94 protein-coding genes, 1 tRNA gene, 1 other RNA gene, 2 pseudogenes and 2 riboswitches (2 of these 100 only partly in view) are annotated in these 115343 nt (G+C 61.0%); of the genes and pseudogenes, 42 read left to right on the top strand and 56 right to left on the bottom strand.

Translation table 11 applies throughout. The features are described from left to right. Together HDE78_RS07375 and trmB are read right to left on the bottom strand one after the other, a co-directional pair. On the bottom strand, positions 1-557 hold the start of the coding sequence (locus HDE78_RS07375) for an SLC13 family permease (protein ID WP_179477929.1). The gene continues 1261 nt to the left of window position 1, outside the view; the window shows 557 of its 1818 coding nt (coding positions 1-557); the start codon lies at positions 555-557; its stop codon lies off the left edge, out of view. A 194-nt stretch (positions 558-751) separates the two neighbouring features. Next, the gene (gene trmB, locus HDE78_RS07370; RefSeq protein ID WP_179477877.1) at positions 752-1465 is read right to left on the bottom strand and encodes a tRNA (guanosine(46)-N7)-methyltransferase TrmB; all 714 of its coding nucleotides are present in this window, start codon (positions 1463-1465) and stop codon (positions 752-754) included. A 230-nt stretch (positions 1466-1695) separates the two neighbouring features. On the opposite strand from trmB, the gene HDE78_RS07365 reads away from it, so the two are divergent. The 4 genes from HDE78_RS07365 to HDE78_RS07350 all read left to right on the top strand — a co-directional run bounded on the left by HDE78_RS07365 (position 1696) and on the right by HDE78_RS07350 (position 7261). Next, a tRNA-Gly gene (locus tag HDE78_RS07365) sits at positions 1696-1769 on the top strand. Positions 1770-1873: 104 nt separating this feature from the next. Further along, the gene (locus HDE78_RS07360) at positions 1874-3808 is read left to right on the top strand and encodes a site-specific integrase (RefSeq protein ID WP_179477876.1); all 1935 of its coding nucleotides are present in this window, start codon (positions 1874-1876) and stop codon (positions 3806-3808) included. 552 nt (positions 3809-4360) lie between these two features. Next, positions 4361-4681 carry a hypothetical protein gene (locus tag HDE78_RS20825; protein WP_218862111.1) on the top strand — a complete coding sequence of 107 codons (321 nt, stop codon included), beginning with the start codon at positions 4361-4363 and terminating at the stop codon, positions 4679-4681. A gap of 894 nt (positions 4682-5575) precedes the next feature. Next, the gene (locus HDE78_RS07350; protein ID WP_179477874.1) at positions 5576-7261 is read left to right on the top strand and encodes a MobA/MobL family protein; all 1686 of its coding nucleotides are present in this window, start codon (positions 5576-5578) and stop codon (positions 7259-7261) included. Between the two features lie 16 nt (positions 7262-7277). On the opposite strand, the gene HDE78_RS07345 is transcribed toward HDE78_RS07350, so the two are convergent. The 3 genes from HDE78_RS07345 to HDE78_RS07335 all read right to left on the bottom strand — a co-directional run bounded on the left by HDE78_RS07345 (position 7278) and on the right by HDE78_RS07335 (position 11033). Further along, on the bottom strand, positions 7278-8099 hold the full coding sequence (locus HDE78_RS07345) for a hypothetical protein (protein WP_179477873.1): 822 nt from the start codon (positions 8097-8099) through the stop codon (positions 7278-7280). Positions 8100-8344: 245 nt separating this feature from the next. Beyond that, a complete protein-coding gene (locus tag HDE78_RS07340; protein WP_179477872.1) occupies positions 8345-9040 on the bottom strand; it encodes a hypothetical protein in 696 nt (231 codons plus the stop codon). Between the two features lie 112 nt (positions 9041-9152). After that, a complete protein-coding gene (locus HDE78_RS07335) occupies positions 9153-11033 on the bottom strand; it encodes a DUF262 domain-containing protein (protein ID WP_179477871.1) in 1881 nt (626 codons plus the stop codon). A gap of 232 nt (positions 11034-11265) precedes the next feature. Here HDE78_RS07335 and HDE78_RS07330 point away from each other — a divergent pair, with 232 nt between their 5' ends. From HDE78_RS07330 to HDE78_RS07320, 3 genes are all read left to right on the top strand, one after another. Beyond that, positions 11266-13197, top strand: a complete 1932-nt coding sequence (locus tag HDE78_RS07330) for a site-specific DNA-methyltransferase (RefSeq protein ID WP_179477870.1) — start codon at positions 11266-11268, stop codon at positions 13195-13197. Continuing rightward, positions 13187-15571: a DEAD/DEAH box helicase family protein gene (locus HDE78_RS07325; protein ID WP_179477869.1), complete on the top strand. Its 2385-nt coding sequence runs from the start codon at positions 13187-13189 to the stop codon at positions 15569-15571. Before HDE78_RS07330 ends, HDE78_RS07325 begins: the two co-directional genes overlap by 11 nt. A gap of 84 nt (positions 15572-15655) precedes the next feature. Further along, positions 15656-15925, top strand: coding sequence for a hypothetical protein (locus HDE78_RS07320; protein ID WP_179477868.1), 270 nt, complete (start codon positions 15656-15658; stop codon positions 15923-15925). A gap of 97 nt (positions 15926-16022) precedes the next feature. Here HDE78_RS07320 and HDE78_RS07315 read toward each other — a convergent pair whose 3' ends face one another. The 6 genes from HDE78_RS07315 to HDE78_RS07290 form a co-directional block, all read right to left on the bottom strand. Then, positions 16023-16367 carry a hypothetical protein gene (locus HDE78_RS07315; RefSeq protein WP_179477867.1) on the bottom strand — a complete coding sequence of 115 codons (345 nt, stop codon included), beginning with the start codon at positions 16365-16367 and terminating at the stop codon, positions 16023-16025. A gap of 733 nt (positions 16368-17100) precedes the next feature. Next, positions 17101-17826 (bottom strand): ATP-binding protein, encoded by a 726-nt coding sequence (locus HDE78_RS07310; protein WP_179477866.1) that lies wholly within the window; start codon positions 17824-17826, stop codon positions 17101-17103. Next, positions 17820-19346, bottom strand: a complete 1527-nt coding sequence (gene istA, locus HDE78_RS07305) for an IS21 family transposase (RefSeq protein ID WP_179477865.1) — start codon at positions 19344-19346, stop codon at positions 17820-17822. Before istA ends, HDE78_RS07310 begins: the two co-directional genes overlap by 7 nt. Before the next feature lie 474 nt (positions 19347-19820). After that, complete coding sequence (locus HDE78_RS07300) at positions 19821-21338, bottom strand: hypothetical protein (protein WP_179477864.1); 1518 nt, start codon at positions 21336-21338, stop codon at positions 19821-19823. A gap of 48 nt (positions 21339-21386) precedes the next feature. Next, positions 21387-22589 carry a hypothetical protein gene (locus tag HDE78_RS07295; RefSeq protein WP_179477863.1) on the bottom strand — a complete coding sequence of 401 codons (1203 nt, stop codon included), beginning with the start codon at positions 22587-22589 and terminating at the stop codon, positions 21387-21389. Beyond that, positions 22586-23341 (bottom strand): hypothetical protein, encoded by a 756-nt coding sequence (locus HDE78_RS07290; protein WP_179477862.1) that lies wholly within the window; start codon positions 23339-23341, stop codon positions 22586-22588. Before HDE78_RS07290 ends, HDE78_RS07295 begins: the two co-directional genes overlap by 4 nt. 186 nt (positions 23342-23527) lie before the next feature. Here HDE78_RS07290 and HDE78_RS07285 point away from each other — a divergent pair, with 186 nt between their 5' ends. After that, a complete protein-coding gene (locus HDE78_RS07285; RefSeq protein WP_179477861.1) occupies positions 23528-23839 on the top strand; it encodes a helix-turn-helix transcriptional regulator in 312 nt (103 codons plus the stop codon). A 351-nt stretch (positions 23840-24190) separates the two neighbouring features. Here the strand turns inward: HDE78_RS07285 and HDE78_RS07280 are convergent, their stop codons facing one another. The 4 genes from HDE78_RS07280 to HDE78_RS07265 form a co-directional block, all read right to left on the bottom strand. Beyond that, positions 24191-25153, bottom strand: a complete 963-nt coding sequence (locus HDE78_RS07280) for a DUF3939 domain-containing protein (protein ID WP_218862109.1) — start codon at positions 25151-25153, stop codon at positions 24191-24193. Then, positions 25107-25850: a DUF3944 domain-containing protein gene (locus HDE78_RS07275; protein WP_179477859.1), complete on the bottom strand. Its 744-nt coding sequence runs from the start codon at positions 25848-25850 to the stop codon at positions 25107-25109. Before HDE78_RS07275 ends, HDE78_RS07280 begins: the two co-directional genes overlap by 47 nt. Positions 25851-26231: 381 nt before the next feature. Then, a complete protein-coding gene (locus HDE78_RS21030) occupies positions 26232-27497 on the bottom strand; it encodes an HNH endonuclease (RefSeq protein ID WP_255457684.1) in 1266 nt (421 codons plus the stop codon). Positions 27498-27607: 110 nt separating this feature from the next. Further along, positions 27608-28567 carry a phospholipase D family protein gene (locus HDE78_RS07265; protein WP_179477858.1) on the bottom strand — a complete coding sequence of 320 codons (960 nt, stop codon included), beginning with the start codon at positions 28565-28567 and terminating at the stop codon, positions 27608-27610. 305 nt (positions 28568-28872) lie between these two features. Between HDE78_RS07265 and HDE78_RS07260 the strand changes: the two genes are divergently transcribed. After that, positions 28873-29199, top strand: coding sequence for a hypothetical protein (locus HDE78_RS07260; RefSeq protein WP_179477857.1), 327 nt, complete (start codon positions 28873-28875; stop codon positions 29197-29199). A gap of 519 nt (positions 29200-29718) precedes the next feature. Here the strand turns inward: HDE78_RS07260 and HDE78_RS07255 are convergent. After that, positions 29719-30207, bottom strand: a complete 489-nt coding sequence (locus HDE78_RS07255; protein WP_179477856.1) for a hypothetical protein — start codon at positions 30205-30207, stop codon at positions 29719-29721. Positions 30208-30705: 498 nt separating this feature from the next. On the opposite strand from HDE78_RS07255, the gene HDE78_RS07250 reads away from it, so the two are divergent. From HDE78_RS07250 to HDE78_RS07220, 7 genes and pseudogenes are all read left to right on the top strand, one after another. Then, positions 30706-31221: a RimK/LysX family protein gene (locus HDE78_RS07250; RefSeq protein WP_179477855.1), complete on the top strand. Its 516-nt coding sequence runs from the start codon at positions 30706-30708 to the stop codon at positions 31219-31221. Further along, complete coding sequence (rimK, locus tag HDE78_RS07245; RefSeq protein ID WP_179477854.1) at positions 31218-32099, top strand: 30S ribosomal protein S6--L-glutamate ligase; 882 nt, start codon at positions 31218-31220, stop codon at positions 32097-32099. The genes HDE78_RS07250 and rimK overlap by 4 nt, the downstream gene beginning before the upstream one ends. Before the next feature lie 323 nt (positions 32100-32422). Further along, a complete protein-coding gene (locus HDE78_RS07240) occupies positions 32423-33109 on the top strand; it encodes a response regulator transcription factor (RefSeq protein WP_179477853.1) in 687 nt (228 codons plus the stop codon). Then, on the top strand, positions 33093-34388 hold the full coding sequence (locus HDE78_RS07235; protein ID WP_179477852.1) for a HAMP domain-containing sensor histidine kinase: 1296 nt from the start codon (positions 33093-33095) through the stop codon (positions 34386-34388). The genes HDE78_RS07240 and HDE78_RS07235 overlap by 17 nt, the downstream gene beginning before the upstream one ends. A gap of 565 nt (positions 34389-34953) precedes the next feature. Next, positions 34954-36141, top strand: coding sequence for an HlyD family efflux transporter periplasmic adaptor subunit (locus HDE78_RS07230; RefSeq protein ID WP_255457683.1), 1188 nt, complete (start codon positions 34954-34956; stop codon positions 36139-36141). Further along, entirely contained in the window at positions 36134-38302 is a 2169-nt protein-coding gene (locus tag HDE78_RS07225; protein WP_179477850.1) for a peptidase domain-containing ABC transporter, read from the top strand. The genes HDE78_RS07230 and HDE78_RS07225 overlap by 8 nt, the downstream gene beginning before the upstream one ends. A gap of 105 nt (positions 38303-38407) precedes the next feature. Further along, positions 38408-38613: pseudogene (locus HDE78_RS07220) on the top strand (transposase); the annotation flags it as partial. A gap of 29 nt (positions 38614-38642) precedes the next feature. Here the strand turns inward: HDE78_RS07220 and HDE78_RS07215 are convergent. Beyond that, positions 38643-39461 (bottom strand): IS3 family transposase, encoded by an 819-nt coding sequence (locus HDE78_RS07215; RefSeq protein WP_255457682.1) that lies wholly within the window; start codon positions 39459-39461, stop codon positions 38643-38645. Then, positions 39461-39775: a DUF1153 domain-containing protein gene (locus HDE78_RS07210; protein WP_089977558.1), complete on the bottom strand. Its 315-nt coding sequence runs from the start codon at positions 39773-39775 to the stop codon at positions 39461-39463. Before HDE78_RS07210 ends, HDE78_RS07215 begins: the two co-directional genes overlap by 1 nt. 67 nt (positions 39776-39842) lie before the next feature. On the opposite strand from HDE78_RS07210, the pseudogene HDE78_RS07205 reads away from it, so the two are divergent. After that, positions 39843-40426: pseudogene (locus HDE78_RS07205) on the top strand (IS5 family transposase); the annotation flags it as partial. Positions 40427-40447: 21 nt separating this feature from the next. Here the strand turns inward: HDE78_RS07205 and HDE78_RS07200 are convergent. The 5 genes from HDE78_RS07200 to ahcY all read right to left on the bottom strand — a co-directional run bounded on the left by HDE78_RS07200 (position 40448) and on the right by ahcY (position 45228). Then, a complete protein-coding gene (locus HDE78_RS07200) occupies positions 40448-41365 on the bottom strand; it encodes a branched-chain amino acid transaminase (RefSeq protein WP_179477849.1) in 918 nt (305 codons plus the stop codon). A 97-nt stretch (positions 41366-41462) separates the two neighbouring features. Then, entirely contained in the window at positions 41463-42059 is a 597-nt protein-coding gene (locus HDE78_RS07195) for a DUF4124 domain-containing protein (RefSeq protein WP_179477848.1), read from the bottom strand. A gap of 22 nt (positions 42060-42081) precedes the next feature. After that, complete coding sequence (gene metF, locus HDE78_RS07190) at positions 42082-42906, bottom strand: methylenetetrahydrofolate reductase [NAD(P)H] (RefSeq protein WP_179477847.1); 825 nt, start codon at positions 42904-42906, stop codon at positions 42082-42084. Between the two features lie 126 nt (positions 42907-43032). Then, a complete protein-coding gene (locus HDE78_RS07185) occupies positions 43033-43560 on the bottom strand; it encodes a DUF4142 domain-containing protein (protein WP_179477846.1) in 528 nt (175 codons plus the stop codon). 225 nt (positions 43561-43785) lie between these two features. After that, a complete protein-coding gene (ahcY, locus tag HDE78_RS07180) occupies positions 43786-45228 on the bottom strand; it encodes an adenosylhomocysteinase (protein ID WP_179477845.1) in 1443 nt (480 codons plus the stop codon). A 36-nt stretch (positions 45229-45264) separates the two neighbouring features. Further along, a riboswitch (S-adenosyl-L-homocysteine riboswitch) is annotated at positions 45265-45338 on the bottom strand. 78 nt (positions 45339-45416) lie between these two features. On the opposite strand from ahcY, the gene ppc reads away from it, so the two are divergent. Then, a complete protein-coding gene (gene ppc / locus HDE78_RS07175; RefSeq protein WP_179477844.1) occupies positions 45417-48161 on the top strand; it encodes a phosphoenolpyruvate carboxylase in 2745 nt (914 codons plus the stop codon). A gap of 114 nt (positions 48162-48275) precedes the next feature. On the opposite strand, the gene HDE78_RS07170 is transcribed toward ppc, so the two are convergent. Both HDE78_RS07170 and HDE78_RS07165 read right to left on the bottom strand, forming a co-directional pair. Next, on the bottom strand, positions 48276-49640 hold the full coding sequence (locus HDE78_RS07170; RefSeq protein WP_179477843.1) for an ectonucleotide pyrophosphatase/phosphodiesterase: 1365 nt from the start codon (positions 49638-49640) through the stop codon (positions 48276-48278). Between the two features lie 116 nt (positions 49641-49756). Further along, positions 49757-51637, bottom strand: a complete 1881-nt coding sequence (locus HDE78_RS07165; protein ID WP_179477842.1) for an ATP-binding cassette domain-containing protein — start codon at positions 51635-51637, stop codon at positions 49757-49759. Between the two features lie 268 nt (positions 51638-51905). Here HDE78_RS07165 and HDE78_RS07160 point away from each other — a divergent pair, with 268 nt between their 5' ends. Continuing rightward, the gene (locus HDE78_RS07160) at positions 51906-53114 is read left to right on the top strand and encodes a D-alanyl-D-alanine carboxypeptidase family protein (protein WP_255457681.1); all 1209 of its coding nucleotides are present in this window, start codon (positions 51906-51908) and stop codon (positions 53112-53114) included. Between the two features lie 102 nt (positions 53115-53216). Here the strand turns inward: HDE78_RS07160 and metK are convergent, their stop codons facing one another. From metK to dusB, 4 genes are all read right to left on the bottom strand, one after another. After that, entirely contained in the window at positions 53217-54443 is a 1227-nt protein-coding gene (gene metK / locus HDE78_RS07155) for a methionine adenosyltransferase (RefSeq protein ID WP_179477841.1), read from the bottom strand. A 291-nt stretch (positions 54444-54734) separates the two neighbouring features. Continuing rightward, complete coding sequence (metE, locus tag HDE78_RS07150; RefSeq protein WP_179477840.1) at positions 54735-57026, bottom strand: 5-methyltetrahydropteroyltriglutamate--homocysteine S-methyltransferase; 2292 nt, start codon at positions 57024-57026, stop codon at positions 54735-54737. A gap of 193 nt (positions 57027-57219) precedes the next feature. After that, positions 57220-57431, bottom strand: a riboswitch (cobalamin riboswitch). A gap of 20 nt (positions 57432-57451) precedes the next feature. Further along, the gene (locus HDE78_RS07145) at positions 57452-58438 is read right to left on the bottom strand and encodes an alpha/beta hydrolase (protein ID WP_179477925.1); all 987 of its coding nucleotides are present in this window, start codon (positions 58436-58438) and stop codon (positions 57452-57454) included. A gap of 93 nt (positions 58439-58531) precedes the next feature. Then, on the bottom strand, positions 58532-59518 hold the full coding sequence (gene dusB, locus HDE78_RS07140; protein ID WP_179477839.1) for a tRNA dihydrouridine synthase DusB: 987 nt from the start codon (positions 59516-59518) through the stop codon (positions 58532-58534). A gap of 79 nt (positions 59519-59597) precedes the next feature. Here dusB and HDE78_RS07135 point away from each other — a divergent pair, with 79 nt between their 5' ends. Together HDE78_RS07135 and HDE78_RS07130 are read left to right on the top strand one after the other, a co-directional pair. Then, positions 59598-61388 (top strand): diguanylate cyclase, encoded by a 1791-nt coding sequence (locus tag HDE78_RS07135; protein WP_179477838.1) that lies wholly within the window; start codon positions 59598-59600, stop codon positions 61386-61388. Between the two features lie 27 nt (positions 61389-61415). Next, complete coding sequence (locus tag HDE78_RS07130; RefSeq protein ID WP_179477837.1) at positions 61416-62030, top strand: flagellar basal body-associated protein FliL; 615 nt, start codon at positions 61416-61418, stop codon at positions 62028-62030. Here the strand turns inward: HDE78_RS07130 and HDE78_RS07125 are convergent, their stop codons facing one another. The 17 genes from HDE78_RS07125 to HDE78_RS07040 all read right to left on the bottom strand — a co-directional run bounded on the left by HDE78_RS07125 (position 62031) and on the right by HDE78_RS07040 (position 80464). Beyond that, positions 62031-63320 carry a nucleoside permease gene (locus tag HDE78_RS07125; protein ID WP_179477836.1) on the bottom strand — a complete coding sequence of 430 codons (1290 nt, stop codon included), beginning with the start codon at positions 63318-63320 and terminating at the stop codon, positions 62031-62033. Between the two features lie 320 nt (positions 63321-63640). Beyond that, the gene (locus HDE78_RS07120; RefSeq protein WP_179477835.1) at positions 63641-64909 is read right to left on the bottom strand and encodes a peptidoglycan-binding domain-containing protein; all 1269 of its coding nucleotides are present in this window, start codon (positions 64907-64909) and stop codon (positions 63641-63643) included. A gap of 42 nt (positions 64910-64951) precedes the next feature. Then, positions 64952-65548 (bottom strand): hypothetical protein, encoded by a 597-nt coding sequence (locus HDE78_RS07115; RefSeq protein WP_179477834.1) that lies wholly within the window; start codon positions 65546-65548, stop codon positions 64952-64954. Between the two features lie 264 nt (positions 65549-65812). Continuing rightward, entirely contained in the window at positions 65813-66157 is a 345-nt protein-coding gene (locus tag HDE78_RS07110; protein ID WP_179477833.1) for a hypothetical protein, read from the bottom strand. 609 nt (positions 66158-66766) lie between these two features. After that, entirely contained in the window at positions 66767-67903 is a 1137-nt protein-coding gene (locus tag HDE78_RS07100; RefSeq protein WP_179477924.1) for a type IV secretion system protein, read from the bottom strand. Positions 67904-68023: 120 nt separating this feature from the next. Continuing rightward, positions 68024-68821, bottom strand: coding sequence for a hypothetical protein (locus HDE78_RS07095; protein ID WP_179477831.1), 798 nt, complete (start codon positions 68819-68821; stop codon positions 68024-68026). Positions 68822-68850: 29 nt separating this feature from the next. Next, positions 68851-71313, bottom strand: a complete 2463-nt coding sequence (locus tag HDE78_RS07090) for a VirB4 family type IV secretion/conjugal transfer ATPase (RefSeq protein ID WP_179477830.1) — start codon at positions 71311-71313, stop codon at positions 68851-68853. Positions 71314-71385: 72 nt separating this feature from the next. Further along, complete coding sequence (locus HDE78_RS07085) at positions 71386-71691, bottom strand: VirB3 family type IV secretion system protein (protein WP_179477829.1); 306 nt, start codon at positions 71689-71691, stop codon at positions 71386-71388. Continuing rightward, complete coding sequence (locus HDE78_RS07080; RefSeq protein WP_179477828.1) at positions 71684-72127, bottom strand: TrbC/VirB2 family protein; 444 nt, start codon at positions 72125-72127, stop codon at positions 71684-71686. The genes HDE78_RS07085 and HDE78_RS07080 overlap by 8 nt, the downstream gene beginning before the upstream one ends. A 168-nt stretch (positions 72128-72295) precedes the next feature. Continuing rightward, positions 72296-73213: a lytic transglycosylase domain-containing protein gene (locus tag HDE78_RS21225; protein ID WP_179477827.1), complete on the bottom strand. Its 918-nt coding sequence runs from the start codon at positions 73211-73213 to the stop codon at positions 72296-72298. 30 nt (positions 73214-73243) lie between these two features. Next, positions 73244-74287 (bottom strand): P-type DNA transfer ATPase VirB11, encoded by a 1044-nt coding sequence (gene virB11, locus HDE78_RS07070; RefSeq protein ID WP_179477826.1) that lies wholly within the window; start codon positions 74285-74287, stop codon positions 73244-73246. A 35-nt stretch (positions 74288-74322) separates the two neighbouring features. Further along, complete coding sequence (locus HDE78_RS07065; RefSeq protein WP_179477825.1) at positions 74323-75549, bottom strand: TrbI/VirB10 family protein; 1227 nt, start codon at positions 75547-75549, stop codon at positions 74323-74325. After that, positions 75546-76313: a TrbG/VirB9 family P-type conjugative transfer protein gene (locus HDE78_RS07060; RefSeq protein ID WP_179477824.1), complete on the bottom strand. Its 768-nt coding sequence runs from the start codon at positions 76311-76313 to the stop codon at positions 75546-75548. Before HDE78_RS07060 ends, HDE78_RS07065 begins: the two co-directional genes overlap by 4 nt. Next, positions 76310-77251: a type IV secretion system protein gene (locus HDE78_RS07055; protein WP_179477823.1), complete on the bottom strand. Its 942-nt coding sequence runs from the start codon at positions 77249-77251 to the stop codon at positions 76310-76312. Before HDE78_RS07055 ends, HDE78_RS07060 begins: the two co-directional genes overlap by 4 nt. 43 nt (positions 77252-77294) lie before the next feature. Beyond that, positions 77295-77777, bottom strand: coding sequence for a hypothetical protein (locus tag HDE78_RS07050; protein ID WP_179477822.1), 483 nt, complete (start codon positions 77775-77777; stop codon positions 77295-77297). 453 nt (positions 77778-78230) lie between these two features. Beyond that, a complete protein-coding gene (locus tag HDE78_RS07045) occupies positions 78231-78584 on the bottom strand; it encodes a YraN family protein (protein ID WP_179477821.1) in 354 nt (117 codons plus the stop codon). Continuing rightward, on the bottom strand, positions 78584-80464 hold the full coding sequence (locus tag HDE78_RS07040; protein WP_179477820.1) for a penicillin-binding protein activator: 1881 nt from the start codon (positions 80462-80464) through the stop codon (positions 78584-78586). Before HDE78_RS07040 ends, HDE78_RS07045 begins: the two co-directional genes overlap by 1 nt. A gap of 81 nt (positions 80465-80545) precedes the next feature. On the opposite strand from HDE78_RS07040, the gene rsmI reads away from it, so the two are divergent. The 17 genes from rsmI to lpxC all read left to right on the top strand — a co-directional run bounded on the left by rsmI (position 80546) and on the right by lpxC (position 99068). Next, positions 80546-81385 (top strand): 16S rRNA (cytidine(1402)-2'-O)-methyltransferase, encoded by an 840-nt coding sequence (gene rsmI / locus HDE78_RS07035; protein ID WP_179477819.1) that lies wholly within the window; start codon positions 80546-80548, stop codon positions 81383-81385. Positions 81386-81473: 88 nt separating this feature from the next. After that, an RNA gene (gene rnpB / locus HDE78_RS07030) (RNase P RNA component class A) lies at positions 81474-81840 on the top strand. 327 nt (positions 81841-82167) lie between these two features. Further along, positions 82168-82614 (top strand): division/cell wall cluster transcriptional repressor MraZ, encoded by a 447-nt coding sequence (gene mraZ, locus HDE78_RS07025; RefSeq protein ID WP_179477818.1) that lies wholly within the window; start codon positions 82168-82170, stop codon positions 82612-82614. A gap of 44 nt (positions 82615-82658) precedes the next feature. Beyond that, positions 82659-83615, top strand: coding sequence for a 16S rRNA (cytosine(1402)-N(4))-methyltransferase RsmH (gene rsmH / locus HDE78_RS07020; RefSeq protein ID WP_179477817.1), 957 nt, complete (start codon positions 82659-82661; stop codon positions 83613-83615). Positions 83616-83620: 5 nt separating this feature from the next. Beyond that, positions 83621-83881 carry a cell division protein FtsL gene (gene ftsL, locus HDE78_RS07015; protein WP_179477923.1) on the top strand — a complete coding sequence of 87 codons (261 nt, stop codon included), beginning with the start codon at positions 83621-83623 and terminating at the stop codon, positions 83879-83881. After that, on the top strand, positions 83881-85704 hold the full coding sequence (locus HDE78_RS07010; protein WP_179477816.1) for a penicillin-binding protein 2: 1824 nt from the start codon (positions 83881-83883) through the stop codon (positions 85702-85704). The genes ftsL and HDE78_RS07010 overlap by 1 nt, the downstream gene beginning before the upstream one ends. Beyond that, positions 85701-87209: a UDP-N-acetylmuramoyl-L-alanyl-D-glutamate--2,6-diaminopimelate ligase gene (locus tag HDE78_RS07005; protein WP_179477815.1), complete on the top strand. Its 1509-nt coding sequence runs from the start codon at positions 85701-85703 to the stop codon at positions 87207-87209. The genes HDE78_RS07010 and HDE78_RS07005 overlap by 4 nt, the downstream gene beginning before the upstream one ends. Next, entirely contained in the window at positions 87206-88609 is a 1404-nt protein-coding gene (gene murF, locus HDE78_RS07000; RefSeq protein WP_179477814.1) for a UDP-N-acetylmuramoyl-tripeptide--D-alanyl-D-alanine ligase, read from the top strand. Before HDE78_RS07005 ends, murF begins: the two co-directional genes overlap by 4 nt. After that, the gene (gene mraY / locus HDE78_RS06995; RefSeq protein WP_179477813.1) at positions 88599-89699 is read left to right on the top strand and encodes a phospho-N-acetylmuramoyl-pentapeptide-transferase; all 1101 of its coding nucleotides are present in this window, start codon (positions 88599-88601) and stop codon (positions 89697-89699) included. The genes murF and mraY overlap by 11 nt, the downstream gene beginning before the upstream one ends. Continuing rightward, the gene (ftsW, locus tag HDE78_RS06990; RefSeq protein ID WP_179477812.1) at positions 89699-90937 is read left to right on the top strand and encodes a putative lipid II flippase FtsW; all 1239 of its coding nucleotides are present in this window, start codon (positions 89699-89701) and stop codon (positions 90935-90937) included. Before mraY ends, ftsW begins: the two co-directional genes overlap by 1 nt. After that, positions 90934-92007 carry an undecaprenyldiphospho-muramoylpentapeptide beta-N-acetylglucosaminyltransferase gene (gene murG, locus HDE78_RS06985; protein WP_179477811.1) on the top strand — a complete coding sequence of 358 codons (1074 nt, stop codon included), beginning with the start codon at positions 90934-90936 and terminating at the stop codon, positions 92005-92007. Before ftsW ends, murG begins: the two co-directional genes overlap by 4 nt. Next, complete coding sequence (gene murC, locus HDE78_RS06980; protein ID WP_179477810.1) at positions 92004-93446, top strand: UDP-N-acetylmuramate--L-alanine ligase; 1443 nt, start codon at positions 92004-92006, stop codon at positions 93444-93446. Before murG ends, murC begins: the two co-directional genes overlap by 4 nt. 14 nt (positions 93447-93460) lie before the next feature. Next, a complete protein-coding gene (locus tag HDE78_RS06975; protein ID WP_179477809.1) occupies positions 93461-94399 on the top strand; it encodes a D-alanine--D-alanine ligase in 939 nt (312 codons plus the stop codon). After that, entirely contained in the window at positions 94396-95136 is a 741-nt protein-coding gene (locus HDE78_RS06970; protein ID WP_179477808.1) for a cell division protein FtsQ/DivIB, read from the top strand. The genes HDE78_RS06975 and HDE78_RS06970 overlap by 4 nt, the downstream gene beginning before the upstream one ends. 10 nt (positions 95137-95146) lie before the next feature. Then, positions 95147-96379, top strand: coding sequence for a cell division protein FtsA (ftsA, locus tag HDE78_RS06965; RefSeq protein ID WP_179477807.1), 1233 nt, complete (start codon positions 95147-95149; stop codon positions 96377-96379). Positions 96380-96511: 132 nt separating this feature from the next. Further along, complete coding sequence (gene ftsZ, locus HDE78_RS06960) at positions 96512-97702, top strand: cell division protein FtsZ (protein WP_179477806.1); 1191 nt, start codon at positions 96512-96514, stop codon at positions 97700-97702. Positions 97703-98153: 451 nt separating this feature from the next. Further along, a complete protein-coding gene (gene lpxC / locus HDE78_RS06955) occupies positions 98154-99068 on the top strand; it encodes a UDP-3-O-acyl-N-acetylglucosamine deacetylase (RefSeq protein ID WP_179477805.1) in 915 nt (304 codons plus the stop codon). 227 nt (positions 99069-99295) lie between these two features. Here lpxC and HDE78_RS06950 read toward each other — a convergent pair whose 3' ends face one another. Then, positions 99296-99778, bottom strand: a complete 483-nt coding sequence (locus HDE78_RS06950) for a DUF721 domain-containing protein (RefSeq protein ID WP_179477922.1) — start codon at positions 99776-99778, stop codon at positions 99296-99298. A 27-nt stretch (positions 99779-99805) separates the two neighbouring features. On the opposite strand from HDE78_RS06950, the gene HDE78_RS06945 reads away from it, so the two are divergent. Both HDE78_RS06945 and secA read left to right on the top strand, forming a co-directional pair. Further along, the gene (locus HDE78_RS06945) at positions 99806-100735 is read left to right on the top strand and encodes a M23 family metallopeptidase (protein ID WP_179477804.1); all 930 of its coding nucleotides are present in this window, start codon (positions 99806-99808) and stop codon (positions 100733-100735) included. A 258-nt stretch (positions 100736-100993) separates the two neighbouring features. Further along, a complete protein-coding gene (gene secA, locus HDE78_RS06940) occupies positions 100994-103726 on the top strand; it encodes a preprotein translocase subunit SecA (protein ID WP_179477803.1) in 2733 nt (910 codons plus the stop codon). A gap of 65 nt (positions 103727-103791) precedes the next feature. Here secA and HDE78_RS06935 read toward each other — a convergent pair whose 3' ends face one another. From HDE78_RS06935 to HDE78_RS06895, 9 genes are all read right to left on the bottom strand, one after another. Continuing rightward, positions 103792-104643, bottom strand: coding sequence for a symmetrical bis(5'-nucleosyl)-tetraphosphatase (locus HDE78_RS06935; RefSeq protein WP_179477802.1), 852 nt, complete (start codon positions 104641-104643; stop codon positions 103792-103794). A 59-nt stretch (positions 104644-104702) separates the two neighbouring features. Continuing rightward, entirely contained in the window at positions 104703-105086 is a 384-nt protein-coding gene (gene apaG, locus HDE78_RS06930; RefSeq protein WP_179477801.1) for a Co2+/Mg2+ efflux protein ApaG, read from the bottom strand. Between the two features lie 71 nt (positions 105087-105157). Beyond that, a complete protein-coding gene (gene rsmA, locus HDE78_RS06925; protein ID WP_179477800.1) occupies positions 105158-105955 on the bottom strand; it encodes a 16S rRNA (adenine(1518)-N(6)/adenine(1519)-N(6))-dimethyltransferase RsmA in 798 nt (265 codons plus the stop codon). Continuing rightward, a complete protein-coding gene (gene pdxA, locus HDE78_RS06920) occupies positions 105952-107007 on the bottom strand; it encodes a 4-hydroxythreonine-4-phosphate dehydrogenase PdxA (protein ID WP_179477799.1) in 1056 nt (351 codons plus the stop codon). Before pdxA ends, rsmA begins: the two co-directional genes overlap by 4 nt. Before the next feature lie 17 nt (positions 107008-107024). Continuing rightward, the gene (locus HDE78_RS06915; RefSeq protein WP_179477798.1) at positions 107025-108374 is read right to left on the bottom strand and encodes a peptidylprolyl isomerase; all 1350 of its coding nucleotides are present in this window, start codon (positions 108372-108374) and stop codon (positions 107025-107027) included. A 65-nt stretch (positions 108375-108439) separates the two neighbouring features. After that, complete coding sequence (lptD, locus tag HDE78_RS06910; protein WP_179477797.1) at positions 108440-110878, bottom strand: LPS assembly protein LptD; 2439 nt, start codon at positions 110876-110878, stop codon at positions 108440-108442. Positions 110879-111075: 197 nt separating this feature from the next. Further along, positions 111076-111999, bottom strand: coding sequence for a histone deacetylase family protein (locus HDE78_RS06905; RefSeq protein ID WP_179477796.1), 924 nt, complete (start codon positions 111997-111999; stop codon positions 111076-111078). Positions 112000-112029: 30 nt separating this feature from the next. Beyond that, positions 112030-112602, bottom strand: a complete 573-nt coding sequence (locus HDE78_RS06900; RefSeq protein ID WP_179477795.1) for a cob(I)yrinic acid a,c-diamide adenosyltransferase — start codon at positions 112600-112602, stop codon at positions 112030-112032. A gap of 1 nt (position 112603) precedes the next feature. Further along, positions 112604-113209, bottom strand: coding sequence for a hypothetical protein (locus tag HDE78_RS06895; protein WP_179477794.1), 606 nt, complete (start codon positions 113207-113209; stop codon positions 112604-112606). A gap of 96 nt (positions 113210-113305) precedes the next feature. Between HDE78_RS06895 and ubiH the strand changes: the two genes are divergently transcribed. Continuing rightward, the gene (ubiH, locus tag HDE78_RS06890; RefSeq protein WP_179477793.1) at positions 113306-114535 is read left to right on the top strand and encodes a 2-octaprenyl-6-methoxyphenyl hydroxylase; all 1230 of its coding nucleotides are present in this window, start codon (positions 113306-113308) and stop codon (positions 114533-114535) included. Beyond that, positions 114532-115343 carry the 5' portion of a UbiH/UbiF/VisC/COQ6 family ubiquinone biosynthesis hydroxylase gene (locus HDE78_RS06885; RefSeq protein ID WP_179477792.1) on the top strand. The gene runs 400 nt beyond the window's last position, so the window shows 812 of its 1212 coding nt (coding positions 1-812); it begins with the start codon at positions 114532-114534; its stop codon lies beyond the right edge, outside the window. The genes ubiH and HDE78_RS06885 overlap by 4 nt, the downstream gene beginning before the upstream one ends.

Raw genomic sequence — 115343 nt, 5'->3', positions numbered from 1 at the left:
ACCGGCGTCACGCTGAAGAGGCCGAATTTCGGAATCGTGTGCGCGCCCGGCAGCAGGTTGGCGTTGGCGCTGGCGATCAGATCGTTCAGCACGATCAGCGGCGAGTTGGCGATCAGCGTGGTGTTGGTGGCCGTGAGAATACAAAACGCCATCGGCAGCAGCAGCCGCGACAGCGGCACGCCGGTGCGTGCGGACAACCGGCTGCTGACCGGAATCATCAGTGCCGCCAGCGCCTGGCTGGGGATGATGGCGCTGAACAGGCTGGCGACCATATTGATGACCAGGCCAAGGCGCGACTCCATGCCACGCGCCATGCGCATCACAAAGCGTGCGGTGAGATTCAGCACGCCGGCGCGGTCCAACCCTTCGCCCATGATCATGATCGCGATGATGGCGATCACCGCGTTGCCGGCGAAGCCGTTGAACACGCGTTCGGAGGGAATGAGGCCGGTCAGGCCGATGGTCACCACCACCAGCAGCGCCACCATGTCGGCGCGAATCCACTCCAGCACCAGCATCAACATGGTGAAGCCCACCAGGCCGAGCACCAGCATCATGTCGGGGGTAAGCGTCAGTCCCACTGGCAGGCGTTCCGCAAGGGTGGCTGGCTACGGTCGATAGGAGTGTGCAGTGGATGCTTCACGCTGCGTCGATTCGCCCCTGGCTGGATCGCGTAAGTATAAGCGGCCCAGCCTGACTGCTGTGCATCGATATCACGCGCCAGCGCAGAGCCTAGGCCCTTTTGCGCGAATCAACGTTTGCGATACAGCAGGTCCCATACGCCATGGCCGAGCTTCAGGCCGCGCCGTTCGAAATGGGTCTCGATGCGCCAGTCCGGTTTCTCGGCATAGGCACCGGGTGCGATGTCGTTGCGCCAGTCGGGTGCCGACTCCATGACTTCGAGCATTTGCTCGGCGTACGCCTGCCAGTCGGTGGCCAGGTGCAGCAGACCGTTGGGCGCCACGCGCGAAGCGAGCAGGGCGACGAAGGCCGGCTGGATCAACCGGCGTTTGTTGTGCCGCTTCTTGTGCCAGGGATCGGGAAACCAAATGCGCGCCTCGGCCAGCGTGTCCGGAGCGATCGCGTGTTCAAGCACTTCCACCGCGTCGTGCTTGTACAGCCGCACATTGTTGGCATCGCGCGCGGCAAGGGCATTCATCAGCCGGCCGACGCCGGGGCCGTGCACTTCGATGCCGATGAAATCGCGCGCCTGATCGTGCTCGCTGGCCCACGCCAGCGCCTCGCCGTTGCCGAAACCGATTTCCAGAACGATCGGCGCTTCGCGTCCGAAACTGGCGCGGAAGTCGTGCGCAGCGGGGCTGTAGTTGATGCCGTAGCGCGACCAGTGCGCCTCGAACGCATGCTGTTGGGCGGGCGTCATGCGGCCTTCGCGCAGCACGAAGCTGCGGATACGGCGCATATAGTCCGGTGTCTGCGCGTCGTCCTGGTCTTGCGTGTTGCTCATCAATGGCGTCTCGGGAATACGTTGGCGGAGGATACTGCGTGGCAATCGAGTTCTGACCGGGTCTAGTGTAGTGGCCGCTGTTTCGACTCACGGTTCCGAGCCGAGTGGATGAGGGCTGACTTTGTTCAGCAAACGCAGCACGCGCCCGCTCGCTTGTCGCCGCGCCATTAAAATCGTCGCCTGGCACGGTTCCAACCGTCGGTATCCCGGGTTACCATCGTGCGGCCGATGCGGGTGTAGCTCAATGGTAGAGCTGTAGCTTCCCAAGCTACTGACGAGGGTTCGATTCCCTTCACCCGCTCCAGTTCAACGGGCAAGTTGACGCAACTTGCTGTTCCGTTGGAGTTCGGAGCTGGAAAGGCCGCCTCAAACAGACCTCCTCGAGGTATCGTTTGAGGGACTGTTTCCATGCCCAAGCCATTCTTGTTGCGCCGGCCCAGCGGGTTGTATGCCCGCTATTGGGTCCCTTTGCCGCTGCGTGAGGCGGTAGGCTCCAAGACCATCGTCCGTTCGCTCGGCGCCCTTCGTGGCGATGCGGCGCGCTTGGAGGCTGCGCGGCTCGGCTATGCTCTGGCGCATCGGTTCAACACGATGAAACGTGAGATGCAGCCAAGGACGATCACGCCACCTTCCGCCATGCTTGGCGAACGAATAGACGGTTATTTGCGTGACCGTCCGAGTGCGGACCGAGCGTTGCGTTTGTTCCTGGCGTTGGTGGGCGACAAGCCATTGGCGAACCTGTCTGCCAGCGATGTAGATACCTTCGCCAGGGCCATGCATCAGTGGCCCAAGGATGCTGGCCGCCGAGCCCTCTTCAAGGGGGCTTCACCGCATGAAACGGTGGCGCGGGCAGAACGATCGAAGAGTGAGCCCATCGGATGGGGAACGTGGCATCGCTACCTATCATCGGTGCGCGCATTCGCAGACAAGCTGATTGCGCGTGGCGAACTTACGCCGGACTTCAACGAGGCCGTTGACGGTTTGATCGGTCCTCGACGGGGACGCGTCCCGGACATGGCCAACCTGTCTGCCTCTTACTCCTACGTGCGAGGGGCAGACGGCTCCTTGCGTGTCCAGGCGGACACCGAGGAGGACCACCTGCGCGTCATGGAATTGCACGAACGTGAGGGTCGGTCGTCCGTTCCAGTGCCGACGGCCAAGACCGCCCGGACACTCGGCGAGGCTCGTGATCTGTTCCTGGTTCAATTCAAGGAAAAGAACCCGGCCCCCGCGACGTTGCATGAAACCGTGGCGACGCTGAACCTGTTCGTGGACATCGCGGGAGCCAGCAAGCCGATGGATGAGGTGGGGGTCGATGAGGTCGATGCCCTGCGTGCGGTGTTGGCGGTCTGGCCGGCGCGGGCTCGCGTTCTTCCCGAATACAAAGGATTGAGCACGCGGGACATCATCAAAAAGGCCAAGCGGGACAAGCCGCCGGGCATCAACGTGCGCACCAAGGACAAGCACCTGGACAACGTGCGAAAGTTTTTTGGCTGGGCCGTTCAACGGCACGAGATGACGCACAACCCGCTTTCCGGGGTGAGGTTACAGACCAAGGCGCAAAAAGCCACGCTGACCCGGCGCGGTTTCACTCAGCCCGAGTTGGCGGCGCTCTTTGCACCCCATCTCCGGGCGGCCCACGCGGCCACACCTTCACATTTCTGGTTACCGGTTCTGGCTCTTCACACTGGCGCGCGGTTGCGTGAGCTGGCGCAGCTGCGCGTGGTCGATGTGCATCAAGTGGAGGGCATCTGGGGCGTGGACATCAACTATCACGCCGGACCGCTGAAGAACCCGCAGAGCCAGCGGTTCGTTCCTTTGGCGTCGGCGGTAGTCGCGCTGGGCTTCCTAGATTACGTCGCCGAAGTCGAGGGCGCTGGTTTCGATCGCGTTTTTCCCGATGGCTCATGGGCGGCCAAGAATGGTCCGGGGGACAAGGTCTCCAAGTGGTTCAATCGTGGATACACCCGAGCCGCCTGTCTCAACGATCCCGCTTTGGTTTTTCATTCCTTCAGGCACACGTTCGCAGACGCGGCGGATGGCGTGGGTTTGACGGAGGCACAGATCGGGGCGATCACCGGGCATCAGTCCGACAGTGTGTTGGGGCAGCACTACATCCGCCGTAAGACTGTCGCGGTGCGCCGACAGCATGTTGATGCCATCGCGAGCCAGTTCAAGTTGCCGTCGCTGGACGCTTATGCGTCAGGACAGTTCGATGAGGCGTTTGCCGGATTGAAAAAGAAACAGGCGCGCGAGGTGGCAGTGACAGCACGGGTGGCAAGACAAAGACAAAAAAGCAAAAAAGGTTTAAGTGATGACGATATGAGCTCGATCCTGGTCTAGGGTCAGCGGCTGCATCACTGTGTTGACGGTCCGCCGGGTCATGCATCTCACGTTTCGAGACGCTGCGCGGTTACCCTTCATTTCTGAATATGCAATGTTGGCCGTTATCATTGTCTAGCCGGCCTGCCGCCGGAGGGAGCCCCGCGAAAAACCCAAGGCGGCGCTCTGGTATTCGCTGGGTTCCGTGCGCCGGTATCGGGCTTGGTTGGCCGAGCAGGCAGCGGTCAATGTGATGGTCGCCAAGCGCCTCACGCCCGCCGGTTTCACGGTTTGGCTCCACGCCGATGATCAAGCCTCGGAACCCTGACAGTTCGCGCTGATCGGTCCAAACAAGCGGCCGGTCGATGGTTGGGAGACGATCCGTGGCGAAGTGGCCATGGGCCGCACCGACCCCATCCAGTGGCTCACCCGGATGGCATACCTACAAGATCGCCTGAGTGCCGAGAAACGACGAGATGATGCTGAGGAGAAGGTAAAAGTGATAGCACTGGCTGGCACCCGCGCGGCAATGGCGGACACTGGTCCCGCTAGGCAACGGGTGCGGAAATACACATGAGCCATAAAGCCATCGATGAAGTCAAAGCTTGGCCAACAGCACGGAAAAGCGCGTGGAGTGGCCTAATAAAACCCATTAGGCCACTGACAAAACCTCAATGTGATTTCATCCGATGCGACTGCCCAACAACCTTTGGGGTGATGCCGCTTTCACGCGCCCGAACCATGGCCGAGATGACCCTCTCCATACCGGCCTCTTTCAGCTTTACAGCAGCGGGCCGCAATTCTCTCGACGGTTTCTTAGATACGTTCGTAGCCATAAAATCCTCCTTCTCCAGGCTTTGGGCACGCAATCCTGCGGAAGACTATCCCAGATGATAACGCACCACTAGGCCTACAAAAATCTCGACTGAGACGATCATACCAGCGTTCAAGTGCCTCCGACGCCGGGATGAAAAAGAACTGTTTAACCAGAGGCCTGTTTTGTGTATACGAAACAACAGCTCTTGTCAACAACCCTTGAAGATCCCAAATTGCGCGTGGAGAGCCAAGATCCGTTTGGCTGAACCTAGTCTCAGAATGGGAGGCATCAGCCCGGAAAAGCTTGACCGTTCGCGCAGTCGGATCCAGCTGATGCCCCGTCAAAAAAACTGCCCAACTATTCGCTTGGTTACGCGCAAAGTCGATATCGGTAGCCAGCTCGACCTCGCTCATGAATGCCAACACAAACTGAACTCCTGTCCTCAGCGTTAAGCCTATAAAGTCCAATTTGCTTGACACGAGCACCACTTCGGAAACGTAAGCGTCGCCGGGAACGGATTGTCCGAATAAAAGCTTTCGGACGTCGGGGGTGAGTTGACTGAAAAAATCCATGCGTAGGCACCAAATTCCTTTGGATGAGACGGCAGACGATTAGCGAGGCGCACTACGGGCTGGCATAGATACCCCTACCCCTACCCCTGAGACGCACCCATGTTGGTCCTCACCTGATCGAGCATACGCGACAACCAAGAGCGAGAGCGCGTCTTCCTTGTTGTGCCAACAAGGCCGCTCAAATCACCTGCCAACGCTAAGCGTCGAGCCAAGGCCACCACCAGAGCATCAGTCCCGGTGCGCCGCGCTAAAGTTGGCTGACGTTTAATGTCAAGTGTGCTTGACACTTAGCTCTATTCTGCTTTGATGAGGTGGGGGCGAGCAGACACTTCGGTGTCCGGCGGCCAACCATCAGTGTTTTCGGTCCTGGATGGACCGAATGCGATCAAGGAGGATCCCATGCAACATGCTCGCCCCCATTTACAAACCCATCGCCGAGCCCAGGGGCACTCTGCTGTCGCCGGTGCCGCTTATCGGCTCGGTCTGCGTCTTTACGACGAGCGCACGAAGATCTGGCACGACTACCGCAAGCGCAAGTTGGGCGAAGAGATCGTGGCAGCCCTGACGCTTGCACCGGAAGGCGCCCCCGATTGGGCCACCGATCCGGGACAGTTGTGGAACCGGGCCGAAGCGGCCGAACTGAGGAAAGATTCACAGGTGGCTAGGGACTATCGAATCCCCGTTCCACTCGGTCTTTCGGATGACCGTGCAGCCGAAATGGCGAAGCGGATGGCACAGTTCATTGTCGATGAACTGCACACGGCGGTGTCGATCGGACTGCACCGAGACGCGGACGTCGATGCATTGGGCGCGGTGAAGCCAAAACAGAAGCAGGGCTATCACGCCCACATTTATTTCCCAACGCGGCGCCTTGAACAGCTCGAAAAAGAAGACGGCGACGGCACAACAAAGTCAGACTGGGGACTGCACACTAAGTTCGCTTTTCTTACGGGGCGGCGGTCGTCGTCGGACTTCGTCGAGCGGCTGAATGAACGTTGGGCCAACCTGGCCAACGAGTTCACTGCGGCCAACGATTTGCCCGCTGATTACACGCACCTGAGTTATGTTCGGCAAGACTTACCGATCACTCCGCAGCCGACTTTGGGGGCTGCGGTTGTGGCGATGGAACGAAGTGGATTTTTCACGCGGAAGGGGAATGCAGTGCGCGACATCATCCTGCCGTCCGCACTCTACGAAGCGACCCACGCGGTGGTCGTCGATGCGCAACGGCAGCGGGCGGTGGATGACGCCATCAGGGAGAGAACCGATCCAGCGGCTAGGGCCGCACGACTGGCGGCCGAGGCTTCGCACGGAACGGCAGCCCCACTCCAATCCGAAGGAGTAACCACAGGGCCGCTTGTGCAAGCGCCGTTGGCCAAGCCTCCTTTGACGGCTCCGCCTGGCTCACTGGTCGCGCGGTTCCATGCCGCCGCGCCCGCACCGAACACGCTTGAAGAGCGGCAGTTGTTCGTGCGTGTTTTGAAAATTGTGGCCCTGGTCGAGCGGGTGCTGGCGGCACTAGGCGATTTGGCAAACCGGTTCCAAAAGCATGCCGAAGATCAGGGGCGACGCATGGCCGCGAAACTCGACATGGATTACCAGCTTGATGGCTGCCGAGACCAACGCGCGGCGGCAAAGGAAAAGCTCGAACAGTGGGAAGCCAATCACAAATGGCAGGTGGCTACCGCGCGCGCCTTTGGTGGCGGCGAGGGTGGAAGGTCAAAGGCGTGGCAATCTTTGATTGATGCCTTTGAAGGTTCCCAGCGCCGGATGCAAACTTTGAAGGCTGCGCTTCGATCGCACCAGGTGCACCTGGATACCTTTGCCGTGGAAAAAGCGACGTTGAAGGCGGAGCAGAGTGATGCGAATGAGCGCCTGCGGACGGCGTTGGCATCCATCGTGGCCATGAGCCCAGGGGCGGCAGCGCCGCTTTTGGATGTGAGCCAGACGATGGAGTGCGAATGGATCAAAGCCGCTATGCCGGAGATGACAGCGGGTTCAGAGGTGGGCGCCAACGATCCTGAAATCGGCGGGGAAATTGCCCGGCTGCGGCCATCATCGCGCCGGTCAGTTGGTTCTCCCTAACCGTATGCGCGCATCGCTAAACGGCGTTGCGTTTTCCCAATAGCAGTGCTTGCCGGCTCATGGTGGCATGAAGCCATACGCGCTCAAAAGACGACGTGTCCAACGATTCGGCAACGATCAACTTTAGATTGGCCAATTCATCGTCATAAACGAGCATGCCATGTTTGATCGTGAGAAGTAGTTCCATCGGCACGTCTGAAACATAGCGGTTCGCCAGCTTGTCCTCTAATGGCCGAACGTCTACCCGGATGGCATTGCCTCCGCCATTTGCCTTGAATTTTGGAGCCGAGTGGCTGTCAACGCGGGCGACTCGGAGCTGGCTGAGCCAATAAAACCGTTGTCGTCGAGCCTCAATCTTTTTGATTGCGTTGACCTTGTCCTCAATGCTTACGGTCCGATCTATGTGTTCAAATGCTTCCCCGTGAAAATCATCCGGAAGTTGGGTTAGCCAGTCAAACAGTTCTGGAATAGCGCGCTTGAATCCAACCACCTTTTTGCCATTCGGTGATTTGTTGTCGTTGAAGCTCAGGGTAATCCAGGTGCCTGCATACTTTGCCTCGAAGGCTGCTTTTTGGCGAGAGGGAAGGTCTTGGTAATACGCGTTCATCAACCAAGGGGCATTGTCCATATCGCTCATGACACGGTGACGGGTGGAAGAATTGATATCTCCTAGCTCGAATGCCCGCCAACCCAGTCCTTCGATATTTACCATGATGTCTGGGGCCGGCGGTAAACAGGATTTCAGTGAACCGGCAACCAAACACAAGTTCGCATCTTGGGCAAACCGCGCAAAGGCATCATGTTCTAGAGTTTGTTTTCTGGCGTCTTTTGAGCTCATAGCTAATTCGTTTTAGAAAGTGAGGACCAACGAGCTACGGAGGTTCTTGTACTGCTTGTCACTGACTTCAGGCGGCACTCTCGGTCCCGTAGAGTTTTGACCAGGTTGTCCGGACTTTAGCCTTAATCCAGAAATCTAAGTTATGGCCGCATTAAACATTTTCACTTTTCCTTTTGATTTGTAGAAGCCTTATATGAAGACTGTCCTAGCTCTCAACGTGAGGCGGTAGGTCGGTCGGGTTGAGTTCAATGAAGTCGCGTAAGGAAAGCTTCCCGAGATCCCGAATGTTTTTTTTTGGCGATGTCCAGTAAAGGTGCCGCAAAAGTGTCGATAGCGTGATGTCGGACGCGCAATGTGTTCGGCACGCCGATCAGATTTTTGTCTCCAAGTCTTTTCACGCCTTCGTCCTCCGACGGTAGAGTGGCTTTGAGCGTCACAACTCGCTTTCCGCCTTGGGTCTCCATCATGGCCGGACCCAAGAGTTGACCAGATAGCGCAAGATGCAAATGGACCGCGCCGGTGATCACGAGCTCCAACAATTCGGTGGTCCACTGCTCCCAACCATTTCCGTCAGCGGCTTGCCATTTTGGCCAATGAAGATAGTTGCCAAACAGATCACACACCCTTCGAAGCTCGCGACTGACGGGGGTGTAAAAAAGGCTGATAGGCGGGCTTCCATCAGTGAAAAGATATGTCAGCTCGACGATTTGATCGCCGATACGAAAGGCGCGGTCGAGCCCCTTCCCGACAGCCGTTGTGGCGTAGTCCCTTTTTATTCTGTTTGGGATGTGACCCCAACTGTTCGCGTATTGCGCTTGCCTAGCTTCCGTTCCCATTCGAAGTTCTAGGCTCGCGTAGAGAAGACTGGCGGTTCCTCCTTTCAACAAAAAACTCATGGCTCGTTTTAGATGTGCGCTGGCATCAATGGAATAATCTACCATTCGTATTCCCTTCGTCCGTCGCACTAAAACTGACCAAGAAATTAGGTCTTCACCTTTAAATCGCTTCGTTTCTCTATCTCATAAGCACGATAGCAACCGAATGCGCCGCTCCTTAGCGTGGATATAGTTGCGTCGCCGCCTCCGCCAGGATTTTGCCTCTTTGGCTTATGGCCTCCTCGTCCCACGAGCCCATACCAAGCAAATTCACATTGAGGCTTAGATTAGTGTTCTCGATGAGGAGCTTTTTCTTGACGGGAAAGGCCTTGTTTTGAGCCTCACGGTTGACACTCAGGTTAAGCAGGGTCAGGTTGCCGAGCGTGGGGATCATCTTCGAGCGCTTGCGGATAGCCATTTGGTGATCGTCGAGTGCACCACCACCAAGTTCCAGAATATAGGCGGCAGAAGACTGTGCGCGCGTAGCCGTTCTTCCATCGGGTAGCGGCCAATGCTCGAACCAGGACTGCGGCAGTATGTGATCGATATCGAGATTGGATAGATCCGGGATCTGTGGCTCTTCGGTGCGTTTCTGCGTGCGCAGCCATCCTTCAAGCTCAGTGAGCAGCATCCGGCACCGCCCTGCATCCAAGCGGCTGGGATACATGTCGCCAGTCAAAATGGCATTCGTGAACTCAGCATCGTCGGGCCATCTTGAAGCTTCCGTCTTGGACGCGCCCATAAGTTCTTTCAGGACCTGATGGGACAAAACGCTCTTGGACAACTGACGAAGGATCGACATGAACCAATTGTTGTAGTTCTTGGGCGTTAAATTGCAGACCGCTCGCCGCACGACGTAAGACACGATGGTGTTGAACATTGCTGTCTTCTCAGACGGATCTATTTTCGCGGTAGAGATGCGCAGCGCGAGCGGGTGCGTCGTGGTGGTGTCATAGGCCAGGAGCCGGCGACCGAACCGGGCGATCGGTAGATCACCCTTGCCTTGAATTAGCTCGAGGTAGTGCTGACCATAGGTATCCAGCGTGTCCAACTGCTCACTTGCCGATTTGGGCTTGTTGCCTGCTTTGGCGTAGTCCTTGAAGTCCACATAAAGCCGGCCCAAGTCGCCTTCCTGTCCAGTCTCGGCACGTATGGCTGAGAAGATCAGCCATTCAAGGCGTGGCTTGGTGATCCGACCGCGGCGCTCACCGATCTTCCATATGGTTTGCTCAAATTGCTTCCACTTTTCTTCGTATAACTTGGCCGGATCCTCTGTTTGCTGATCCACGGTCATGAACAGGTGGTTCCGAATAAGGTCGGTGGCGTGGAGTTCGGCACCGCGCCCGTTCAAGGTTTCAAAGATGACTTGTGCGTCGTCGCCTTTCTCTAACTGGATCAAAACCACTTTCAAGTCTTTGAGAACGGCCAAGACCAATGCCTCCACTGCTGGCGCTCCGCCGTTGTCCTGGATCCACTTCTTTGACCATTCGGCAAAGCTCCAGATCGCATTCAATGCGCCCGGATGAAGGATCCCGATCTTTCGGAAGTTGCCCGCTTGCGTGAAATGCTCGGGGTAGCGGGCCCTCAAGTCGTCCAGCTTCTCGGCCGTCATTGCAGCAACAAAGTCCTTCTGGTCCGAGAAAGTCGGCCAGACCTTGAACACTTCGACATCAGGGATAGCCATGGTGTCCAAGTTGGGGTTATCCAGCACACCGACCAAAAATGACTCCGCATCCTTGTTGCCCAGTTCGCGGGTCGCCAACCGTATCCCGGCCAAGACGTATTGCAGAGTTGTCAGACGTTGCTGGCCGTCTATGATGTGGAGTGTGTCCACGCCCTTGAGGCCCATGCGTTCCTGCGGCTCGACGACGATGGCACCCAAGAAGTGCGGTGCTGGTGTAATACCTGAAAGGCGTTCGGCGGCCTTATCCTCGATATCGGACCAAAGTAACTGCCATTGTTTTTCAAGCGTCCACACGTAGGCGCGCTGGTAAAACGGCACCTTGTATTGACGCCGGTCTTGAAAGACCTGCTGGATTGTCCACGTCTCCGACTTCATTCCCCACTCCAGATATCGCCCATGACCGTTGGATTATGCACGGAGGAATGAGGTATCCCAGTGCCCCGTGACTCAATCCGTGAGAATGCTGCGCGCTAAGCTCAAAATCAGTGCTGTCCGGGTTCGCTTACGCTCATGCGCACAGGGCATAATCAACGGGTTGAGGCGCCAAAAAATGCGTCAGTATTCCGATAAGTCTATGACTTGTCGAAGTTTTTCTATTGGGGCAACGATGAATTACGACGATATGCCGCGCGCGGCGCTCATCAATCTCCTGCGGGAGCACGATGCATCCCTGACCGAGGCTGGTAAAGACGGCATTGTTATGAATTACACGGGGCGAACTGCTCCTTGGCAGATCATCCGGCAGGTGAAGCCGAAGCTGACCCGGCTGGTCAAAAAGTACTGTGCCGGTGCCGAGGATCAGCAGGTTCGCAATGAGCTGTGGGAAGGTGAAAACCTGTCTGCCATGGTTACGCTTTACAAGTATCGCGGCCAGGTGGATCTCGTTATCACCGACCCCCCCTACAACACAGGGGAAGATTTTCGATACAACGATAAATGGGATAAAGACCCTAACGACCCGGACCTTGGCGATCTTGTGTCATCGGATGATGGTTCGCGTCATTCGAAGTGGCTGAAGTTCATGACGCCTCGTATCTGGATGATGCGGGAGATGCTCAAATCAACAGGCGTCATTGCCATCTGCATCGACCATCGTGAGCTCTTCCGTTTGGGCATGCTTATGGATGAAATTTTCAAGGAAGAGAACAGGATTGCGGTGATCAATTGGCAAAAAACGTATGCCCCCAAAAACAACGTGGGCAGAAAATCGCACGTCTCTACATCGACGGAATACGTTCTCGTTTACGCCAAGTCAATTGACCGAGCTAAAACGTTGTTGATGGCTCGCAGCGATGCGATGAACGCGCGATACACGACGCAGGATGGAGATCCAGAGCCTTGGGCTCCTGGCGATTTGACTGGCCGTGGTGCCGACACCCATTGGGGGCAGGTGTATGCGATCCAGTCGCCTTTTACCGGGGAATTGATGTGGCCATCCGAAGGACGTTGTTGGGCAATCGAGCGCGCCAAACTGAAAGTGATGCTCGAAGCCTGGGGCTGCGTATATGTGAACAAAGATTTAGGTGACGGACGCGCGCCTGCGCTGGTCATCAAAGGATCTCTAAAAGAAGCCAAGAAGGCGGCTCAGAAGATTATGGACGCGGAAAATTGGCCCCGCGGTTATTGGCGCGACGGCGGCAAAGGTCACTTTCGAGCAAAGGTGTATTTGAAGGACGTGAAGAAGGGAATAGTTCCGATGACGTATTGGGGCGACGAAGATTTTGACACCCCCGACGTCCTTGGAAGCACATCGTGGGATCACGAAGAATCTGGACACAGCCAAACCGGATTAAACGAGCTCAGTTCAATTGTTGGTAAGGCACATGGCTTTACTACTGTGAAACCTCTGAAGCTCATCAAGAAGATCATTCAAATCTGGTGCCGACCAGACGGAATTGTCCTGGATCCATTTGCGGGATCCGGAACCACTGGACATGCCGTGCTTGAATTAAATCAGGAGGCCAACGCGGATCGTCGTTTCTTGCTTATTGAGCAGGGCAACTCTGAAAAGGGCGACCGATATGCTCGCAGCTTGACGGCGGATCGTCTGCGACGTGTCATCAGTGGCGATTGGGTGACCGGCCAGAGAGAAGGGCTGGGCGGTGGCATGCGTTTCGTTGAGCTACAGCGGGAGCGGATTGATGCCGACGCAGTCAACGCGCTGGCTCGAGAGGAAATGATCGACTTACTGTTGACCACTTACTGGGATAGAGCAGAAAAGGCCAAATCCTACTTGCGTCGGTTACCAGCCGGCGAACATCAGTATCTGTTTGCGGTCAACGGCCGCCAAGAAGGGTTTTTCTTGATTTGGACATCACCTGATGCGCCGTCATCGCTTACCCGAAAGGTGTTCCAGGCCATCGTAAAGGAAGCAGACCATGGCGGATTGAGCGGTCGATATCACGTTTACGCGTCGATGGCACCCTACACCGGTAACGATATCGAGTTTTACAAAATACCAGATCGTGTCCTGGAACACATTGGGTTCAACACTCGCGCAGATGCATACAACAACGAGGACGGAACGGATGCTGCTTGACCTCAAAAGGTTTCAGATCAAGGCGGCGGAATTGATCTCCGATCGCTATGCGTTGTTCGCCACTCATCCAGATCGGCCTTTCTTCAAGGCCAATAAACCGCGTCCGTTCTATCAGGCTCTTTCGGCCATTACGGGAGCCGGTAAGACACCTATTTTGGCCGAGGCTGTGGCCATGATGTGCATGCACATGACCGCGCAGCCCATTGTTTTTTGGATGTCAAAAGCCAAGTCGGTCGTTGGTCAGACATACAACAACTTTATAGAAGGTGGGAAATATAGCGGCATCGTTGAAGATTTTATGGTGGTTCGCGCTGGCGACTTGAACCCCAATCTCATTGCTGACGGCACTAAGCCGCTCATCGTGATGGCCACCACGGGGCTGTTCAACAATAAAGAGCAGTCTGATGGCAAGCTCAATATTTACAAGCGCGACCAAGATTTGTTTGGCGATCAATCCCCTTGGGAGCGCCTGATTGCCCGCAACTTTGACGGTGTTCGCCGGCCGCTTGTGGTCGTGTATGACGAGGGACACAACCTGTCCGACCAACAGACCACGATTTTGGCGGAGCTTGAACCAGATGCGTATCTGTTGGCCAGCGCCACGTTGCAGCTGCCGGCCAATTTTGCCAAGGCTGTGCGCAATCCGGTGGTGGATTGGGTGAATGAATGCCAAGGAAGTCCTGCACCTTTTAAAGCGGTGATGGCTTTGGATGAAGCTGGCGCGGTAGACCCGCACTTGTTTGTCACGACGACTGTAGATAGCAACGCGGTGGTGCTTGCCGAATTGATCAAGACCGCCATTCAGTTCGATGGCACTACTGCACCGATGGAGCGTTGCCTTGATGAACTTCATCACCGATTAGGGCTGATCCAGCAGGATATTGACGCTCGGGGCTTGGACTTCAAACCCAAGGCCATCTACATCTGTAAAACAAACATCAATGACGACGGGGACAAGGACGATCCCGATAAGCCGTTCGGTGAGCGCCACGCACCACCAATCCGGATATGGCGATACCTGGTGGAAGCCAAGAAAGTCGCTCCGGCAGACATCGCGATTTATGCGGACTTGAAGTTTAAAGACGGTAGCAAGCCGGATGCCGTCAATCTGTTCTCTAAAGGTGAGAACGATTTTGACGATTTCCAGGCGGGAAATTTCCAACACATTATTTTTAACTTAGGTCTTCAGGAAGGTTGGGATGATCCGGCCTGCTATTTGGGTTACGTCGATAAAAGCATGGGATCAAGCATTCGGGTTGAGCAGATCATTGGTCGGGTGCTTCGCCAATACAACGCTAAACACTACGATTCTCCACTGCTAAACAGTGCGCATTTTTTTCTAAGAGTGGACAAGCAGAGTGTTTTTTCCGATGCGGTTGCGGCAGTTAAACGCAAGCTGCAACAAGACGGCACAGCCATCGAAATAGTCGAAAACTATGGCGGCGCCGATAGTGGTGCAGATGATTTGGCTCCAAAGCCGGCATTGCTGGCAAAGGCGGTTTTGCATCACGTCAACAAGGATGCGGATGGCGCCGTAGCATCAATTGCAAAACTAATTGCAAAGTTTCCAACGGTTGATGCTGACACGGCTGATGCGAAAGGCACTGCACACGCGGCCAAAGAGCTTGTGGATCTCAAAAATCTGGACACGCCCACGGTAGCAGTCGATTGGTCGCCAAATGGGGAGACCAATCGCGTTCGTCTACGATGGTTGATCAACAACGCTATTCGCAGTCGTTCCACTGGTGCGTTGGCGGTGGTGAACCTGTTGAGCCAAAAATTCGACGTGAGGGTGCAGGCGCAAAGTAACGCGCACCATTGGGCCGATGAGCTAGCGGCTGACGTCGTCGCTGCTTATTACAAGCAGACCGACTTGGTCTATGAGAGTAAAAAGCCCTTTGTTTTTCCAACTGTGCGTGTGCCAAAGAAGGCAGTTGTCTTCGTGAATGGTTTGTATGGGCGGTATGCTGGGCTCAACAAATTTGAATTAGCGTTTGCGCAGGCGCTGGACAGTACCGGTGACCTTTGGCATCGAAACCCAAGCAGTGGTGGTTTTTCCATTCCACTCCTTTCGGAAGGCGACAGCGCATCTTTTTTTCCTGATTTCTTGGCGTGGAAGGGAAAATATGTTTATTGCCTGGACACCAAAGGTGGCCATTTGCTGACGGACGCAGTTGCTAGAAAACTGTTCAACATTGATGACGCCGGGACGGTCAAACTTTTGACCCGATTCATCACTGAGGGCAAGCAATCAGAATTGCGCGGCAAGGCCATCAAAGGCGGATTTACAGTTTGGAAAACGAAAGCTGGGACGCCCACGCCGATCCATGTGGACTCGCTAGACGATGCTGTAAAAGAAGCCATGAAACCCTAACCAGACGGAAAGCCTCCGACGTCGCTAAGCTTCGTTGTCGGCCTATGTTTCCCTTCAACCGAATTCTAGGCAGCAGGTTTTCCTATGGACGTATTTGACGATGTTTTACTTGACCAATTTTCTGAGCAGAAGCATCTGGCGGGGCTCGTTGACTCACAGCGCAAAACGACAGCTCCTGTGAGCGGCGCATCCGTCAAAATCACCACCACCGATGGGCAAAGTAAAATCTTCGTGTTAAAGGATGGTCAGCCCAAATTTGTCTATCGCCATATCATCGACGACGAAGGAGAAGCTAAACGTCTCGCTGATGGTTTCCAGGCCAAATTCGACTTGGCCGCCCGATATATCCCATGATCCCAAGGCTTTGCGCCGCCGCTCAGCGTGATCATTTGGCGTGCCTACCGGTTGACGGAAGTTTGGTTGTATCAAGGTCGCCAACTGAGCGCATAGCTCAACGAGTCTGGACGAACTTTCGACACCCCAGACACCGCCGGCCCACATTCCAGCGCGCTTGATACTCGGCGCCAAGTAGGCATCCGCAGACCATGCAGTCCTCCGCCTTGCCATGCTGCCACTGCCAGAGCCGATAAAACTGCCATACAGCGATGCATGAGGTGACGAGCGCGCCGATGCCTGCAACGATCAGTGGAGCTTCCGCGAGCGGCGAGACAGCCGCCCCCATACTTAGCGGCACGTCGGCCAAGATCGTGGTGATCCAAGTGGCCAAAATGGTGAACATTCCAAACATCGCCCAGGGCAATGCCATGCGGAGATACATGCGGTTTTCATAGCTCATGGTTGCTCCCCTTTTGCGGCAATGATCCGAGCCCGCTATCTCGTATCCTGAGACTTCTCGATTTCACTGCGGCTCAACCCCTTTACGTAGCTGTTTGCCGATGGCGTAGGCGGGCCTTTCCTCAGGGCTGCGGCGGGCACGCCGCGACGGTCTTGGCGTCCTCAATCAAGGTTTGCTCGCGGCATGAAAAAGGGCTGGGAGCATGGCTTGCAACGGGCTTCCGTCAAGCCCCGGATTTCTCGGAATGTGACGCAGGTTTATTTTTGGTCAGGGCGATCCGCCACGGGTGGCCAGCTTGATCAAGCACGGCGGTCACATCGGATAAGCGTATCCAGGGTGGATAATACGGACCACCTGACCACCTGCGCTTAAACAGACTGGCCGCACGTTACCTAAGTCATTGAAATTTCGAGTAAGCCACCTGACCACCCAGCGCGGCCCACACGCCCCTTAAATATGGTCGAGTGAATGCCTGGTCGGGGCCATGCTTGAACAGGTTGGCCACGCGTGCGCAAAGGCTGGCCACGAAAAACACCTTATTTTCAGCGATCAAGCCTCATCGTTTGGCGGCCGTGGTGTGGTCACACGGTTCAAGCGCTGCCGGTCAGATGGACCAGAATGATCCGAATATCCGGATCTGGCGATGACACGCAGAACGCGAATGGATCAAACCAACGTTTCGACCGGTCAAAACGAGAAACGCGCCCTGAGGCGCGCTTCTACGGGAGACGGATCATGCGGCGGTTTTCCGGGGTGGTGGCTTCAAATCAATGAATTCGGTTTTGTGGATCAACCGGCTGCACAGTCCGTCAGCTGTCGTCGCATCGTCGAAGTCGTCGTCCCAGTCTTTGATGTGATGCGGGGAGACCACCATGGTAGAGCGGTGATGACGATGCCTGCCGTCAATGATTTTCAACAACTCGTGGCCCTGCGATGTCGTCGCTTTTTGAAACGCAAAGTCATCGAGGATCAGCAGGTGAACACGGATCAACTGCTCGCTCAGCTTGCGCCTCTGGGCACGGTCCGCTTCCTCTTCAAACGCGGCCCATAGGTCTGGCACGCGCCAATACTTCACCCCCAGTTCCGCCAGCCGCGCTTCCCGACCCAGGGCGCTGGCCACATAGGTCTTGCCTGCACCACTGGGACCGGTGATCACCAGCGAGTGCCCGCGGCGGATCCATTCACACGAGCACAAATCGGAAAAGGTCCGCACGCTCAGTCCGCGGCTGGCGCTGGGTCGCACATCGGCCATGCAAATGGACGTCGGCAAGTCAGCCTCGTGCATGAAGCGCTGGGCGCGCTTGTCTGCTGCCGCCTGGATCTGGGCGGCCACCATCGCTTCGACGCACTCCAATGAAGTCCTGTGCATGTTGGCAGGCTGGTCTATCCATTCTTCCAGGCACGCCGCCATGGGGCCCAGACGCAAGCCTCGGAGGTCCTTGATCGTTTGGGTCAGCATGCGGCCTCCTGCGCCATCTTGGCGAAGGCTTTGGATCCCTGGGTGTAGCGACTGCGTCGCACGGCTGGCTTGGTCGGTTGGTCCGTGTGCTTGCGGATCATGCGTCGGAGGGTGGACACAGAAAGCACGTTCAAATCCATGGCGTCACCGGCGGCGCGATTGACCGCTTCCGTGCCATGTTTTTCAGCCAGCGCTTTGATCTCCTCACAGGCCGGGAGTGCCGCCACCGGATGCGACTTGCCCAGCTGTTTTTTGATGAACGCGTGGACATTGGGTCCCGCGCGCTTGGCCCAGGCAATCATCGCGTCGGGGGTGCGGTCGTGCCATGCCCGGTGATCGCCGGTCAGGTGATCAGGATCGGTGGTGTGACCGCCGCGTTCGAAGCTGCGCGCGTGGCTGGCGACGCGCTCGGTCTCTCGGAAGATGTCCACACGGTCGTCGGTGATCCGCGCATCCACGCGTTGACCGGTCAGAGCGTGGGGCACCGAGTAAGCGTGATGGTCTACGCGCACGTGGTAGTCCTTGGGCACGCGCAGGATCGACGTGCATTTGGCATAGACGAACGGTTCGACTGGCAGCGGATTGAGCGTGCCGCGTTCCAACTGTTCAAAGCGCTCACGTCGGCTTTTGCCATACGTCAGCATGCGCCGGTTGTTGAGGTCTTCCAACAGGTTCGCCAAGTCGGCGTTGAGATCATCAAGCGAATGATGGACCCGATCGTGCAGGCGCACGACGATGTGGTTTTGCACGATCTTGACGGCGCCTTCCACCATGGCCTTGTCCTTTGGGCTGAATATCCGCGCCGGATTGATCGCGACGGCGTAGTGCCGTGAAAACTCCTCGTAGGTCCGTTGCAGCACGGGCCGCCGTCCGGGCTTGATGACCGCGGATTTCAAGTTGTCACAGACCACGGCCAGCGGAACACCGCCGAAATAGGCCAGCATGTCCACATGGGAGCGGATGAAATCCGGCACCTGTTGGCTGGGCGAACAAATAGCGAAGATCAGGGATGACGCCGGCAACACGCCCACGAAAAGTTGAACCGCAATTTTCTCGCCGGTGCTGGGGTCGGTGTAGGTGGGCAGCGGGATGCGTTTGCAGCCGGCGTAATCCACGAACGCCTCGTGACCGGCCGTGTGCGTCAGCACCATGCTGCCTGGCTTGGTTCTTCGATAGGCCCGCATGCGGGTAGCAAGCTGGGAATAGCTCAGGGTGTTGTGAGGGTCTTCGCGCCGATAGTCTTCCCAGAGGATTTGAAGCGGCACGCCGTTCTCGATGCGTTCTTGCAACATGGCGAAGTCAGGAACGCGTCGGGTTTTGTTGCCGTTGGGGTCACGGTTGAAGCGCTGACGCAACACCGAAGGCGGCAACTCCGATACATCGGGCCACATCACCGATTTGGCGCTGGTCAGGCGCCGGTAACGGCCCACGGTGGTTTTTGAAACACCGACTTTCAAGGCAATCTCGCGATTGGAAAGCTCGGTGGTGAGGAGTAATTGAAGGGTGCGTTTGAGGGGCACAGGGTGTCTCCATGTTGATGGGGGCCGACGATGTCCCGACCGTCGGCGGCTGTTTTAGGCAAAGGGGAATCGAGACGGCGCCTCGCTTCACGAGGCATCGACTTGACAGGAAGGAAAGGGGGGCCTAAAAAAGGCGGGCAGTGAGGGACCTACCGCACCGCACTTAGAAGGGTCGAGAGTTAGCGCTCTCGGCCTTTCGCATTTTTAGACCAGGAAAATTAGGGTGGGGAATGCATCGGCCGGCTCCTTGAATGGCGTCGCCCCGCGGCGCGGGGAGGGAGCTTTGTAGTGGAAAAACTGGGCCTGTCAATCGACGCAAAACTAGGCTGGGCGCACCGCTGCACCCACCTTTTGAAATTCCTTTAGCTTTAGCAACTTAGCATCGCAGGTGCTAAGGTCTGCGAGCGTTCGGGCGGCGCAGGGTTTCAGCTGACCGCGACGCGAGACGACCGATCAGAAGAAGGTGTGGCGAAGTTATCCCGCGTTGGCCATGGCGGCTTTGAACGCGGTTAGCGTCTGCGTGTAGCCCCACCGAAATCGGGCAAACGAATGACCGTTTGCGAAGTGGCGATAAGTCCACTGTTTGGCATCCCAGCCGGAAGCGACCAAGTCGGAGAATGCGAAAACAAACTCCAACGCCTCAGCGAGGAAAAACACGAAAGGCTCAGCGCGTTCGAGCTTGAACGATGTTGATGGGCCATGGACGAAATGATTGCGGCACTTGATGGCCATCCGCAGCACGTATTCCATATCAGGGAAGACATCATCCATATCTGATCCGACAACCATCCATCGGTGAAGCACTTTTTTGGGAAGAGAGGGCTGCCCCATGCGCGTGATGGCCGCAATGGCACTGTCTCGATCTTGGCTCTGCGAAAACGCTTTCAACGTCTTGATAGTGGAGGCTTGGAAGTCGGCGAGATCGCTCGGCAAAGTTTGAGCAGGAGGCAAAGCGTCGGAAGGCAGCAGGTCAAACATGTTGGCAGCTGCCACCAGTCGATCCACGTCATAAGTATTTCGTTTCTCGATGCAACTGAGATAACGGTTTCTGACGATCTTTAATTTTTCGTCGCGATCAATCCAATTTTTTAGCACCGTTGAAAACTCTTCGGGGTGCTTGACCGGATCAAGCGGCAGATCGTGGGGCTGGGGCTTCTGGTAGTCGCCATGAGGTCCCTTGGGGGCATAACTCCAATACACCCTCAGCGGGTTCGTCCCATTCGCGTTAGCCGTGATCGTTGTAATTTCTATAGGTTTGATTTTTTGGGGACGTCCTGCCAACAGCGACAAAAAGCGACGCAGCAGAGCAATCCGGTCTATGGCTTCGGAAAAATTGATGGGCTGGTCAGGTTCGATGGAAACAAGCAACTCGTTGCGGATATCCACTTCACCTGGATGTCCAACGCTAGAGGTTCGCCTGCGTTGGACCGCAATTTTCCCCACGGAGGTTTCCACTTCGATCACAGTCATCTTGCCTGTGAAATAGCGAACTTCTGGCCATGGGCCAACTTCAATGGGCCGCGTTTTGCGTGGACCTGCCAAAACAGCATCCATGATCGACGATGCGTCAATGACGACACCGAAAGCATCAAAGTCATTAAAAAGCGTCGGCAGATCGCTCGCCGAAAAGCGAAAGCGACGGATATTTTTGGCATCGGGATCAAGATGCTCATCGCCAACCGCAACGTAGTGTGGGAAGAATTGCGTGTAGTGATACGAATTTTGCCCGCGTGAGCGGTGGCCCTGAGAAGATCGAATGCATTCGATACAGGTGATTTTTTGTCCATCCACGCTGGAGCCATGGAAGTGCTGAGACGAACTGCTTTCAGCCATCTTCCCACCACTGCTGAGCGTCAGGGTGCTGTTGGATCCTTTGATCAACAGCTCCCCAAACACCTCCTGATCGGTCACCCAAAAGGGACCATGGAATGTGGATCGCTCTTTAAGCCGCTTGGCCATTGACAGTGAAACCCCATGGCGATGATCAGACACTGCTGCACCATGGCGTTGAGCTTATCGGAGTGGAACCGCGCGTGCTGGTTAGCCGGCGCTGAGTATTCGGATCCGATCGACCCATTCGGTCCACTCGTGCGACGGCTGGTGAGGGCTCAGGTGGAACCGCCGCTCCGCCAGGTGCTTGGCGCGATAGTCCGGATCATCCACCTGTGCCTTGAGGCCTTTCTCAACAGGAAAGAGCTGTGCCCCCTTGAGGTTTCCCGTCCAGCGCTCCTGACCGTCGTTGTAGATGACCAGCGCGCGCCCCGTGCGATCCGCTACGATGGCTTCGATCACCTCGCCGTCCACATTTCGCCTTAAACGGCTCCAGCGCTCGGCTTGGATCTCAGCTTCATCGGCCATTTGGTGGAGGGCAATGGAAGCCTTGTCACCCGAAGTGGCGATCTTACTATCGAGTTCGTCATCTTCGGCCTTCAACCAGTCTTTGATGTGGCGTCCTGCTTGGCTTCCTGACCGCTCGGCAAGTTCGTCGCCTTGAGCTTTGGCTTCGTCACGGGCTGCCTGGGCCAGTGCTGAACTCAGGCCGCCGGCCAACACGGTGGCTTTCCCGTCGTGTTCCAGTTCCAGCACATAGCTTTTCTCAGCCAAATTTTGCGCCATGAGCTGACCGGCGATCGCGTAGCTGTTGGCGGCAATGAACACTTGTCCACTGCGTGCATTGCGAACGGTCCAGGCGTAGATGTCGGCGCGCGCCACCTCCCGGCCACTCGGCAGTCGCACTCCTGTCGCTGACACCGCAAAAGGGGCCCGCTGAACTTTGCGATGGCGATTGATCAGAGCCACGTAGCTCTTGGCAATCAAAAATGTCAGCACCACGAAGATGACCAGAAAGACCACCGGCCAGTTGCCACCGCTCATCATGTGCATGAACGACGCCACGGCAGCGCCCGCCACGCCACCGAAGATGGCGCCGAAGACCCAAGCGAACGCGGCATAGCCGCCGATGTCTACAGGCCTCGCATGGATCACGGTCCATTCGCCATCCTGAGTGATCGTCAGCGGAGCATCGCCTTTCGATGATCCCGCGTTGCCGATGCCAGCATGGCCGGATCCTACGGAAGCTGGCAGAGTGTAAAAGGCGATCCCCGAGAAAATGAGCCAGAACAGCAGGCCGTGGTAATACAGCCCATACGAATAAAATAGATTTCGCGCGAGCACCATCAGGACAAACCAGCTCACAGCACCCACACCAGCAGATACGGCGACGCGCTTGATGGAAAAGTTCATGGGGCGGCTCCGGCGTCCGCGTTGCCGGCTTGATCGAAACCAACGACCCACAGCGATTTCCCCGCCATCGTGTTGATGCCTTTGCTTGTCGGGTCCTCATAGCCACAGGCATACATGGCCCGCAAAAGGATCTCGTGATACTGCGGGAGCAGGGCTTGATGGGTGCCCCAATTCAACGAGAAAAGGTTGTGCGGCGGGTTGGGGCCAGTGTCCCGAGTGTTTGATGAGTCGGCATGGGAAATGCCTTGGATGTTCTGGGCTGAATCCATCTTGTAGATCGTCTGTGACGGGTCGAATCCACCGGTCGCGCCGAGCGTTTGCGTGCCGCCCATATCGTCCCTAATTACCAAGGGTGCGTTGCACACTTCGAATGTCTCGTCATGGTGGCTGCTGGGCGAACGCCAGACGGTCGCGCGCGCCGTCCAACAGGGGAGGGAACTTCCCCATTTGGTGAAATAGATCGCCGCGCGAGGCCAGGCGTCGCCCTGCTTCCAATGGTCGAACAGGCCTTGGAACTCCCCGCCGGGGGCGGGAGAGATGGGGCGAAAATAGGCGCCCGTCGTCGTGGAGGTGCCGGCAGGCGAGACAGTCCCTTTCTTGCCCAAGACGGCAGAAGCGGATTGGGAAACCGCTGAACCGGCGCGTTGTAGAAAACCTTGGAAGCCGGCGCTTTGAGCCGAGGCCAGCGGAGCGGCGACGAGCAAAGCCAATGCGGCCGTCGCGTTAAAAATGAGCGTGTGAATGCGTTTCATCGTGGGTCCCTGTTTGGTGCGGGAGACGTTCCGTCGTCCAAGGAACCCCGCTGCTGTCCCTGGCAATCGGAGAATAACGTCGTCCGCGACAAAATAATGCAACCTTGACTAAACGACTAACGTAGGCCGGCGTAACGCACTCTCGCTTATAGTGTTGGAGCCCGATGAAGTGATCGGGGAACGGCAATGGCAACCAAGAAGGCGGCAGCGAAAGCGCCGAAATCGCTGTATCGACCGGAAAATCAGGTCTTTCTCAACACCCTGCGCACGATGCGGGAGGATACGGGCCTTAATCAAACCGATTTTGCGGAGGTTCTGGGTCGTTCCCAAACCTACGTGAGCTCCGCAGAGCGGGGTGCTGTGCGGTTGGATGGCCTACAGCTCAAGGACTGGTGCCGGGCTTGCGGCACGACATTGGTGGCTTGGGCCACGGAGATCGAAAAGCAGTTGCCCCCTGTCAAGAAAGTAGCGCGTAAGGCGATACGCACGCCGACATAATGCCATCGCCTCGCTCTCAGATGTTTCTATTTGATGCTGCTGTGGCTGTTGCCTTGAACAAAATTCCAACGACAGAGCCACTTGTGTGATTGACCGCTATCAGTCGCGCAACGACGGCGCCAGCCAGGACAGGTCCGTTTGATCCCTGGGCGCGGCCACTCATCCATTTGGCGTAGATGCCGACAGCATGCCCGAGTGGACCTGGCCGACAATCAGGTGAGCGTGGACAATTTTTTTGATAGGCAATGCCGCTTGGAATGAGGCGTTGAACCTTCGCCTTTGCGTGGGTAACGAGGCGGCCGTCGGCATCAATGCTCAGACAAAAACGCCACCTCTCGGGTGGCGTTTTTGTTAGGCAACCAAACGTAAGTGAGGTGCTGCTTTAATTGGCGGTGCTTGCAATAGCGCTTTGTTGGATTCGGAGTGGAAAAGCGCCGTGGCTTCTGCCTCAATGGTTGTCAGCAGTTCCGCGCGATCCGCGCCCTTGCCGGCAACAACGCGCTTGTGAAGTGCATTGAGATAGGTGCGGTAGCCATCCAAGGCTTCCGTATAACGACGGGAACCATCGGCAAGGATCTCTTCACCAAGAACGATTTTCTCGGCTCTGGCCGCCATCAGATATTCCAGGTGGATACCCGACGGGATGACGTCCAACATCGCTTGGACGAACCGGGTGAGCGCGTGGACATGCTCCAGCGACACCGATTGATCATCCGCAAAGGTCAGCAGGTTGGCGATGAAGCCTAAGTTTTGATTTCTTGCACTCATCAACTTAGGCAACATCGTGGTGATCAGGTCCATCGAATCGGCGGAGACCTGGCGATCGCTCATGAGGAATTTGCAGGTTTCCAGGTCACCCAGATACGACGCAATCCGCTCCATATAAAAGACGGTATTTTGCTCGTCAATCTTCTGAGATACCTGGCCTACCGCTCGCCTGACTTCGTCGATCTTTCCCGCCAAATAGCGCGTTTGAACGATGATCACGCCGACGATGATGCTGGTGGACGCGGCAGCTGTCAGTATGGTGGTTAGATTGGCTGATGACGTGAGCGCTTGAACGCTGCTCATCAGTTGTTTGGACGCCATGTCCTGGGTAGTTTCGATAAACGGTAGGTGTTGGATAACCCCTGTGCGCCCGCTGCCCGCCGCCCAGTAGGCAACGCCGTCATGGATGGCGGCTTTCCCCTGGCCGAGCGCAGCCAAAAGCGTCGCATTCAACTGGCTGACATCGACGATCCAGATTTTGTCAAACATAGGCGCGCCCTCAGAACCGATCTTGGTGGGAATGCTCCAGCCGCAAATATGCGACATGGATCACTGCAGGAATGGTGACGCGATAGGCCGCTCCCGTGAACGCTGGAACGGTCGTGGCCGCTGTAAAGGCCCAGCCCACTGGACCCGCAAACATGCTTATGGTGCGCATGAGCGTGCCCGTGGCCGCAAATGAAAGCCCTCGACCAATGATTAGTTTCGCAATGGTCTGCGCCAAAATGGTTGCCATCTTATAAGAAGCGAACCCGCCCGCCCGAATGGCGATCTGAAGCGCGGAGAGGGCAGCGGCTGGCGCTAACGTCGCATCAATTCCCACTTCCTTGCGTAACTCGTCTTGCTGGCTGGGGTCCATTTTTTCCCAGCTGTCCCCAAACACTTTGGCCAGGATATCCCGCTCAATATCAGCCGCCGAATGTTCCTTCGTGAATTTCACGCTCATCTTGCCAGCGACATCCCCGACGATTTCCCGATACAAGACACCCGATCGACGAACAGCGTTGACGGCGCTGTCGCCACCGAAATACTGAAGTTCGGCAGCAATGAGCTTCCAGTTTTTCTTGTATTGCTCCGGATCCCCGTGCAGTTTCTTGAACGCTTCATTATTGAGGATTTCGCCGGTGTGGCGTGCTTGGCCATCCTTGTCGTGGGTCAGATAGCCCGCGAGGCCGCGGATTTGTTCTTCGGTAACGAGGCCCAAAAAATCCAAGTCTGGATCGGGCCGGTAGTTCAATGTCATGCGTTCAATCCTTGAAAAGAGCGATCCGCTCGATGGCGGGTCAGGAATGTAATGACGCTCCCAGGCGTTTGGTGATGCCTGGGCGGCGCTTGTGTTGTGTCGAAACGAAATCCTCGCACAAAGGCTTGAAACTTTGTGATTTAGCTTTCTTCTGCAGCGGCTTTCAAGCACATGCGCCAACCCTTTTGAACCCCTGCAATGACGACCCAAAGCCCAATAAACGCAAAAACATTCTTTGCCATGACACGCTGCCTCAATTGACCTTCATAAAGTTCAACCACAATCGGGAAACGCGACCGTGGCACCTGATCCTATGCTGAGCGCGACAAATCTCACTGATCGAGATTTCAAGCGGTCATTGCAGGTCCAGTGCTCAACGGCTCAAGCATGTCCCGCCAGATGCTCGATCTTCGGGTAGTTCGCTACGTTTTTCGGAAGGCGCAGCGTTTTGCCATCGAACTGCTCGTAGTCAGTCCCACGAAGCGACGCCGCGATGTGGACGATGAACTGGCCATCAATCCAAAGATGCTGAAGGTCGTAAAGCGTGTGGATGTCAGAACGGAGCAGCAGCCCGTTATCGACGCGGTTGGTGTGTTCGCCCTTGTAGGGAATGATGTGCGCCGCTTCCAGGATTTGCACCACGTTGCATCCCGTGACAGCGCAACGGTCTTCATATGCCTCCCGAAGCTCAGCTCGGAACTTGGGTTGGCCCTGTCGCTGTGTGACTGCCCGCATGATCTGCTGGCGAGCGTCGTGCTTACTATTGATGGGCGGCTGGGGCTCGTGCCATTCCAGTTCTTCCGCCGTTTCCAATGCGGCCTCGCCCAACGTGACCTCGCGGCCTGCAACGATGAGTTGGGGCTTGCCCTGATAGTCAGGCACGAGTTCCCAGACACCGTGCCGGGCAACATTGTAAGGTTCATAGGTCGTACGGCCCACGCCATCCTTGTGCTTATAGAGCATGTCATACCGATTGTTTTGATCCGATCGAAGATCAGCACCAGAACGTTTGCGCTGGTAGAACCCGCGACTGCTGTCGTTGACGGTCAGCAAACTCAAATCAGCTACGGTATTTGCCGCGTTGTAATTCGGGTGAACCGATTGAATGTAGTCACGGATCTGGGCGGCACTGACAGGCGTGCCTAGGCGCGCGTGTAGCGCTTTGACGGCATCACCAACCAACCAGTAAATTTCCGGCCCAGTGATGCCCAGGCCGTGATCCAAATGTTCGCCATGTTCTTGGAGCAGGGCGATCAACGTTTCCGCGGCCTCGGCGTCGTATGCCTTTTCGCGGGTCTGGCCGGGAAAACGCACGCCTGCTTGGTCGTATGGGATAGCTTTGTTGACGTCCCGGATGACGTATTTCCAGTCCACGCCCCGTTCGTGTTGATGATCCGAAAGCGAACCGGCAAGCAAGCTGGGGTGGAGCTTATAGGAACTCGCGTCTTTCACTTGACCTACGCCTACGAAACCCTTGCCGCTTACGTAGGCCAGCACCCAATCTCCCGCAACCATGTCGGTCAAAATCACATTGCCCCGATCATCGGGGTCGGCCAAGAAACCGGCCGTGATGACCTGGCGCTCAATGTTTTGCGCCCACCATTCACTGGTTGGTGGCTTGCCAATGTTGAACCGGTAATACGTCATCGTCCTTGCTCCCCTTGAAATCCAAAAATCATTGTATCGAGCGGCCGCATAGGATTGATCCGTCGGCTCAGGGTCTGCAAGAGCTCCCGATATTCGCGTCGATGGTGCTGTCAGGCCTTTCCAAACTTCTCGGCAAACTCACCGAGATCCATGCATAAACCTCCTTCACTTTTCCAAGTGCGTTTGGAGATTGCGTCATCTTTGGCACGGGTGAGGGCAGGGCGCCACTCGGTCACACGCTCAATTGAAAACCCATCCAGCTCGGTGGGTTCCACAAGCACGAGACTGCGGTGACGACGAAGCTTTTTCGGCGAGTAATAAACAGCGTATTCGTCCTTCTTGAACGCCTCCCCTTTGTAAAAGGTGAAACTGATTAGGTCTGCATCTTTCGGAATATCCGTCCAGCCCTCCCACGCATGCGGTTGGTGCCCAGTCTGATTTTCATAATCTTCTGCATCTTTCTCACCCTTGGTGCCGAGCGGATCAATCGAGATGACCACGTAAACACCGCGGTTCTTGAACGCGTCGGGATCGGCGATCGCGGCCGCCAGAATTTTTCCTGACTTGGCTGTCGCTTTGGGGCGCAACCGCTGGCGCTCTTTCCAGTTTTCGCGGGCTTTTTTGAGAAGTGCCGGAGTTATCGAGCGCCCGGCTTCCCACTTCCGTTCAAACCACTGTTGGGCACTGGCTATGGCGCTTGGGTCGTCCGACAGGATTCCTAGTTCATGCCAACGGGTAGCTTCTGTGCCCTCGGATCCCAAGCCGTTGGCGGACGCATTGGCACTGCCGACCAACACGCCGTTTTCTGAGATGAATGCCTTGGCGTGAAGCCTCGGCAAATGGAGCACTTCGGCGCCGGGTATTGCAATCAGACGCTCAACCTCGTCTGGATTGCTAGCGCCCGCTGACAAATCAAGAAGCACACGCAGCGGCCCTTCGGCGGCGTCGAGCTTGAGTTCCTTGACGGCGCCATTGCCCCAGAAGGCGACCGCAATGTCCAGTTTCCCCCTCTGCTGTTGAACCCATTGAGCGGTGTGCTGTTGATTCTCGAAAAGTTGCGGATTTGACATGTCGATCCTCGGCCGGTGCGCTTGGAAAATAGGGCTTCACGATAGCCCTATCAGACCCAAACAACATCGCTGAGAACACGAAAATTTCTTGCAAGAGCGGCCCTGCGGTCGGCTTCCCCGGTCAAGGGCCGCTCGAAGCCCGTGTCCTCGCCGTTGGCTGCGGGCCGCACCAGCTTCTCCCTGTCCGCTGCGCGAACCCTCCTTGACCGCGCCTTCCTTCGGACCACGGCGGCTGCCATCGGCAGCAGGCGAACGCCTGCTGCCTTTCGGTGAAAGGCCGGCAACCACGAACAGGAAGCAAAGCCATGGCCCGCACCCAAACCCGTGATCAGATCCAATCTCTGGACCAACTCCGTCAGTGGTTACCGAAAGGAACCCGCGTGTTCACGATCCTGCGCAACGTCTCCCGAACCGGCATGTGCCGAGAGATCTCTGTGGTGGTTTGGTTACCTGGGGAAGGGCGACCGATCCATCCGAACCATCACGTCTGCCAGGCCCTGGGCCTGCGACGGGGAAAGCAGGACGGCGTCGTGCTCCAGGGCTGCGGCATGGACATGGGTTTTCATCTGGTCTACGAGCTTTCGCATGCACTGTATGGCGACGCTGATGCTTTGACACACGAATGGTTGTAGGTCGCCACGCTCAATACGCTCGGCAGATCCAACAGGGCTACCCCGCCTGGCACGTTCGACCGGTGCGCCATTTATGTTTGAGGACTGGCGTTCAGTGCCGGCGCGCTGATAGCCTTATGCACCCACGGGTATTGTTTGAGGTACTGTTTCGGTCACCCGATTTGCTGTTGTTCTTTTTGAAGAAACAACGGCTTAGCGTGGTGGTTGTGACAGGTCCCTTCACCCGCTCCAAAATTTGAGCCATAGCAGGCTAAGTGATTGTCTTAAATAAATTTAATGGCAAAGAGGCGTTGCTTAAAACGGCCTACTGGGTACGGTCTTGGGTATTGTTTCGATGCCAAAGCCTCTCTTTTTTGAAGCGCCCTATCGGCTCTACGTTCGCTTCCTCATTCCCCAAGATCTTCGGGTCACCCTGGACGGGCAATATGTTGCTGCCCGTCCACTCCATTTGCCCACGGGCGACCGAGCGCCGCTCGTATCGAGGTAAAGCCGCTGCGCTCGCGTCCGTAGGACGCGTGGTCACGCCATGCGTAAACCCTCGGGGAAGTGTTCAATGAACTCAACGCGAAGACGCGTGGAGGCTTGGCCCTCAGTCCAACAAACGCGTACACCGTCCAGAAGATAGCTTTTCCACGCCCCGTATTCTTTTCTTCGTCCATCACGCTCAAGCTCCTCGAAGCCGGCTTGATACAGTGCCAGAGCCTCTAACGCTCGGAGTCGTTCTGGCCATGGATTTTTTAGGTGGCCACGCATGCGGAGCACGAATTCGCATTTCACATGCCAGTCTTGTAGCTTCAGGACATCGCAGTGCATATCAATATTGCCGTTCTCGAGGGTGATCCGGCGTGGCTCTTCTTCCATTTCGTAGTCGACATAAAAGCTCCGATCGGCCGTCATAAATTCGAACGGCTGGGGATAAGTGTCGAGGAACGTCGGAGCTATCCGAATCGTCGTCTGCGTATCTGCGTCGAACGCTGATTGACTTTGTTTGTCATACAGAAAAGCCATGAAGCCTCATTTTTGCCGCAAGGAAATGTTTCAGGCTAGTTGCAGAGATGTCAGCTCGGGTTGAAACGAACATCTCGGCTTAGCCTAAGCCCTGACATCTAGATTTGGGTTCGCGATTCATGTCATCGAGAAAGCTTTAGGGCCTGCTTTAACACCACTTCACGACCGGCGCGAAAGTCTTGTAGGGTCCGACTAACGAGTACATCAGGATTCATGCGTCGCAGGTGGAATGATGTGATGCCGTCATGATGCGTCACTCGTAAGTGAACAGTGTGCGCCGCTACAAATCAGCTGATGACGGAAAAACAAGCTCAAGTAGCTTGCCTTTGCGAACATTGAGGCCTTTCGGTCGTTTCTGTATTCTTGAAAGCTGTATCGAGATTCGGTTCGGTTTTTCAGTCTTGTTCGTCAATCATGAGATGGACGAAGGGCTGGCGACATCATCGTACTTTCACTTGTACTCCATTCTCGATCCCCAGCGAGCCTGACCGACGTCCCATGACGGATCTCATCGTTTCTGATCTGGTCGTGCCCGACTCGGCGGCGCCTGGCGACGCCGTCTCTCGTGTCGCCACGACGCTGGGTTGGCGCGAGCGATTGGCTCTGCCCGAGTTGGGTATCGGACTGCTCAAGGCCAAGCTCGATACCGGAGCGCGCAGCAGTTCGCTGCATGTCGATACGCTGCAGACCTTTCAGCGCGATGGCGCGACCTGGCTGCGATTTTCGCTGAGCATCCGCCGCCGTCACCCGTTTGAAGTCAGCTGCGAGGCTCCCGCTCTGGATAGGCGTGTCGTCACCGACACCGGCGGGCGACGTACGGAACGCTGGTTTATTCGTACGCAGGTCATATTGGCCGGGCAGTCTTTCAGCGTCGACGTCAACCTCACCGATCGGCGGCATATGCTGTTTCCACTGTTGCTCGGTCGCAGCGCCCTGATGGGACGGTTTGCGGTAGACCCGGCGCTTTCCTATACCCAATTACGATCCGCTTCGACCGTTACGGACATTTCATGAAAATTGCGATTCTTTCGCGTAACGCTCGCCTGTACTCCACCCGGCGACTGATCGAAGCGGCGCGCGAACGCGGGCACGTCGTGCGTGTTCTCGACCCGTTGCGCTGCTATGTGCGCATCGCGCCGAAAGACGTCGCCATCCGTTACAAGGGCAAGGATGTGCGCGATATCGACGCGGTGATTCCACGCATCGGCACATCCAGCACGTTCTATGGCACGGCGGTACTGCGTCAGTTCGAGATGATGGGCGTCTACACGCCCAATCCGTCCGACGCGGTGCTGCGCGCGCGCGACAAGCTGCGCTGCCTGCAGATACTCGCGTCGCAGGGTCTGGACATGCCGGTCACCGTATTCGGCGACAACCCGGACGATACCAACGACGTATTGGCGATGCTGGGCGATCCGCCGCACGTCATCAAGCTCAACGAGGGCAGCCAGGGCACCGGAGTAGTGCTGGCCGAAAAGCGCAGCGCCTCGCAGAGCGTGGTCGAAGCCTTCCGCGGCCTGTACGCCAATTTTCTGGTGCAGGAGTTCATCGCCGAAGCCAAGGGCAGCGACCTGCGCTGCTTCGTGGTCGGCAAAAAAGTCGTAGCTGCCATGCAACGCGTCGCCAGCCCCGGCGAATTTCGCGCCAACCTGCACCGCGGCGGCAGCGCGATCAAGGCCGATCTGAGCGCCGAGGAAAAGCGTATCGCGATTCGCGCGGCGGGGGCTCTTGGACTGGGTATTGCCGGCGTCGATCTTCTTCGCTCTAACCGCGGTCCGCTATTGCTTGAGGTAAACGCCTCGCCCGGGCTGGAAGGTATTGAAGCGGCCTCGGGCGTGGACGTGTCCGGTGAGATTATTCGGCATCTGGAGAAGCAGACGGCAAAAATTTGAATATTTGTGCCTTCCGATCCGCGTCTGTCCTGTTCATCGCACAGCGGTACGCGTTAACTCTTGCGTAACCGATCAGCATTTATAACGTGGCCATCATTTATCGGCTCGGCCTATCGACTCTCAAGAGCGCTATGCCAACTGATGATGGTATCGGGGCGGTAGCTTGGGCCCAGATGAAGCGACGGCGAGTCGCGCATCTGGGCCTTTTTCTTGTTCTGAGGATGCGGCGTTCAGTTTCGTGCTGCAACGGGCAGGATTCCCGCCACCAAGCTTGTTAAGCTTGCAGTCCCAGCCGTTCCGTGTAACGGCTGCAGGAGTGATACATGCGCGTTCTGGTGATCGAAGACAATAGCGATATCGCGACCAACATCGGCGATTATCTGGAAGACCGCGGCCACGTGGTCGATTTCGCCGGCGACGGCGTGACCGGCCTGCATCTGGCAGTGGTGCACGATTTCGACGTGATCGTGCTGGATCTCACCTTGCCCGGCATGGACGGTCTGGAAGTGGCCCGCAAACTGCGTCACGAGGCGCACAAGCAGACGCCGATTCTGATGCTGACGGCGCGCGATGCGCTGGAACAAAAGCTGATCGGTTTCGAGTCCGGCGCCGACGACTATATGACCAAGCCGTTCGCCCTGCAGGAAATCGCCGCGCGGCTCGAAGTGCTGGCACGGCGTGGCAAGGGCCCGCAGAGCCGCGTGCTGAAAGTGGCCGACCTCACCTTCAACCTCGATACCTTGACGGTGAACCGCGAAGGCAAGTCGATCCAGCTCAACCCGATCGGCCTTAAACTGCTGCAGGCGTTGATGGAGGCCAGCCCGTCGGTGGTCACGCGGCAGGATCTGGAGCAGCGCGTGTGGGGCGAGGAACTGCCCGACAGCGACTCCCTGCGCGTGCATATCCACGGCCTGCGCGCGGCGATCGACAAGCCGTTCGAGAAGCCGCTGATCCACACCCGCCACGGCATTGGCTACCGGATGGTCGAGCCGGATGCAGTCCAGGCGTAAGCTTCGGTTTCGCCTCGTACTTAGCTTCGCGCTGTTCGGCTTCGGCCTCAGCGCGATGTTTGCGTTTGCCGCGCTAAACATACGCTCTCGGCTTGAGGACCAGCTCATTACCTCAAGCCTGCAAGATGAGGTGGATCATCTCAATCAGCAGGTGTTGGCGCATCCGGATCGTGCGCCGTCCTTCAACATCGTCAAGGCCGCTTCCTGGAGCGATCGCACGATCTACAAAGCTCCGTTGGACTGGCAGAACCTGGATACGGGTGTGCATGACGTTTACGAGCCAGGTCCAGACGGGCGCACGCGCCATTACAAGCTGGCTGTGCGACGAAACAAGGGAGTGATCAGCTTTGTCCAGTACGACGTTTCGCGCGACGAATTGGGCAAAAAGCAGCTGTTGGTGAGCGTTATCGGTGCCGTGTTCTTGTTCGGCGTGCTGTCGCTTGTGCTTGGGCTTTGGTTATCGCGAAAGGTACTCAAACCTGTGACTCAGCTGGCGCAGCGGCTTCGCGAATTTCGCAAAAATCAGAAAGCGGAACCGCTCGCTCAATATTTTGCCGACGACGAAGTGGGCGAACTGGCACGTGCACTGGATGATTACGCCGACCGCCTCACCGCCATGGTCGAGCGCGATCGCGAATTCAACTCCGACGTCAGTCACGAGCTGCGTACGCCGCTGGCGGTGATCGCCAGCACCACGGAGTTGCTGCAGGGCTCGCCCGATCTCACCGAGAAGATCAGCGAACGTTTGAAGCGCATCGAGCGCGCGTCGCGCCAGGCGACCGAGCTGATCGAGGCGTTGCTGTTGCTCTCGCGCGCGGAGCGGCGCGGACCCACGCGCGGCGAAACGACCGAGGTCGGCAAGGTGGCCTCCGACGTCATTGAAAGCCAGCGCCCGCAGATGCGCGGCAAGCCGATCGAGATCGAGCTCAGCGTTGACGATGCGGTCACCGTGAATGCACCGGCGTCGGTCCTGTCCGTGGCGCTTACCAACCTGATCGGCAACGCGATCAAATACACGCTTGAGGGCAGCGTGCGGGTAGAGGTAGGCAAGGGCCGCATTGAGGTGATCGACACGGGTCCTGGGATCAAGCCGGAAGATGCCGAGCGGCTGTTTCAGCGCGGCGTGCGCGGTGAAGGCGCCGGTGGCAGCGGCGCCGGTCTGGGACTGGCCATCGTTCGCCGCCTGTGCGAACTCTACGGCTGGGACGTATCCATGCGTCCGCGCAGCGATGCCAACGGCGCTATTGCTAGCATCATATTCAATAGTTTGAGATCTTAAATTAACTTAATTGAAGCATCCAATAGATGCTCCAATTAAGTTGTGTATCACCAAAAGTAACAAAGTAAGTTTTTACAGATCTACATGGTATACAACATACCCAGTGCCGCCCGGCTCAGATCCAGTGGCGCCGCCACCGGTTGATGCTGAGCCAACTATCACAGGACCTGACGGCGTGGGGCAGCCGTCGCCACCACTTACATAACTAATTTGTTCCGCAGTAAGTAATTCCATTTTGGATCTCCTTTATGTATTTATGCGCCGCTTGATGTCGGCGCGTAAATTTAGCGATTTCCGGCTGATCATGTCAACTTGACCTCCTCAGGGCTTACTTACCAAGTTAAAGGTACGCGTTTAAGTTTGAAAGACTGACAAATCTGATCTTCAAATCTGTAGGATCCAGATCGGCAGGAATAAGGACTAGGGGAAGAGTCGATCTTCCGTAATTTAATGATTTATGGTGCAACGTTTGACACAAGGATTGTTTCGAGAGGAGGTCATTGATGCGCGCCGTAGCGATTGGCTGGGCGGCGTTATTGTTGCCGCGCCATTGTCGCGTTGGCTATTGACTGCAATATCGCTGGCCCTGGCTGCCGCCATCGTGCTGTTTCTGATTCTGGGCCAGTACACCCGTCGCGAAAGCGTCACCGGTCAGCTGGTGCCCAGCGCCGGCCTGCTCAACGTCACGTCGATCAACGCAGGCACCATTTCGCAAGTGCGCGTGCATGACGGTCAGCAGGTCCATGCCGGCGACCCGTTGCTGGAGATTTCCAGCGAACAGGACAGCGCTGCGCTGGGCGATACGCGCGCCCTGGTCGGTCGCCAACTGGACGATCAGCGCATGCGGCTGCGGGCGGACTTGCTCACCCAGCAGAAGGTGTCTGCGCAGCAGGCTGGTGGACTGCGGGACAAGCTGACCCTGCTGCGCTCGCAAATCAGCCAGATCAATGCCCAGCTCGTCATCCAGCGGCAACAGGCCACCAGCGCCCAAACCATGCTGGAGCGGATGAAGCCGTTGGAAGCCGAGGGCTACATATCCGCGCTGCAGATCCAGCAGCAGGAGTCGACCATGCTTGATGCGCAGGCGCAGTACAAAACCCTGATGCGCCAGCAGCTCGATCTGCGCCAACAGGCTGACGCGGCAGCGCAACAGCTGGCGCAAGTGCCGCTGGATGCGTCGACCCAGCGCAACGACACCGAGCGCAAACTGGCCGATATCAACCAGTCGGCGGCGCAGAATGAAATGCAGCGCGCCGTCGTGCTGCGCGCCCCGCGTGATGGCGTAGTGTCCAACCTGCTGCTCAAGCCCGGGCAGATGGTCACGGCGGGCCAGTCCCTGCTCTCTCTGCTGCCCAGCGGCGCCACCTTGCAAGCGCAGTTGCTGGTGCCTAGCCGGGCCATCGGCTTTATCGAGCCGGGCAGTCGCGTGGTGCTGCGTTATCAGGCGTTTCCGTATCAGAAGTTCGGTCAACACTTTGGCCGCGTGGCCGAGATTTCACGCAGTGCCTTGACTCCGGCCGAAGTGACGGCGCTTACCGGTAGTACTCCGCAGCAAAATCAGGAGCCGCTGTATCGCGTGCAAGTGGCATTGGATAGCCAGGCCGTGCAGGCCTATGGCAAGGCCGAAGGCTTGCGTCCGGGGATGGCGCTGGATGCGGATGTGTTGATGGAGCGAAGGCGCCTGATCGAGTGGGTATTCGAGCCGCTCTACGGACTCGGCCATCATCTCAGCGGGGATGTCTCGCATGGATGACGGTACATCGCGCTCGCCTGACACCAAGGCTTCGGCGTTCCACGCCGCGCTGCAGTTTAGCTGGACCCGCAAGCTGCCGATGCTGCTGCAGACGGAAGCGGCGGAGTGCGGCCTAGCCTCGCTGGCCATGGTCGCCAGCTATCACGGTCACGATGTCAATCTGGCCGGCCTGCGCCGCCGCTTTTCCACCTCACTTAAGGGCGCCACCCTGGCCCGCGTGATGGAAATGGCCGGCAAACTCGGTTTCGTTGGCCGGCCACTCAAGCTGGACATGGAACATCTCGGGCAGTTAAAGACGCCGTGCGTGCTGCATTGGGATCTCAATCATTTCGTGGTACTCAAGCGCGTGCATGCGCGCGGCATCGTCATCCATGATCCGGCACGCGGCATTCGCAAGTTTAGCTTCAAGGAAGCCTCCGAACACTTCACCGGCGTCGCGCTGGAACTGAGCCCTGCCGCGAACTTCGAACCAGTGCAGGCGCGTCAGGCGGTCTCGATGCGCGCCCTGACCGGCCGTATCCGCGGTGTCGTGCCTGCACTCGCCCAAATCCTGTTATTGGCCCTGGCACTGGAAGTCTTCGCGCTGGCCGCACCGTTCTATCTGCAATGGGTGCTCGACCAGGTCATGGTCTCGGCCGATCATGACCTTTTGAACCTGCTGGGCCTGGGCTTTCTCGGCATCGCCATTTTCTCGGCACTGATTACCGCCGCTCGCTCGTGGGCCGTCACCTGGCTGGGCGCGACACTTAACGTGCAATGGGCCAGCAACCTGTTCGCACATCTGATGAAGCTGCCGCTGGACTGGTTCGAGAAACGCCATGTCGGCGACGTGGTGTCGCGCTTCGGCTCCATCCAGACCATCCAGAAAACCCTCACCACGCAGTTCATCGGCTCGCTGCTGGATGGGCTGATGTCGCTGGTCACGGTCGTAGTAATGGCGTTTTACAGCATCTGGCTCACCGTGTTGGTGGCGGGCCTGTTTCTCGCCTACGGCCTCACACGCTGGGTGTTCTTCAACCCGCTGCGCCGCGCCAACGAGGAGCAGATCGTCTGTGGCGCGCGTCAGCAAAGCGAGCTGCTGGAATCCATCCGCGGGGCCATGCCGATAAAGCTGGCGAACAAGCAAGGCGAACGGTTGTCGCGTTACGCCAACGCCACGGTGGCCAGCACTAACCGTGATATCGGCATCCAACGCTTGGGCATTACTTTCACCCTCACCAACCAGTTGGTGTTCGGCATCGGCCGCGTGGCCCTGATCTGGATAGCTGCCACGTTGGCGCTGAAGAACGAGCTCACCGTGGGCATGCTGGTGGCCTTTATCGCCTATGCCGACCAGTTCACCAGCCGCGCCGCCGGCCTGATCGACAAGTGGGTGGATTTCCGCATGCTGAAGCTGCATGCCGAGCGCGTAGCGGATATCGCGCTTACCGCGCCGGAGTCCGATGGCGAATCCACCTGGGACGGTCCGTTGCCGGAGGCCAACATCGAACTGCGACACGTCAGCTTTCGCTATGCCGAGGGCGAGCCGTGGATTCTCAAAGACTGCCATCTGCGCATCGAGGCGGGAGAATCCGTCGCTATCGTCGGCCCCAGCGGGTGCGGCAAGAGCACGCTGGCTAAAGTGATCCTCGGGCTACTGCAACCCGAACGCGGCGAGGTGCTGTTTGGCGGTATCGACATCCGCAAGCTGGGCCTTGGCACGTACCGTCAAATGATCGGTGCCGTGATGCAGGACGACCAGCTGTTTGCCGGCTCGGTGGCCGATAACATCAGCTTCTTTGACACCGATGCCACGCCCACCAAGATCGAAGCCGCCGCACGACTGGCTGCCATCCACGACGATATTGCCGCCATGCCTATGGGCTATCAGAGCCTGGTCGGCGACATGGGCTCTAGCCTATCGGGTGGGCAGAAGCAGAGAGTGATCTTGGCACGGGTGCTGTATCGACAACCCAGATTGCTGGTGCTCGACGAAGCAACCAGCCATCTGGATATGGAGCGGGAGCGATTAGTAAATGAGGCGGTGCAGCAGATCAATGTCACAAGAATTGTGATTGCGCATCGACCTGAAACGCTGGCTAGCGCAAACAAAATAATTGTTCTAAGTTCAGGGAGAGCAGAGTCATCGTTAGGGTTAGGTGAAAGTGTTTTCGGCGACTGATATTTTCAAGCTTTACAACTCAACTAATTCAAAAATTGGGTCTGCGCCTTGATAATTTGTTCTCTTAGAGCCTGTTCACGATCTTTCATTGGCGATAATAGGCTGATGAAGAGAAAGCCCTACCCCAGCGATATCAGCCGAGAGAAGTTCGCGGAGATAGAACCGCTGCTACGCAGCGTTCGACGCAATACTAAGCCGGTAACACTGGATTGTATGAGGTGTTCTGCGCAGTGCTGTACCTGCTGCGCACGGGCTGTCAGTGGCGTTTTTTACCACCGAACTTCCCCAAATGGCCGACCGTGTACGCCTACTTGTAATGACCCAGCACTTCCTGCACAGGTCAGGCCGCTAAGGCATACGCCTCAGCGGGTGTTTTCATCTTCAACGCCTGGTGCGGGCGCTGGTGGTTGTAGAAGTGGATCCAGTCGCCGATCGTGCGCATGGCGTGGGTCAGGCTTTCGAACCGATGGCGATGCACGCACTGCTCTTTCAGCGTGCGGATCACCCGCTCGACCATGCCGTTTTGCTGCGGGCAGTGCGGCGTGATGAACTCTTGCTGCAAGCCATAGCTGCGAACCAGGCTGGTGTATTTACGACTGGTAAAAACCAAGCCGTTGTCTGATCGAAGCAGGAAAGGCGCGTTGACCTTCCCCAGAGTGCCGAAGCGGCTGATCAGGGCCTGTTCCAAGGCGCCGGCGGCCGTGCTGGCCTTGCCACTGCGCGACAGATGCCAGCCAAGAAGTTCGCGGGTGTGGCAATCGATAACCAGCGCCAGGCTGAGCCACCCGTCCTTGCCGCCCCAGACGCGACACAGATCCGTCGACCAACGTTCGTCCGGCCTAGAGGCGACCGACGGCAATGCCTGGATACGTGGACGCTGACCAATGGGTCGTTTGCGCACCTGCCAGCCCTTGAGCTGGAAGATGCGCTGGACCGTGTTCTTGTTCATGCCAAGGAGCCCCGCGACGGTCCGGTAACCGAAGGAAGGCTCGGCCTCGATCATCGCTTTTACCGGTGCAGCGAGAGCCTCCTGAACTTTGGGCGGCGCCTTGATTGCACGGTAGTAGACCGTCCGTCGCGCCACGCCAAACCAGCGGCATAGCTTGACCATCGAGACCTCGAAGCCATCGGCACGCAGTCCCTGCTGAAGTGAGGCCATCAGGTCTCGTCCTTGCCCAGCAGGGAGTTCAATTTTTTTCTGGCGCGCAGTTCCAGCATGGCCTCGCCGTAGGCTTCCTGCAGATCTTTCAGCTGTCGCTCGTACTGCTCGCGCACATCTTCCGGCTTGGCGCGCAGCGCGTTCTCCATGCCGCGCTTGGCATCCTCGACCCAGCCTTCGATCTCAGAAGGCGGCAGGTCGAACTGGCGACTGGCTTCCGATATCGACGTCTTGCCCTGAATCACTTCCAGGACCAGCGCCGACTTCCGGCGGGCCGTCCAGCGTTTGATTTCTTCTTCCATCACGATGCTCATGGGGGTGCTCCCTTGGGAAAGTAACACCTGAGCAGGATTTCAGTGGGTCATTACATGCTCGCGCAAATGGAATGAGCCCGACCCGCACGGCACAAGTGTGCTGGAGCGGGCGCTCAAAAAATCAGGTTGGCGCGGCCCGCGAGAAAAAGGGGCGCAACGCTTGTAGCACGTTCTTGATCGTGGACGCGCAGAGTGTGAAGAACGCGAACACGGCCGGTCAGAAAGGCATATGACGCGGGCAAGAAGGTATCGGGGATCAAGCGGCACATCGCGGTGGACACGCAAGGGTTGCCGCACGCCATCGCGGTAACCACGGCGGGGGTGACCGATCGCAAGGGCGCCTTGCAGGCGTTCGAGCGCAGCAAGGCCCGCCTGGGTCAGGTGCAAAGCGTATTGGCCGACAGTGGCTATGTGGGCCGGCCCTTCGCCGAGGGCGTGCAAGAGATTCTGGGCAAGCACGTGACGGTGCAGATCGCCAAGCGCAGCGAGTTGCGCACCTTCAAGGTCATGCCCCAGCGCTGGGTCGTCGAGCGGAGCTTCGCTTGGCTGGAGAAGAACAGGAGGCTATGGAAGAACGGCGAGCGCCAGCTCAACACCAGCCTACAGTTCATCCATTTGGCCTTCCTGACCCTCCTACTCAGGAGATCGTAAACAGGCTCTTAGTACCTACTTTTAGGCCGGCTCCAGCCAGCCCCAACGGTCGTTGGTGCGACCGTCGAACAGGCCGAAGAACAGTTCCTGCAGGCGACGGGTCACGCGCCCGGCCTTGCCTGCACCGACCTGCTTGCCGTCGACCGAACGGATCGGCGTGATTTCGGCGGCCGTGCCGCACATCAGGATTTCGTCGGCGAGGTAGAGATATTCGCGCGGGATGTCGCGTTCGACCACTTCGATGCCGTCTTCGCGGGCCAGCGTCTTCAGCGTATCGCGCGTAATGCCGGCCAGGATCGAGGCGCTGGCCGGCGTGGTGTGCAGCACGCCATCGAATACCAGGAACAGATTTTCGCCCGCGCCTTCGCTGAGGAGCCCGGTCGAGGCCAAGGCGATGCCTTCGCCAAAACCCAGCCGGCGCGCTTCGCGCGCGATCAGCTGACCGGACAGGTAATTGCCGCCGGCCTTCGCACCGGCGGGAATGGTATTGGGCGCAAAACGCTGCCAGCTCGACACGCACGCGTCGATGCCGTTTTCCAACGCTTCGGCGCCGAGGTAAGGGCCCATGGGCCAGGCCGCCACGGCGACGTCGATCGGTGTTTCGGCGGAGAGGCCGAAGCCGCCCAGTCCGCGGTACGCGACGGGGCGCAGATACGCGGCGCCAAGCTCGTTCTTCTTGATCACGTCGCGGCAGGCGGCGGCGAGTTCATCGGCGGTATGCGGCAGCACCATGTCGTAGATGCGTGCGGACTGGTAAAGCCGATGCAGATGGTCGGTGAGCCGGAAAATGGCGGCACCGTCGGGCGTCGCGTAGCTGCGAATGCCCTCGAATACCGACGAACCGTAATGCAGGGCATGCGACATCACGTGGGTGGTCGCTTCCTTCCAAGGCTTGATCTCGCCGTTCTGCCAGATCCACTCCGGGTACTGCTGCGCCATGACGGTTCTCCAATGGGGACCGCACATGATAGCTGCTGGTGGCTTGCGCGGCATGGTGGGGCGGCAGCGTGCTGTTCAGCGACTGGATCAGCTCCGGTCAGTCGCCGTGGCTCAACCACAGGCACCCGTAGCGATGCACGATGCCGTAGCGCAGCTCGCGCGGGTTGCCGCTGCTGTCGGTTCCAGCCAGATGCAGCACCAGCTGGCCGGCTGTGGCGGGGTCCGGAGGTGAGTCGTCGCCGGACCCCGCGTCCGAATTGTCGGAGCGTGATGCCGCCGCGCTATCGGGTGGCCCGGCGTCGAGCAGCGGCAGCTGCATCAGCACACTCAGCGCACGAATATCGGCAATGGCGGTCGAGCTGGCGTAGCCGTTCCACAGCATCAGCCCCGCCAGCCGGTTTGCGTTGTGGTTGGCGAACGCATCGATGACGCTCTGGCGCAGTTCGTTGAAGCTGCCCGCGCAAAGAATCGGCGGCGGTTCGGTCGGCGTGGCGGCCAGCGTAGCCACCGGGGTCACGTCGTCGCTGGGTTTGGGCGCGGCATGAACTGCGGTGGCCTGCATCGACGCGCAGGTCTGATCGGTAAACAGCGCACGGCCGCTGGCGTCGATGCAGCGATGGATATCCGTCTGCGACCTGCCGGGCACGGCCCACAGGATCAGAGCGAACCACAGCAATAGTTTCAGCGGGCGCATGACTGCAGCATAGCCGCTTGGCTCAGCCCAGCTGCTGCAGCACCGACTGCGTGGCCTTGGCGCGATTGAGCGTATAAAAGTGCAGCCCTGGCGCACCGCCATCGAGCAGGCGGCGACATAGCTGCGCTACCACCTCGGTCCCCAGCGCACGCACCGACTCGGCGTCGTCGCCGTGGGCCTGCATGCGCTTGGCGATCCAGCGCGGAATTTCCGCGCCACACATCTCCGAAAAACGCCTGAGCTGGCTGTAGTTGGCGATCGGCATGATGCCGGGCACGATCGGTACACTCACGCCCAGCTTGCTGGCGTCGTCGACAAAGCGGAAATACGCGTCCGCGTTGAAAAAATATTGGGTGATCGCGCCGTTGGCACCCGCGTCGACCTTGGCTTTGAAGTGCAGCAGATCCTTCAGCGCGCTGTCCGCCTGCGGGTGGGTTTCCGGATAGGCGGCAACCTCGATATGGAAGTGATCACCGCTGTGCTGGCGAATGAAAGCCACCAGCTCGGCGGCGTAACGAAAGTCGCCAGGCGTCGCCATGCCGGAAGGCAGATCGCCGCGCAGCGCGACGATTCGCCGATAACCGGCGTTCCGGTAATCGTCCAGCAAGGCCGACAGTTCGGCGCGACTGCCGCCCATGCACGAGAGATGTGGCGCGACCGACAATCCGTGAACCTTGTTGAGATGCTGCACCGTTTCCGTGGTGTAGCTCAGGGTCGATCCGCCTGCGCCGAAGGTGACGGACGCGTATTCCGGCTGGTGAGTTTTCAGTGACGCGGCGGCGCGATCCATCTGCGCACGCTGTTCGTCGGTCTTCGGCGGAAAGAATTCAAAGCTGATCGCAGGCATTGCGGTCGTTTCCTGAGAGGTGCGCAGAGGGTAAGTATATATCTCTGTCTCGCGATGAAGGGATATTAGCCGCAACATCCCGCCGACATCGAAGTCTGAAGCCGGTGACCTCGATGTCGGCACAGGTCAGCTCTTGCTGCTGACGCCGTGCAGGGCGCCGATATGGCGCTTGACGATCAGCACCGTCTCGGCGGCGAAAGCTTTCAGATCCGCGTTTTGTCCGGTCTTGGCCTCCTGAGCGAAAGCCGCACCATCCAGCGCGTGAATGGTCTTCATCTCCGCGATATAGGCATCGTCGAATGCCTTGCCGGAAAGCGCGTTGAGCTTGGCGACCCTGGCGGTGAAGCCTGCATTGAGATCGGTGGAAAAATCGTCGCCGTTCGACGAAGCGATCGACTTCAGCTTGCTGCCGACCAGCTCGTGATCGTGAACCTCGGTATTGGCCTGGTCTTTGACGTCCTGCGCGCTGGCCTTGTCTTCGGCGACCTTGCTCGCGGCGACTTCGAACATGCCGCCCTGCGAAACCTTGGCCACGAAGGCCTGGTCGCCCTTCGAGAGCGCGGGAGTGTCGGCAAAGGAGACTGCGCTGGCGATCAAGCCGAATGTGAAGACGGCACCAGCGAGCGTGGCGATTTTTTTACGGGATGCGTTCATGGGTCTTTATCCTTGGTCGTGGGGAAGGGGCTTGCTCAGTGCTTGCGCGAAAAAACGATACGCACCGTATTGTTCGCATCGTGCGTGTGAAAATCGCCGCATGTCTGGTCCGCGCCCCGGAATTCGGTTGTCTCCAGGCTCTCCGCCGTACTCCCTGCGACTTGTTGCCCATAAAAAAGCCCGCCTTTTCAGGCGGGCTTCGTGTCTCTCACGAACAGGCAGAGATCAGTAGCGGTAGTGCTCGGGCTTGTACGGGCCGTCCTTGTCCACGCCCAGATACTCGGCCTGTGCGGGGGTCAGGGTGGTCAGCACCACGCCGATCTTTTCCAGATGCAGGCGCGCGACTTCCTCGTCGAGCTTCTTCGGCAGGATGTAGACCTTCGCCTCGTAGTTGTCCTTGTTGGCCCACAGATCGATCTGCGCCAGTGTCTGATTCGAGAACGAGTTGGACATGACAAAGCTCGGGTGGCCGGTGGCGCAGCCGAGGTTGACCAGGCGGCCTTCGGCCAGCAGGAAGATCGCGCGGCCGTCCTTGAAGGTGTACTTGTCCACCTGCGGCTTGATGTTGAGCTTGACTACGCCCGGGAAGTTGTTGAGCGCGTCGACCTGGATCTCGTTGTCGAAGTGGCCGATGTTGCAGACGATGGCCTGATCCTTCATCTGGCTCAGATGCTCGATGGTCAGCACGTCCTTGTTGCCGGTGGTGGTGACGTAGATGTCGCCGCGGCCCAGCGTGCTTTCGACGGTATTGACCTCGAAACCTTCCATCGACGCCTGCAGCGCGTTGATCGGGTCGATCTCGGTCACCACGACTCGCGCGCCGTAGGCACGCAGGCTGTGGGCCGAACCCTTGCCGACATCGCCGTAGCCGCAGACCACGGCGACCTTGCCGGCCAGCATCACGTCCATCGCGCGCTTCAGGCCGTCGGCCAGCGACTCGCGGCAGCCGTAGAGGTTGTCGAACTTCGACTTGGTCACCGAGTCGTTGACGTTGATCGCCGGCACCAGCAGCGACTTGGCCTCGACCATCTGGTAGAGGCGATGGACGCCGGTGGTGGTTTCTTCGGAGACGCCCTTCCAGTCCTTCACCACGGTGGTCCAGAAGCCCGGACGCTCTTTCGCCACGCGCTTGAGCAGGTTCTTGATCACGCCTTCCTCGTGCGAGGAGGCCGGTTCGTCGACCCACTTGGAGCCTTTCTCCAGCTCGTAGCCCTTGTGAATCAGCAGCGTGACATCGCCGCCATCGTCCACCACCAGCTGCGGGCCGAGAAACTTGCCGTGCCCGTCCGGAAAGCTGACCGCTTCCAGCGTGCAATCCCAGTATTCCTCCAGCGTCTCGCCCTTCCAGGCGAACACCGGGGTGCCGGTGACAGCGATCGCGGCGGCGGCGTGATCCTGAGTGGAAAAGATGTTGCACGAGGCCCAGCGCACGTCGGCGCCGATGTCCTTCAGCGTCTCGATCAGCACGGCGGTCTGGATCGTCATGTGCAGCGAGCCGGTCACGCGCACGTTCTTCAGCGGCTTGGCGGCGGCGTATTTTTTGCGGATCGACATCAGGCCCGGCATCTCGTGCTCGGCGATGTCCAGTTCCTTGCGGCCCCAATCGGCCAGGGAAAGATCGGCCACTTTATAGTTGGCCACTTCGATTTCTTTGCTGACAGCGTTCATGCATTGTCTCCGGTTAGTGCGAATGCCTTCGCGTGTGTTAACCGGGCGCCGTTGTGAAGCTTGCCGCACCGAGCCTGGCCGTTTGAACGGTCGCAGCGCCCCTCGGCGGGCAGGGAAGTTTTTTATTATAGCCGACCACAGCGCGGCGTTGGGTTGGTAGTCTGGTCACCTACTGAACGGAGTTGTCCATGCAAGAAGGCCGTGAAACCGAACCTCTGCCGCACGACGGCCCCCTGCACGACGACGTGAGCCGACTGGGTACGCTGGTCGGCCAGATGCTGGCCGAGCAGGGTGGCGATGCCTTCTTCGAGCGGGTCGAGTCGGTGCGTCAGGCCGCGATACAGCGCCGTCGCGAGGGTGAGTCGGTCGACGCTCTGGCCGGCACGCTGGCCGGCCTGCAGCCGCACGATGCCGAAGCCCTTGCGCGCGCATTCGCCACGTATTTTCAGGCAGTAAACATTGCCGAACGCGTTCACCGCATTCGCCGCCGTCGTGAATATCAGCGCGATGGCACATTGCCGCAGCCCGAGTCGCTGCTGGATGTGCTGACCCGGCTCAAGGAGCAGGGCGTCGGCGCCGACGAGCTCCTGGGCTGGCTCGATCACATGCAGGTAGAGCCTGTTTTCACCGCGCATCCGACCGAAGCGGTGCGCCGGTCGCTATTGGAAAAAGAGCAGGCGATCGTGCGGGCGCTGATCGACAATTTCGATCCCACGCGCACGCCGCAGGAGCGCCGCGAGGACGACGACCGTATTTACATGGCGCTGTCGTCCGGCTGGCAGACCGCCGAAGCCTCGCCGGTAAGGCCCACCGTGCAGGACGAGCACCACCACGTCGGGTTTTATCTGGCCAATCCCATCTATCGCATCGTGCCGGCGGTGTACGAATCGCTGGCGCAAGCGCTGAAGACGGTCTACGACGTGGAAACGCCGCTGCCGCAGCTGCTCAGCTTCGCCACCTGGGTCGGCGGCGACATGGATGGCAATCCCAACGTCGGCGCGACCACCATCGCCGCCAGTCTGGCCACGCAGCGCGCCCATGTGCTGGAGCATTACGTGGAAGATCTCGGCACACTGGCGCGCCTGCTCAGTCAGACCGACCAGCGTGTGCACGTCGACGCGGCGCTTGCGCAGCGTCTGGCGGATTATCGACAGCGCTTTCCGCAGGCGGCGGCAAGCATTCGTCCGCGGCATGCCGACATGCCCTATCGCAGCCTGCTGATCCTGATGCAGGCACGCCTACGGGCAACCGAAGACGATGTGCATTCGGAAGGCTATACGTCCCCGAAAGCATTGCAGGACGATCTGGAAATCATCGCAGGCAGCCTGATCGATCATCGCGGGGTGCATGCCGGTGCGTATGCGGTGAAGCGGTTGATTCGGCGTGTGCGCACCTTTGGTTTTCATCTGGCGCGGCTGGACGTGCGGCAGGATTCGCGCGTGCACGACGAGGCTCTTGCTGCGCTGTTCAACGATTCCGACTGGCTCTCGCGCGATGTAGCCGATCGGGTGATGCGACTGCAGCCGTTCGCCAGCGGCGAGCGTTCGTTCGGTGTGAGCAGCGACGCCAACGCGCAAAGCCTGCACGATGTGTTCGACACCTTGCGCGATGCGCGTACGCGTTACGGCACCGATGCGATCGGGCTATACATCATCAGCATGGCACGCTCGGCCGCCGATGTGCTGGCGGTGCTGGCGCTGGCTCGCTATGGCGGCCTTGTCGCTGCGTCCGATACATCGCCGGAACATGCGCGCGATGGCAAAACGCCAAACGTGCCCATCGATATCGCACCCCTCTTCGAAACCGTCGACGACCTGAAAAACGCGCCGGCCACCTTGCGTGCGTTGCTCGATGATCCGTTATACCGCGAGCATCTGGCGGCACGCGGTAACCGACAGTGGGTGATGCTGGGCTATTCGGACAGCGGCAAGGATGCCGGTACGTTGGCTTCGCGCTGGGGCCTGCAGCGCGCCCAGCTGGAGTTGCTGGAACTGGCGCAGGCGGCCGGGATCCGGCTGGCGTTCTTCCATGGCCGCGGCGGTTCGGCCAGCCGCGGCGGTGCGCGCATCACCCCCGCGTTGATGTCGTCGCCGCGCGGTTCGGTGGCCGGTGTGCTGCGGGTCACCGAGCAGGGTGAGGTGATTCATCGCAAGTACGGGATCCGCGCGCTGGCGCTGCGCAATCTGGAACAGACGGTGGGCGCCGTGCTGCGTGCCAGTTTGCGTCCGCGCGAAACGGAGTTGCGCGAAGATCGGTGGATTGAACAGATGGGTCGGCTTTCCGTGAAAAGCCGCCAGGCCTATCGCGAACTGGTCGATCGCGAGCATTTTGTCGAGTATTTCCGCACGGCCACGCCGATCGACGTGATCGAGCGCATGACGCTGGGCTCGCGCCCCGCCAGCCGTCGCAGCATGCGCGGTGTACAGGATCTTCGTGCGATTCCCTGGGTGTTCGCATGGACCCAGTGTCGCTCGATCATCACCGGCTGGTACGGTCTGGGCTCGGCGCTGGAAAGCGGAGCGGAAGAGTTCGGCGAGGAGGCCCTGGTCGAGATGGCGCGTGACTGGCCGTTCTTCATCAACATGCTCGACGATGTGGAAATGGTGCTGGCCAAGTGCGACCTGGATATTGCCGAAGCCTTTTCGCAGCTTGCCGGTCCGCTGCACGATGATTTTTTCGGCTTGATACGCGCCGAGTTCGAGTTGACGCGCCGCTGGCTGCTGCGCCTCAAGGGCAGCGACGCGCTGCTCGATCGTGCGCCGCGGCTATCGCGATCGATTCGCCTGCGTAACCCCTATGTGGATCCGATGAGCCTCATGCAGGTAGACCTTTTGCGGCGCTGGCGCGCTAGCGATCAGCAGGACGACACGCTGCTGGCGGCCTTGGTCGCCTGCGTCAACGGCGTTTCGCAAGGTCTGCAGAATACCGGTTGATGATCGGTCCCCGGTATTTCCTTTAACAGTCGGCTCGATGCCGCAGTAACGTTCGGCGACAGAGCGCTATGCCTCGTCGTCCGGCTTTTTCGAGCGTTTCGCGCGCGGGATCGATCAGAGCAGCGGCTTGCCGGTGGCCTGCGGCAGCTGTACGCCTAGCAGCTTGGCCAGGGTTGGCGCGATGTCGCGCATGTCGATCTGGCCGAGCGATTTGCCGGCCGGGATGCCGGGGCCGGCGATCAGGAAGGTCGCGTTCATTTCAGGATGCTGACGCAGATAGCCGTGGGTGCCTCGCTCATGCGGCGTATCGATCAGCGGAGAAAGTGGGGTGCTGGCGCTCTCATAGCCGAGTTTCATGCCGACATAGAACGATGCCTGCGGATTGCCGCCCTGTTCGGCGATCTCTTTCGCATCGAGGATGCGCTCGATGCCGAGCTGCGGATCGGCCGCCAGTTTGTCCAGCAGCGCGCGTACCCGTGCCTGCAAGGCCTTGTCTTGCGGATGGTGAAGCACGATCGCGTAGGAGCCGCCGTTCGGCCACGGGGTAGCCTGCCAGTCGGTCACGATCGGTTTCGCGTCCGGCTCGCCCTGCTTGGGCTTGGCCAACGTGATCAGGCCGGCCTGGATGAACGGCTGAAACAGGTTGATGTCGTGCTGCACCGACGCGAAACCGTGGTCGGATACGATTGCGACCACGGTATGCGGGTCGTTCTGCGTCACCTCGCGACGCAGCTTCCCGATGACCTGGTCGAGTCGGCTCAGGTCCGCGTTAGCCTGTGGACTGCCGGGGCCGTATTCGTGTTCGACGGCATCGAGCGAGTTGAGGTGAAGGGTCAGCAGCTGGGGATGTTTGTGCTGCCAGATCCAGGCGGCGTATTCGGCACGGCGCGCGTCGTCCTCGGCGGTATAGGACTTCACTTGCGGGTAGACCCCGAGTGCCTGGTCGGCCTCGTCCAGCAGGCCCGGCGTGGAAACCGCGCGCAGCAGCTTGCGGTCGTCGTCGGCACCGGATCGCCACAGCTCCGGCAGGTTGTCATCGACCGGCGCCCCGACGCTGACCGGCCACATCAGGCTGGCCGTCTTGCCGCCCTTGTCGTGCACGGCCTGCCACAAGGTGGTGACATGGATGTCCTGCGCGTACCAGTTCCAGCCGTGATCGTTTTTCCACTCGGGGTCGAAGGCGTAGTTCGAGTAAATGCCGTGTACCGCCGGGGCCACGCCGGTGACCAGGGTGGTATGGCTCGGATACGTGACGGTTGGCGTGACGCCGGTAACCCCGGTCGCATAGCTGCCTTCGTGCAGAAAGGCGGTCAGCGCGGGCAAGCTGAGCCCGCGCTGTTTGGCCTGCAGCACATCATTGGCACGCAAGCCGTCGATCGACACCATCAGCACCGGAGCGTCGGCGATCGCGGCGGTACTGATGAAGACACCGACAACGGCGAGCAGAGACAGAAGACGGCGAGGCCGGCGTGGATGCATATGAATTCCGTGACGGTTGGTCGAGTTGCCCGCTCGCATCGGGTGCGGGCAAGGCCAAACCGCCATTGCATCAAAGCCATGTGACAAGGTGGTGAAGCCGAATGGCTTCGGCGTTTCTAGCTGTCGAGTTCCGTCCAGCGTTTGTAGGCCGCATCCAGTTCCTGCTGCATCTTCGCGACGGCTTCGTTGGCCTTCGTGATAGCTGCACTTTCCTGTTTGAAATAGTCGGCCTCTGCCATCGCATCGCTGTGGGCAGCAATGCCGTTCTCGAGTTGCTCGATGCGCAGCGGCAGCTGCTCCAGCTCGCGCTGTTCCTTGAAGCTGAGCTTGCGTTTTGGCGCACCTGGAGCGGCAGCGACCGCAGCCGGTGCCGCTGCCGGCTTGCCCGCAGCGGGCGCGGACGTTTTCACGCCTGCGCGCTGTCGCAACCAGTCGCTGTAGCCGCCGACGTATTCGCCGATCTGACCCTGGCCTTCGAGCACCAGCGTGCTGGACACTACGTTGTCGAGAAACGCGCGATCGTGCGATACCAGCAGCAGGGTGCCCTGATAGTCGGTGAGCAGCTCTTCCAACAGTTCGAGCGTTTCCACGTCGAGATCGTTGGTCGGCTCATCCATGATCAGCAGGTTTGATGGCTGCGCGAACAGCTTGGCCAGCAGCAGGCGGTTGCGTTCGCCGCCGGAGAGTCGGGTGATCGGCGCTCGCGCTCGCTCGGGCGAAAACAGAAAGTCCTGCAGATAGCCGACGATGTGCTTGCGCTGGCCGTTGAGTTCGATGAACTCGCGACCCTCGGCGACGTTGTCCAGCGCGTTGAGCTTGTCGTTGAGCTGCACCCGGTGCTGATCGAAGTACGCGATCTGCAGGCTGGTACCCAGTTCGGCCGTACCGCGTTCGGGCTTCAGATCGCCGAGCATGATCTTCAGCAGCGTGCTCTTGCCGGCGCCGTTGGGGCCGATGATGCCGATGCGGTCGCCGCGCATGATGGTGGTGCTCAGATCCTCGATCAGCACGCGGCCGCCGAAGGACTGATGCACGTGTTCCAGATCGATGACCTTTTTGCCGGAGGATTGCCCGGTTGCCAGCGCCATCTTGGCGTTGCCGGTGAGGTTGCGCCGCTCGGCGCGCTCGTTGCGCAACGCCTTCAACGCGCGCACGCGGCCTTCGTTGCGGGTGCGACGCGCCTTGATGCCCTGGCGGATCCATACTTCTTCCTGCGCCAGCTTTTTGTCGAACAGCGCGTTGGCCTGTGACTCGGCGTGCAGGCGCTCCTCGCGGCGACGCAGATAGTTGTCGTAGTCGCCCGGCCAGTCGGTCAACGCGCCCCGATCGATCTCAACGATGCGCGTGGCCAGCGCACGCAGAAAGCTGCGGTCATGCGTGACGAAGATGATGCTGCCGGCGAACTGCTTGAGAAAGCTTTCCAGCCAGCCGATGGCTTCGATATCGAGATGGTTGGTCGGTTCGTCCAGCAGCAGCACGTCAGGCTTGCGCACCAGCGCCTGGGCCAACAGCACGCGGCGCTTCATGCCGCCGGAGAGGGCGCAAAAATCGGTGTCGGCCGGCAGTTCGAGCTTGGTCAGCACCTCGGTGACGCGGCGGTCCAGGTCCCAGCCGTGCTGGGCCTCGATCTGCGTCTGCACTTCACCGAGCGCGTCGAAATCGGCCTGGGTGTTCAGCTCATGCAGCAGGTGGTGGTAGCGCGCCAGCAGATGACCGAGATCGCCGAGCCCCTCGGCGACCACGTCGAACACGCTGCCGGAAGTGTTCTGCGGCACTTCCTGCGCCATGCGCGCGATCACCACGCCGCTCTGCACGCGCACTTCGCCGTCGTCGGCATGCAGCTCGCCGGCGATCAACTTCATCAGGGTGGATTTGCCTTCGCCGTTGCGGCCGACGATGCAGACACGCTCATTCGCCTCGATCGACAGATCGACGTGTTCGAGCAGGAGAGGGCCGCCGATGCTGAAGTCGACGCGTTGCAATTGGATAAGTGACATGCCCCATTGTAGCTGCAGCGCAACAAACACGGCGGTTGGATCTTTCGGACGAACCGGGAATTTGCGCCGGGGCGAGCATTCGAGCGTGCATGCCGCATCGGCAGCAGCGAATTAGCACACCTGAACCTGGCGAATGTTATAAATTTATATCTAACAGCCACTTGGCCGGCTTACCTCACGCACTGCTTCTGGATATTGCGGCCGCTTGCCTATACAGTTACCTCACGCGGGACTTCGCCGCGGCTCTTAATTCAGTGGGGAAGCCACGTTGTCCATCGCATCCGAAAAATCAGGCCGGTTGTTCCACCGGCTGCGGGGAAGGGTTGCGGCGACGGCATTTGCCGCACTTGCCATGGTTGCCGGTGCGGTCCATGCCGGCGGTTACGGAGCCATCGTCATCGATGCGACGACCGGCAAGGTGGTGGAGTCGGTCAACCCTAACGACCAGATTCACCCCGCGTCGTTGACCAAGATGATGACGCTGTACTTGGCTTTTCAGGCGTTGCAAAACGGCAAGCTGAAGATCGATCAGCAGCTGCCGGTTTCTTCGTGGGCAGCCAACAAGTCGCCGACCAAGCTCGGACTGCGCAATGGGCAGACGGTATCGGTCGAGGATTGCATCCTGGGCATGGTGACCAAGTCCGCCAATGATGCTGCCACGGTGGTCGCCGAAGGTCTCGGCGGTTCCGAAGCCCATTTCGCCGAAATGATGACCGCTCAGGCGCGCCTGCTCGGAATGACGGACACGTATTTCAACAATGCCTCGGGCCTGCCCGATCCTGATCAGCTGACCACGGCGAACGACATGGTCAAGCTGGCCATGGCCCTGTATCGCGATTTCCCGCAGGACTCGCATTACTTTGCCACCAAGGAATTCGTGTTTCGCGGGCAGATCGTGCACGGTCACAACCATTTGATGGACCGCTATCCCGGTATGGACGGCCTGAAAACCGGCTTCACCGATGCGTCGGGCTTCAATCTCGCCTCGACCGCCGTCAGGGATGGACACCGTCTGTTCGGCGTGGTGCTCGGCAGCCGTACCGCTGCCGGTCGCGATCAGTTGATGGCTCGCCTGCTGGACGACGGTTTTGCGAACCAGCAAACGCCGGCGACTCTGGTCGCGCAGGCGGCGGGTGTGCGCGAGAACGCGGCGATGAAGATGCTGGCGGCGCTGTCGCCCATCTCCACGGCGCAGGCCGATACCTTGCCGGCGACGCGTTCGCTGCCAAAACGCAGCCGGCACGGTGCGAAGAGAGCTCCTGTCGCGCTTGCACGTCAGGATCGCCGTCACGGCAAAGCGGCGCCGACAGTGCTCGCCCGCCGCAGCGGCACGAGCCGCGCGGCAGCAGCGTCAACCTGTCCGCGCCGCGGCGCGCATTCGCGCAGCAACTGCCCGCAGCAGCGTCGCAGCACCGGTGGCACGAAACTGGCCTACCGCAACAGCGGCAAAAAAGCGCCGAAGCTGGCCCAGCTCTAGTCCAGATCGAGTCGCGCGAATCGCCGGCGATATGGCCGACTGAAATAACAAAACCCCGCGGTTGCCCGCGGGGTTTTGTTTTGGCGAACGCGCCGCGGACGATTACTTGCGGCCGGCGACGGCCACTTTCTTGTCCAGGCCTGCGTCGGCGCGCAGCGCCTCGGCCTTGTCGGTCTTTTCCCACGAGAACGTGGTGTAGCTCTCGCCGTCCGCGCCCTTGACCAGCTGCGGGATGCGGCCGAAGTGGCCGTTGCTCGCGGTCTGCTGGTACATCGGGTGGATCAGGTCGAGCATTTTGATGATGCCGTAAGGGCGCAGGTCGAAATGCTTGCGGATCAGCTTTTCGATCTTGTCGTCACCGATCTTGCCGGTGCCGAAGGTGGTGACCGAGATCGAGGTGGGCTCTGCCACGCCGATGGCGTAGGACACCTGGATTTCGCAGCGGTCGGCGAGGCCGGCGGCGACGATATTCTTGGCGACATAACGCGCGGCGTAGGCGGCCGAGCGATCGACCTTGGACGGATCCTTGCCCGAGAACGCACCGCCACCGTGACGAGCCCAGCCGCCGTAGGTGTCGACGATGATCTTGCGGCCGGTCAGGCCGCAGTCGCCCACCGGCCCGCCGATGACGAACTTGCCGGTCGGGTTGATGTGGAACTTGGTGCCCTTGTGCAGCAGCTTGGCCGGCAGCACGGGCTTGAGGATCAGCTCGCGCACGCCTTCGATCAGGTCTTTTTGCTTCACGCTCGGGTCGTGCTGGGTCGACAGCACAACGGCATCGATGGCGACGGCGACGTCGTTCTCGTAGCGCAGGGTGACCTGGCTTTTCGCATCCGGGCGCAGCCACGACAGCGGCGAATTCTTCTTTTTGCGGACCTTGGTCTGCTGCTCGACCAGGCGATGCGCGTAATGGATCGCGGCCGGCATGTATTCGCTGGTCTCATTGGTCGCATAGCCAAACATCAGGCCCTGGTCGCCGGCGCCCTGTTCTTCGGGCTTCTTGCGGTCCACGCCCTGGTTGATGTCCGGCGACTGCTTGCCGATCAGGTTCAGCACGCCGCAGGTTTCGCCGTCGAACCCGACATCCGAGGAGTTATAGCCGATATCCACGATGACCTTGCGGGTCAGTGCTTCCAGATCGATCCATGCGCTGGTCGTGATTTCGCCGGCAATGATCGCCACGCCCGTCTTAACCATGGTTTCGCAGGCGACGCGGGCGCGCGGGTCCTGCGCGAGGATGGCGTCGAGGACGGCGTCGGAGATCTGGTCGGCGACTTTGTCCGGATGGCCTTCGGAGACCGATTCGGAGGTGAACAGGTGGCTGGACATCGGGTTTATATCCTTTCGTTCGGATAGAGAGATAAAAGAGGTCGAGCATGATACAACGCCAGGTGCCTTTTTGCAGCCCGAGCCCGTTTAGCGTACGGCGGGATTGGGCGCGTGTTCAGCCGTTTGGACGGCTGTTCAGCGTTTGGCGGAAACCCAGCGGCCATCTGTGCCGAAGAATAAGCGACATTGATGACAGGCGGCACCGCGGGGATTCTGCCATGCCGATGGCGGTGCCATGTGAAAAACAGCCTCCCGCCCGTAGGCCGGGCGGGAGGCTCGCATCGGCTACGCTCAGGCCAAAAGCTTCAACTCGGCACGCAGCTGCCTGGCACTGTGCACCATATGCTGCAGCGCCTGTTCTACCTCGGGCCAGCCGCGCGTCTTCAGGCCGCAGTCGGGGTTGATCCAGAGCTGCTCCGGTTGAAGCACGTCCAGCGCCTTGTGCAGCAGCTCGAGCATTTCCGAGGCATCCGGCACGCGCGGCGAGTGGATGTCGTAAACGCCGGGGCCGATGCCGTTGGGATAGCGGAAGCGCACGAACGCGTCGAGCAGTTCCATGCGCGAACGGCTGGTTTCGATCGAGATCACGTCGGCATCCATCGCGGCGACCGCTTCGATGATGTCGTTGAACTCCGAGTAGCACATGTGCGTATGGATCTGCGTGGCGTCGCGCACGCCGCCGGCCGTGATACGGAAACACTCCACCGCCCACGCCAGGTACGCCGGCCAGTCCGCGCGACGCAGCGGCAGGCCCTCGCGCAGTGCCGGCTCGTCGATCTGGATCACGCGGATGCCGGCGCTCTCCAGATCGTGCACTTCGTCGCGCAGCGCCAGCGCGATCTGCCGGCATACCGTTTCGCGCGGCAGGTCGTCGCGAACGAACGACCACTGCAGCATGGTGACGGGCCCGGTCAGCATGCCCTTCATGGGTTTGTCGGTCAGCGACTGCGCGTATTGCGACCAGCGCACCGTCATCGGCGCAGGCCGCGCAACGTCGCCGAAGATCACCGGCGGTTTCACGCAGCGCGAGCCGTAGCTCTGCACCCAGCCCAGCTTGGTAAACAGATAGCCGTCCAACTGTTCGCCGAAGTACTCGACCATATCGTTGCGCTCCGGCTCGCCGTGCACCAGCACGTCCAGGCCGATGTGCTCCTGAAAACGAACGACGCGTTCGATTTCCGCCTCGAGCACCGCGTCGTAGCCGGCGTCATCGAGCTGGCCCGCACGATGCGCGGCGCGGGCCTTGCGCAGTGCGTCGGTCTGCGGAAAGGAGCCGATCGTGGTCGTCGGCAGCGGCGGGAGCATGAGTGTTTCGGACTGAACGACCTGACGCGTGGTATACGCCGACCGGCGCAGCGGCGCCTGCGGCCCAAGCGTACGCAGGCGCGTTCGCACTTGCGCATCGACAACGCCCGGTGCATGTGCCTGGGCATCCAGCAGCGACTGCTGCGCGGTCAGCGCGGCGCTCGCTTCCGGAACGCCGGACAGCGCATCGACGTAGATCCGCAGCTCTTCGAGCTTTTGCCGGGCAAAGGCCATCGATACCAGACGCGAGGGATCGAGCGTGGTCTCCGCCTTGAGATCGATCGGCACGTGCAGGAGCGAACACGACGGCGCGACCCACAGACGTTCGCTGCCGACGCGTGCCTGCGCCTTTTTCAGCAGTGCGGACACGCGTTCGGGGCGACTACGCCAGATATTGCGCCCATCGACCACGCCAGCGCTGAGTACGCTGCCCTCGGGCAGCGCATCGAGCACGGCATCGAGCTGTTCCGGCGCGCGGACCAGGTCGATGTGCAGACCGTCGACGGGCAGGCCGGTCGCCAGCGCGAGATTGTCCCCCAGCGCGCCGAAGTAGCTGGCCAGCAGCAGCTGCGGCGTACGCGCGGCAGCCAACGTAGCGTACGCCTTGCGATAGGCGGCATGGTCGTCGCCGTCCAGATCGAGTACGAGACACGGTTCGTCCAGCTGTACCCACGCCGCGCCGGCGTCGGCCAGCTGCCCGAGCAATTCGGCGTAGACGCGGACCAGATCGTCGAGCAGGGCCAGGCGATCGCTGCCGTCGACGCTTTTGGACAGCAGCAGAAACGATACCGGCCCCAGCAGCACCGGTCGCGCGGTATGGCCTTGCGCCTGCGCTTCGCGGAATTCGGCCAGCGGCTTGTTGGCATTCAGGGCAAAGTGCTGGCCGGCCTCCAGTTCCGGCACCAGGTAGTGGTAATTGGTGTCGAACCACTTGGTCATTTCCAGCGCGTGCAGATCGTGACCGCCGCGCTTGTGGCCGCGGGCCATGGCGAAATAGCCGTCCAAATGATTTTCATCGAATACCGGCCGATAGCGCGCCGGTATGGCATCGAACAGCACGGCGGTATCCAGCACGTGGTCGTACAGGCTGAAGTCGTTGCACGGCACCACGTCGGCACCGGCATCGACCGCCAGCCTCCAGTGCCGCCGCCGCAGCATCGCGGCGGTGTCGAGCAGCGCCTCGGCGCTGCTGTCGCCGCGCCAGTGCGATTCGAGCGAGCGTTTCAGTTCACGTTTGAGTCCGATGCGTGGAAAACCGGAGTAAGTAACGAGTGACATAAAAATTCCTCTTGCATGATGGGCAAAGAGGAACGAAGGGTGGTCGGCAACCGCGCCGCGCCGTTGACCTTCGCCCCCGCGGGCGAACCGGCGCTTGCGCGGGGCGTGCGAAGACAGCGCGTGGGCCGCAGACACGGCGACGCGACGGCTCCGGTGTTTCCCCGCGGAAACGCCAGGTCGGGCGGAAGTGCGTTGCCGCGCTTCCGGCTGAGGCAGGTATTCGGGCTCGTGGACGTTGCGCTTGCGCCTACTGTCCGCCGCTTCCCGGGCTATTCGCCCAGTGCGTGTGACGGAGTTCGTTTCCACCTACCGCTGCGGGGCAGCGCCGGCTTGGTACCGGCTTCCCTTTTCATTTCATCTCTCCATTCGCATAGAAAGATGAAAACCTTCAGCGGGGCTGAAGTTAGTCCGGTGTCGGGCTCAAGTCAATGAGGCGGTGGCGTCAGCTGTGACTCTGACCAGCTTCGCGGCGCTGTACGGCTCGCTTGCCCCGTGGGCCACCGCTCTTCGTGCTCGTGAATAAAGCGGACGATGTCGGCCAGCGTCGGTGCGTGATGGCGCAGCGGTCGCGACAGCGCGAACAGCAGCGGCGAGTGGCCGATACCTGGGTACAGCTTGAGGCTGACGTCCTCATGTGCCGCCAGCAGGGTCTTGTCCAGCGACAGCGCATTGGCCGGATCGACTTCATGATCGCCGGTGCCCTGCAGAAGCAGCATCGGTGGCTCGTGCCCGCTGACGTAGCGAACGGGCTGCGCACGGGCCTGCTCGGCCAGCGTGTGGCCGAAGGTGCCGAGCATGTCTTTTTCGCTGGCGGGAATCGGCATGAAATCGTAAACCCCGGCCAGCCCGATACATCCGGCCAGATCGCGCGGCTGCATACCGTACGGCTTCAGCCATTCGGGATCGGTGCTCAGCAAGGCTGCGATTTGGCCGCCGGCCGAGTGGCCCATCACGAAGAGGTCGTTCGGATCGCCGCCCAGTTCGGTGGCATGGGCATGCGCCCAGGCCACCGCCCGAGCGCCGTCCTGCATAAAACCATCCATGGTCACCTGAGGGTATTTGCGGTAGTCGGGTATCACTACCAGGATGCCTTTTGCGGCCAGCGCCGTGCCGACAAAGCGATACCACTGGCGTTTGCCGTGGGTCCAGTCGCCGCCGTAGAAGAACACCACCATCGGCGCACGGGCACTGGTCGGCTGCCCCGTGTTTGCCGGCAGATAAACGTCGAGCGCCAGATTGTGCGGGGCATCGAACACGATATTGCGCTGCTGATCGATGCCGCGATGCTGGTCTGTGCTGTTGAGTCCGGCGAACAGCGTGGCCCGACAGCCGCCGAGCAGCAGGCTGGCCAGCAACGCGCCGTGCCGCAGCCACCATAACAAGCGGTCGGAAGGCGACAGGCGCAACGTCATCGTCGACAAGCGTGATAACCGCGGTGGATGGGACGCCGATGATGCGCCGATCCCGTCGCAAGTGGTTGCGACGCTTGCGATACGACGGCGCGTTCAGGCGGCCAAACGCACGCCTGCACTCAATGCTTCGAAATAATCCCGGGTCAGCCGCATCTGCGCCTCGGCCGATTCGGCCTGATTGACGACCTGCCGAAACGCGACGTTTTCCGGCCGATCCTTGGCATACCAGCCCAGATGCTTGCGCGCGATGCGCACGCCGGCCAGCTCGCCGTAGAAGGCGTAAAGCTGTTCGAGATGACCGAGCAGAATCGTGCCGACTTCCGACGGCTTCGGCTCGGGCAGCAGTTCGCCGGTGGCGAGATAATGCGCGATCTCGCGGAAAATCCACGGCCGCCCTTGCGCGCCGCGGCCGATCATTACCGCGTCTGCGCCAGTAATATCGAGCACGTGGCGGGCCTGTTGCGGCGTGCCGACGTCGCCGTTGGCCAGCACCGGAATGCGCACGGCCGCTTTCACCGCGCGAATCGTGTCGTATTCGGCCTCACCCTCGTACTTGTCGGCACGGGTGCGGCCGTGCACGGCCAGCGCGGCGATGCCACTGTCTTCGGCGATATGGGCAATCGTCAGCGCGTTCTTGTTCTGGCGGTCCCAGCCCGTGCGTATCTTAAGCGTCACCGGCACATTCACCGCCTCGACCACGGCGCTGACGATACGTGCCACCAGCGGTTCGTCCTGCAGCAGGGCAGAACCGGACCAAACGTTGCACACCTTTTTCGCCGGGCAGCCCATGTTGATGTCGATCAGCTGGGCGCCATTGGCAACGTTGAAGCGCGCCGCTTCGGCCAGCATCGTCGGGTCGTAGCCGGCGATCTGCACGCTGACCGGCTCCGGTTCGCCGGCATGGTCCATTCTTTGCATAGATTTGCGCGTGTGCCACAGGCGCGGGTCCGCGTTGGTCATTTCCGACACGGCCAAACCGGCGCCCAGCCGTTTGCACAGCAGGCGGAAAGGCTTGTCGGTGACGCCGGCCATGGGAGCGAGCACTACCGGCGGATCGATGCGGTAAGGACCTATCTGCATAAGCCCATTGTAAAGGTCGCGCCGGCATTCGTCCGGTTGACTATCATGAAGCCACGGGCACCTGAGAGATGAGTAGTCGATGACGCGGGGAATCAGGGGGCTGGCTTGTGTTCTACTGGCATCGATATGGCCGGTGCTGGGCATGGCCGCTGCACCGATGAACAGCCTGCGCGGTCGCGCAGTTGACGACCCCCACGGTTTGATCAGCGACGTGCGGACGCAGTTGGATCGTTCGGGCTCGGCTCTGAGTGCGGCGCAGGAAAGGGCGCTGCTGTGGGGCATGGGTACGGCGGCCATCAACGCCAACGACGATGCGGCGTTTGCCGAAGCCACCCTGCGCCTCGATGGTCTGGCGAGCGCCAGCAACGATGCGGTGGCCACGGCCGCGGCAGGCTTCCTGCGTTCGCGCCACGACATCACCAACGGTACGGGCGATGGTATGGGCGAGGCATTGCGCGCGGCGGACAAGGTGCTGGGCAACGCCGATCCCGAACTGGTCGCCTGGGCGCGCTTTCAGCTGTGCGATGCCTACACGCTGGACGAAAAGCCCGATCGTGCGCTGCCACTGTGTCGTCAGGTCAAAGGCGACTATCAGGCGCTGGGCGACGAATGGGGCGTCGCCGACGCCGAGAACGACGAAGGTCTCGCGCTGGCCACGCTCAATCGAGTCGATGAGGCGGCCAAAGCCTACGAAAGTTCGCGCCGTCATTTCATGGCGACCGGTGGCGCGCGCATGGCGGTGTCCGTCGGCGACAATCTCTCACAGATGTATCTGAAGCAAGGCCGCGCGCGCGAAGCGCTGCAGCTGTCGCAGACGTCCTTGAAGCAGGAGCTGGCCGACGGACGCATCAGCGACTCGATCGACTCCAACACGGATATCGCCCGCGCGATGGCAGCGTTAGGCGAGCATCGTCAGGCCTATGCGTTGATGAAAGCGACAGTCGCCAAGGCCCGCGCTGCTGGTATGAACGGCCAGCTGAGCGACCTTCTGGAAGTGGAAAGCAATCTGGCCGAGCAAGCCGGCGACCTGCGCCAGGCGCTCGCCGACGAGCGCGAAGTCGTCAAATTCGAGAACGCCACCAACACGCCGGCGCTGCGCGCGATCGAGGCGGAGCTGGAGCAGCGCTACGCCGCACGCGAAAAGGAGCTGCGCATCAACGATCTGGAGCGCACCAATCGTGATCAAAACCTGGAATTGAAAACAGCGCAGGCCGAGGCCGCGCGGCGCGACGAAATGCAGCGTCGCCAGAAGCTGGCCAATCTCGTGGTCACCATCGTGGCGGTCGGGCTGGTGCTCTTTGCCGGGTTGCTGTTCATGCTGCTGCGTGGGCAGCGCCGGCATGCGGCAGAACTGCGTGCGCAGGCCTTGTGCGATCCGCTGACCGGCATTGAAAACCGCCGCGCGTTTCAGCAACGCGCCACGGCGTTGCTGACAAGTCATCGCGATATGCGCGATCCATTGCACGTATTGATGCTGATCGACTTCGACCACTTCAAGCACATCAACGACACCGTCGGTCACCAGCAGGGCGACCGGGTACTGGTGCTGGTCACTGACTATCTGCGCCGCGCCATCGGCGCCGCGGGTCACATCGCCCGCATCGGCGGCGAAGAGTTCATCGTGCTGTGCCCGAAGCTGGGTGCGGAGGACGGCATGCGGCTGGCGGAAACCTTGCGAGCCGGCGTTGCCGCGCTCGCGCTGCCGGTCGAGCTGGGCGTGTCGCAGATCACCATCAGCATCGGCGTCGCGCTGTTCGATGGCGAGCGCTGCCACGACGTATCGAGCTGGATGCGCGCGGCGGACACCGCGCTGTACTCGGCGAAGTCGTACGGTCGCGATCGAGTCGTGGCCAGTACGCTGGTATCCTGACGCCCTTCATTCTGCGGACGCCCGATCATGCTGCGCAAATTCCTTTGCGTGTTGCTTCTACTCCCCGCGCTGGCTTCGGCCCACCATTCGCAAAAACATGAGGCCGACGACAGCTCCCGCGGTCTGCGCAACGTCATCGTGCTGATCGTCCGCCACGCGGAAAAACCCGAGCAGAGCGATGGTCCGAACAGCAGGGGGCTTACGCCACGGGGCGAGCAGCGCGCCGAAGCGTACGCAAATTATTTCGACCCGCTGCGCATCGACGGTCAGACGCTGCAGCCGCAGCGCCTGATTGCCACCAGCGACAGCAAGAACAGCGAGCGCCCGCGGCTGACGCTGACGCCGCTTGCCGCGCGTCTGCAGCTTCCGCTGGAGCAGCCTTTCGCCGACAAGCAGGTGGACAAGCTCGTCGAGTCCTTGCGCCGGCAGAACCAGGCCGCCATCGTGCTTATCGCCTGGCATCACGGTGAGTTGGGCAACCTGATCGACGCGTTCGGCGGCGATCTGAAAACCCTGGTCGGGAAGGACAAATGGCCTAGCGACGTTTACAACTGGCTCATCGTGCTGCGCTTCGACGATCGCGGCCAGCTGATGCCGTCGAGCAGCCATCTGGTGCAGGAACATCTGCTGCCTGGCGACTGATCAGTCGGCGATAGCGCCGGTCGCGGTATCCCGGGCGCCGTGCGGATGTATCACGGCGTTGCGATCATGACGGTGCTTGAAGATCAGCGAAAACAGCACCGCCACGGCCAGCGCGTAAAGCGCGAACGTGATCCAGATACCGTGCCAGTCCTTGCTGCCATCCGCGCGGATAAACCAGGCGTCGATGATCAGGCCGCTGAGCGAACTGCCCAGCACGGCGCCGATGCCGTTGGTCATCAGCATGAACAGGCCCTGCGCGCTGGCGCGTATCGCCGGATCGCTCTGTCCCTCGACGAACAGCGAGCCGGAAATATTGAAGAAGTCGAACGCCATGCCGTAGACGATGCACGACAGCACGATCATCCACAGCTGCGGACCGGGATTGCCGTAGGCGAAAAGCCCGAAGCGCAGCGTCCATGCCAGCATGCTGATCAGCATCACCGTCTTGATGCCGAAGCGCTTCAGGAAAAACGGAATAGCCAGAATGAACAGCGTTTCCGACACCTGCGAGATCGACATGATGATCGCCGGATAGCGCACAGCCATCGTGCCCTTGTACGTGTCCACCGTAGCGAAATCGTGCAGAAACGTATCGCCATAGGCGTTGGTCAGCTGCAGCGCCGCACCCAGCAGCATCGCGAACAGAAAAAAGATCGCCATCTTGCGATCGCGGAACAGCTTGAACGAGGTCAGCCCCAGCGTATCCAGCATCGATCGGCCACGCAGCTGGCCCAGTTTGGGTCGGCACGGCGGTAGGGTGAACGCATACGCGCCCAGCAGCAGCGACGCGCCCGACGCGACATAGAACTGGCCGGTCGTCGTTTCCAGATGCAGCAGGCTCACCACCCACAGCGCCGCGATGAAACCGATGGTTCCCCACACGCGGATCGGCGGATAGTCGATCACCACATCGCGCCCTTCAGCCTTCAGCGCGGAATACGCCACCGCGATCGATAGCGATATCGTCGGCATGTAGCACATCATGTTGAGCAGCATCACCCAGAAAAACGTCGTCGGGTTGTCGATCAACGGCGTGGCAAACAGCACCGCTGCGCCGCCAAGGTGAAGCAGGCCGTAAAGTTTTTCCGCATTGATCCATTTGTCGGCCACCATGCCCATCAGCGACGGCATGAACAGCGAAGCGATACCCATCGTCGAAAAAATCGCACCGAACTGCGCGCCCGACCAATGCCGGTTCTGAAACCAGTAGGCGCCAATCGTGATCAGCCACGAACCCCACACGAAAAACTGCAGAAAGTTCATGGCGATCAGGCGCGACTTGATACTCATCGATTCCCCATAAGTGGTTGCTTTGCCTCACCACACGCTGTCTCTATGTCGCGGCACAGGCCGGACAGACTTTATTGGCTGAAGGGTAGAGTGTGCGGCAGGCAAGGGCAACCGGCGTCGGCGCTAGGCAGGATCGTAAGCTCATCGAAGGTTTCGCTGAGTCGCCGACCACTGCCATCATCGGCGTGCGCGACTGCCCGGTGATGACGATCCAGACGAATGGAGGACCGGTCGCGCGCTCGCGCGCGCGGCCGATGCCTTCAGCCGGCCATAGTAGCGTCCCGACAAGGGGGCGCGTCTTGGCCTGTATCACTATCGTCCTATCGCGCCATACCCGGGGCCGACTGCACCGGCGCCGTGATGGGCGGCGGTGTTTGCACCGGTTCCTGGTGCACCGCCTGCGCCGCTGCGCTGCTTTTGTCGAGTGGCGTGTTCACCGCCTCGGCGGTCGGCACAAAGGCGATCTGTCGCAGCGGCGAATCCGGTCGGGCTTGCACGGCAAAGGCGTGCGAGCCGTCTTCGCTGAGTACGACGGTGTCGATGGCAGTCATGCCCTCGCGCTTGGCGACGACGACCAGCGAAGCAGCCAACTGGTCGCTCTGCAGATCGGGGACGCGGCCCATGCTGGCGTCAAGCTTGTGCACAGCCATGCGTGCCTGTTCGTACAGCGCATGATCGGGATTTTTTGGATCGGTGAGATCGGGCGGAACGTGTTTGGCCTGTGCGTGGTGAATAGCATCCAACGTCTTCGTGCCGGCCACACCGTCCACGGTCAGGCCGTGATCGTGCTGGAAGCGTTCCACCGCGTGGCGGGTATCGATACCGAAGTGGCCGTCGGCTTGGAGAGGCTGGCCGTGACCGTCCTTGTAGCCGAGCTTGGCGAGGTTGGTTTGCAAGGTGCTTACGTCGGCAGCATGGTCGCCTTGCGTCAGCACGCCATGGGGGGTGGACTGCGCACGTTGCGCCGGAAGTTTCACGTCATGATTCATCCACTGACTCAAACGATCGCGATTGCGTGTGATGTCGTGCATGTAGTCGTAGTTGCTAGTGCCATTGCTGTCGCGAATGACGCGGCCGCCTTTTACAGCCGCTACGGCGCCGCCATAACCGGCGATATGTCGCGCTTTCAGGAAGCCGGCAACCTTGGCGGGATCATCGCCTTCCTTGAGTACGCCATTGGTGACTGCCTGCCGATAGGCCTTGTCGCTATTGATCTTGAAGGCGCCGTCCTGCAAGTCGGCAGACGCTTTGTACTTCTCTAGGCTCAGGCCGTTTTTCCAGTTAGTCGGGTTGTCCAGAAACTTGGTCATGCCGCCGTCGGATGCCCAGGCCCATTCGCTGCGGTAGCCCTTCATGGCGTCATGCAGCTTGTTCTGATCGATATAGCCGGCGTCTGCCAGCCAGCCGGCTCCCGCCTGGTATCGACCGACGTAACCCTGGCGGTTGGTGATCGCCAGATCGCCACCGTTGCTTTCGGTCAGGACGGTCGATGCGACCAGTCGGCGGGTCATCGCGTCGTCCAGGCCGGCGATGTTGCCCTGGTTATATGCATTCGCAGTGGCCACTGCGTTATCTCGTCTATCAGCCATGATGCTGTCCTCTTGGATATGACGGTGGATGGAAGGTTGTCGTTAGGCGGCCGAGTGCTCCTTGCAACGCATGGCCGCGATGCGCTGAGTGGGTTTGCTGCGGTAGAACACGAATGTGGTGGTGCCGGGCCCTTGGTTGCCGCCGTCCGCGTCGACATAGGTTTCGGCATAGATCGGCGTGGTGGTCCCTAAGCTGACCTGAAAAAAGGCGTTCTTTTGCATATTCGTGGCAGTGGTGCCGTAGTCCAGCGCACATTGATCGGCGATGAGCTGTATCGTTGCGTCCATGCTCAATTGCCGCTGGATGATGTCCTGTGTGTTGTCGCTGGGATAGAACTTCAGCAGGGCAACCGATTGCACTGTATCGGCATTACCGTTGAGGGTGACGCCCACATTGCCCTCGTTGTCTTTCTTGGTGCCGGCTTCGGCGCCGAGCTTGCCGTCCGGCACGTCGACGATGCCAAAGCCGGAGAGCAGCAAATGACCGCTGCGGTCATGTGTCATGTCCGGTCCGGTCGAATCGGGGTTTTCCAGCGGTTTGGGGTCGCGCCACTGCACACCCTGCACGGCATCGAACGAAGGCCACGAGGCTGCTTCTTGAGCGGAGAATACATTCAGCAGATTTTGCAGGGGAGACATGGCGCGCTTTCCTTGTGCGGGTATAGATGACCTTGCAAGAGCAGCAGAGAGCGATGGCGATGGCGATGAAGCGGAAGATATCCCCGTCGGCGGCTTCTCTTGAGCAGACGCTGTGTCTGCGGTCTTGTTCGCATTGCAGGAAACCAGACCAGTGCACAGGGCGAGAAGGCAGAGGCAGTGTAAGCGGATATTTTTCATGGTAACGGTCTGTTGAATTCGCGCTATATCCAGTGCTGTCGTATACCTTTCTTCAGCGGCTGATCATCAGTGTGGTGCCGGCACGTCCGAACCATCGCCGTTCCCTTTCCACGAACCGCTCTTGATGGCCTGCGGGCAAATTGCCTCATACTGAGTCAGCGAGGCGGAGTCGTCGAACGACCACGTCCTGCCGTATTCGGTGGGTGGATCGCATACGGGGTTCATGGTGTACGTGCCGTTGGACGGATCCAGCGGCCACCAGCATCCCTTGAGCCACTCGGCGGGGACGAACTGTCCTTGGGTACAGAACAGGAAGGGGTCGCTCTTACGGTAGGTGAGCCCGCCATAGGTGACCTGGGCTGCCGCCGGCAGGGCGAAAATTAGGGCAATCATTGCGATCCAGTGTTTCATGCGAGGTCCTTTCTGGTCAGCATGGTAGATGTTTGCAGTGCGCGGTCGATATTCGGTCGTTAGCTTCCGAACGATGTGGTCAGTGTTGTCGCGAATTTGAATGCGCCTGGATTATTTACCGGACTCGCTCGGCCATACTGCAGCCGCTGTAGACGATCTTGCAACCAGCTTCACCGCAATACTTCATTGCGTCTGATTTTGCCAATGATTCAGTGGGTGCTCCTGCAGTTCCATGCTGATTGGAACCCCAAGCCACTGCCGCGCATTGATTGTGGTAGGCAAGTTCAAGTTTGCAGCGCTTTGCTCCGTGCGAAGTACAGTCGCTCATGGAGGCTTCAATAGCTTCAGATCGGCTCGCGCGTCCCGAAACAGTACCCGCATCTCCAGTGTCTTCAGCGATGACAATGGCTCCCCACCGGTCAGCCCATACCGGCTGCGGCTGCGGCGCCGGCTGCTGACTGGCGTTTCCTTGATAGCCTGGCATACCGGGGGCATCAGGCGGAACACATCCGCCGCCGCCCGTATCAACACCCGTTGAGCATTGCGACCACGCCAGCGGCGCGTATAGACAAGCCACTAACGCGGCGGATATGGCAATAGACTTCATGATTATTGACCTCCCGATGGCGATGATGGCGGTTGTCTTTGTGGAATTTGCTCATTGGTTGCACCGGCAAATGATGGTGTTCGATTTGCGAAGGTATTGGTTTGCTGGTTACCAGTGGTACCGCCCAATCGGCTAGGATCGGTCGGCGGGGGCAACGAGCCGGGCACCGAACTGGGCGGCATGCCGGACGCCTGCTGTTGTCGGCCGCCGCCCTCACCGATATGGCCGAAGGGAGAATACGTGGCGATCTGGCCCAAGGTGCCCTGGAAGAACGCCGCGGCCATGGGGGGGGCGCTGATGATCAGCGTGGTGAGAATCAGTCCGAGTCCGCCCTGCTGCATGGACATGGAGTTGATGCCGTCGGTGGTGGTGCCGGTGGCCATGGACGCCAGGTAGTTGGCGGCAAAGGCGGCCGAGACGGCGGCGACCATCTTCATGGCGATGCTGACCATGACGCTGAGCACGCCCAGGGAAAACAGCGTGCCCATGCCGTAGAACAGCCACTTGCTGAAAAACGGCTTGGTTTGCGGAAACAGCAAAGTCAGAATGAACAACGGCCCGAAACCGATGAACAGGGCCAGTGCGATCTTGTTGAGCAGCAGCATGCAGCCGGCGATCAGGCCAGGCCCGGCCACGCCGATGCCGGTGAACCACTTGTCGCGATCCTTGTCCGCCTGGGCGGCGTCGTTGCCGCCGGTATCGAGACTGTCCACGAGGGCCATGCTGCCCTGCATGACGGCGAGGTTATTGTCGATGCTCTGGAAGGCGCTCTGGTCGGAGCCTGTCACCATCTTCGTGATAGTGGTGGACATGCCATCACTGAGCGTGAAATAAAGCTGCGACGAGCCAACGGCCATGCTGGTGGCCAGACCGATGATCAGCACGGCGCGCAGCGAATCGCCGACCAGGGCCATCATCGGTTCACGCGACTGGCCGGTGACGATGCGAAAGCCCTGAATAAGTATCCAGAGGGTCAGCAGCAGCAACGCGATAGCGCCGACCCACTGGGTCGTACTCTGCAAGAGGTTCCACTGAAATATGTCGATTTCGGTGCGGATGAAGTCGTTGATCGTCTTGAAAAAGACGAATTGTGTTGCATCAGCGGCACCGGCAAGAGGATCGGTCAGCGACGTCAGCATGTGCAAATCCGTGATTACGGCACTCATAAGTCGCCCTTCCTTGCAGGACATAGCGATGCGCGCGCGCATGCCACTTTCGATGGCACGATAGTCTCGGAGACAGACAAAGAAGTCATGCTGTTAAAACCCGTTACTTTGTTCGGTGCTGAGTGTCAGCATGCCTGAGGGTGTGGGACTTTGAACGCCGTTTAGCGCTACTTTGAGAGCAGCGCCGGTAGTTAACGCATTAATGATCGAACCGACGGGGAGGCCGCCAATGTCCAGGCTGGAATTGGGTGGGGTGCCCGTAGCCGCAGCGTTAGCGAGCTGAGTTTGCTGAATGCGCAAATAGCGCAGACGAGTGTTGTAGGCATAGTTGATGGATTGCATCTGCTGACTATCTATCGCCATGAGCGTGTAGAGCGCTGTCAGCTTGTTGGTGTTATCTTCAAGCTTGCCATAGTCAGTAGACTGGATGCCCTGTCTCTCATTCAGAATGGCTTGCAGACGATTATTTCGAATTGCAGTATTCGTATACATGGTGACCATGTATTGGTACTGCGCGTCTTCCGTGTTGGCTATTTCCTGGCAGTTTTGTTGTTGCGTTTGCGCCAGCTTGCTGCACTGCTGAAGATCCTGCTGAAGTGTGGTCGACGTAGCCAGGGGATATTGCTTTGGATCCGCCAGCCGATCGCCGGGAGAGCCGTAGCTTCCGATGGCCAAATGCTTGTCGATATTGTCAGTGCTTGTCGCAATATTCTTTGTATTTGTCGCGGTTTTGTCGGTGTTGTCGCCCGGCGTATTGTCGGTTACCGACCACTGGGCATGGGCTGGCCGCGCAGACAGACAAACAACGATCGTCAGCAGGGCTACCATGTGGCGAAGATGAGTACGGAAGCGGGCTGAAGCCGAATTGCGCGGGGGATAGAAGTTGTTCATGGGTTTCTCCATCCGTAGTGGGTTCATGATTATGCCGCCGCTGATCGTGAGGACTTTGGTGGCTGGGGGGCTTTTTGCTTACCGCTGCCCTTGCGGTTTTCATAAAAGAGCTTGAGCCAGTGTTCGGGCTGCAGGTCGTCCGTGGCGATATCGTTTGCCGCGCTGACCTGTTGCATGATGTCGTGCATGATTTCGATATTGTCGGTGGACGCCGAAATCACCGAGAGCACGTCGTCCATGCCGCGCAGGTTGAGCTGGCAGACCGAGCTGGCGTGGCCTTGTTTTACCAGAAAGCAGCGCGAGCGCTCGTCGAGGCTCACCACCACCTGGTATTCGGCCTCGGTGAGTTTGAGGCCGTTGATATAGTCCTCTTTGCTGGCATTGGGGTTGGGCAGCAGGATCATGGTGGCGGTCTGCTCGATCAGCGAGGCGGCGATATCGCTGGCGAGCGCATCCTCCGGGCTTTGCGTGGCGAAGATGCCCAGGCCGTTCTGCTTACGGATGGTTTTCTGCTTGTTCTTGGCGAATTCTTTCAGGCCACCCTCGCCATCGAGGATTTTCCAGAACTCGTCCATCACGTAGATGAGCGGACGGCCGTCGATCAGCGCCTCCAGCCGGTGCAGCAGGTAGTTGATCACCGGCACGCGGACCTCGGCGTTGTCGATGATGTCGGTGTAGTCGAAGCCGATGATGTTGGCTCGTTGCAGGTCGATGGTGTCGACCGGATTGTCGAACACCCAGCCCAGCGAGTTGCCGGCGGTCCATCGGCGCATGCGTGCGAACAGGCCGTCGTCGCCCATATTGGGCAGGCTCTTCTGGAAGTTGGTCATGCTGCGCAGACGCATGGGTGTGTCGAGCATGTTGGCGACGCCGCGGAAGATGTCCTCTTCCTCGCGCGAGCTGTACACCGTCTTGCCGGCCAGGACTTTGATCAGGTCGGCGAGAAACTGGGTGTTGGTCTCGTTGCTTTCGCATTGGAACGGATTGAAGCCGGTGGGCTTGCCGTTTTCCAACGCCAGGTAATTGCCGCCGCAGGCGCGGACGAAAATTTCGGCGCCGCGGTCCTTGTCGAAGAAGAAGATGGTCGGCGACGGCTTGAGCTTCTGCACCTGGCTGAGCAGGAAGTTGATCAGCGCGGTTTTACCGGTACCGGATTTGCCGATGACCATGGTGTTGGCGATGGCCTTTTCGCCCAGCGAGTTTTCGGCCGGATGTGTGGCGTGGAAATTGAAGTGGTACGCCTGGCCGTTGGTCGTCTGCAGCGTGGTGACACAATCGCCCCAAGGATTGTTTTCTTTCTTGCCGGTGGCAAAATTGTGCAGCGGCGACAGGCCGAGGAAATTCAGCGAGCTGACGTTGGCGAGGCGTGTGCGAAATTTCCAGTTGCCGGGAAACTGCGAGTAGTACGCGGCTGTTACTGCCAGATCTTCTTTCACCGAAACGAAGCCGGCGTTGGAGAGCTCGGCGCGCGTGGTGGCGATCTGCTGGGAGAGCAGCTCCTGGTTCGGCGCGTAAATCGTCATGCTGAAGTGGTATTCGCCAAGTACAAAGTTGCCGGAGGCAATCTGGTCCATCGCATGATCGAGTTCGATGATCTGACTGACGGCCTTGTCGCCCGAGGAAATCATGGCGCCCTTGGTGCGATCGAGCGCCTTGAGTGCGTCCTGGCGACCCATGGGACTGAACGAGTGAGTGATCACATATTCGAAGTCGAGATACTTCAGGCCATTCAGGATGCCTGGGTACGTACCGTCAGTGAATTCCTTGATATTGAGGATCGCGCCGAAATGGTTGACGCCATCGGGCGTGGTGACCACAAAATCACCGGTTTTCGCGGAGAAACGCTGTTTGCTGATCGGCAGGTAGTTGTAGATCGGTGCCTTCAGCACCGGTACCGGCTCCTCGATGCGATTGAGCAGATAACCGAAAAACTCGAGCGTCTCGGAGAAGACCACGCGATTGCTCGCCTCGTACATGCCCAGGCGATAGGGCGCATAGTCCTTCAGCACCGCTTCGACGTTGCCGGCCAGTTCAAGCAGCGTATTGATGGCTTGAGTCTGTTCGGTTTCGAGTCGCGTGACGTCCGCCGATTTTTCGACAAAGCGTTTCCCGCCGACGACGGGACGATAAATCATCGTCAGATACAGCTCGTTCTGCATCAGCTTTTGCGCCGATAGCGTTCCGAAGTAGGCGTCGGAAAGGTCCTGGTTGAACGCATGGGCGAACTTGCTGCGATCGGTGACGCGGCGTCGGCGACGTACGTCATGCACCCAGAACGCCACGTTCACGAAATCGGGGGCGCGCAGCGTCTGCAGCATGCGGTTGAAGGCGTTGTGGCGGTGTTCGAGATCCCACTCCTCACGCCCCACGAACGGCAGGCCTTCCAGACGCCAGACCAGCAGGAAGTCTCCCCCCGTCGTCTTTATCACCGTGGGCGAGACGTGAGTGGACAGCGGAATGAACTCGCTGATGGAAGCGTCTGGGCTAAACATGATTCGAATACCGAGTGGATAAAACCTGATGTCCTTGGAAAGGCTGCCAAACACATCGTCGAATGAAACGTCCTATTTCCGCGTCTGTTTTTCACGGTAGATGTTTGGCGTGAACATCCACATGCCGTCGTTTTGTTGAAGGTTGCGTACGCGTGTCCGAAACTGAATACGCAGGCCGAGCAGACGAAAGATCATTTCGTCCCGTCTCGCCATCTGACGCATGACGAAAATGACCGGCGGTATCAGCAACAGAAAAAGCAGATTGAAATACATGGACATCAGCAAGCAGCTGCCCGCCCCCATGAAAAATGGGATGTAGGGGACACCCAGGAACATGGCCGGGCGGGTGCAGCCGCGAAAAAGCGGGTTCTTATGCATAGTGCTGCAGGAAATGCATCACAACGGCGTAATGATCCATTACATGAGTCATGATGGCGCCGCCGCTTGGGGTACAGGTGGTGATGCCACCGACCTTCGAGCTGTTGGCAAGAAACAGCTTGGCAATTTGGCTGGCTGCGCCAATGAGGATGCCGCCGATCATTACCGGGGCGACTTCGGAAATGCGTTTGTGCGCAAAGGCGATCTGATAGCCGGAAAAAATAACGGCAATGGTGACAACGACAATGGACACGGCGTTGAGCACCCCGGTGATATTCGAGAGGAAGCCGCAGGCGGTATCACCCAGTCCACCATCGGCCTGGAACGCGAATGCCATACCCGGCATGGTCAGTGAAACGATAACGGCGATGCCAAAAAACAGTCCGAGAAGGCGCGTTGTTTTGATGGAGTGAATGGGATGCTGGGACGATGTCATGTCAAGTTTCCTTCTATCAGTGGGTTTCAAGTTCAAAATCGGTTGCGTATGTGCGACCGAGGTTTACCGCAGATCGTCCCGAGGCAGGTCGGGACGGTGGTTTGGCCGTGAGGCCATAAGACCAATGGATCGGTTTCGCCGGGGCTCGGAGCCAGTGACGTTAAAATTTCAAAATACGAATGCACTGTCGCTACTCACTTCGCGAAGATCGGCTTGGTCAGATGCAGCTACTGCCGGTGCAGATGGCAAGGTCGCTATCTGCGGCGCAGGAACGCCCGCGTTGGCTGCGGCGGCTTGTGGGGGATCACCGAATTTTCGTACTTGAGGCTCGAATACATCGTTGCTTGCGGATGCCAACGCCTCAGCAGGGGAGGCGGACTGACCGGTCGTTGCCGGCGCTGCAGGTGCCGGCGTGACAGCGGGGGGCGTAGACGTTTGTGGGTCAGGTATGGATTTTGGCAACAACGCATTGGCGATAGAGCGCGTGGCAACCGTTGCCGCGGTATCCAGCATGCTGCTGCGGATAGCCAGACGATAGCTCGCACTATCGGTAGCGACGATCGGGGTCACGCCACTGGCGGAGACGCGCAACGCTGATGGCGATGGGCCATTGGCCGCCAAGAGCGGAATGGCGGCGGCGCCATCGGGTGCATGGGCCGTCGTACTGCCGTTGATCGAATCGTAGATCTTCTGCACATAGCCATCGCGATAGCCCGTGACAAAGTTTCCCGAGTAGTAGCAGCTGAAGGATTTTCCCCAGTCGTTGCCCGAGCTGGCATAGCATTCGGAAAGAATGCGCGCACCCACCGTCAAGTTGGGGCAAATGTCGAATGCCTGCTCATACGACGTCAGCCCGTATTTGCCGAGGTTGGCGCGATTGACCTGCGCAAGGCCGAGCGAGTAGTTGTAGCCCTTGGCATCCAGCATATGTACGGTGGCGATCGCTTCGCCGAGGTTCTGCGGCTGCCTGACCAGTTGACCGCCCACCACACCGATGGCGAACGGGTTGTAGCCCGATTCGACGTTGACCACGTGCTGCATCACATCGGCCGGAACCGCCATGTGCTGGCACGCTGCTATTTCCATTCCAGTTATCACTGCGCGATCTCCTGGCTTCTACCGGCTGTCCGACGCAAAGCGCCGTTCGGGGTTGAAATCGATGCCGGTGATATAGCGGCTGCCGGCATGTGCCTTGATGTGTACGATGATGTCGATCGTCATCATCAATAGATGCTTGATGGTGGAAAACTCCAGTCCTGCGCCTTCCGACGAGGCCTTGACCATCAGCGCCAGCTGATCCCAGGTCTGTTCGGTGCTGCCCGCGTGGCAGCTGGTAATGGAGCCTGGATGCCCCGACGCACAGTTGCGGATGAAGTAGAACGACTCGTCGCCGCGCAGCTCGGCCAGGATGATGCGGTCCGGCTTCATGCGCAGGCAGGCTTCCATGCAGCTCTTGGCGGTGATGTTGGCGGCACTCTGCCCCCCTTTGGAATAGAGCAGATGCACCACGTTGGGCTGATCGATGAACAGCTCGCGCGCGTCTTCGATGGTCACCAGTCGTTCGTTGTCCGGTATGTGGTGCACCAGCGATTTCATGAAGGTGGTCTTGCCGCTACCCGTGGCGCCGGATACGACGATGTTCTTTTTGTTGAGCACGGCCTTTCTGAAAAAATCGGCGTACTGGCGCATGGCGCGTAGTTCCAGCAGCTCCCGATCGTGCGCGTTGACGCCTGCGGCGACTTCGAGAATCTGGTCGAAGAATCCGTCTTGCTGATACTGGTCCAGCGTCTTGGTGTGCTTGGAGGGCAGGCGAATGGTGATCGATATATGGCCGGCTTCGCAGGCGGGCGGAATCACGAACTGCGCGCGCTGGCCGGTAGGAAAGGTCAGCGATACCACCGGATCGGCATCGGTGATGCGCTGTCCGGTATTGCTTTCATTGACGACGGCCGTGCAGAACTGGCGTGCGCGCTCGAAGGTCAGCTTGGGCACGGCAACGCGCTGCCAGCCGGCCTTGTTTTCCAGGTAAAGCTCGCCCGGCTTGTTGATGCAGATTTCGGTGACGTCGCTGGACGCCATCAAATCCTGGATGCCCAGTACCTGATACTGGTAATCCAGAAATTCGTTGGAAACCTGTGCGATGGTTGAGCCGTCGTCCATATCCGTCTTGATTCGCCTATTACCGTTGGAAAAACTTAGAGTCGCGCCACGACGCCGCTGAAATCCACGTCTTTGGCGACGTAAATATTCACCACGGTGCCCTGATTGATAGTCAGCGTCGGTTTGCGATTGGCTGATGCTTGTACCGCCTGATTGGATAAATCCTGCAGCGTCTGCGCTGTGTTGCTCTGGTATGGCGACTGCGTCACGACACCGCCGTCGCTGATATTTGTGCTTGTAGGACCGTGCTTTTCTCCTTCGTATTTGAAGGCGTCACTGAGCATGCTGATCAGCAGGGCAGAACCGATGCGGCTACCCCAGTGCGAATTGAGGTAACCCGGGTGGCCGGAGCCGCCAAGGTTATCGACGCCTGGGCTGGCCATGTTGACGTCGATGCCGTTGGGCGTGACGACGCGATCCCAGATGACAGCCTCGCGATCACCCGTCGGGCCGGAATCATATTTGCCGAGCACTTTGGAGCCTTTTGGCAGCAGCAGTCGGCGACCGGTGAACGAATAAACCGGCTCGGTCACCACGCACGAAGTGAAGCCCGGAATGTCGCTGATAATCCGGGTTTCGAGAACGCAGCGAATATATGTTCCGCGGAGCATCAGTGTGTCGGCATTCAGCAATGGCTGCGCGCTGGTAGCGACGTCGGGCTGCTCGCCGCCCAAGCCGCCGGGACGCGCCGCGCCCGGTTGACCGGGGATGCCGGGAACCCCCGTGCCTTGTTGGCCTGATGCCTGCTGACCATAACCGCCGCCAGCGGAGTCGTTTGCCCCGATTCGACGTTCAAGCAGTGTCGGGCCTCGTGGAGCCTGCATTTGCGCCTTAGCCTCCGTCTCGGCTGCCGTCGGCGGCGGAGGTGGCAGCGGTGGTGCCAGCGGTATCGGCTGCGGGGGCAGGCTCGGCAGTGGGCGCGGTGTTTGCTTCGGTGCTTCGGGTACGGTAATGGTTTCCTCCCGTTGTTTTGCCGGCGCCTCGTTCTTACCGGAGGCGCCTTTCAACATCCAGAATGCGACGACAATCAACAGAACGACGATCGCGCCAAGAAAAACCAGGGCACGTCGGTTCATTCGACGAAGATCGTTTGATCTCAGCTCCGGCGCACCGGCATCCAGGTCGGGTGCTTCCGATTGCCGGTACTGCGTGGAGTACGGATTGCCGGCCAGCGGATCAGCACGGCCGGGACGCGATTCGTTGGGTGGAACGCTGCCGTAGTCGGAGCCATCGCCGGGTTGATTGGGAGTATTCGAGCTCACTTTTTCGTATTCCTTCTCAGGCCGACAACGTTTTTGTCGTGGCGAATGACCAGAAACGGATAGGTGCCGTGAACCACGATCGTGTTGCCTTCGATCGTGGTGTTCACCACCGCGTCTTCACCGTGCTCGCGCTCGCGCATGTAAACGGTAGGAAAGTTTCCAGTGGGAAACTGTTTCATATCGCTCATCTTGATGTAGGTGAATCGCCCATCGTCATAGACGTTGACGGGAACGAGCCACAAAGCGGTGCTGCTGCGTTTGGCGTAGTCGTAGTTGAAGTTGTAGCTACGATCTTTCACCAGCGACGTGTCGAGCTCGGGTACGTCGGCAGCCTTCGTGGCTTCGGCTGCGAACGTGGTGTCGCCGGGGTAGGTAAAGACAATTTTGTATTGAACGCCCGCCCGCTTGGCCTGTTCCAGCGTCTTCCAATCCGTCGCAACCACCTTCAATTCGAAGATGTAGGAATGGGTCGCCGTACGGATCATCATGTTGGTATCAACATCGACGTTCTTCGGCTTGAGGTAGAACAAGTTATCCCGGCGCGTAATATCCCAGCCGCTGCTGAAGCCGGTGCTGTAGTCGAGGATCTTCTCGTTTTTGCTCAGCTCGATTTGGGTGGTGATGCCCAATCCGGTTCGCACCGGATAAATGCGCTCAGCCTGGTATTCGTATTGCTGCACGACCTGGGCGTGACCGGAAAGCGTCACGCCAGCCGCGATCAGAAACACGGCACCAGCCAGACCCAGTTTGCTTGGTGGGTTCATCGGTGGCCTACTCCATTGGAGATGTTGTTCGTCGCAGGCGCCGCGGCCGGAGCGGCGGCGCTAGGGGTCGCCTCATGCTCAGGTATGGGCGGCTGCGAAATAACGCTGGATGCGGGGATTGCCGACGTTGATGCCGGTGCTGGCGAGGTTGCCGCTCCAGGCTGTGCGAGGGGCGCGGTTAGCAGCGCCCCTGGTACGGCTTCTGGCGGAGCTACGGATGCATCGGCATCCACGCGATAGTCGGTGACCTGGAAGCCGAGCGGATTTTCGATTCGATACTGGTCATCCATTTTCAGATTGGCTTTGTAGACAAATGTGAGCGTGGCGATTTCGCTATCCATCGGCCGCGATATGCCGGACTGTTTGTCGTACAGACTGCGTTGGAAACGCACTGTCGCGCCCTTTGGTTTCTCGTTGAGTTCCCCCCCACTGGTGAGAACAATGCTGAGAATCTTTACTCGTATGGCCTTGTCTCTGCCCAGTGTCTTGAACGGATTGTCGGGATTATTGGATGCGTACAAATTCTGGTAAGCGCCACCGACCCCCGGCGAGGCCATGGTCAACACGGTGGGCCAGTCGTGCAGATTCATCATTGGGATGTCGTACGACTCGCGGGCCAGCACAAAATGCGCCACGTTGCTGCGGTTGATCGCTTCGCTGGGCGTTATCTGGCTGTCGGTAAGGCTCTGGGTCAGCCGCGCCACCGTGCTGGTGCCGGTATAGGCATCGGCCATGACGATGTAGGGGACCTTTTCCTTGAGCGGCAGCATGTAGAAATAGCCGCCCAAAAGAATCAGCGCCACGACGACGGCGGAAAACGCGACCCACCAGGCGCGGCGTTCGCTGCGCTTGGCCAGGTCGGCAACGGTCAGCTCGAAACTGACCGATCGTTTGACCGTGTCGTCAATTTTTCGAGTGTTGGTTTTCTTGTCGGCCATTAGCAAAGATCCAGACGGTCGGCGGCAGAGTGAGGGTTTGTTTTCATGACTTGCTGCTCGTGGGAGCTGCCGGTTTCACTGCGCCGGACGCGGCCTTGGTTTCCGAGGCATCCGGCTTGGATACATTGGCGACAGTGACCAGAATCTGCTTGTCATTGATGGTGATGAGGATGCCCTCCGCGGCGTAGATCGAGTTCAGCTCGGCGGCTGCCGATCGAACATCGCGCGTCTGGATTTGCGCGACCGGCTTATAGAGCGTGTAGTCGGACATGAGCTGGTAGGAGAGCGTCATGCCGGTGTCTTTCGACCACCGCGTCAGCATGGTTTTCAACGTGCCGTCCATCGGCGAGGCGTAGAAGGTGTAGGCCTGCGCCAGCGGTATTTCCGTGGGCTGATCCTGAAAGCGGTTCACCGGCTTCCAGGATCCGCCGAAGTCCTTGGCCGCGGGCGTTCCACAGCCGGCAAGCATAAGAGTCAGGGCCAGCGGAATGCCAATCACGGCGGTGGTTGAAAAGACCTTATTCACATCGCGCTCGCAAATGTTGTGTGGAGGGAATGAGTTGGGCGGCAAGTCTGCTGTGGGGGCGTTGCAAAACGATGGCGCATGGAAGCGCGCGCCACGTCAGTCGATAGCGGCGGGGAAGCATAGGTAAGTGGTCGTTGTACGACTACAGCCCGTGTCAGCGAAGAGTGACGGGAATAGGCTGAAACAGTTGTAGGGGTTTTCCCTACAACTCGGTACTGTTGCTGCGGAAGAACTGGCTTCCGCCCTGCAAGACTTTCCGACTCCATTCAAACGCTCCCCCCGGCAGGCATCAAGCCTGCCGAAACTAACTTCACAAAAGCTATTGTGTTTTGGAAATCGGCCGCCTGGCCGCGCTGATTTCCGCGTCGGCAGGGGGAATACCCTGAACAACGGTTAACTCAATTCTGCCGCAGTAAATTACATAAAGCTAGTGTTATATAACCGTTATCTTGGTCAGGTCTCAAATGCGCCGCGTAGCCACACGGCATGTGCCGCATCTGGCGGGCCGTCGTAGGTTATGACATCGAAACGGCAACTGGCATTGGATTTTTTCGGATTTGCCGCCAGCCACAGCTGCGCGGCTTTTATCAGCTTCAGGCGTTTGCCGGCCGTCACGGACTCGGCGGCGGAGCCGTGCGCCGCGTGTTTTCGGTAACGCACTTCCACGAAGACGACGGTGTCGCCGTCGCACATGACCAAGTCGAGCTCGCCGAAGCGCGTGCTGTAACTGCGATCCAGCAGTTTCAGGCCGGCGCGTTCCAGTTCGGTGCAGGCGCGCCGCTCGAAAACGTCGCCAAGGGCACGCATCAGTGGCCGGCGGGCGGGTTTGCGTCGGGCGGCGCTGCACTGCTGGCGGCGCCTGCTGGCGGAGTGTCGTCAGCGGGTGGCGTCATGGCATCACCGCTAGGCGGCGCGCTCGCTGGAACGTCGTCCATTTGCAGGCTGCCGCTGAGCGGGCGAGCCAGCCCGTCCTGAAATTTCGCCCAGATCAGCACGCGGCGCACCCGGCCGAATGGGTCGGCGGTGAGCTGACCACTGGCGCCGGGTAAATAGCTGCCGACATGGGCGCGCAGCCAGTCGAGATACGGCACCAGATTCCACGCGTCCATGCCGAAAGCGAACAAGCGCGCGGCGCTGCCCTGTGCCGCCGGTAGCTGTGTCGCGATGTCATCGTGATTGGGCAGGCCCGGCTGGGCGTTGAACAGCCAGGGCGCGTCGGAAAACTCCACGCCCTCCAGGTCGCGATTGCTAGCGGCGTCGTCGCTACCGTCATAAATATGTGAGGTGGCGAATACCGGCAGGTGCACGTTGGCGACGGCCAGCTGCGGAACGAGCAGGCGCGCCTGGTTCGGGCGCATGCTGATGAAAATGGCAGCATCGCTGGGTGCGTTGTCGAAGCTGATGCCGGCCAGCGCGCTGGTGAACGTGGTCAGCGTTGTCATATTGACCAGCTCGCCGCCGCGCGCCGCGAACTCGGCCTTGAACGCACTGGCCGCGCGCTGGGCGAAGTCGTCGCCGGAAACCAGGACGTAGGCATGCTTCAGGCCGCGCTCGACGATATGGTCGGCCGCCTGCGCGCCCTCGGTTTCGGGGAGTAGTCCGAATTCGCTGGTGTCATTGCCGGGCAGCTGCTTGTCGTCGGGATGGTTCAGCGCGAGAAGCGGCACCGGCAGGCTTTTCTGGCTGAACACGGCGGCGACTTCGCCGCGGGTGAGTGGTCCGACGACCAGCTGCGCACCGTCGGTCACCGCCTGTTGGTAACCCTTCACGGCGCCATCGGCGGTGCCGTGGCTGTTGTAGACGCGCACGCTGGGGCGTGGGGCGTGATTGTGGCCGGCGTCGATGTAGGCGGCGAAAAATCCTTCGCGTACCGATTCGCTGGCCGCGGCAAAGTTGCCGTCACCGGGCAGCAGCAGGGCGATTTGCTGCGGAACTTTGTAGCCCTCGCGCACGTTGGCGTCGGCACCGGGCAGCAGCGTGCCGACCGGTTGCTGAAGCGTCGGCTGCGGTCTGGCGACGGCCACACCCAGCTGAGCCAGTGCTTCATTGACCCAGGTAAGCATGCGGTCGCTGGGTTTCATGGCGGCAGCGCGCTGTTTCAGCGGTTCCACGCCCACCTTGCCGAGCAGGTCGAGGATTTGCTTGCGGTTTTGCGAGTGGTCGATGCCGCTGAGCTGATCGTCCATCTGCACCCGCGTGCGTGCTGCGCCCCAGTAGTCGCCGCTGTCGGTCATCGCCCGGGCGCGCAGCTCCAGCAGGCGCAGCTGGTATTCCGGTGGAACCGTCACGTTGACCTGGGCGGTGAGCTGCAGGGCCGTAGCGGTGTCGTGCTGGCTCAGGGCGAGTTCGGCACGCAGAAGATCCAGGCGCAGCGGCTCGTTGCCCGTGAGCCGGTCGCGCTTGATCAAAGCCAGCGTCGGTGCGGCGCGCTGGATCTGGCCTTCCTGCCGCCATGCCTCGGCGGCCAGCAGGCGATAGTGATCGGCGCTGCCGGATGACTGCCCGGCGAGCGTAAGGTAGGCCTGCGCCGCCTCGTCGAACTGGCCCTGGTTGGCCAGTGCCGCCGCGCTCTGTTCGGCGGCGACATCGGTCGGCGAAGGCTGCACATTGTTGGGCACACAGCCGCTCAGGGCCAATGAAACCAGCAGTCCGATCGCAGCGGCGCGCGGATGGCGCATGAGGCGCATGAGAAATCCCTTGATCGTCATGGTCGGCAATGCGCGATCATAGCCGATCAACTTGCCGGCCCGCGGCGCAGGAGTTCTCCGATGTCATCAGTTCAGCCAGGCAGCCTGTGGGTGGTGGCGACGCCTATCGGCCATCGCGACGACTTTTCCGCGCGCGCCATCGAGACGCTGCGCGCCGTGGCGGTGATTGCGGCGGAGGATACGCGGCATAGCCGTCCGCTGCTGGTGCATCACGGCATCGATACGCCGTTGATCGCGCTGCACGAGCACAACGAGCGCGATGCGGTGGACGGCATCGTTCGCCGGCTGCTGGGCGGCGATTCGGTGGCGCTGATTTCCGATGCCGGCACACCGCTGATCAGCGATCCCGGTTTTCGCCTGGTGCGCGCCGCGCGGGCCGCTGGCGTGCGCTGCATTCCGCTGCCCGGTGCTTGTGCCGCGATTGCCGCCCTGTCGGTCGCCGGACTGCCCAGCGATCGTTTTGTATTCGAAGGTTTTCTGCCGGCCAAGGCGGCCGCGCGGCGCGCTCGCTTGCAGGAGCTGGCTGGCGATGCGCGCACGGTCATCTTTTATGAATCCTCTCACCGCGTGGCCGAGAGCCTGGCCGATATGCGTGATATTTTTGGCGGCGAGCGCGAAGCGGTGCTGGCGCGCGAGCTGACCAAGATGTTCGAAACAGTGATCGGCGAACCGCTGAACGATCTGGCGGCGAAGGTAGTTGCCGATCCCGATCAGCAGCGCGGTGAGCATGTGATTCTGGTGGCTGGCCGCGGAGAAGAGGCCGACGCCAAGCTGGCCGAAGGTCGGCGCGTGTTCGCCATTTTGCGCGACGAGCTGCCGCCCGCGAAGGCAGCCAAGCTGGCGGCCGTCATCAGTGGTGCGCCGCGCAAGCTGTTGTATGAGGTGGGCAGCGCGGAATGAAGGAACGGGCAACCGTGAGCTTTACGTAGGTTTCCCGTTCGCGTGTCGCGCGGCGCTCTTCGAGTGCGCTTCCTCTATACTTCGCCACGGAGTCGGCCGGACAGTCGCGTCGCGCGCAAGCGCATCGAGGAAAGTCCGGGCTCCGCAGGGCAGAGTGCCAGGTAACTCCTGGGCAGCGTGAGCTGACGGCCAGTGCAACAGAGAGCAGACCGCCGAACGGCATCTTCGGATGTGCGTGGTAAGGGTGAAAGGGTGCGGTAAGAGCGCACCGCGTACGGGGCTAACGTCGTACGGCACGGTAAACCCCACTCGGAGCAAGACCAAATAGGGGAACGATAACGCGGCCCGCGTTGTTCCCGGGTAGGTTGCTGGAGCCAGACGGTGACGTCTGGCCGAGAGGAATGACTGTCGCGTCGCAAGACGTACAGAACCCGGCTTACAGGCCGACTCCACCTCTTCGCAAGTTTCCCACCGGTGCGGCTTCGTGCTCGCCGGTGGAGAACTGTGGGCGTTTCGATGGCGGTTTTGACGTGCCTTTCACGGGTTATCAGGGCTTCCGGCGCCGTGTGCATGACGGCTTTGCATCCGGGAGAGGGGTGCGTTTTTCTAAAAACTCACTGTATTCAAGCACCTTGCAGGGGTTTGTGAGAAATCGCTGGAATTACGAACACAATCTCGCCTTTCTCCTTGATTCACAAGCGAAATTTCCTTGACAGTCTCATGCTGCGAGACTATCGTGGGTTCACGTGTGGAATTGTGGGTTTTAGTGGAGTCAATGCATCGTGTTCCAGGGCGAGACCGCCATCACCGTCGACGACAAGGGCCGCCTGGCCATCCCGACCGCGTATCGGGAGCAGGTTGCCGGCGAGTGCGCGAATCGTCTGGTCATTACCTACAACCCGTTCGAGTCGGGCTGCCTGTGGCTGTTTCCGTATGCGGAATGGGAGCAGGTGCGCGATCAGGTCAATGCGCTGCCCAAGGTCAAGGCGGCCCACCGCGACATGCAGATGAAGCTGGTCGGTGCAGCCAGCGTGGTCGAGCCCGACAGCGCGGCGCGCATCTTGCTGCCGGCCAGCCAGCGCGCCGCGGCCGGCATCGAGAAGAAGGCCGTGCTGCTGGGCATGGGCAACAAGTTCGAGTTGTGGAGCGAACAGGCTCACCTGGCGAAGATCCGTCAAACCATTGGCGAGGACGAGATTACCGATCACATGGCAGACCTGCGCCTGTAAGTCACAGACGCAGCGGCAAACGCAGGACAGGAGCGGGAGTGCACATGGCCGAGCAACAGTTGCGGCACATCCCGGTGATGCTGGGCGAAGCGGTGGAGGGGCTGTCAGTGCAGGCTGAGGGGCGCTATCTCGACGGTACATTTGGACGCGGCGGTCATGCTCGCGCCGTGCTGTCGCGCCTCAACGCCGATGGTCGTCTGCTGCTGATGGATCGCGACCCGCAGGCCATCGCTGCCGCGCAGGCTGAGTTTGCCGCCGATGCGCGCGTGTCGATCCGTCACGCCAACTTTTCCTCGCTGGCCGAATGGGACGAAACCGCCGAGGGCCTCGACGGCGTTCTGCTGGATCTGGGCGTGTCCTCGCCCCAGCTGGACGACGCCGCGCGCGGCTTCAGCTTTATGGCCGACGCGCCGCTCGACATGCGCATGGACACCACCCAGGGCGAAAGCGCGGCGGATTTTCTGGCGCGTGCGACCGATCGTGAGATTGCCGACGTGCTGTGGAATTTCGGCGAAGAGCGCCACAGCCGCCGCATCGCGCGGGCGATCGTCGAAGACCGCGATGCCAAACCGTTCACCCGCACCGGTCAGCTGGCCTCGCTTATCGAGCGCATCGTCGGCCGGCGCGAGCCGGGCAAGCATCCGGCGACGCGCAGCTTTCAGGCGCTGCGCATTCATGTCAACGGCGAGCTGGACTCGCTGCAGCAGGGTTTGAACGCCGCGCTGGAACGGCTGCGTCCCGGCGGTCGTCTGTCGGTGATCAGTTTTCACTCGCTGGAAGACCGCGCCGTGAAAATGTTTATCCGCGATCACTCCGGTCGCGTGCAGAACAGCCGTCGGGGTCCGCCGGTCGCGGCGGTCGCGGCGCGGCTTGCAGCCATCGGCAAGGCGCAGTTTCCCTCCGACGCCGAACTGGCGGCCAACCCGCGTTCGCGCTCCGCCGTGCTGCGCGTGGCAGAAAAGCTTGCCGAGCAGACGCCGTCGATCGAGGGTCATGCATGAAGGCGATCGGCACATTCGTCATGCTGGTCCTGCTGGCGGCCGTGCTGGGCAGCGCGCTGGGCGTGGTGTGGACGCGGCACGAGAGTCGCGTGCTGTTCGTCATTCTCACCACGCTGCAGAATCAGCGCGATGAATTGAATATCGAATACGGCAAGCTCGAACTCGAGCAGGCCACCTATGCCGAGCCGCGTCGCATCGACGACGAGGCGCGGCAGAAGCTGGGCATGGTCAATCCGCGTCCGCAAGACATCCGGTTGCTGCACTGATGGCGCCGCGCAAACCGAATCAGCCTACGTCGCGGCAAGGGCGTCGCCATAAAGCCGGCCCGATGGTCGGCAAGCGCATGATCGTGGTGGTCAGCCTGCTCGGACTGGCCTCGATCGGCCTGATGGCGCGCGCGTTCGATCTGCAGGTGATCGGCAAACAATTCTATCAGCGCCAGGGCGATGCGCGCTTTCTGCGCGAGATGCCGATACCCGTTTCTCGCGGCACGATTTTCGATCGCAACGGCGAGCCGCTGGCGGTGTCGACGCCGGTGATGTCGATCTGGGCCAATCCTTCGGAGTTGCTGGATAACGAAGACCGCATTCCGCAGCTGGCGCAGGCGCTGGGCGTGGATGCCGACGATTTGAAGGGGAAGCTGGAGCAGCGCTCCGATCGCGAATTCTTGTACCTGCGCCGGCAGATGTCGCCGGAAGCGGCGCAGGCGGTGCTCGATCTGGGTATTCCGGGCGTCAACGGCCAGCGCGAATTTCGCCGCTTTTATCCGTCCGGCGAAGTGACGTCGCATGTGCTCGGTTTCACCAATATCGACGATCACGGTCAGGAAGGTCTGGAGCTGGCGTACGACGACTGGCTGTCCGGCAAGCCGGGCGAGAAGCGCGTCATCCGCGATCGCATGGGCCACATCGTGGAAGACGTCGAGCAGGTGCACGCGCCGCAGCCCGGTCGCAACCTCACGCTGAGCATCGATCGCCGCGTGCAGTTTCTTGCTTATAGCGAACTGAAGTCGGCGATCGAAAAATCGAACGCCGATTCTGGCTCGATGGTGATCCTCGATATCAAGACCGGCGAAGTGCTGGCGATGGTCAACCTGCCCACCTACAACCCGAATGCGCTGACCAACACGCCGCCCGGCAATCGACGCAATCGCTCGATGACCGACGTGTTCGAGCCGGGCTCGACGATCAAGCCGATCCTGATGGCGGCCGCATTGTCCAGCGGCAAGGTCACACCGACCCGACCGCTGATCGATACCACCGGCGGACACTGGTTTTTCCTCGGTCACGATATCCACGATACGCACAACTGGGGCGTGCTGACGCCGACCGGCGTGATCACCAAGTCCAGCAATGTGGGCGCGGCGCATATCGCGGCCGATCTCGACACCGGCCTGATGTACGACACCTATCGCGCGTTCGGTTTCGGTTCCAGCACCAATAGCGGTTTTCCTGGCGAAGCTTCCGGCCATCTCAAGCCCGGCGGCAGCTGGGGTCTGCGCGAAAAGGCGATTCTCGGCTACGGCTACGGCCTCAACGTGACCGTGCTGCAGCTGGCCAACGCCTACGCCACGATCGCCGACGGCGGCGTCATGCATCCGCCGACCTTTATCAAGGGCGGCGAGAACGAGGCCAAGACGATCATCGAGCCGCAGATCGCCAAAGAACTGATCGACATGCTGGAAACCACCACGCGGCCCGGCGGCACGGCAGCACCGTACGCGTGGATCGCCAACTACACCGTTGCCGGCAAGACCGGCACGGCGCACAAAGCGACTGCTGGTGGCTACTCGAAAGACAACTACGGCGCCGCGTTCGCCGGCCTGGTGCCGGCCACCAATCCGCGTCTTGTGGCGGCCGTCGTGGTCGACAACCCGAAGAAGGGCAGCTACTACGGCGGTCTGGTTTCCGGCCCGGTATTTGCCAAGGTCATGGATGGCGCGCTGCGCCTGCTCGATATTCCGCCGGACAACATCGGCCGCTGGTACGTCGGTGGTCCGATGCAGGAGCAGAACGGCCTGATCGGCAATAAGGCGCCGGATGCGCCGAATATCGAAGAAGCCCCGGTCGACAGCGGGGACACGCCATGAGCACCGGCCAACTCGACCAGTTGCTGATGGGTATTGCCGACGCGCAGGTGGCGCAGGCGCGAGGCGCGGCGCGCATCGTCGTTTCCGGGCTGGCGTTGGACTCGCGACGCGTGCGCCGTGGGGACGCTTTTTTTGCGCTGCGTGGAACTCAGGGCCACGGCATCGAATTTGCCGCCGGCGCGGTGCAGCGCGGTGCGCAGGTGGTGCTGGCCGAGGCGCCGGCAGTCCACGGCGTGGCGCCGCTGGATGTGCCCCTGCTGTGGATCGACGGCCTGCGCGATCAGGTCGGCGAAATCGCCGCGCGCTTTTACGATCGCCCCACTGAAGCGATGCGCGTGATCGGCATCACCGGTACCAACGGCAAGACCTCCTGCGTGCAGTTGCTGGCACAGGCGCTGACGTTTCTAGGTCATCGCACGGCAACCATCGGCACGCTGGGCGCCGGCATGCACGGCAAGCTGCTCGAAGGCGAGCGCACCACGCCCGACGCCATCACCTTGCAGCAGCAGTTGGCCGAGTTTCGCGATGCCGGCGCCAGCCATGTGGCGATGGAAGTTTCCTCGCACGCGCTGGAGCAGGGCCGCGTAGCGGCCGTCGATTTCGAAGTGGCGGGGTTTACCAACCTCACCCGGGATCATCTCGACTACCACGGCAGCATGCAGGCTTATGGCGCCGCCAAGGCCAAGCTGTTTTCGTGGCCCGGCCTGCGTTCGGCCGCGATCAATGTCGACGACGCTTTCGGCGCCGATCTGATGACGACCTTGCCCGCTGGCGTGCAGGCGCTTCGTGTGAGCAGTGCCGACGCCAGCGATGCCGATGTGGTGGCCAGCGCCGTCGTGACATCGGCCGAAGGTCTGGCGTTCCAGCTGCATACGCCGTGGGGCATTCGCTCGGTAAACAGCCGCCTGCTGGGGCGATTCAATGTGGCCAACCTGTTGACGGTGGTGGCTTGTCTGGGCGCGCTGGGCGAGCCGTTCGCGAACATCGTGGCCGCGCTCGAGCATTTGCAGCCGGTCAGTGGCCGCATGAGCCGGCTTGGCGGTTTGCATGGCATGCCGCTGATTGTGGTGGATTACGCCCACACGCCCGACGCACTGGAACAGGCGCTGACCGCGCTGCGCGCGCATTGTGCGGGGCGGCTGATCTGCGTGTTCGGTTGCGGCGGCGAACGCGATGCCGGCAAGCGGCCGCTGATGGGCGAGATCGCCGCGCGCCTGGCCGACGTCGCCATCGTCACCGACGACAATCCGCGCGGTGAGGATGGCGATGCCATCGTGGCGCAGATCGTTGAAGGTATGCATGCCGCACGATCGATGGCCGTCGAGCGCGATCGCGCCAAGGCCATCGCCCAGGCGCTGCAGCTCGCACGTGCGGGCGACGTCGTGCTTTTGGCCGGCAAGGGTCATGAAAGCTATCAGGAGGGCGCCGCCGGCAAGCGGCCGTTCGACGATCTGGCGATCGCGCATGCGGCACTGGAACGGCTTTCGCGGGAGGCGCGCGCATGATGCGCCTGAGCGCTATCGCCATGTGGACCCACGGCAGCCTGCTGGGCGCCGATGCCGACATCGATGGCGTGGCCATCGATACCCGCAAGATCGCGGCCGGCGACCTGTTCGTCGCGATCAAGGGCGAGCATGTGGACGGCCATGATTTTCTCGCCGAGGCCGCAGCGCGCGGTGCGGTCGCCGCGCTGGTGACGCGCGCGATCGACAGTCCGCTGCCGCAGGTATTGGTGAAGGATGCCACCCTGGCGCTGGGCGATCTGGCCAGCGCCGCTCGCGCGCGGCACGACGCTCGCGTAGTGGGTATCACTGGCTCCAACGGCAAGACCACGGTGAAGACGCTGACTGCGTCGATCCTGTCGCGCCACGGCCGCACGCATGTGAGTTCGGGCAACTACAACAACGAGCTGGGCCTGCCGCTGACGCTGCTGTCGATGCCGCAGGACACGCAATACGCCGTGCTGGAAATGGGCGCAGGCAAGCCGGGCGATATCGATTATCTGGCGGCCATCGCGCGGCCCGATGTCGGCCTCGTTACCCTCATTGCGCCGGCGCATCTTGAGCGCATGGGCAGCGTGGAAGGCGTGGCGGAAACCAAGGGTGCCTTGTATCAGGCGCTGCCGGCCGACGGCGTGGCAATCATCAACGCCGACGACGCGTTTGCCAGCTTTTTCGCCGGGCTGGCCGGTTCGCGTCGGGTGCTGCGCTTCGGGCTGGATCATGCCTCGGACGTCGGTGCCGACATTATCGAGCAGGCGCTCACCGGCTCGCATTTCGTGCTCAGCACGCCGCAGGGCGATGCCGAGGTCCGGTTGCCGCTGCCCGGTCGCCACAACATCGCCAACGCGCTGGCCGCGGCATCGATTGCGCTGGCGCTGGATATTCCGCTGGAGACCATCGTCGCAGGCCTCGAACAGGCCAGCGGCGTTGCGGGTCGGCTGCGGCGGATCACGACACGCGGCGGCTGGACGCTGATCGACGACAGCTACAACGCCAATCCCAGTTCGATGGCCGCGGGCATCGATACCCTGCTGCTGGCCACCGGCGAGCGCTGGCTTGTGCTCGGCGACATGGCCGAACTCGGCACCGACACGCGCGCCCTGCATGCAGGCATTGGTCAGCGTGCGCGCGAGCGTGGTGTGGAACGGCTTTTTGCCGTGGGCCCGCTGAACCAGGCAACGGTCGAGGCGTTCGGTGCCGGCGCTACCCATTTTGCCGACAAGGCCTCATTGATCGCCGGGCTGAAAGAGAAACTGCACGCCGGTGTTACCTGCTTGATCAAGGGCTCGCGCTCGGCTGGCATGGAGCAGGTGGTGGCGGCATTGGCTGACCACGCCGACGTGGGCGCGGGCAAGGCATCCACTGAAGACACGCACAAGGGGAGGGCATCCGATGTTGCTTGAACTATCGGACTGGATGACCCGGCACTTCACCGCCCCGCACCTTTTTCAGTACATCACTTTCCGCACGATTATGGCGGCGCTCACCGCGCTGGCCACATCGCTGCTGTTCGGTCCGGCGCTGATCCGCAAGCTGGCGGCGCTGAAGGCCGGCCAGGTCGTTCGCACTGACGGTCCGCAGACGCATCTGATCAAGGCCGGCACGCCGACGATGGGCGGCGTGATGGTGCTGCTCTCGGTGGCCGTGGCGACGCTGCTTTGGGCCGATCTGCACAACCGCTACGTGTGGACGGTGTTGGCCGTGATGCTGGCGTACGGCGCCATCGGTTTCTACGACGATTACCGCAAGCTGGTGTTGAAGGACAGCCGCGGACTGGCCAGCCGCTGGAAGTATTTCTGGCAGTCGGTGTTCGGCGTCGGCGCGGCGCTGTTTCTCTATTACAGCGCGCCGCATGCGGTCGGCAATCTGCCGGTCGCGGAAACCGCGCTGTACGTGCCGGTGTTCAAGCACGTGGTCATTCCGATGGGTGTGTTTTTCATCGTGCTGACGTATTTCATGATCGTCGGGTTCTCCAACGCGGTGAATCTCACCGATGGCCTCGACGGCTTGGCGATCATGCCGACCGTACTGGTGTCCGGTGCGCTGGGCGTATTCGCGTATCTGGCCGGCAACAAGGTGTTTTCCGAGTATCTGGGCATTCCGTCGATTCCCGGTGCGGGCGAGCTGGCGATTTTCTGCGGCGCGCTGGCCGGTGCGGGCCTGGGTTTTCTCTGGTTCAACACGTATCCGGCGCAGGTTTTCATGGGCGATGTGGGCGCGCTGGCGATGGGTGCGGCGCTCGGCTGCGTGGCCGTGATCGTGCGGCAGGAAATCGTGCTGATCATCATGGGCGGCGTGTTCGTGATGGAAACCGTTTCGGTGATGCTGCAGGTCGCCAGCTTCAAGATGACCGGCAAGCGGATATTCCGCATGGCGCCGATCCATCACCACTTCGAATTGAAGGGCTGGCCCGAGCCCCGCGTCATCGTGCGTTTCTGGATCATCAGCGTGGTGCTGGTGCTTGTCGGTCTTGCCACGTTGAAGGTGCGCTGATGTTCGACTTCGACAACACCCAGGCCAAACGCCGCGAAGGTCCGCGCGGTCGCTTCGATATGCTGCTGCTGATCGGCCTTATCGGACTGGCTAGCGTCGGCGTGGTGATGGTGACATCGAGTTCGATCGCCGTGGCGGACAGCCAGCATCTGGGCGCGTTCTATTTTCTCAAGAAGCATCTGCTCTTTCTGACCGTGGGCATGATTGCCGCCGGCATGGCGATGCGCACCGAGCTGAAGCTGTTCGAGAAGTATGCGTTTCCACTGCTGGCCATTGCCTTCATCCTGCTGCTTGCCGTGTTCGTGCCGCATCTGGGCATGCGCATCAACGGCGCACGGCGCTGGCTGAATCTGCTGGTGACCAGCTTCCAGCCGGTCGAGGCGGTGAAACTCATTCTGGTCATCTATATCGCCAGCTATCTGGTACGTCATCGCGAGAGCGTCGAGACGCGCTTTATGGGCCTGATAAAGCCGATCGCCGTGGCAGGCATCATCGTGCTGATGCTGCTGGCGCAGCCGGATTTCGGTTCGGCCACGCTGGTGATTGCGGTGAGTATCGCCATGGTCTGGCTCGGCGGCGCGCGACCGATCTTTCTCTTTCTGATGGGCTTGCCGCTGATGCCGCTGCTGTATGTCGCGGCGACCGGCGAAAGCTACCGCATGAAGCGGCTGACCACGTTCATGCATCCCTGGGATCACCCGTTTGACGACGGCTTCCAGCTGACTCAGTCGTTGATGGCAATCGGCCGCGGCGAGTGGACTGGCGTCGGCCTGGGTTCGAGCGTGCTCAAGCTTTCCTATTTGCCCGAGGCACACACCGACTTCATCTTCGCCGTGATCGGCGAGGAGCTGGGCATGGCCGGCGTGGTGCTGGTGATGGGCCTGTTCGCGATCGTAGTAGGGCGCGGCCTTTACCTGGGTTTGAAAGGCGTGGAGATCGGCCAGCGTTTTGCCGGCTACGTGGCCTTTGGCATTTCGCTGATGATCGCGATGCAGGCGATCGTGTCGGTGGGCGTGAATCTCGGCGCGCTGCCGACCAAGGGTCTGACCCTGCCGCTAATCAGCTACGGCGGTTCGTCGATGGCGCTGACCTGCGCGATGGCCGGTGTGCTGCTGCGCGCGACGTTCGAAATCAACCGCGCACTCGACGCGCGTGAAGTGCGCAATCGCATGTCGCTGGCCGTATCGGCGCCAGATGCCAACACGGCCGTTCGACCGGCCGAGGCGATGGCTGCATGAGCGCCAACTCGCCCGTGTTGATCATGGCCGGCGGCACCGGCGGACACATTTTTCCAGGACTGGCCGTGGCCGAATGCCTGCGCGCGCAGGGCGTACCTGTGGTCTGGCTGGGTGCCGTGGGCGGCATGGAAACCAAGGTGGTGCCGGCCAATCAGATCGAGCTGCATACCGTGGCCGTGGGCGGTCTGCGCGGTAAGGGCTGGCGTACGCGGCTGCTCGCACCGCTGATGCTGCTGCGGGCGCTGTTCGCTTCGCTCGTCACCTTGCAGAAAATCAAGCCGCGCAGCGTGCTGTCGATGGGCGGCTATGTCGCCGGTCCCGGCGGACTGGCTGCGTGGCTGCTGCGCCGGCCGCTGCTGGTGCACGAACAGAATCGGGTGGCCGGCTTCACCAATCGCAAGCTGGCGGGTCTGGCCAAGCGCGTGCTGACAGGTTTCGCCGATGCGCTACCGAACGCCGAGTGGGTCGGCAATCCGGTGCGTGCTGCCATCGCGTCGTTGCCCGAACCCGCGCAGCGTATCGGCCCGCGCGCGGGCAAGCCGCGGCTGCTGGTACTTGGCGGCAGCCTGGGCGCGCGCGGGCTGAATCTCGCCGTGCCGCAGGCGCTGGCACAGCTCACCCTGGCCGAGCGACCGGAGGTACTGCATCAGTGCGGCAGCCGCGGCCTCGACGAGGCGCGTGCTGCTTATAAGAAGGCTGGAGTCGATGCACAGGTCGTTCCTTTTATCGACGATATGGCCGGCAGCTACGGCTGGGCCGATCTGGCCGTGTGCCGTGCCGGTGCGCTGACGCTGGCCGAGTTGACCGCGGCCGGTCTGGGCGCTTTGTTGGTGCCGTATCCGCACGCGGTGGACGACCATCAGACGCACAACGCCGAGGCGTTGGTCGCCATCGGCGCGGCGGAGCTGATTCAGGAGCGCGATCTCGACGCACAGCAGCTGGCACAGCGGCTTTCGGCGATGCTGCACGATCGCGATCGCATGACGGCGATGGCAGTGGCGGCTCACACGCTGGCCAAACCCGACGCCGCGCAGGTCATCGCGCGCGCCTGCATGGAGGTCGCCGCATGACGCTGCGTCGCCTGCACGCACACGAGGATCTGATGAGCACGTTTCGCCGCGTGCACTTCATCGGCATCGGCGGTGTCGGCATGAGCGGCATCGCCGAGGTGCTGCACAATCTCGGCTACGCGGTATCCGGTTCCGATCGCGCCAACTCGCCGACCGCGCAGCGGCTGCAGCAGCTTGGTATCAGCGTGCATGTCGGCCACGCGGCTGAACATATCGGCGACGCCGACGTGGTGGTCACGTCGAGCGCGATCAGCAAAGAAAACCCCGAGCTGGTCGCGGCTCGCGCAGCGCGCGTTCCGGTGATTCCGCGCGCGGAAATGCTGGGCGAGCTGATGCGCTTTCGTCGCGGCATCGCCATCGCGGGCACGCACGGCAAGACCACCACGACCAGCCTCACCGCCAGCGTGCTGGCCGAGGCGGGCTACGATCCGACGTTCGTGATCGGCGGACAGCTCAACGCGGCGGGCGCCAACGCGCGCCTGGGCACCGGCCAGTATCTGGTAGCCGAGGCGGACGAGTCCGACGGCTCGTTTCTGCTGCTGTCGCCGGTGATCGCGGCGGTGACCAACGTTGACGCCGACCATCTGGAAAATTACGGCGGCGATTTCGCGCAGGTGAAAAAGGCCTTCGCCGATTTTCTGCACCGGTTGCCGTTCTACGGGCTGGCCGTGTTGTGCGTGGATGACGAGGAAGTGGCCGAGCTGGCCAAAACCACGACGCGCCGCGTGATGACCTACGGCATCGATACGCCGGACGCCGACGTGCGGGCGGTCAACATCAGCCAGCACGGATTCGAGATGCATTTCGACGTCGTGCTGCCGGGGCGCGATGCTGCCGTGCCGATGAAGCTCAATCTGCCGGGTCGTCACAATGTGCTGAACGCGCTGGCCGCGGTGACCATTGGCTGGCAGCTCGGTGTCGAAGCCGACGCGATGGCGCACGCGCTGCAGCACTTTCAGGGCGTCGGCCGACGCTTCCATCCGCGCGGCGAGATCGCGCTGGATAAGGGCAGCGTGCTGCTGGTCGACGACTACGGTCATCACCCGCGCGAGCTGGCCGCGGTGTTCGAGGCGGCCCGCGGCGGCTGGCCGAAGCGTCGTCTGGTGGTGGGCTTTCAGCCGCACCGCTACAGCCGCACGCGCGATCTGCTGGACGACTTCGCCAACGTGCTGGCCGAAGCCGACGTGCTGGTGCTCACCGACGTCTATCCGGCCGGCGAAGCGCCGATCGCCGGCGCCGACGGTCGCGCGCTGGCGCGCGCCGTGCGCGCTCGCGGCAAGGTCGATCCGGTGCTGATCGACCATCCGCGCGAATTCAAAGACACGCTGCCCACCCTGCTGCGCGACGGCGATCTGCTGCTGCTGCTGGGCGCGGGCGATATCGGTGCCGCAGCGCTGGAGCTTTCGCAGCTCGGCGAACTGAGGACGCATAAATCATGAGTCAGCCAGCAAGCATGCCTAACAAAATCAAAGATCCCGCTCAGTTCGGCCGCGTCGCCGTGGTGATGGGCGGCAGCTCGGCCGAACGCGACGTGTCGCTGGACTCCGGCCGCGGCGTGCTCGCTGCGCTGAAGGCGCGCGGCGTGGATGCGCACGCGATCGACGGCATTCCGGCGCTGCTGGACGCCGTGCGCGCCGGCCACTTTGCCCGCGTGTTCAATATTCTGCATGGCGCGGGCGGCGAGAACGGTGAGCTGCAGGGCGCGCTGCAGTCGCTCGGTGTGCCGTTCACCGGCTCGGGCGTGCTGGGTTCGGCGCTGTCGTTGGACAAGATCCGCGCGAAGCAGGTGTGGCAGGCGATCGGTTTGCCCACGCCGATCTTCAAGGCGCTGCCGCGCGGCGCCGACATGCACGCCGCGGCGCGCGAAATCGGTTTTCCGCTGGTGGTAAAGCCGGCCTGGGAAGGTTCCAGCGTGGGCGTGACGCGCGTGTTCGACGAGCAGGATCTGGATGCGGCCGTGGCACTGGCCGCCAAATATCCGGGCGACCTGATGATGGAAACCCTGATCGAGGGCGGCGGCGAATTCACCGTCGGCATTCTCGATCGGCAGGTGCTGGCCAGCATCCGCATCGTGCCCAAAGGCGAGTACTACGACTACAACGCCAAATACATCGCCGACGACACGCAGTACATCTGCCCCGGGCTGGAGGGCGACGCCGAGCAGCAGCTGCGCGCGCTGTCGCTGCGCGCCTTCGATGCGCTGGCCTGCAGCGGCTGGGGTCGCGTCGACGTGATGCGCGATGCCGCCGGCCGCAACTGGCTGCTGGAAGTGAACACCGCGCCGGGCATGACGTCGCACTCGCTGGTGCCGAAGGCCGCCGCCGAAGCCGGGATCGATTACCAGGAGCTGTGCTGGCGCGTGCTCGAGACGAGCTTCCGGGGGAATGCATGAGGGGTACCGTCCGCCTTGTCGCCTGGTGCCTGGCCGTCGCGCTGGTCGCGCTGCCGATCGTCGGCGTGCTGCGCGGCTGGTTTGCGGTCAATCGCTGGCCGGTGACGCAGCTCACCGTGCAGGCCGAGTTCAAGCACGTCACGCCGGATCAGCTGCGTGCAGTCGTACTGCCACATCTGGGCAAGGGCTTTTTTGCGCTGGATCTGGATGCGGTGCAAAAGGCGGTCGCGGCGCTGCCGTGGGTGGAGTCGGTGCAGGCGCGCAAGCGCTGGCCCGACACCCTGTTGCTGCGCATCTACGAGCGTCAGCCGTTCGCCCGCTGGAACGACAAGCAGCTGATCAGCCGTCAGGGTCTGGTCTTCGACGCGCCGGACAGCGACGACACCGGCGCCCTGCCGAAACTCAGTGGTCCCGACGCCCGACTGGCCGAGGTGGTGAGCTTCTACGCCGAAACGCACAAGGCGTTTGCCGGTACGCATCTGGATATCACCGGCGTGGCGCTGACCGAGCGCGGCAGCTGGAGCGTCACCACCGCAACGGGTGCCCAGATCGTCATCGGCGATCGCGATCAGGCCGGTCGCCGGCTGCGCCGCTTCCTCGACGTCTATCCGCAGATGACGGCCGGTCATACCGACGCCTTCGCCTACGCCGACCTTCGCTACACCAATGGATTTGCCGTGCGCTGGCCGCAACCGCCGATCGCCACCCACGCTGCTGGAGGCCCGACCCGCATATGAGCATCTCCCTATGAAGCCGCGTAATGACAAACAGCTGGTCGTCGGCCTCGATATCGGCACCTCGAAAGTGGTGGCCATCGTGGGCGAGTACGAGCCTGGCGAGCCGATCACCGTCATCGGCATCGGCACCCACGTGTCGCGCGGCATGAAGCGCGGTTCGGTGGTGGACATCGAATCGACCGTGCACTCGATCCAGCGCGCGGTGGAAGAGGCCGAGCTGATGGCCGGCTGCGACATTCGCTCGGTGGTGGCCTCCATTTCCGGCAGCCATCTGGAAACGCGCAACTCGCACGGCAACGCCGCGATCCGCGACCGCGAAGTGACGGCGGGCGATCTGGAGCAGGTGCTGGAAGCGGCCAGCGCGGTGGCGATCCCCGCCGATCGCAAGGTCCTTTATAAGGAGTCGCAGGAATATCGCATCGATGGCCAGGACGGCATCCGTTCACCGGTCGGCATGAGCGGCGTGCGGCTGGAGGCCAACGTGCATCTGGTCACCGGCGCGGCTGCGGCGGTGCAGAACATCACCAAGTGCATTCAGCGTTGCGGCCTCTCGGTCGACGAGCTGGTGCCCTCGGCGCTGGCCAGCGCCAAGGCCGTGCTGACCGACGACGAGCGCGAGCTGGGCGTCTGCCTGGTCGATATCGGTGCCGGTACGACGGACATCGCCATCTACACGCAGGGCTCGATCCGCTTCACCGCCTCGCTGCCGATCGGCGGCGATCAGGTGACCAGCGACATCGCCTACGGCGTGCATACGCCGACCGCGCACGCCGAGGAAATCAAGATCAAGTACGCCTGCGCGCAGACGGGCTTGGCGCACGCGGAAGAGACGATCCAGGTGCCCAGTGTCGGCGATCGTCCGCCGCGTCGTCTGGCGCGGCAATCGCTCGCGCAGAGCGTGCAGGCGCGTTACGAGGAAATCTTCGAGATGGTGCAGGACCAGTTACGCCGCTCCGGCTATGAAAGCCTGGTGGCGGCTGGCGTGGTACTGACCGGCGGCGCGTCCAAGATGGAGGGCGCGCTGGAGCTGGCGGAGGAGATCTTCCACAAGATGGTGCGCATCGGCGTGCCGCAGCAGATCACCGGTTTGGGTGAGGTCGTGGCCAGTCCTCTGCACGCCACCGGCGTGGGTCTGCTGCTGCACGGCGCACGCGCGGGAGGCATGCGCGTCAGCGGTCCGGCTGGCGGCAGCGTCGGCGGCCTGGTGGACAGGCTGCGCAGCTGGATCACCAAGAATTTCTGAGTTGAAAACACGCTTTATCGGGTGACGCATGGAGTTGTCACCCGGGGCAGAAGGAACCAGCCCACCACCATGGACCGACACGGAGTCGCGTTCCCTGGTTACAACGACAACAACTCTTTAGGAGGACGGGAAATGTTTGAACTCATCGATAAGCTCGCACCAAATGCAGTCATCAAAGTCATCGGCGTAGGCGGTGGCGGCGGCAATGCCGTGGCCCACATGCTCAATGCCAACATCGAAGGCGTCGAATTCATCGTCGCCAACACCGACGCGCAGGCCATGACCAGCTGCGGCTCGCGTACCCACCTGCAGCTCGGTGGCAACGTGACCAAGGGTCTGGGTGCCGGCGCCAATCCGGAAGTCGGTCGTCAGGCCGCGCTGGAAGATCGTGAACGCATCGAAGCGATGCTCGAAGGTGCCGACATGGTGTTCATCACCGCCGGCATGGGCGGCGGCACCGGTACGGGCGCGGCGCCGGTGGTGGCCCAGCTGGCCAAGGAAAAGGGCATTCTCACTGTGGCGGTGGTCACCAAGCCGTTTCCGTTCGAAGGCCGTCGGCGCATGCAGGTCGCGTTGAAGGGCATCGAAGACCTCTCGCAGCATGTGGATTCGCTGATCACCGTGCCGAACGAGAAGCTGCTCAGCGTGCTGGGTCGCGACGTGACGCTGCTGAACGCGTTCAAGGCCGCCAACGACGTGCTGCAGGGCGCCGTGCAGGGCATTGCCGATCTGATCACGGCGCCGGGCCTGATCAACGTCGACTTCGCCGACGTCCGCACCGTGATGTCCGAAATGGGCCTGGCGATGATGGGCTCGGGCACCGCCCGCGGTGATGACCGCGCTCAGGCAGCCGCCGAAGCGGCGATCAAGAACCCGCTGCTGGAGGACGTCAACCTCAACGGCGCCTGCGGCATCCTGGTCAACGTGACGGCCGGCACCAACCTGACCATGCGCGAGTTCGACGAGATCGGCCGCATCATCCACGACTTCGCCAGCGAAGACGCCACGGTGGTGATCGGTACCTCGCTCGATCCGGACATGAAGGACGACGTCCGTGTCACTGTCGTCGCTACCGGCCTGAACCGCGCCGCCGCCTCGCGTCAGCCGATGCGCATGGTGGAAACCCAGCAGGTGCAGATGCGCCCGCGCCCGGTGGTGCTGCGTACCGGCACGGGCAACGAAGTGGTCGACTACGCTCAGCCGGAGACCAACACGGTCAGCCATAGCGCCCGCGACGATACCAACAGCGCGCCGGCGAAGAGTGCTGAGCCTGGTTTCGACTACCTCGATATCCCGGCATTTCTGCGCCGCCAGGCCGACTGAAGTGAAAAGATTCGCTAAGGAGGCGTGAAATATTGAACAAACGTCCGTTTAGCCTGTCCATCTGAGATCGCATTCTTTGCGCGTGCCCGCACGCGCCAGGAATGACGGTTCGGCAGCGTTCTCTTGCCGAGTATGCCGACCAGGCGTTCGGACCGGTGGTTTGTTCGTGTGGGGAGCAACGACTATGCGTCCACAGTGGCGCATGGCTGGCAAGTCAGGCGCTGTCTGATTCGCCGGTTCAATGCCCATGCCGGATTCCCGTCCCAGGCACGGGTGTTGTGTCGAGCAGCAGGATTTGTCGGGAGCAGGAGGTTGCCTGAATGTCGCGTTCAGTGATGAAGGAAACATGAAGGCTTAATCAGACTGTACGGTATGGTTTGCTATTGCCGCAGGTTAAAACTGTGTTAGCATCCGCTCCTAATTGGCTGTGCCTACACGGGTACCAACAAAAATGATCAAGCAGCGTACGCTTAAAAATATTATCCGCGCCACGGGCGTTGGCCTGCACACAGGCGACAAGGTCTACATGACCCTGCGGCCCGCAGCGCCAAATACCGGTATCGTTTTTCGCCGCACGGATCTTGAGCCGCCGGTCGACATTCGCGCCCGTCAGGACAACGTCGGCGACACGAGCTGGTCGACCACGCTGGTCAACGGCGAGGCCAAGGTTTCCACGGTTGAGCATCTTCTTTCCGCCATGGCGGGATTAGGCATCGACAATGCTTACGTGGACCTTTCAGCACCTGAAGTTCCGATCATGGATGGCAGTGCAGGCCCCTTCGTGTTTCTACTGCAGTCAGCTGGCATTGAGGAACAGAACGTCGCCAAGCGCTTCATCCGCATCAAAAAGCCGGTGAAAGTGCAGGAAGGTGATAAGTGGGCGAGCATCTCGCCGTTCGAAGGTTTCAAGGTCGGTTTTTCGATCGACTTCAATCACCCCATCATCAGCAAGCGCACTTCGCGCGCCGAAATCGACTTCTCCACCACTTCCTTTGTCAAGGAAGTCAGCCGCGCCCGCACGTTCGGCTTCATGCGCGACATCGAAATGATGCGTGAGAAGAACCTCGCGCTCGGTGGTTCGATGGACAACGCCGTGGTGCTCGACGATTACCGCGTGCTCAACGAAGACGGTCTGCGTTACGAAGACGAATTCGTGAAGCACAAGATTCTCGACGCGATCGGCGACCTGTACCTGCTCGGCCACAGCCTGATCGGCGCCTACAGCGCGCACAAGTCGGGTCATGAGCTCAACAACAAGCTGCTGCGCACGCTGATGGCCGACGTGACCGCGTGGGAAGAGGTCAGCTACCAGGACGACCCTGCCACCTCGCCGATTTCTTACGCGCATCCCGCTCAGGCGATTTGATCGACGGCTAGAACGGCCGCTCAACAACCGTTTCGAACAAAGGCCACGTCTTGGGACGTGGCCTTTTTGTTTTTGCGACGTCTGCCCGGTTTGCTGTTTTCCTTCACCTCTTTTAGACATTTGTTGCCAACAGGTGAGGAGCGCGTGCTATAAATCGAAGCTTGCCATGCGGCGAACCACCTTGTTGGAGGTTCGAGCGCAAGCATGAGATAACCGACAAAAGCGGTTCAGTCTCGATTTTTTGCTTTGGAATCAGCGGTTTCGGCGAGGGACGCCAGTCCAAGGAACAGATCCCGCAGTTCGGGGTCTGAGAGCGAGGCGGCGGTGGCCTGGAGATGGGCCGCGGCGGCGGGAGAAAGCGGTTTTGACCGGTCCGGCTCCACCACGAGCGGCGGTTGGGGAACCACTTTCACGGTGACGAAACTGGCGCTTGTGCCAATGGCGTGGGCGGCGGCAAGAATCTGTGTCTGCATAAGCCGCAGGCGCGTTGCCCAAGCCGGTGAAGACGCCAGAAAGACGAGGCGGCTGTTGCGCAGGTCGGCGAAACGAACCTGCTCGCGCAACGGCGATGGCAACGTCTGACGCAGGGCGCGATCCAGCGCTTCGAGCACGCCGGCCCTCTTGGCCAGCGTGGCGAAGGAGCCACAGTCGACGATGGACTTCGGTCCGTTGCCGCTGCGGCGAGCGATGGCAGGTGAGACGCGCTGCATGGTGCCGGTATTCGATTTTGGAAACATATGCAAATCATACTCGTCTCACGTTCGCGTAAATTGCCCAAAACCCTCGATCTGGCCGACCGGCGCTTGCGCTGGAAGCTGCTTTCCCTGCTGGCATTGAGCGTTGTGGGCTGCATCGGCGCGGGAGTGGCGCTTGCGCTGACCGTAGCCAGTCCTCGAGATCGGGCGCTGTCGCAGATCCGCGAGCTGCAGCAGCAGGTGAAGCAGCAGAGCACGCAGCTCAGCGGTTTGCGCGGGGATTCCCAGCGCGATCTGAATGCGCTGGCGGTCAAGCTCGGCCAGCTGCAGGCGCAGTCGACGCGGCTGAACGCGCTGGGCGAGCGGCTGACCGAGGTCGGCAAGCTGGACGCGACCGAATTCAATTTCGACCAGCCGCCGGCCGTCGGCGGCGTGGAAGATGTCAGCGGCAGCGCCTACGCCTTGCCACAGACGCTGGACAGCAGCATCAGCCAGCTGGCCAGCCAGTTCGACACGCAGCAGGCACAGCTGTCCGCGCTGCAAAGCCTGTTGCTCGACGCCAAGATCGAATCGAATCTCAAACCCACCGGCATGCCGGTCGAGGGTTATATTTCTTCGTACTTCGGTGCGCGGCCCGATCCGTTCGATGGCCGCGCCGCCCGCCATACCGGCATCGATATTTCCACGCCCTATGGAACGCCGGTGCATGCCGTCGCCGAGGGCATGGTGACCTATGCCGGGGTACGCAACGGCTATGGCAATGTGGTCGAGATCGATCACGGCAATGGCTATATGACACGCTATGCGCACAACAGCGCGCTGGATGTGCATGCCGGCGAGCATGTTCAGGTCGGCACCGTGGTGGCGCAGGCCGGGTCCACCGGTCGGTCGACCGGCTCGCACGTACACTTCGAGGTCTGGTACGACGGCCATGTGGTCAATCCGCTGGCCTTTGCGCGCAACCATCGCTGACCCAAAAAGCTCCGGCGTCGCCGGTGACCTTGAATCCCATCGACCCAGCCGCCATCCGGTATCACTAGTCGGATGCCAGACGATGCTTGCCTGCGTCCATAACACGCACAGGCCCTGCAAGCCGCAACGACTGCGCTGTAAGGACAGATTCAAGTCCCGAGGCGGCCAGCGTGCGGCATGCAGGACTTGGGCATGTAGTAATATGCCCGACTGGCTTGCGTCCGCTGCAGTCAACTTGTTTCCCAATCCGGAAGATCGATGTTCAACCGTGCCCTGACGAGTCTTTTCGGTAGCCGCAACGATCGCGTGCTGCGCCAGCTCTCCCGCAGCGTTTCCCGCATCAATGCGCTCGAGCCGGAGTTCGAAAAGCTCAGCGACGACGCCCTGCGCGACAAGACGGCGGAATTCAAGCAGCGCGTGGCCGGCGGCGAGACGCTGGACAAGCTGCTGCCCGAAGCGTTCGCGGTGGTCCGCGAAGCGGCCAAGCGTACGCTCGGCATGCGCCACTACGATGTGCAGATGATCGGCGGCATGGTGCTGCATTCGGGCAAAATCGCCGAAATGCGCACCGGCGAGGGCAAGACCCTGGTCGGTACGCTGCCGGTATACCTCAATGCGCTGGCCGGCAACGGCGTGCACGTGGTCACGGTCAACGATTATCTGGCGCGCCGCGACTCCGCCCAGATGGGCAAGCTGTACAACTTTCTGGGCCTCGACGTGGGCGTCGTGTATCCGGGCATGGAACACGCCGACAAGCACGCGGCCTATGCGGCGGACATCACCTACGGCACCAACAACGAATTCGGTTTCGACTACCTGCGCGACAACATGGCGCTGAGCAAGGAGCAGCGCTACCAGCGCGGCCTGCACTACGCGATCGTCGACGAGGTCGACTCGATCCTGATCGACGAGGCGCGCACCCCGCTGATCATTTCCGGCCCGGCCGAGGATTCACCGCAGCTGTATCTGGCGGTGAACAAGATCGTGCCGCGGATGATCCGCCAGGCGGACGAGAACAGTCCGGGCGATTACTGGGTCGACGAAAAACAGAAGCAGGTGCACCTGTCCGAAGAGGGCATGCAGCACGCCGACGAGCTGCTGCGCGAGGCCGGCGTCATCGAGCAGGACAGCGGTCTGTACGATTCGAAGAACCTGGCCGTGGTGCATCACCTCAACGCGGCGCTGCGCGCGAACGGCATTTACCAGCGCGACGTCGACTACATCGTGCGCGACGGCGAGGTCATCATCGTCGACGAGTTCACCGGCCGCACCCTGGCCGGGCGCCGCTGGTCCGACGGCCTGCATCAGGCCGTCGAGGCGAAGGAAGGCGTGCCGATCCAGCGTGAGAATCAGACGCTCGCCACGGTGACGTTCCAGAACCTGTTCCGCATGTACAAGAAGCTGGCCGGCATGACCGGCACGGCGGACACCGAAGCGTTCGAGTTCCAGAGTATCTACGGCCTGGAAGTGGTGGTGATCCCGACCCACCAGCCGATGATCCGCAAGGACAACTCGGACATGATTTTCCTGTCGCAGGAGCCGAAATACCGCGCGGTGATCGAGGACATCAAGGCCTGCCACGAGCGCGGCCAGCCGGTGCTGGTGGGTACTACCTCGATCGAAGTATCCGAGCTGCTGTCCGGCCTGCTGACCCAGGCCAAGGTCGCGCACGAGGTGCTCAACGCCAAGCAGCACGAGCGCGAGGCGCACATCGTGGCGCAGGCCGGTGCGCCGGGCCAGGTGACCATCGCCACCAATATGGCCGGTCGCGGCACCGATATCGTGCTCGGCGGCAGCCTCGAGGCCGCCATGTCCAAGCTGCCGGAAGACGCCACCGATATCGATCGCCAGCGCGTCAAGGCCGAATGGAAAAAGCTGCACGAGCAGGTGCTGGCGGCGGGCGGCCTGCACATCATCGGTACCGAGCGCCACGAGTCGCGCCGCATCGACAACCAGCTGCGTGGCCGTTCGGGCCGCCAGGGCGATCCGGGTTCGTCGCGCTTCTACCTGTCGCTGGAAGACAACCTGCTGCGCATCTTCGGCGGCGAGGGCCTGATCCGCTGGATGAAGCGCTTCGGCATGAAGGACGACGACGCGCTGGAAGATCGCATGATCAGCCGGCAGATCGAAAAGGCCCAGCGCAAGGTCGAGCAGCACAACTTCGACATCCGCAAGCACCTGCTGGAATTCGACGACGTCGCCAACGACCAGCGTAAGGTGATTTACCGCCAGCGCGATGAGCTGCTTGAGGGTGAGGACGTGTCCGCCACCGTGGCCGATATCCGCGAGGATGTCGTGCAGTCGATGGTGCGCGCGCATGTGCCTGCCGAGAGCATCGACGAGCAGTGGGACATCCCCGCGCTGGATCGCGAGCTGGAAAGCGAGTTCGGCCTGTCGCTCGAACTGCCGAAGTGGATAGAGCAGCAGCACGAGATCGACGCTGAGATGATTCTCAACCACGTGCGCGAATCGGTGGAGCAGTTCTTCCAGGCCAAGGAGGCGCAGGTCGGTGCCGAAACCATGCGTCAGCTGGAAAAACACATCATGCTGACTGTGGTCGACAACGCATGGAAAGATCATCTGGCCAACATGGATTATCTGCGCCAGGGTATCTATCTGGTCGGCTACGCCCAGCAGGATCCGAAGCAGGCGTTCAAGCGCGAATCGTTCAAGCTGTTCTCCGACATGCTCAATCGCATCAAGGCCGAAGTGGTGCAGATGCTGGCGCGCATTCGTATTCGCAGCGAAGAGGAAGTCGCCGCGATGGAAGCCGAGCAGCAGCGCATGGCCGAACGCCTGCAGGCGCAGATGCTGGCCACTGGCGGCGGCGCGTCGGAGAGCGCTTTCGGTGCAGCATTGCCGGCAGCTGGCGACGACGCCGGCAGCTACCAGCGTCTGCCGGAGCAGGACAGCCCGAAGGTCGGCCGCAACGATCCTTGCCCCTGCGGATCGGGCAAGAAATACAAGCATTGCCACGGTCAGCTGGCCTGATCGAAAGCCGCTCGAAGGCAATAAAAACCCCGCTTCCGCGGGGTTTTTTATGAGCTGAAGCTCACTCAGTCTTCGCCGCCGGGCGGTCTATGTCGGTGCGGCTCGGCGTCGACGGTGATGTACTGCGGTTCCTCCTCGTCGATGCGCAGCGCGGTCAGCTTGCCGCCCCAGACGCAACCGGTGTCGATGGCGTGCACGCCCAGGCCGGCAAAACGGCCCAGCGCCGACCAGTGGCCGCAGACGATACGCGTATCGCGGCGGCGCATGCCGGGCACCTCGAACCAGGGATACAGGCCGGGCTTTTGTGTGCCGGGAATGTCCTTGGCATCGAAGTCGATGCGGCCGTTGACGTCGCAATAGCGCATCCGCGTCATCGTGTTGATCGTGGCGCGCTGCCGGTCCAGGCCTTGCAGTCGGCTCGACCAAACTGCCGGACGGTTGCCGAACAGATTGCGCAGCAGCCGCGGATGGCGCGGGCTGGACAACTCGCGCTCGACGTCCTGTGCTGCGCGTTGCGCTTGCTTCAGCGTCCACATCGGCGCGAGGCCGGCGTGCACCATGGTCCAGTTGAGCTGTTCGTCGTGATGGAGCAGCTTTTGCGAGCGCATCCATTCGAACAGCACCGGCGCGTCGGCGGCGAACAGCACTTCGCGCAGCTCGGGATTCACCCGCGCCTGCGCGTCGGGTCGGCGCTGCGAAATCGCCAACAGGCTCAGATCGTGATTGCCCAGCGTGACCACGCAGGACTCGCGCAGCTCGTGAATCAGCCGAAGCGTTTCCAGCGACTGGCCGCCGCGGTTGACCAGATCGCCGCAGAACCAAAGCTGGTCGCGCGCCGGGTCGAAGCGCAGTTTTTCCAGCAGCCGCTGCAGCTCGGGATAGCAGCCCTGCACGTCGCCGATGGCGTACGTTGCCATGTCAGTCCGCGTCCGTTGCGGCGGGGAAGGGCCGAAGCGAGTCCATCACGATTGCCCGGTCAATGCAGCGTGCGCGGAATGGACAGGGTGAAGGTCGGTATCGGCGCGTCGAACCGCGTACCGTCGTCGGCCAGCATCTGGTAGCTGCCGCCCATTGTGCCCACCGGCGTTTCCAGCACGGCGCCGGAGGTGTACTCGAAATCGTCGCCGGGGCGCATCCACGGCTGCTCACCGACGACGCCGTCGCCGCGTACCTCTTCGACCTTGCCGTTGGCGTCGGTGATCATCCAGTGGCGGGTCAACAGGCGCGCGGGCATGTCGCCCGCGTTGCGCAGGGTGATCGTGTAGGCGAAAACGTAGCGATTGTCACCGGGCTTCGATTGGTCGGGGACGAAGCGCGTTTCGACCTGCACATCGATCGTGTAGGAAGCTTTTTCATTCATGCGCCGATTGTAAGGCCTGCCACCGTGAATGGGGCGCAGCCTTCACGTCTGTGATGAGCCGGCGCGATGAACTACGTCTGCGACTGCGTGCTGTAGATTTTTGCCAGCCGCACAAAGTCTGCCGGTGCCAGCGTTTCCGCGCGAGCCTTGGGGTCGACGTCGGCGCGGCGAATGGCGTCGCCGTCCAGCAGCTGCTTAAGCGCGTTGCTGAGCGTCTTGCGCCGCTGCGCGAAGGCCGCTTTGACCACCGCGTAAACGTGGGCCGGATCGGCGTCATGCTTTTGTTCGGTCGACAGCGGCAGCAGCCGCACGACAGACGATTCCACTTTCGGCGGCGGGCGAAACGCCTCGGGCGGTACATCGAACAGCGGCTCGACCCGGCACGCCAGCTGCAGCATGACCGACAGCCGGCCGTAGACCTTGCTGCCGGGTTCGGCGGCCATGCGGTCGACGACCTCTTTCTGCAGCATGAAATGCAGATCCTGGATCGCATCGAAATGATCGACGCAGTGAAACAGGATCGGGCTGGAAATGTAGTACGGCAGATTGCCGGCGATGCGCAGCCGCGGCACGCCCAGATTTTTCGCCAGCGCGGTGAAGTCCACTTTCAGCACGTCGGCGTGAATGATCTGCAGCTCGCCGACGCCGGCAGCGCGCGCCTGCAGGCCCGGGATCAGATCGGTGTCCAGTTCGATCGCGGTGAGTTTACCGGCGGCCTTCAGCAGTGGCAGGGTCAGCGCGCCTTCGCCGGGGCCGATCTCGACCACGACGTCCTCGCGTTGCGGTGCCATCATACTGACGATCTGATGGATATAGCGCTGGTCGTGCAGGAAGTGTTGACCGAAGCTTTTCTTGGGGCGGGCGTTCATGGCTTTCCCGGCGAGCTTGGCCGCTCGGCCATTTCCTCTGTGGGTAGAGGAACGGATGGATGAGTGGTGCGGCGCGCTGCCAGATCCAACGCCATATGCGCGGCGGCGATCAGGCTCGCCGGATCGGCCTTGCCGGTGCCGGCGAGATCCAGCGCCGTGCCGTGGTCGACCGAAGTACGGATAAACGGCAGGCCGAGCGTGAGGTTCACCGTGCGATCGAACGCCTCGCTTTTCAGCACCGGCAGCGCCTGATCGTGATACATCGCCAGAACGGCGTCGTACAGCGGCCGCTGCGTCGGCACGAAGGCAGTATCGGCTGGCAGCGGTCCGAGCAGATGCATGCCTTCGGCGCGCAGCGCGTTCAAGGTGGGGATGATGGTGTCGATCTCCTCGTGGCCCATATGGCCGGCCTCGCCGGCGTGCGGGTTCAGGCCCAGTACGGCGATGCGCGGCCGGGCCAGGCCAAATTTGGCGCGCAGCTCCGCATGTACGATGCGCAGCGTGCGCGTGAGCGCGTCGCGGGTGATCGCGGCCGATACCGCGACCAGGGGCAGATGTGTGGTGACCAGGGCCACCCGCAGCTCGGGGCTAGCCAGCATCATCACCACATCGGCATGCGCGCGTTCGGCAAAGTATTCGGTGTGTCCGCTGAAGCGAATGCCGGCGTCGTTGATCGAGGATTTCTGCAGCGGCGCCGTGACCACCGCGTCGTAGCGGCCGGCTATGCAGCCGTCGGCCGCCTCCCCCAGGGTGGCGAGCACGTGGTGGGCATTGGCTGGATCGGGATGGCCGGGGTCTTCCGGCGCCGCCAGCGGTACATGCCTGACGCGTAGCGTGCCCGGCTGGCGCTGCAACTGCACGCTGCCGTCGTCATCGATCAGGTCAATGGTCGTGCCGCAGCGTGCAGCGGCGCGCTCAAGCAAGTGACGATCGGTAATCGCGATGAGGTTGGCCGCCAGCGACGTGGCGGCCAGTCGTATCACCAGTTCCGGCCCCACGCCCGCCGGCTCACCGGCGGTGATGGCAAGGCGCGGGAGGGGCGTCCCGTTCAAGTGAACAGGCTCTCCGTTCAGGGCGTGGTGCTGGTCGGGGCAGCCTGATCGTCGGCCGAGCGCAGTTCGGGCACCAGGATGTTGATGTAGGCGGTGGAGCGCATCTGACGCAGGTAATCGTCGTAGACCTGCTCGGACTTGCGGTTGCCGATGGCCTGCCGCGCTTCGTTGCGTGCCGTCTCGTCGGTGACATCGCTTTGCCGGGTTCCCAGACGCTCGATGATGTGCCAGCCGGCTTCGGTCTGGAACGGCTGGGAGACTTGGTTGTCCTTCAGCGTATCGAGTTGCTGAGCCACGCTCGAACCCCAGTCCTGCTGCTTGAACCAACCCATGTCGCCGCCGGCATTGGCGGTGGTGGGATCGGCCGAATCCTTTTTCGCGATGGCGGCAAAGTCCTGGTGCTTGTTGACGATGCGGTTATAGATGTCCTGCGCCTTCTGCTGCGCCTGTTCCGGGCTGATCAGTTCGCTCGGCTTGATCAGGATCTGGCGCGCGTGATATTCGGTGACGACCTGGCGGCTGGGCTCGCGCTGGCCGATCAGCTTGATGATGTTGAAGCCGGTCGGGCCGCGCAGCGCCGGGCTCACGTCGCCGGGCTTCATGGCCGCAATGGTGTCGACGAAAGCGGGCGGAATGGCGTCCATGCGGCGCCAGCCGAGGTCGCCGCCTTCCAGCGCATCGGAGGCGTCGGAAAAACGGATGGCTGCGGCGTTGAAATCCATGCCGCCCTTGAGCGCGGCCACTGCCTGTTCGGCCTTGGCCTGCGTCGCCTGGATCGCGGCCGCATCGGCGCCGCTGGGCGTGCTGATCTGGATGTGCGCCAGATGCACTTCGCCGGCCTTGTAGGTGGGGCTCTCGAGGAGATTGGTGACTTCGCTGTCGGTCACCGATACGGAATCCTGGATCACGCTCTGGTGCAGTCGCTGAATGGTGATCTGGTCGGCCAGCTGCTGGCGGAACGCCGCGAAGCTGCCGCCGTCGTGCTCCACCGCCGCGCGCAGCTGGTCGGGCGTCATCTTGTTCTGCTGGGCCACGCCGTTGACCGCCTGATCGACGTCGGCGTCGGAGACGTGGATACCCTGATCGTCCGCTTTCTGAAGCTGCAGCCGGTTCAGGATCAGGCGATCGAGCACCTGCTTCTGCAGCACGTCCGGCGGCGGCAGCTGGCCGGGCTGGCTGGCGTACTGCTGCTGGACCGAACGCGTGGCCTCGTTCAACTCGCTTTGCAGGATCACGTCGTCATTGACCACAGCCACGATGCGATCGATCGGCTGATTGGCCGATGCCGCGGCGCCCGGCAACAGCTGGGCGTGCACGGGGAGCGCCGTCGCGAGCGCCAGCAGGAAAAGTGCAGAAAATTGCTTCATCGGTGAAAAGCCTGGGTCGTCACGGTTGCTGACAACATGGGTGGATACAAGAGAAGAACAGCCAATTACTGATAGCCGAGAATATCACGGCGCAAGGTGGGATCGATTTGACCGCCGGTCGAACCCAGTCCCTTGAACACCACTTCGAACATGATGGCGTTGTCGCGAAGATTGGTATTGCTGGCGGTCGGCACCGCCACGGTGCCGTAGTAGGTCTGGTTGACGTAGTTGCGATCGACCAGCCTCAGCGTGACGCAGCAGCTGTCGTACTCGATGCCCGCCAGGGCCTCCACCGTTCCCGTCGCCGTATTTTCCAGACCCTTGATCGGCTCCTCATAGCTCCATGACCCGATCAGGCGCCAATAAGCGGATATCGGATAAACCGCCGAGACGCTGTATTGATCCAGCAGCCCGCGTCGATAGTGGTAGGAAAAATTCAATATGCCGTCGTTGCCCAGGCGATGCTGCAACTCGAAGGCGGCCATGTCGGTTTGATGGGTATTCGGGCTCCACTGGTACGCCGTATTGACACGCCAGCGGTCGTTTAGTTGCATGTCGATCTGCGCAACGTAATCGGAGCCGTTGAAATTGGTGGCTGCCGGAACGGTATTGTCTCCGGACGGGATCTGCACGCGTTGCGGGGTGAAATACCGGATTTGTCCGAAGCTGGCCGAAAATTTCTCCGCGCCGTTTTCGTCGAGCAGACGGGTGGTTAGCGCGCCGGTGAGGTTGTTCGCGTTCATCTGGCGATCGTCGCCGGCAAACTGGTTGGGCGTGAAGAGCTGGTAATAGTCGAACGACGTCAGCGACGTATCGAACAGCGGCAGGTTGTCCTGATTTCGGTACGGCACGTAGAGGTAGTAGGCCCGCGGCTCCAGCGTCTGGGTGTAACTGTCGCCGAAGAACGACACGCTGCGATCGAAGACCAGGCCGCTGTCGAGGCTGACGATCGGCAGCGCGCGGCTCGGCGACTTGTCCGTGAATGGTGACGTTGCACCGGTGCTCAACAGGCCCGAATAACCGTAATTCTGATAATCGCCGCTGAGATCGTAACCGGTGTAGCGATAGGCCACTTTCGGCCGCACGAACCAGGCCGAATTACCGAAGTCTGCCTGGATGTAGGGATACAGATCGAGACGCTCGCCTTCGACGAAGTTCGCCTTGTGAAAGTCGTCGAATTCGTTGTTCGCGCCGAATTCCAGCCAGCGCGAGATCGGCACATTCAGGTTGAGTGTCGCGTACGGCAGCTTGTCGTACGGATTCACCGCGTCGGTCGCGAACGGGTTGGTGTTTTGATAAACCAATCCGCCGAACGAGGCATTCCACCAGGTGCCGCCGCCGACGATGGCCGCGTTCGACGCCAGGGTATAGATCACCGTGCTCGACAAGGCGTTGCCGAAGTCATACAGATACGCACTGTCCGACGCATGATTGTACGAGCCCACGAAGCTCCAGCTGTCCCACAGGTGGGTGGTGTCGTTGTAGTCGATCAGGTAACGCGACTGGCCGTTGGTATTGGTCGTGCCGTCGCTGGTGCCGCTGTCGTTGGGTACGTACTCGACGTTGAGCTGGCCATTGCTGGCATGGCTGCCGGGCAGCAGATAGCGAAACTCGCCCGCCAGCATCGGTCCGCGCGAACTGTAGTAGCGCGGATCCAGCGTTGCGTCATAGTTCGGCGCGAGGTTGAAATAGTACGGCGTGCTGATCTCGAAGCCCGAACGGCTGGTGTTTCCCAGCTTCGGGTCGAGAAAGCCGCTCTTGCGCCGATGATCGATCGGAAAAGTGAAGTAAGGCAGATAGATAAACGGAAAATTGCCGACGCGCATGGTCGCATTGCGCGCGGTGCCGACACCGTTGACCTTGTCCATCGTGATCGACTTGCCGCGGAACTCCCAGATGTGGTGCCCGACGTCGCAGGTCGAGTACGTCGCCATCGAGTAGCGTGTGTGCATGTCGTTGAACATCTGGCCTTGCTTGGCCACGCCGTTGCCGCGCTCGTCGAGCATTTGGTAGTGCACGTTGTCGGCGATGCCGCGGCTGTCGTTGGTGTTACCGCGCATGTGGCTGCCGGCGATCAGCTGGCTGGCCTCCTGATAGCGCACGTTACCGCGCGCGTCGTAGTCGGTGGTGTCGTCGTGGTAATCGATCGTGTCCGCCTGCAGCTTCTGGTCGGCACGCTGCAGCATCACATTGCCTTCCAGGTGGTAGACGGTCTGATTGGAGCTGTCGACCCGATCGGACTTCACGTAGGTTTTGCTGATGTTGCGTACCGACGGATCCTTGCCCAGCGTTGGATCGTAGAAATCCAGCAGCGCATTGGGCCGGCATATGGCGTAGTTGTAGGGGCGCGGCGCGCAGTGAAAGGTGCCCAATGGGCACACCGTCTCCGACCCGTCCAGCGACGTTTGAGGACGAGGCTGACCCTTGGCCTCGGCTTGGTTACCGATCAGGGCGAGTGCGGCGGCGACGGCCAGGAGGCGGCGCGGAGGTAGCTTATGCGTCACGGGCAAAGTCTGTCGGCTTCGAAGGCTCGTTAAGCTAACAGAAAGACCGCGTGTACGGCAGGCATACCTCGAGCGGCCGCGGTCGGATTCAGCTTGGTCAGGCCCGAGCCGGCCCGGGAGCCGACGGGGCCGCTGGTTTGCTGCGCCGTCCTGGTCGAATGCCTTGCCCGGGCAGCGGGCCAATGTCGACGTGGCGATCAGTCCATCAACGCCCCGACATGCGCCGAGGCGCTGGCCGCCAGCGCGGCCAGGTCGTAGCCGCCTTCCAGCGTGGACACCAGCCGGCCGTCGGCGTGTCGGCGGGCGATGGCTACCAGCTGTTCGGTAATCCACACGTAGTCATCCTGACCGAGGCGGATATCGGCCAACGGATCGCTGCTGTGTGCGTCGAAGCCGGCCGATACAAGAACCAGCTGCGGCTTGAACGCGTTCAGCCGCGGCAGCAGCAGGTCGTTCCAGAGTTCGCGAAATTCGCGCGAGCCGTCGCCGGCCGACAGCGTGCCGTTGACGATGTTGCCGACACCTTGCTCGCTCTCGAAGCCGGTGCCCGGGTAAAGCGGCGACTGGTGACTGGAAACGAACAGCACGCGCTTGTCCGCTTCGAAAATGGCCTGGGTGCCGTTGCCGTGGTGTACGTCGAAATCGGCGACGGCGACACGCTTTAGGCCGTGCGCCGAGATCGCGTGCGCGGCGGCGACGGCAACGCTGTTGAACAGGCAAAAGCCCATTGCCTGATCGCGGGTGGCGTGGTGGCCGGGCGGACGCACGGCGCAGAAGGCGCGCTGCCCGTGATTCCCGCTCATCACGGCATCCACCGCGGCAACGACCGCGCCGGCGGCCCGCAGCGCGGCGTCCAGCGAGCCGGGCGACATCACCGTGTCTTCGTCGAGCCGGTGTGCGCCTTCCCGTGGCGCGTCGGCGAAGATGCGGTCCACGTACTCGGCGCTGTGCGCGCGCAGCAGCTGTTCGCGCGTGGCCAGCGGCGCTTCGATGCGGTCGAGCGCGGCGTAGCGGTCCATATCCAGAGCGTGCAGCACGGCCGACAGTCGCGCCGGACGCTCGGCGTGACCGGCACCCGGATCGTGCATCAGGCAGTCGGCGTGGGTGTAGAGCTGGAGCATGGCGTGGTGCTCGTCGGTCTTTGGGTCGGGTCAGTTCGCGGCGGCGGGTTTGCGGCGGCGCTCGTGCTGCCACAGCACCTCGCCATGGCCGCTGGCGCGCGCCAGTACGCGGCAGAGCACAAACAGCAGATCGGACAGCCGGTTGAGATAGCGCGACGCCTGCGGACGAACGTCTTCGACGTGCGACAACGCCACCACATCGCGCTCGGCGCGCCGACACACGGTGCGCGCCAGATGGCAGGTGGCCGCGGCCATGCCGCCGCCGGGCAGGATGAAATCCTTCAGCGCCGGCAAGGGCTCATTGAAAGCGTCCAATACCGTTTCCAGCCGGTCGATATCGGCATCGTCGATCATCGCCATGCCGGGGATGCACAACTCGCCGCCGAGGTCGAACAGCTCGTGCTGCACCTGGGTCAGCGTCTCGCGCACCGCGTCGTCGACGCCTTCGCTGGCCAGCACCATGCCGATCGTGCTGTTGAGTTCGTCCACCGTGCCGTAGGCGGTGACGCGCAGGGAGTCTTTCGGCACGCGCGAGCCGTCGCCCAGGCCCGTGCTGCCGTCGTCGCCCGTGCGGGTGTATATCTTGGAAAGGCGGTTGCCCACGTCAGTGCAGCTGTGCGCCGCGCTGGCGCATGCGCGACAGCTGAACCGCCAGTACATGCATCACGGCGCCCAGGCCAACCCACACGGCGGTGGTTTCAAGGAACGGCAGATACCAGTCGCCGAGGTTTTCCAGCCAGCCGCTGAAGTTGCGCGCCGCCGCGGGCACGCTGGCGCTGAGCCAGAAGAAGCTGCCGTTGGAAATCAGGTAGCACACCGACACGCTGACCAGCAGCGCGACGGCCGCCGTCCCCAGCGTGGCAAGGCTCAGGCCGCGCTGATATTTGGCTACAACGCTGCCGCCCAGCCACAGGCTGAAATACGACGGGATCAGGAACCAGTAAGCCACCGACACGCAGTAGTGGCTCCAGAAATCCATGCCCTGATTCGTGATGACGACGTAGTCGACCAGCACCGCCTCGATCATCAGCAGAGGAAACGCCCAGCGCGCCGAACCGCGCAGCCAGACGCCGGCCAGGAAAAACACGCCCCACGACGCGTCCGGCAGTGCGTCAAAGTGATGCAGGAAGGAATGATGAATGCGGGTAACCGCCATCACCAGGGCAAGGGCGAGCAAAATGCCCAGGCGTTGGGTCTGCGTCTTAGCCATGCGTTGCTCCGTGGCATCGTTTTATAGGGTCGAGTTAGGCCGATAGTCTAGCCCACCGGCCGCGATCCGGTCCGGTCGAACGGGTATCATCGGCGAATGAATGCTACCCAGTCTTCTTCTTGCAGCCGGAACAGCGTGCTGATCATCGGCGGCGGACTGGTCGGCGCCAGTCTGGCCATTGCGCTGGATGCGGCGGGCGTTGCCGCCACTCTGGTCGAGGCCGCGGCGCCGCGCACCGATGCGCAGCCCAGCTATGACGAGCGCAATCTCGCGCTGGCCCGCGCCACCGTCAACGGGCTCGACGCCATCGGCGTGTGGCGACACGCCGCGTCGCGCGCCACCTCGATCGAGCACATCCACGTCAGCCGCTCCGGCGAATTCGGCAGTGCGCGCATCGACGCGCATCGGCAGGGTGTCGACGCGCTGGGTTGGACCTTGCCTGCGCGCGAACTCGGCGCTGCGCTGCTGCGCAGGCTGGACGAGTGCACACGGCTCACGCGACTGGCGCCGGCCAGCCTCGTGGCGCTGGAGCCGATAGCCGATGGCTGGCGTGCCGACATCAAAACGGCTGACGGCGTACAGCGCATCGATACGTCGTTGCTGGTCGGTGCCGACGGCACGGAGTCCTTCGTGCGCAACCGACTGGGCATCGATGCCGAGCGGCATGACTACGAGCAGACGCTGTTCGTCTGCACCATCACACCCGAGCGTGAGCACCGCAATCGCGCGTACGAGCGTTTTGCCGACAGCGGTCCGGTGGCTCTGCTGCCGCTGGCCGAGCGCCGTTGCGGGCTGGTGGTGACCGTACCGGCGGCGGAGGCCGATGCCATCTCGGCGCTCGATGACGCTGGCTTTGCCGCCTTCGCGCAGCAGCGCTTCGGCTGGCGGTTAGGCCGGCTCAGCCGGCCGGGCAAGCGCCATCCGTATGCGATTCGCGCGCTGGCGGCACAAGCGCTGACCGCACCACGCGCCGTGCTGGTGGGCAATGCCGCGCAGACCGTGCATCCGATCGGCGCGCAGGGATTCAACCTCGGCTTGCGCGATGCGCTGACCCTCGCCGAGCTGGCGGCCGCTGCGGCTGATCCCGGCGCGGCGGATGTGCTTGCTCGTTACGCCGCACGCCGCGCGCCGGATCGCGAAGGCACGATCGCGATGAGCCATAGCCTGGTGCGTCTGGCCTGCCTGCCGCAGCCGCTGATCGCGCCGCTGCGCTCGCTGGCGCTGCTGGCATTCGACCGCCTGCCGCCGCTGCGCGATGCCATGGCCAGGCGCGGCATGGGCTTTCGCGGCGATCCGCCGCTTGCGGTGCTGGAGCAGCTGCCATGAGTGCATCCGTGCATGATCTTCCAGCCCGCCGCCGTCCGCCGACACTCGATGTGGCCGTGGTGGGTGGCGGCATGGTTGGCGCGGCCGCTGCGCTGGCCCTGGCTCGCGCGGGTTTTGCCACAGCGCTGTTGGAGGCGCGTGCGCCAGAGCCTTGGCAGGTGCAGAACGAGGTCGATCTGCGCGTGGTCGGCCTCGCGGCGTCGTCGATCAAGCTCCTCGACGATATGGACGTCTGGACTTCCATTCGAAAAGCGCGTGCCTGTGCGTATGCGCACATGCACGTATGGGATGCCGAGAGCGGAGCGTCGATTTCATTCGACGCGGCCCGCGAAGGTCGCCAGCAGCTCGGTTACATCGTCGAAAACGCTCTGGTGCAGTGGGCGCTGTGGCAGGCCTTGGAATCCGCCGGCGTCCGCCGGCTCTGCCCAGCCCAGGTGCAGGCCTTCGAGGCGCGCGGGGATCGTATCCAGCTCGAACTCGCCGATGGCGAAGCGCTCAGCGCGGGTCTGCTGATTGCCGCAGACGGCGCCGCCTCGCCGCTGCGCCAGCTGGCGGGCATCGCCACGCATGGTCGCGACTATGGACAAAGCGCCGTGGTCGCGCACCTGCAGACCGAACGGCCGCACGAAAACACCGCGTGGCAGCGCTTTCTGTCGACCGGCCCGCTGGCCCTGCTGCCGCTCGCCGACGGCCGCAGTTCACTGGTGTGGTCGCTGCCGGAGGATGAAGCTCGGCGAGTGCTGGCGTTGGATGAGGAAACGTTTCTCGGTGAACTAGGCATCGCCAGCGATTTTCGAGTGGGCCGGAT

Origin of the sequence: Rhodanobacter sp. K2T2, assembly GCF_013408815.1 — a bacterium.
Taxonomy (GTDB): domain Bacteria; phylum Pseudomonadota; class Gammaproteobacteria; order Xanthomonadales; family Rhodanobacteraceae; genus Rhodanobacter.
Note: the sequence above shows the minus strand (reverse complement) of the source record. Positions and strands in the feature narration are given on the sequence as shown.

Bases quoted from the DNA above. Each gene is read 5' to 3' on its own strand.
- trmB (WP_179477877.1), bottom strand. From the start codon at position 1,465: ATGAGCAACACGCAAGACCAGGACGACGCGCAGACACCGGACTATATG.
- HDE78_RS07360 (WP_179477876.1), top strand. From the start codon at position 1,874: ATGCCCAAGCCATTCTTGTTGCGCCGGCCCAGCGGGTTGTATGCCCGC.
- HDE78_RS20825 (WP_218862111.1), top strand. From the start codon at position 4,361: ATGAGCCATAAAGCCATCGATGAAGTCAAAGCTTGGCCAACAGCACGG.
- HDE78_RS07350 (WP_179477874.1), top strand. From the start codon at position 5,576: ATGCAACATGCTCGCCCCCATTTACAAACCCATCGCCGAGCCCAGGGG.
- HDE78_RS07345 (WP_179477873.1), bottom strand. From the start codon at position 8,099: ATGAGCTCAAAAGACGCCAGAAAACAAACTCTAGAACATGATGCCTTT.
- HDE78_RS07340 (WP_179477872.1), bottom strand. From the start codon at position 9,040: ATGGTAGATTATTCCATTGATGCCAGCGCACATCTAAAACGAGCCATG.
- HDE78_RS07335 (WP_179477871.1), bottom strand. From the start codon at position 11,033: ATGAAGTCGGAGACGTGGACAATCCAGCAGGTCTTTCAAGACCGGCGT.
- HDE78_RS07330 (WP_179477870.1), top strand. From the start codon at position 11,266: ATGAATTACGACGATATGCCGCGCGCGGCGCTCATCAATCTCCTGCGG.
- HDE78_RS07325 (WP_179477869.1), top strand. From the start codon at position 13,187: ATGCTGCTTGACCTCAAAAGGTTTCAGATCAAGGCGGCGGAATTGATC.
- HDE78_RS07320 (WP_179477868.1), top strand. From the start codon at position 15,656: ATGGACGTATTTGACGATGTTTTACTTGACCAATTTTCTGAGCAGAAG.
- HDE78_RS07315 (WP_179477867.1), bottom strand. From the start codon at position 16,367: ATGAGCTATGAAAACCGCATGTATCTCCGCATGGCATTGCCCTGGGCG.
- HDE78_RS07310 (WP_179477866.1), bottom strand. From the start codon at position 17,826: ATGCTGACCCAAACGATCAAGGACCTCCGAGGCTTGCGTCTGGGCCCC.
- HDE78_RS07295 (WP_179477863.1), bottom strand. From the start codon at position 22,589: ATGAACTTTTCCATCAAGCGCGTCGCCGTATCTGCTGGTGTGGGTGCT.
- HDE78_RS07290 (WP_179477862.1), bottom strand. From the start codon at position 23,341: ATGAAACGCATTCACACGCTCATTTTTAACGCGACGGCCGCATTGGCT.
- HDE78_RS07285 (WP_179477861.1), top strand. From the start codon at position 23,528: ATGGCAACCAAGAAGGCGGCAGCGAAAGCGCCGAAATCGCTGTATCGA.
- HDE78_RS07280 (WP_218862109.1), bottom strand. From the start codon at position 25,153: ATGTCGCATATTTGCGGCTGGAGCATTCCCACCAAGATCGGTTCTGAG.
- HDE78_RS07275 (WP_179477859.1), bottom strand. From the start codon at position 25,850: ATGACATTGAACTACCGGCCCGATCCAGACTTGGATTTTTTGGGCCTC.
- HDE78_RS21030 (WP_255457684.1), bottom strand. From the start codon at position 27,497: ATGACGTATTACCGGTTCAACATTGGCAAGCCACCAACCAGTGAATGG.
- HDE78_RS07265 (WP_179477858.1), bottom strand. From the start codon at position 28,567: ATGTCAAATCCGCAACTTTTCGAGAATCAACAGCACACCGCTCAATGG.
- HDE78_RS07260 (WP_179477857.1), top strand. From the start codon at position 28,873: ATGGCCCGCACCCAAACCCGTGATCAGATCCAATCTCTGGACCAACTC.
- HDE78_RS07255 (WP_179477856.1), bottom strand. From the start codon at position 30,207: ATGGCTTTTCTGTATGACAAACAAAGTCAATCAGCGTTCGACGCAGAT.
- HDE78_RS07250 (WP_179477855.1), top strand. From the start codon at position 30,706: ATGACGGATCTCATCGTTTCTGATCTGGTCGTGCCCGACTCGGCGGCG.
- rimK (WP_179477854.1), top strand. From the start codon at position 31,218: ATGAAAATTGCGATTCTTTCGCGTAACGCTCGCCTGTACTCCACCCGG.
- HDE78_RS07240 (WP_179477853.1), top strand. From the start codon at position 32,423: ATGCGCGTTCTGGTGATCGAAGACAATAGCGATATCGCGACCAACATC.
- HDE78_RS07235 (WP_179477852.1), top strand. From the start codon at position 33,093: ATGCAGTCCAGGCGTAAGCTTCGGTTTCGCCTCGTACTTAGCTTCGCG.
- HDE78_RS07225 (WP_179477850.1), top strand. From the start codon at position 36,134: ATGGATGACGGTACATCGCGCTCGCCTGACACCAAGGCTTCGGCGTTC.
- HDE78_RS07215 (WP_255457682.1), bottom strand. From the start codon at position 39,461: ATGGCCTCACTTCAGCAGGGACTGCGTGCCGATGGCTTCGAGGTCTCG.
- HDE78_RS07210 (WP_089977558.1), bottom strand. From the start codon at position 39,775: ATGAGCATCGTGATGGAAGAAGAAATCAAACGCTGGACGGCCCGCCGG.
- HDE78_RS07200 (WP_179477849.1), bottom strand. From the start codon at position 41,365: ATGGCGCAGCAGTACCCGGAGTGGATCTGGCAGAACGGCGAGATCAAG.
- HDE78_RS07195 (WP_179477848.1), bottom strand. From the start codon at position 42,059: ATGCGCCCGCTGAAACTATTGCTGTGGTTCGCTCTGATCCTGTGGGCC.
- metF (WP_179477847.1), bottom strand. From the start codon at position 42,906: ATGCCTGCGATCAGCTTTGAATTCTTTCCGCCGAAGACCGACGAACAG.
- HDE78_RS07185 (WP_179477846.1), bottom strand. From the start codon at position 43,560: ATGAACGCATCCCGTAAAAAAATCGCCACGCTCGCTGGTGCCGTCTTC.
- ahcY (WP_179477845.1), bottom strand. From the start codon at position 45,228: ATGAACGCTGTCAGCAAAGAAATCGAAGTGGCCAACTATAAAGTGGCC.
- ppc (WP_179477844.1), top strand. From the start codon at position 45,417: ATGCAAGAAGGCCGTGAAACCGAACCTCTGCCGCACGACGGCCCCCTG.
- HDE78_RS07170 (WP_179477843.1), bottom strand. From the start codon at position 49,640: ATGCATCCACGCCGGCCTCGCCGTCTTCTGTCTCTGCTCGCCGTTGTC.
- HDE78_RS07165 (WP_179477842.1), bottom strand. From the start codon at position 51,637: ATGTCACTTATCCAATTGCAACGCGTCGACTTCAGCATCGGCGGCCCT.
- metK (WP_179477841.1), bottom strand. From the start codon at position 54,443: ATGTCCAGCCACCTGTTCACCTCCGAATCGGTCTCCGAAGGCCATCCG.
- metE (WP_179477840.1), bottom strand. From the start codon at position 57,026: ATGTCACTCGTTACTTACTCCGGTTTTCCACGCATCGGACTCAAACGT.
- HDE78_RS07145 (WP_179477925.1), bottom strand. From the start codon at position 58,438: ATGACGTTGCGCCTGTCGCCTTCCGACCGCTTGTTATGGTGGCTGCGG.
- dusB (WP_179477839.1), bottom strand. From the start codon at position 59,518: ATGCAGATAGGTCCTTACCGCATCGATCCGCCGGTAGTGCTCGCTCCC.
- HDE78_RS07135 (WP_179477838.1), top strand. From the start codon at position 59,598: ATGACGCGGGGAATCAGGGGGCTGGCTTGTGTTCTACTGGCATCGATA.
- HDE78_RS07130 (WP_179477837.1), top strand. From the start codon at position 61,416: ATGCTGCGCAAATTCCTTTGCGTGTTGCTTCTACTCCCCGCGCTGGCT.
- HDE78_RS07125 (WP_179477836.1), bottom strand. From the start codon at position 63,320: ATGAGTATCAAGTCGCGCCTGATCGCCATGAACTTTCTGCAGTTTTTC.
- HDE78_RS07120 (WP_179477835.1), bottom strand. From the start codon at position 64,909: ATGGCTGATAGACGAGATAACGCAGTGGCCACTGCGAATGCATATAAC.
- HDE78_RS07115 (WP_179477834.1), bottom strand. From the start codon at position 65,548: ATGTCTCCCCTGCAAAATCTGCTGAATGTATTCTCCGCTCAAGAAGCA.
- HDE78_RS07110 (WP_179477833.1), bottom strand. From the start codon at position 66,157: ATGAAACACTGGATCGCAATGATTGCCCTAATTTTCGCCCTGCCGGCG.
- HDE78_RS07100 (WP_179477924.1), bottom strand. From the start codon at position 67,903: ATGCTGACGTCGCTGACCGATCCTCTTGCCGGTGCCGCTGATGCAACA.
- HDE78_RS07095 (WP_179477831.1), bottom strand. From the start codon at position 68,821: ATGAACAACTTCTATCCCCCGCGCAATTCGGCTTCAGCCCGCTTCCGT.
- HDE78_RS07090 (WP_179477830.1), bottom strand. From the start codon at position 71,313: ATGTTTAGCCCAGACGCTTCCATCAGCGAGTTCATTCCGCTGTCCACT.
- HDE78_RS07085 (WP_179477829.1), bottom strand. From the start codon at position 71,691: ATGCATAAGAACCCGCTTTTTCGCGGCTGCACCCGCCCGGCCATGTTC.
- HDE78_RS07080 (WP_179477828.1), bottom strand. From the start codon at position 72,127: ATGACATCGTCCCAGCATCCCATTCACTCCATCAAAACAACGCGCCTT.
- HDE78_RS21225 (WP_179477827.1), bottom strand. From the start codon at position 73,213: ATGGAAATAGCAGCGTGCCAGCACATGGCGGTTCCGGCCGATGTGATG.
- virB11 (WP_179477826.1), bottom strand. From the start codon at position 74,287: ATGGACGACGGCTCAACCATCGCACAGGTTTCCAACGAATTTCTGGAT.
- HDE78_RS07060 (WP_179477824.1), bottom strand. From the start codon at position 76,313: ATGAACCCACCAAGCAAACTGGGTCTGGCTGGTGCCGTGTTTCTGATC.
- HDE78_RS07055 (WP_179477823.1), bottom strand. From the start codon at position 77,251: ATGGCCGACAAGAAAACCAACACTCGAAAAATTGACGACACGGTCAAA.
- HDE78_RS07045 (WP_179477821.1), bottom strand. From the start codon at position 78,584: ATGCGTGCCCTTGGCGACGTTTTCGAGCGGCGCGCCTGCACCGAACTG.
- HDE78_RS07040 (WP_179477820.1), bottom strand. From the start codon at position 80,464: ATGCGCCTCATGCGCCATCCGCGCGCCGCTGCGATCGGACTGCTGGTT.
- rsmI (WP_179477819.1), top strand. From the start codon at position 80,546: ATGTCATCAGTTCAGCCAGGCAGCCTGTGGGTGGTGGCGACGCCTATC.
- rsmH (WP_179477817.1), top strand. From the start codon at position 82,659: ATGGCCGAGCAACAGTTGCGGCACATCCCGGTGATGCTGGGCGAAGCG.
- HDE78_RS07010 (WP_179477816.1), top strand. From the start codon at position 83,881: ATGGCGCCGCGCAAACCGAATCAGCCTACGTCGCGGCAAGGGCGTCGC.
- HDE78_RS07005 (WP_179477815.1), top strand. From the start codon at position 85,701: ATGAGCACCGGCCAACTCGACCAGTTGCTGATGGGTATTGCCGACGCG.
- murF (WP_179477814.1), top strand. From the start codon at position 87,206: ATGATGCGCCTGAGCGCTATCGCCATGTGGACCCACGGCAGCCTGCTG.
- mraY (WP_179477813.1), top strand. From the start codon at position 88,599: ATGTTGCTTGAACTATCGGACTGGATGACCCGGCACTTCACCGCCCCG.
- ftsW (WP_179477812.1), top strand. From the start codon at position 89,699: ATGTTCGACTTCGACAACACCCAGGCCAAACGCCGCGAAGGTCCGCGC.
- murG (WP_179477811.1), top strand. From the start codon at position 90,934: ATGAGCGCCAACTCGCCCGTGTTGATCATGGCCGGCGGCACCGGCGGA.
- murC (WP_179477810.1), top strand. From the start codon at position 92,004: ATGACGCTGCGTCGCCTGCACGCACACGAGGATCTGATGAGCACGTTT.
- HDE78_RS06975 (WP_179477809.1), top strand. From the start codon at position 93,461: ATGCCTAACAAAATCAAAGATCCCGCTCAGTTCGGCCGCGTCGCCGTG.
- HDE78_RS06970 (WP_179477808.1), top strand. From the start codon at position 94,396: ATGAGGGGTACCGTCCGCCTTGTCGCCTGGTGCCTGGCCGTCGCGCTG.
- ftsA (WP_179477807.1), top strand. From the start codon at position 95,147: ATGAAGCCGCGTAATGACAAACAGCTGGTCGTCGGCCTCGATATCGGC.
- ftsZ (WP_179477806.1), top strand. From the start codon at position 96,512: ATGTTTGAACTCATCGATAAGCTCGCACCAAATGCAGTCATCAAAGTC.
- lpxC (WP_179477805.1), top strand. From the start codon at position 98,154: ATGATCAAGCAGCGTACGCTTAAAAATATTATCCGCGCCACGGGCGTT.
- HDE78_RS06950 (WP_179477922.1), bottom strand. From the start codon at position 99,778: ATGCAGCGCGTCTCACCTGCCATCGCTCGCCGCAGCGGCAACGGACCG.
- HDE78_RS06945 (WP_179477804.1), top strand. From the start codon at position 99,806: ATGCAAATCATACTCGTCTCACGTTCGCGTAAATTGCCCAAAACCCTC.
- secA (WP_179477803.1), top strand. From the start codon at position 100,994: ATGTTCAACCGTGCCCTGACGAGTCTTTTCGGTAGCCGCAACGATCGC.
- HDE78_RS06935 (WP_179477802.1), bottom strand. From the start codon at position 104,643: ATGGCAACGTACGCCATCGGCGACGTGCAGGGCTGCTATCCCGAGCTG.
- apaG (WP_179477801.1), bottom strand. From the start codon at position 105,086: ATGAATGAAAAAGCTTCCTACACGATCGATGTGCAGGTCGAAACGCGC.
- rsmA (WP_179477800.1), bottom strand. From the start codon at position 105,955: ATGAACGCCCGCCCCAAGAAAAGCTTCGGTCAACACTTCCTGCACGAC.
- HDE78_RS06915 (WP_179477798.1), bottom strand. From the start codon at position 108,374: ATGAAGCAATTTTCTGCACTTTTCCTGCTGGCGCTCGCGACGGCGCTC.
- HDE78_RS06905 (WP_179477796.1), bottom strand. From the start codon at position 111,999: ATGCTCCAGCTCTACACCCACGCCGACTGCCTGATGCACGATCCGGGT.
- HDE78_RS06895 (WP_179477794.1), bottom strand. From the start codon at position 113,209: ATGGCTAAGACGCAGACCCAACGCCTGGGCATTTTGCTCGCCCTTGCC.
- ubiH (WP_179477793.1), top strand. From the start codon at position 113,306: ATGAATGCTACCCAGTCTTCTTCTTGCAGCCGGAACAGCGTGCTGATC.